The sequence below is a fragment of the Sphingomonas quercus genome, assembly GCF_018863195.1.
Classification (GTDB): Bacteria; Pseudomonadota; Alphaproteobacteria; order Sphingomonadales; family Sphingomonadaceae; genus Solisphingomonas; species Solisphingomonas quercus.
This window is the reverse complement of sequence record NZ_JAHKRT010000008.1, coordinates 112,450-207,729: the sequence shown is the minus strand read 5'-3', so window position 1 is coordinate 207,729 and position 95,280 is coordinate 112,450. Positions and strand designations below refer to the sequence as shown.

Annotated in this window: 93 protein-coding genes and 3 tRNA genes (1 of these 96 only partly in view); 43 read left to right on the top strand and 53 right to left on the bottom strand. The window is 68.1% G+C overall.

Going from position 1 to position 95,280, the window contains the following annotated elements:
* The first annotated feature begins 54 nt into the window (after positions 1 to 54).
* Entirely contained in the window at positions 55 to 738 is a 684-nt protein-coding gene (gene cuyB, locus KOF26_RS15200) for a cysteate racemase (RefSeq protein WP_216326857.1), read from the top strand.
* Here cuyB and gor read toward each other — a convergent pair.
* The gene (gene gor, locus KOF26_RS15195; protein WP_216326855.1) at positions 735 to 2,081 is read right to left on the bottom strand and encodes a glutathione-disulfide reductase; all 1,347 of its coding nucleotides are present in this window, start codon (positions 2,079 to 2,081) and stop codon (positions 735 to 737) included. The genes cuyB and gor overlap by 4 nt on opposite strands.
* Positions 2,082 to 2,220: 139 nt before the next feature.
* Between gor and KOF26_RS15190 the strand changes: the two genes are divergently transcribed.
* Entirely contained in the window at positions 2,221 to 3,195 is a 975-nt protein-coding gene (locus tag KOF26_RS15190) for an amidohydrolase family protein (RefSeq protein WP_253201497.1), read from the top strand.
* Between the two features lie 3 nt (positions 3,196 to 3,198).
* Here KOF26_RS15190 and pgi read toward each other — a convergent pair whose 3' ends face one another.
* Positions 3,199 to 4,674, bottom strand: a complete 1,476-nt coding sequence (gene pgi, locus KOF26_RS15185) for a glucose-6-phosphate isomerase (RefSeq protein WP_435876866.1) — start codon at positions 4,672 to 4,674, stop codon at positions 3,199 to 3,201.
* A 193-nt stretch (positions 4,675 to 4,867) separates the two neighbouring features.
* Here pgi and rnc point away from each other — a divergent pair, with 193 nt between their 5' ends.
* From rnc to KOF26_RS15165, 4 genes are all read left to right on the top strand, one after another.
* The gene (gene rnc, locus KOF26_RS15180; protein WP_216326848.1) at positions 4,868 to 5,542 is read left to right on the top strand and encodes a ribonuclease III; all 675 of its coding nucleotides are present in this window, start codon (positions 4,868 to 4,870) and stop codon (positions 5,540 to 5,542) included.
* On the top strand, positions 5,539 to 6,432 hold the full coding sequence (gene era, locus KOF26_RS15175) for a GTPase Era (RefSeq protein ID WP_216326846.1): 894 nt from the start codon (positions 5,539 to 5,541) through the stop codon (positions 6,430 to 6,432). Before rnc ends, era begins: the two co-directional genes overlap by 4 nt.
* Before the next feature lie 107 nt (positions 6,433 to 6,539).
* Positions 6,540 to 7,169, top strand: coding sequence for an RBBP9/YdeN family alpha/beta hydrolase (locus KOF26_RS15170; RefSeq protein ID WP_216326844.1), 630 nt, complete (start codon positions 6,540 to 6,542; stop codon positions 7,167 to 7,169).
* Positions 7,170 to 7,337: 168 nt separating this feature from the next.
* Positions 7,338 to 8,720: an MATE family efflux transporter gene (locus KOF26_RS15165; protein WP_216326842.1), complete on the top strand. Its 1,383-nt coding sequence runs from the start codon at positions 7,338 to 7,340 to the stop codon at positions 8,718 to 8,720.
* On the opposite strand, the gene KOF26_RS15160 is transcribed toward KOF26_RS15165, so the two are convergent.
* The 3 genes from KOF26_RS15160 to ybaK all read right to left on the bottom strand — a co-directional run bounded on the left by KOF26_RS15160 (position 8,717) and on the right by ybaK (position 11,483).
* Complete coding sequence (locus tag KOF26_RS15160) at positions 8,717 to 9,112, bottom strand: response regulator (RefSeq protein WP_216326839.1); 396 nt, start codon at positions 9,110 to 9,112, stop codon at positions 8,717 to 8,719. The genes KOF26_RS15165 and KOF26_RS15160 overlap by 4 nt on opposite strands.
* 114 nt (positions 9,113 to 9,226) lie before the next feature.
* Positions 9,227 to 10,939, bottom strand: a complete 1,713-nt coding sequence (locus KOF26_RS15155) for an MFS transporter (RefSeq protein WP_216326838.1) — start codon at positions 10,937 to 10,939, stop codon at positions 9,227 to 9,229.
* Positions 10,940 to 11,009: 70 nt separating this feature from the next.
* On the bottom strand, positions 11,010 to 11,483 hold the full coding sequence (gene ybaK / locus KOF26_RS15150) for a Cys-tRNA(Pro) deacylase (RefSeq protein ID WP_216326835.1): 474 nt from the start codon (positions 11,481 to 11,483) through the stop codon (positions 11,010 to 11,012).
* A gap of 222 nt (positions 11,484 to 11,705) precedes the next feature.
* Between ybaK and KOF26_RS15145 the strand changes: the two genes are divergently transcribed.
* Positions 11,706 to 13,613, top strand: coding sequence for a hybrid sensor histidine kinase/response regulator (locus KOF26_RS15145; protein ID WP_216326832.1), 1,908 nt, complete (start codon positions 11,706 to 11,708; stop codon positions 13,611 to 13,613).
* A gap of 30 nt (positions 13,614 to 13,643) precedes the next feature.
* Here KOF26_RS15145 and KOF26_RS15140 read toward each other — a convergent pair whose 3' ends face one another.
* On the bottom strand, positions 13,644 to 15,434 hold the full coding sequence (locus KOF26_RS15140; protein ID WP_216326829.1) for a peptide MFS transporter: 1,791 nt from the start codon (positions 15,432 to 15,434) through the stop codon (positions 13,644 to 13,646).
* 185 nt (positions 15,435 to 15,619) lie between these two features.
* Here KOF26_RS15140 and KOF26_RS15135 point away from each other — a divergent pair, with 185 nt between their 5' ends.
* On the top strand, positions 15,620 to 15,967 hold the full coding sequence (locus tag KOF26_RS15135) for a GntR family transcriptional regulator (RefSeq protein WP_216326826.1): 348 nt from the start codon (positions 15,620 to 15,622) through the stop codon (positions 15,965 to 15,967).
* Between the two features lie 182 nt (positions 15,968 to 16,149).
* Here KOF26_RS15135 and KOF26_RS15130 read toward each other — a convergent pair whose 3' ends face one another.
* The 12 genes from KOF26_RS15130 to sdhC all read right to left on the bottom strand — a co-directional run bounded on the left by KOF26_RS15130 (position 16,150) and on the right by sdhC (position 31,237).
* Positions 16,150 to 17,853, bottom strand: a complete 1,704-nt coding sequence (locus tag KOF26_RS15130) for an acyl-CoA dehydrogenase (protein ID WP_216326823.1) — start codon at positions 17,851 to 17,853, stop codon at positions 16,150 to 16,152.
* A gap of 122 nt (positions 17,854 to 17,975) precedes the next feature.
* Positions 17,976 to 18,629, bottom strand: a complete 654-nt coding sequence (locus KOF26_RS15125; protein WP_216326820.1) for a hypothetical protein — start codon at positions 18,627 to 18,629, stop codon at positions 17,976 to 17,978.
* A 167-nt stretch (positions 18,630 to 18,796) separates the two neighbouring features.
* Positions 18,797 to 20,194 (bottom strand): dihydrolipoyl dehydrogenase, encoded by a 1,398-nt coding sequence (lpdA, locus tag KOF26_RS15120; protein WP_216326817.1) that lies wholly within the window; start codon positions 20,192 to 20,194, stop codon positions 18,797 to 18,799.
* Between the two features lie 10 nt (positions 20,195 to 20,204).
* Positions 20,205 to 21,488: a 2-oxoglutarate dehydrogenase complex dihydrolipoyllysine-residue succinyltransferase gene (gene odhB / locus KOF26_RS15115; RefSeq protein ID WP_216326814.1), complete on the bottom strand. Its 1,284-nt coding sequence runs from the start codon at positions 21,486 to 21,488 to the stop codon at positions 20,205 to 20,207.
* 31 nt (positions 21,489 to 21,519) lie between these two features.
* Positions 21,520 to 24,429 carry a 2-oxoglutarate dehydrogenase E1 component gene (locus tag KOF26_RS15110; RefSeq protein ID WP_216326811.1) on the bottom strand — a complete coding sequence of 970 codons (2,910 nt, stop codon included), beginning with the start codon at positions 24,427 to 24,429 and terminating at the stop codon, positions 21,520 to 21,522.
* A 60-nt stretch (positions 24,430 to 24,489) separates the two neighbouring features.
* A complete protein-coding gene (gene sucD, locus KOF26_RS15105; RefSeq protein WP_216326797.1) occupies positions 24,490 to 25,374 on the bottom strand; it encodes a succinate--CoA ligase subunit alpha in 885 nt (294 codons plus the stop codon).
* Between the two features lie 93 nt (positions 25,375 to 25,467).
* Entirely contained in the window at positions 25,468 to 26,430 is a 963-nt protein-coding gene (mdh, locus tag KOF26_RS15100) for a malate dehydrogenase (protein ID WP_216326794.1), read from the bottom strand.
* A gap of 104 nt (positions 26,431 to 26,534) precedes the next feature.
* Positions 26,535 to 27,722: a cell division protein ZapE gene (gene zapE, locus KOF26_RS15095; protein WP_216326792.1), complete on the bottom strand. Its 1,188-nt coding sequence runs from the start codon at positions 27,720 to 27,722 to the stop codon at positions 26,535 to 26,537.
* Between the two features lie 118 nt (positions 27,723 to 27,840).
* Positions 27,841 to 28,626 carry a succinate dehydrogenase iron-sulfur subunit gene (locus tag KOF26_RS15090; RefSeq protein WP_216326789.1) on the bottom strand — a complete coding sequence of 262 codons (786 nt, stop codon included), beginning with the start codon at positions 28,624 to 28,626 and terminating at the stop codon, positions 27,841 to 27,843.
* Between the two features lie 9 nt (positions 28,627 to 28,635).
* Positions 28,636 to 30,423, bottom strand: a complete 1,788-nt coding sequence (sdhA, locus tag KOF26_RS15085) for a succinate dehydrogenase flavoprotein subunit (RefSeq protein WP_216326786.1) — start codon at positions 30,421 to 30,423, stop codon at positions 28,636 to 28,638.
* Entirely contained in the window at positions 30,423 to 30,812 is a 390-nt protein-coding gene (gene sdhD / locus KOF26_RS15080) for a succinate dehydrogenase, hydrophobic membrane anchor protein (protein WP_216326784.1), read from the bottom strand. The genes sdhA and sdhD overlap by 1 nt, the downstream gene beginning before the upstream one ends.
* Positions 30,812 to 31,237, bottom strand: coding sequence for a succinate dehydrogenase, cytochrome b556 subunit (gene sdhC, locus KOF26_RS15075; RefSeq protein WP_216326782.1), 426 nt, complete (start codon positions 31,235 to 31,237; stop codon positions 30,812 to 30,814). The genes sdhD and sdhC overlap by 1 nt, the downstream gene beginning before the upstream one ends.
* A gap of 145 nt (positions 31,238 to 31,382) precedes the next feature.
* On the opposite strand from sdhC, the gene KOF26_RS15070 reads away from it, so the two are divergent.
* The 3 genes from KOF26_RS15070 to KOF26_RS15060 all read left to right on the top strand — a co-directional run bounded on the left by KOF26_RS15070 (position 31,383) and on the right by KOF26_RS15060 (position 34,482).
* A complete protein-coding gene (locus tag KOF26_RS15070; protein ID WP_216326780.1) occupies positions 31,383 to 32,741 on the top strand; it encodes a methyl-accepting chemotaxis protein in 1,359 nt (452 codons plus the stop codon).
* Positions 32,742 to 32,864: 123 nt separating this feature from the next.
* Positions 32,865 to 33,572, top strand: coding sequence for an SDR family NAD(P)-dependent oxidoreductase (locus KOF26_RS15065; protein WP_216326777.1), 708 nt, complete (start codon positions 32,865 to 32,867; stop codon positions 33,570 to 33,572).
* A complete protein-coding gene (locus tag KOF26_RS15060; RefSeq protein ID WP_216326775.1) occupies positions 33,562 to 34,482 on the top strand; it encodes a 50S ribosomal protein L11 methyltransferase in 921 nt (306 codons plus the stop codon). The genes KOF26_RS15065 and KOF26_RS15060 overlap by 11 nt, the downstream gene beginning before the upstream one ends.
* Before the next feature lie 28 nt (positions 34,483 to 34,510).
* On the opposite strand, the gene phhA is transcribed toward KOF26_RS15060, so the two are convergent.
* The 10 genes from phhA to yajC form a co-directional block, all read right to left on the bottom strand.
* A complete protein-coding gene (gene phhA, locus KOF26_RS15055) occupies positions 34,511 to 35,359 on the bottom strand; it encodes a phenylalanine 4-monooxygenase (protein ID WP_216326773.1) in 849 nt (282 codons plus the stop codon).
* 49 nt (positions 35,360 to 35,408) lie between these two features.
* On the bottom strand, positions 35,409 to 37,316 hold the full coding sequence (locus KOF26_RS15050; protein WP_216326770.1) for a CHASE3 domain-containing protein: 1,908 nt from the start codon (positions 37,314 to 37,316) through the stop codon (positions 35,409 to 35,411).
* A 61-nt stretch (positions 37,317 to 37,377) separates the two neighbouring features.
* Complete coding sequence (gene ligA, locus KOF26_RS15045) at positions 37,378 to 39,504, bottom strand: NAD-dependent DNA ligase LigA (RefSeq protein ID WP_216326767.1); 2,127 nt, start codon at positions 39,502 to 39,504, stop codon at positions 37,378 to 37,380.
* Between the two features lie 31 nt (positions 39,505 to 39,535).
* Positions 39,536 to 41,074, bottom strand: coding sequence for a tetratricopeptide repeat protein (locus tag KOF26_RS15040; protein ID WP_216326763.1), 1,539 nt, complete (start codon positions 41,072 to 41,074; stop codon positions 39,536 to 39,538).
* 46 nt (positions 41,075 to 41,120) lie between these two features.
* Complete coding sequence (gene recN / locus KOF26_RS15035) at positions 41,121 to 42,782, bottom strand: DNA repair protein RecN (RefSeq protein WP_216326759.1); 1,662 nt, start codon at positions 42,780 to 42,782, stop codon at positions 41,121 to 41,123.
* An 86-nt stretch (positions 42,783 to 42,868) separates the two neighbouring features.
* Positions 42,869 to 43,648: an outer membrane protein assembly factor BamD gene (locus tag KOF26_RS15030; RefSeq protein WP_216326756.1), complete on the bottom strand. Its 780-nt coding sequence runs from the start codon at positions 43,646 to 43,648 to the stop codon at positions 42,869 to 42,871.
* A gap of 72 nt (positions 43,649 to 43,720) precedes the next feature.
* Entirely contained in the window at positions 43,721 to 44,101 is a 381-nt protein-coding gene (locus KOF26_RS15025; protein WP_216326753.1) for an Mth938-like domain-containing protein, read from the bottom strand.
* A gap of 7 nt (positions 44,102 to 44,108) precedes the next feature.
* Entirely contained in the window at positions 44,109 to 45,083 is a 975-nt protein-coding gene (gene secF, locus KOF26_RS15020; protein ID WP_216326751.1) for a protein translocase subunit SecF, read from the bottom strand.
* Positions 45,084 to 45,095: 12 nt separating this feature from the next.
* On the bottom strand, positions 45,096 to 46,697 hold the full coding sequence (secD, locus tag KOF26_RS15015; protein WP_216326747.1) for a protein translocase subunit SecD: 1,602 nt from the start codon (positions 46,695 to 46,697) through the stop codon (positions 45,096 to 45,098).
* A 13-nt stretch (positions 46,698 to 46,710) separates the two neighbouring features.
* Positions 46,711 to 47,052 (bottom strand): preprotein translocase subunit YajC, encoded by a 342-nt coding sequence (yajC, locus tag KOF26_RS15010; RefSeq protein WP_216326745.1) that lies wholly within the window; start codon positions 47,050 to 47,052, stop codon positions 46,711 to 46,713.
* A 142-nt stretch (positions 47,053 to 47,194) separates the two neighbouring features.
* On the opposite strand from yajC, the gene KOF26_RS15005 reads away from it, so the two are divergent.
* A tRNA-Pro gene (locus KOF26_RS15005) sits at positions 47,195 to 47,271 on the top strand.
* A gap of 159 nt (positions 47,272 to 47,430) precedes the next feature.
* Here KOF26_RS15005 and KOF26_RS15000 read toward each other — a convergent pair.
* The 4 genes from KOF26_RS15000 to KOF26_RS14985 form a co-directional block, all read right to left on the bottom strand.
* Positions 47,431 to 47,733, bottom strand: coding sequence for a hypothetical protein (locus KOF26_RS15000; RefSeq protein ID WP_216326742.1), 303 nt, complete (start codon positions 47,731 to 47,733; stop codon positions 47,431 to 47,433).
* Positions 47,734 to 47,905: 172 nt separating this feature from the next.
* On the bottom strand, positions 47,906 to 49,159 hold the full coding sequence (locus KOF26_RS14995) for a M24 family metallopeptidase (RefSeq protein ID WP_216326739.1): 1,254 nt from the start codon (positions 49,157 to 49,159) through the stop codon (positions 47,906 to 47,908).
* Positions 49,160 to 49,199: 40 nt separating this feature from the next.
* Positions 49,200 to 49,937 carry an Npun_F0296 family exosortase-dependent surface protein gene (locus tag KOF26_RS14990; protein ID WP_216326736.1) on the bottom strand — a complete coding sequence of 246 codons (738 nt, stop codon included), beginning with the start codon at positions 49,935 to 49,937 and terminating at the stop codon, positions 49,200 to 49,202.
* 158 nt (positions 49,938 to 50,095) lie between these two features.
* Complete coding sequence (locus KOF26_RS14985; protein WP_216326733.1) at positions 50,096 to 50,401, bottom strand: DUF3297 family protein; 306 nt, start codon at positions 50,399 to 50,401, stop codon at positions 50,096 to 50,098.
* Positions 50,402 to 50,449: 48 nt separating this feature from the next.
* Between KOF26_RS14985 and KOF26_RS14980 the strand changes: the two genes are divergently transcribed.
* From KOF26_RS14980 to KOF26_RS14960, 5 genes are all read left to right on the top strand, one after another.
* Complete coding sequence (locus KOF26_RS14980) at positions 50,450 to 50,788, top strand: DMT family protein (RefSeq protein ID WP_216326730.1); 339 nt, start codon at positions 50,450 to 50,452, stop codon at positions 50,786 to 50,788.
* Positions 50,789 to 50,851: 63 nt separating this feature from the next.
* Positions 50,852 to 51,409, top strand: a complete 558-nt coding sequence (hslV, locus tag KOF26_RS14975) for an ATP-dependent protease subunit HslV (protein WP_216326727.1) — start codon at positions 50,852 to 50,854, stop codon at positions 51,407 to 51,409.
* Positions 51,410 to 51,538: 129 nt separating this feature from the next.
* Positions 51,539 to 52,843 (top strand): ATP-dependent protease ATPase subunit HslU, encoded by a 1,305-nt coding sequence (hslU, locus tag KOF26_RS14970; protein ID WP_216326724.1) that lies wholly within the window; start codon positions 51,539 to 51,541, stop codon positions 52,841 to 52,843.
* Positions 52,844 to 52,943: 100 nt separating this feature from the next.
* Positions 52,944 to 53,996 carry an NAD(P)-dependent alcohol dehydrogenase gene (locus KOF26_RS14965; RefSeq protein WP_216326721.1) on the top strand — a complete coding sequence of 351 codons (1,053 nt, stop codon included), beginning with the start codon at positions 52,944 to 52,946 and terminating at the stop codon, positions 53,994 to 53,996.
* Positions 53,997 to 54,130: 134 nt separating this feature from the next.
* Positions 54,131 to 54,772: a DedA family protein gene (locus KOF26_RS14960; protein WP_216326912.1), complete on the top strand. Its 642-nt coding sequence runs from the start codon at positions 54,131 to 54,133 to the stop codon at positions 54,770 to 54,772.
* A gap of 106 nt (positions 54,773 to 54,878) precedes the next feature.
* Here KOF26_RS14960 and KOF26_RS14955 read toward each other — a convergent pair whose 3' ends face one another.
* Positions 54,879 to 56,207: a DEAD/DEAH box helicase gene (locus KOF26_RS14955; RefSeq protein WP_216326718.1), complete on the bottom strand. Its 1,329-nt coding sequence runs from the start codon at positions 56,205 to 56,207 to the stop codon at positions 54,879 to 54,881.
* A 297-nt stretch (positions 56,208 to 56,504) separates the two neighbouring features.
* On the opposite strand from KOF26_RS14955, the gene KOF26_RS14950 reads away from it, so the two are divergent.
* The 8 genes from KOF26_RS14950 (at position 56,505) to miaB (ending at position 61,924) form a co-directional block, all read left to right on the top strand.
* Positions 56,505 to 57,080 (top strand): NifU family protein, encoded by a 576-nt coding sequence (locus KOF26_RS14950; protein ID WP_216326714.1) that lies wholly within the window; start codon positions 56,505 to 56,507, stop codon positions 57,078 to 57,080.
* Positions 57,081 to 57,098: 18 nt separating this feature from the next.
* A complete protein-coding gene (locus tag KOF26_RS14945) occupies positions 57,099 to 57,689 on the top strand; it encodes a malonic semialdehyde reductase (protein ID WP_216326710.1) in 591 nt (196 codons plus the stop codon).
* A 6-nt stretch (positions 57,690 to 57,695) separates the two neighbouring features.
* On the top strand, positions 57,696 to 58,313 hold the full coding sequence (gene tsaB / locus KOF26_RS14940) for a tRNA (adenosine(37)-N6)-threonylcarbamoyltransferase complex dimerization subunit type 1 TsaB (RefSeq protein WP_216326707.1): 618 nt from the start codon (positions 57,696 to 57,698) through the stop codon (positions 58,311 to 58,313).
* A gap of 50 nt (positions 58,314 to 58,363) precedes the next feature.
* Entirely contained in the window at positions 58,364 to 58,783 is a 420-nt protein-coding gene (locus KOF26_RS14935) for a GNAT family N-acetyltransferase (RefSeq protein WP_216326704.1), read from the top strand.
* A 112-nt stretch (positions 58,784 to 58,895) separates the two neighbouring features.
* The gene (locus KOF26_RS14930) at positions 58,896 to 59,309 is read left to right on the top strand and encodes a Ros/MucR family transcriptional regulator (protein ID WP_216326701.1); all 414 of its coding nucleotides are present in this window, start codon (positions 58,896 to 58,898) and stop codon (positions 59,307 to 59,309) included.
* A gap of 146 nt (positions 59,310 to 59,455) precedes the next feature.
* Positions 59,456 to 59,875, top strand: coding sequence for a Fur family transcriptional regulator (locus tag KOF26_RS14925; RefSeq protein ID WP_216326698.1), 420 nt, complete (start codon positions 59,456 to 59,458; stop codon positions 59,873 to 59,875).
* Positions 59,769 to 60,602, top strand: coding sequence for a lysophospholipid acyltransferase family protein (locus tag KOF26_RS14920; RefSeq protein ID WP_216326695.1), 834 nt, complete (start codon positions 59,769 to 59,771; stop codon positions 60,600 to 60,602). Before KOF26_RS14925 ends, KOF26_RS14920 begins: the two co-directional genes overlap by 107 nt.
* Positions 60,603 to 60,613: 11 nt before the next feature.
* On the top strand, positions 60,614 to 61,924 hold the full coding sequence (gene miaB, locus KOF26_RS14915; protein WP_216326692.1) for a tRNA (N6-isopentenyl adenosine(37)-C2)-methylthiotransferase MiaB: 1,311 nt from the start codon (positions 60,614 to 60,616) through the stop codon (positions 61,922 to 61,924).
* Between the two features lie 25 nt (positions 61,925 to 61,949).
* On the opposite strand, the gene KOF26_RS14910 is transcribed toward miaB, so the two are convergent.
* On the bottom strand, positions 61,950 to 62,231 hold the full coding sequence (locus tag KOF26_RS14910; RefSeq protein ID WP_216326691.1) for a hypothetical protein: 282 nt from the start codon (positions 62,229 to 62,231) through the stop codon (positions 61,950 to 61,952).
* Here KOF26_RS14910 and KOF26_RS14905 point away from each other — a divergent pair.
* The 5 genes from KOF26_RS14905 to KOF26_RS14885 all read left to right on the top strand — a co-directional run bounded on the left by KOF26_RS14905 (position 62,160) and on the right by KOF26_RS14885 (position 66,642).
* Entirely contained in the window at positions 62,160 to 63,152 is a 993-nt protein-coding gene (locus KOF26_RS14905; protein ID WP_253201483.1) for a PhoH family protein, read from the top strand. The genes KOF26_RS14910 and KOF26_RS14905 overlap by 72 nt on opposite strands.
* Positions 63,145 to 63,654 (top strand): rRNA maturation RNase YbeY, encoded by a 510-nt coding sequence (gene ybeY / locus KOF26_RS14900; RefSeq protein WP_216326688.1) that lies wholly within the window; start codon positions 63,145 to 63,147, stop codon positions 63,652 to 63,654. The genes KOF26_RS14905 and ybeY overlap by 8 nt, the downstream gene beginning before the upstream one ends.
* 205 nt (positions 63,655 to 63,859) lie before the next feature.
* On the top strand, positions 63,860 to 64,765 hold the full coding sequence (locus tag KOF26_RS14895) for a hemolysin family protein (protein WP_216326685.1): 906 nt from the start codon (positions 63,860 to 63,862) through the stop codon (positions 64,763 to 64,765).
* Between the two features lie 42 nt (positions 64,766 to 64,807).
* Entirely contained in the window at positions 64,808 to 66,214 is a 1,407-nt protein-coding gene (locus KOF26_RS14890; protein ID WP_216326683.1) for a PQQ-dependent sugar dehydrogenase, read from the top strand.
* Between the two features lie 83 nt (positions 66,215 to 66,297).
* A complete protein-coding gene (locus tag KOF26_RS14885) occupies positions 66,298 to 66,642 on the top strand; it encodes a glycine zipper 2TM domain-containing protein (RefSeq protein WP_216326681.1) in 345 nt (114 codons plus the stop codon).
* Between the two features lie 92 nt (positions 66,643 to 66,734).
* Here KOF26_RS14885 and KOF26_RS14880 read toward each other — a convergent pair whose 3' ends face one another.
* From KOF26_RS14880 to KOF26_RS14870, 3 genes are all read right to left on the bottom strand, one after another.
* Positions 66,735 to 67,802, bottom strand: coding sequence for a sugar phosphate isomerase/epimerase family protein (locus KOF26_RS14880; protein WP_216326678.1), 1,068 nt, complete (start codon positions 67,800 to 67,802; stop codon positions 66,735 to 66,737).
* Between the two features lie 96 nt (positions 67,803 to 67,898).
* Positions 67,899 to 68,594 (bottom strand): HAD family hydrolase, encoded by a 696-nt coding sequence (locus KOF26_RS14875; RefSeq protein ID WP_216326676.1) that lies wholly within the window; start codon positions 68,592 to 68,594, stop codon positions 67,899 to 67,901.
* 38 nt (positions 68,595 to 68,632) lie between these two features.
* The gene (locus KOF26_RS14870; protein ID WP_216326673.1) at positions 68,633 to 69,046 is read right to left on the bottom strand and encodes a VOC family protein; all 414 of its coding nucleotides are present in this window, start codon (positions 69,044 to 69,046) and stop codon (positions 68,633 to 68,635) included.
* Positions 69,047 to 69,321: 275 nt separating this feature from the next.
* Between KOF26_RS14870 and lnt the strand changes: the two genes are divergently transcribed.
* Genes lnt through KOF26_RS14855 form a run of 3 tightly spaced genes read left to right on the top strand, consistent with a single transcriptional unit; the run spans position 69,322 to position 72,327 of the window.
* Positions 69,322 to 70,809: an apolipoprotein N-acyltransferase gene (gene lnt, locus KOF26_RS14865; protein ID WP_216326671.1), complete on the top strand. Its 1,488-nt coding sequence runs from the start codon at positions 69,322 to 69,324 to the stop codon at positions 70,807 to 70,809.
* Positions 70,810 to 70,856: 47 nt separating this feature from the next.
* On the top strand, positions 70,857 to 72,053 hold the full coding sequence (gene metK, locus KOF26_RS14860; protein WP_216326668.1) for a methionine adenosyltransferase: 1,197 nt from the start codon (positions 70,857 to 70,859) through the stop codon (positions 72,051 to 72,053).
* 4 nt (positions 72,054 to 72,057) lie between these two features.
* Entirely contained in the window at positions 72,058 to 72,327 is a 270-nt protein-coding gene (locus KOF26_RS14855; RefSeq protein WP_216326665.1) for an acylphosphatase, read from the top strand.
* Positions 72,328 to 72,432: 105 nt separating this feature from the next.
* Here the strand turns inward: KOF26_RS14855 and KOF26_RS14850 are convergent, their stop codons facing one another.
* The gene (locus tag KOF26_RS14850) at positions 72,433 to 72,729 is read right to left on the bottom strand and encodes a hypothetical protein (protein ID WP_216326663.1); all 297 of its coding nucleotides are present in this window, start codon (positions 72,727 to 72,729) and stop codon (positions 72,433 to 72,435) included.
* Positions 72,730 to 72,824: 95 nt separating this feature from the next.
* Between KOF26_RS14850 and KOF26_RS14845 the strand changes: the two genes are divergently transcribed.
* The 3 genes from KOF26_RS14845 (at position 72,825) to KOF26_RS14835 (ending at position 78,280) form a co-directional block, all read left to right on the top strand.
* Positions 72,825 to 73,019 (top strand): hypothetical protein, encoded by a 195-nt coding sequence (locus KOF26_RS14845; RefSeq protein ID WP_216326660.1) that lies wholly within the window; start codon positions 72,825 to 72,827, stop codon positions 73,017 to 73,019.
* Positions 73,020 to 73,078: 59 nt separating this feature from the next.
* Entirely contained in the window at positions 73,079 to 74,809 is a 1,731-nt protein-coding gene (ggt, locus tag KOF26_RS14840) for a gamma-glutamyltransferase (RefSeq protein ID WP_253201482.1), read from the top strand.
* Between the two features lie 117 nt (positions 74,810 to 74,926).
* Positions 74,927 to 78,280 carry a glycosyltransferase gene (locus tag KOF26_RS14835; protein WP_216326658.1) on the top strand — a complete coding sequence of 1,118 codons (3,354 nt, stop codon included), beginning with the start codon at positions 74,927 to 74,929 and terminating at the stop codon, positions 78,278 to 78,280.
* A gap of 78 nt (positions 78,281 to 78,358) precedes the next feature.
* Here the strand turns inward: KOF26_RS14835 and KOF26_RS14830 are convergent, their stop codons facing one another.
* From KOF26_RS14830 to thiE, 5 genes are all read right to left on the bottom strand, one after another.
* Positions 78,359 to 79,174: an inositol monophosphatase family protein gene (locus tag KOF26_RS14830; RefSeq protein WP_216326655.1), complete on the bottom strand. Its 816-nt coding sequence runs from the start codon at positions 79,172 to 79,174 to the stop codon at positions 78,359 to 78,361.
* 4 nt (positions 79,175 to 79,178) lie between these two features.
* The gene (gene efp / locus KOF26_RS14825; RefSeq protein ID WP_216326653.1) at positions 79,179 to 79,742 is read right to left on the bottom strand and encodes an elongation factor P; all 564 of its coding nucleotides are present in this window, start codon (positions 79,740 to 79,742) and stop codon (positions 79,179 to 79,181) included.
* Between the two features lie 113 nt (positions 79,743 to 79,855).
* Positions 79,856 to 80,407 (bottom strand): M23 family metallopeptidase, encoded by a 552-nt coding sequence (locus KOF26_RS14820; protein ID WP_435876865.1) that lies wholly within the window; start codon positions 80,405 to 80,407, stop codon positions 79,856 to 79,858.
* A gap of 25 nt (positions 80,408 to 80,432) precedes the next feature.
* Positions 80,433 to 81,449 carry a L,D-transpeptidase family protein gene (locus tag KOF26_RS14815; protein ID WP_253201481.1) on the bottom strand — a complete coding sequence of 339 codons (1,017 nt, stop codon included), beginning with the start codon at positions 81,447 to 81,449 and terminating at the stop codon, positions 80,433 to 80,435.
* A gap of 78 nt (positions 81,450 to 81,527) precedes the next feature.
* Complete coding sequence (gene thiE, locus KOF26_RS14810; RefSeq protein ID WP_253201480.1) at positions 81,528 to 82,232, bottom strand: thiamine phosphate synthase; 705 nt, start codon at positions 82,230 to 82,232, stop codon at positions 81,528 to 81,530.
* Here thiE and KOF26_RS14805 point away from each other — a divergent pair.
* Positions 82,231 to 82,980 carry a DUF72 domain-containing protein gene (locus KOF26_RS14805; protein WP_216326648.1) on the top strand — a complete coding sequence of 250 codons (750 nt, stop codon included), beginning with the start codon at positions 82,231 to 82,233 and terminating at the stop codon, positions 82,978 to 82,980. The two genes, thiE and KOF26_RS14805, sit on opposite strands and share 2 nt — an antisense overlap.
* 34 nt (positions 82,981 to 83,014) lie before the next feature.
* On the opposite strand, the gene KOF26_RS14800 is transcribed toward KOF26_RS14805, so the two are convergent.
* The 5 genes from KOF26_RS14800 to tkt all read right to left on the bottom strand — a co-directional run bounded on the left by KOF26_RS14800 (position 83,015) and on the right by tkt (position 89,376).
* A complete protein-coding gene (locus tag KOF26_RS14800; protein ID WP_216326643.1) occupies positions 83,015 to 83,923 on the bottom strand; it encodes a class I fructose-bisphosphate aldolase in 909 nt (302 codons plus the stop codon).
* Positions 83,924 to 84,133: 210 nt separating this feature from the next.
* Complete coding sequence (locus KOF26_RS17445; RefSeq protein WP_363182263.1) at positions 84,134 to 84,589, bottom strand: PEPxxWA-CTERM sorting domain-containing protein; 456 nt, start codon at positions 84,587 to 84,589, stop codon at positions 84,134 to 84,136.
* Between the two features lie 415 nt (positions 84,590 to 85,004).
* The gene (locus KOF26_RS14790; protein ID WP_216326637.1) at positions 85,005 to 86,204 is read right to left on the bottom strand and encodes a phosphoglycerate kinase; all 1,200 of its coding nucleotides are present in this window, start codon (positions 86,202 to 86,204) and stop codon (positions 85,005 to 85,007) included.
* A 165-nt stretch (positions 86,205 to 86,369) separates the two neighbouring features.
* A complete protein-coding gene (gene gap, locus KOF26_RS14785; protein WP_216326633.1) occupies positions 86,370 to 87,380 on the bottom strand; it encodes a type I glyceraldehyde-3-phosphate dehydrogenase in 1,011 nt (336 codons plus the stop codon).
* A gap of 13 nt (positions 87,381 to 87,393) precedes the next feature.
* Entirely contained in the window at positions 87,394 to 89,376 is a 1,983-nt protein-coding gene (gene tkt / locus KOF26_RS14780) for a transketolase (RefSeq protein ID WP_216326630.1), read from the bottom strand.
* A 126-nt stretch (positions 89,377 to 89,502) separates the two neighbouring features.
* On the opposite strand from tkt, the gene KOF26_RS14775 reads away from it, so the two are divergent.
* Both KOF26_RS14775 and KOF26_RS14770 read left to right on the top strand, forming a co-directional pair.
* Entirely contained in the window at positions 89,503 to 89,676 is a 174-nt protein-coding gene (locus KOF26_RS14775) for a hypothetical protein (protein WP_216326627.1), read from the top strand.
* Complete coding sequence (locus tag KOF26_RS14770; RefSeq protein WP_216326624.1) at positions 89,673 to 89,969, top strand: cell division protein ZapA; 297 nt, start codon at positions 89,673 to 89,675, stop codon at positions 89,967 to 89,969. Before KOF26_RS14775 ends, KOF26_RS14770 begins: the two co-directional genes overlap by 4 nt.
* 257 nt (positions 89,970 to 90,226) lie before the next feature.
* On the opposite strand, the gene KOF26_RS17500 is transcribed toward KOF26_RS14770, so the two are convergent.
* Complete coding sequence (locus tag KOF26_RS17500) at positions 90,227 to 90,361, bottom strand: hypothetical protein (RefSeq protein ID WP_435876867.1); 135 nt, start codon at positions 90,359 to 90,361, stop codon at positions 90,227 to 90,229.
* Between KOF26_RS17500 and KOF26_RS14765 the strand changes: the two genes are divergently transcribed.
* Positions 90,302 to 90,802: a 5-formyltetrahydrofolate cyclo-ligase gene (locus KOF26_RS14765; protein WP_435876862.1), complete on the top strand. Its 501-nt coding sequence runs from the start codon at positions 90,302 to 90,304 to the stop codon at positions 90,800 to 90,802. The genes KOF26_RS17500 and KOF26_RS14765 overlap by 60 nt on opposite strands.
* Positions 90,799 to 91,023 carry a DUF2842 domain-containing protein gene (locus tag KOF26_RS14760; protein ID WP_216326621.1) on the top strand — a complete coding sequence of 75 codons (225 nt, stop codon included), beginning with the start codon at positions 90,799 to 90,801 and terminating at the stop codon, positions 91,021 to 91,023. The genes KOF26_RS14765 and KOF26_RS14760 overlap by 4 nt, the downstream gene beginning before the upstream one ends.
* A gap of 67 nt (positions 91,024 to 91,090) precedes the next feature.
* Here the strand turns inward: KOF26_RS14760 and KOF26_RS17230 are convergent, their stop codons facing one another.
* The 3 genes from KOF26_RS17230 to KOF26_RS14745 all read right to left on the bottom strand — a co-directional run bounded on the left by KOF26_RS17230 (position 91,091) and on the right by KOF26_RS14745 (position 93,597).
* Positions 91,091 to 91,798, bottom strand: coding sequence for a PEPxxWA-CTERM sorting domain-containing protein (locus tag KOF26_RS17230; RefSeq protein WP_253201479.1), 708 nt, complete (start codon positions 91,796 to 91,798; stop codon positions 91,091 to 91,093).
* A 431-nt stretch (positions 91,799 to 92,229) separates the two neighbouring features.
* Positions 92,230 to 92,306, bottom strand: a tRNA-Asp gene (locus tag KOF26_RS14750).
* Positions 92,307 to 92,379: 73 nt separating this feature from the next.
* Positions 92,380 to 93,597, bottom strand: a complete 1,218-nt coding sequence (locus KOF26_RS14745) for an AI-2E family transporter (protein ID WP_216326896.1) — start codon at positions 93,595 to 93,597, stop codon at positions 92,380 to 92,382.
* A 116-nt stretch (positions 93,598 to 93,713) separates the two neighbouring features.
* Here KOF26_RS14745 and KOF26_RS14740 point away from each other — a divergent pair.
* A tRNA-Leu gene (locus KOF26_RS14740) sits at positions 93,714 to 93,797 on the top strand.
* 4 nt (positions 93,798 to 93,801) lie between these two features.
* Here KOF26_RS14740 and KOF26_RS14735 read toward each other — a convergent pair.
* Positions 93,802 to 94,983 (bottom strand): YncE family protein, encoded by a 1,182-nt coding sequence (locus KOF26_RS14735; RefSeq protein ID WP_216326617.1) that lies wholly within the window; start codon positions 94,981 to 94,983, stop codon positions 93,802 to 93,804.
* A 160-nt stretch (positions 94,984 to 95,143) separates the two neighbouring features.
* Here KOF26_RS14735 and KOF26_RS14730 point away from each other — a divergent pair, with 160 nt between their 5' ends.
* Positions 95,144 to 95,280, top strand: the beginning of a protein-coding gene (locus KOF26_RS14730; protein ID WP_216326614.1) for a macro domain-containing protein. Its footprint extends 370 nt past the window's final position; 137 of the gene's 507 nt are visible here — the first part of the coding sequence; the start codon lies at positions 95,144 to 95,146; its stop codon lies beyond the right edge, outside the window.

Below are 95,280 nucleotides of genomic sequence, written 5' to 3'. Positions count from 1 at the left end.
GCGCCATGCCGGCGAAGAGGCCGACCTGCTCGTCGCCGACGAGGCCACCCGCGCATGAAGGGCGTGATCGGCATATTGGGCGGCATGGGCCCGGCAGCGACGGTGGACTTCATGGCCCGCCTGCTCGCCGCCACCCCCGCCCAGCGCGACGAGGATCATTACCGCATCCTCGTCGACTGCAACCCGCATGTTCCCAATCGCAACCGCGCCGCGGCCGGCGAGGCGAGCCCGCCCGGCCCGGTGCTGGCCGGCATGGCCCGTGGGCTGGAGAGGCAGGGCGCGACGCTGCTCGCCATGCCGTGCAATGCCGCCCATGCCTATACCGCTGACATCCGTGCCGCCGTCTCGATCCCGTTCGTGTCGATGATCGAGGAGACCGGCGCCGCGCTCGCCGCCCGCCACCCGGAGGCGCGCCGCGTCGGCCTGCTCGCCGTCGACGGTACGCTCGCCGCCGGCCTTTACCAGCCCTATCTGCCGGAGCCGGTGCTGCTGCCGGCCGAGGCGCAAGCGCATTTCATGGCGCTGATCTACCGCATCAAGGCCGGCGACACGAGCGCCAAGGCCCGCGCCGAGATGGCCGCATTCGCAGCCACGCTCGTCGATGCCGGTGCCCAGGCGGTCGTCGCCGGCTGCACGGAGGTGCCGCTGGTGCTCGACGGCGGCGATGTCGCGGCGCCGCTGCTCAGCACCACCGACATCCTTGTCGCCGCCACGCTGGCGCTGGCGTCCGCCGGCTAACGCAGCAGCACCAGCTCCTCCGCCATTGTCGGGTGAAGCGCGATGGTCTGGTCGAACTGCGCCTTGGTGAGCCCCGCCTTCACCGCCACCGCCGCGGCCTGCAATATCTCCGGCGCATCGGGACCGATCATGTGCAGGCCGAGGATGCGGCCATTGTCCGGATGGACGACCATCTTGTAGAGCGCGCGCTCATTGCGGCCGGCAAGCACGTTCTTCATCGGCCGGAAATCCGAAGTGTAGACCTTCACCGCGCCATATTTGTTACGCGCCTCGGACTCGGTGAGGCCGACGCCGGCCAGCGGCGGATGGCTGAACACCGCCGACGGGATGCAGTGATAATCGACGCGATGCGGCCGGTTGCCGAACACGGTGTCGGCAAAGGCCTGCCCCTCGCGGATGGCGACCGGGGTCAGCTGCACGCGATCGGTGACGTCGCCGACGGCATAGATGCTGGGACAGGTCGAGCGATTATCCTCATCGACCTTCACCGCGCCGCGCCCGGTCAGCTCGACGCCGGCCGTCTCCAGCCCCAGCCCCTCGGTGTTGGGGCGCCGGCCCGTGGCAAACATCAGCGCATCGCAGACGATCGGCTCGTGATTGGTGACATGGACGTGCAGGCAATCGGCATCGTCCTTCTCGATCTTCTGCATCCCGGCATTGAAGCGGAACTCAATGCCCTTGGCGGTCGAGATCTGCATCAGCCGGTCGACGACCTGCTGGTCGTAGCCGCGCAGGATCGTCTCGCTGCGGTTGAGCAGGATCACATGCGCGCCGAGCTGGTGGAAGATGCCGGCGAACTCGTTGGCGATATAGCCGCCGCCGGCGATGACGATGCGGCGCGGCAGTCGCTCCAGATGAAAGGCCTCGTTGGAGGTGATGCCCAGCTCGTGCCCGGGCACATCCGGCACGTCCGGCCGCGCGCCGGTGGCGACCAGGATGGTCCGCGCGGTGACGGTGCTGCCCGAGGCGAGACGGATGTCGTGCGGGCCGGTGACGGTGGCGCGCTCCTTGATCAGCGCGACGCCGTTATTCGCCATCATCTCGGCGTAGATGCCCTCCAGCCGGGTGACTTCGGACAGCACATTGTCGCGCAGCACCGGCCACTCGAAATCGCATTTCGGCACGTCCCAGCCAAAGCGGCGGGCATCGGCAAGGTCCTCGGCGAAGTGCGCGCCATAGATGAGCAGCTTCTTCGGCACGCAGCCGCGGATCACGCAGGTGCCGCCGATGCGATATTCCTCGGCCACCGCCACCCTGGCGCCATGGGCCGCCGCCACCCGCGAGGCCCGCACGCCGCCCGATCCGCCGCCGATGACGAAAAGATCATAGTCGAACTCGGCCATTCAAGCGCTCCGCAAGGCAGTGGTGGAGCCACCTAGGGTCTCAGCCCGGTTACCGCAAATGGCGAAACCCGATCAGCGTGATCGCCCCCCGGACGTGCGCTGGAATTGAGCCTTGGCGCAGAAGGTGTATTATGTGACTATGACACATGCCCGCGCCATCTTCGCCGTCTTCGCCCTCTTTCCCCTGTTCGCCGCTACGCCGGTGACGGCGGCGCCGGCCTCGCCCCCGTCCGGTGCGCCGCGGGTCGACTATCACCAGCATCTGGTGAGCCCGGCCTTCTCGCGCATCGTGTCGCTGCCCGTGTTCGACGCCGCGGCGCTGATCCGCCGCATGGACGAAGCCGGGGTGGAGCGCGCCGTCGTCCTTTCGACCGGCTACAGCATGGCCGACGAGCGCAAGGGGCTGCCCGATCCGGACCGGCTGACCCGCGAGGAGAATGACTGGACGTCAGCCGAGGTCGCGGGCAGCGGCGGCAGGCTGGTCGGCTTCTGCGGCGTGAACCCGCTACGCGACGACGCCCTGCGCGAAATCCGGCGCTGCCTCGCGCTGCCCGGGATGATCGGCCTCAAGCTCCATTTCGGCAATAGCGGCGTGTCGCTGCGCAACCCCCGGCATCTGGCGCGCATGGAGGAGATATTCGCAGCCGCCGGCGCGGCGGGCGCGCCTGTCCTCGTCCACATGCGCGCTCGCGGGGGCGAGAATTTCGGTGGTCCCGACGCCGCGCTGTTCATCGAACATCTGCTGCCGCGCGCCGCCGGCAGCGACGTCATCGTCGCCCATTTCGGCGGGGCGGGTCCGGGTTATCCCGAGCAGGCGGACGAAGTGATGGCGGTCTTCGCCGCAGCGGTCGCGCGCCACGACCCACGGCTCCGGCGGACCTGGTTCGACATGGCGACGATCTTCACGCCGGAGAGCAGCGACGAGGATGCGCAACGCATCGCCCGGCGCATCCGGCAGATCGGCCCGAGCCGCACGCTCTACGGCTCTGATCTGCTGGTCGCGCCGGGCATGCCATCCATCGGCCAGACCTGGGGCCTGATCACCACCCGGCTGGGCCTCAGCCGATCCGAGCTGCGACAGATTGCCGGCAATCGCCTGTCCTTCATCCGCTGAGGGTCAGCCCGATATCCTTGCCAGCAGTGCCTTGGTCGAGCTGTCGAAGGCGTCGGTGCCGCCGGAATCGAGGCTGCGCGCGATTTCCTTGCCAAGCTCCACGCCGAACTGATCGAACGGATTGATGCCGAGCAGAGCGGCATTGGCGAACGTCCGGTGCTCGTAGAAGGCGATGAGCGCGCCGAGCGTCGCCGGGTCGACACGATCGAGCAGCAGCGTGGTCGACGGCCGGTTGCCCGGATAGGCGCGGGCCGGATCCTCGGCATTGGCGCGGCCGGCCATCAGCGCCGCCCCTTGCGCGAAGCAGTTGACGAGCAGCTGGCGGTGATGCGCCTCGTCCAGCGTATCGCCGGCCTCGATCGAGGCGATGAACTCCACCGGCACCAGATGCGTGCCCTGATGGAGCAGCTGGAACACGGCATGCTGGGCATCGGTGCCGACCCCGCCCCAGGTGATTGGCGCGGTGGCGCGACCGACGGGCTGGCCGTCGCGGGTCACGCTCTTGCCGTTCGATTCCATCTCCAGCTGCTGGAGGTAGGAGGGCAGCAGGCGCAGCCGCTCGTCATAGGCGAACAGGCCGCGCGTCTCGCAGCCCTTCACATTGGCATAGAGCCGATCGACGAAGGCGGCGAGCAGCGGGGCGTTGCGGGTCGGCGGGGCCAGCCGGAAATGGCGGTCCATCGCCGCCGCGCCCTCGAGCAGGGACTCGAAGCCGTCCCAGCCGAGCGCCAGCGCCGCAGGGAAGCCGATCGACGACCACAGCGAATAGCGCCCGCCGACGCTTTCGCCGAACGGCAGGATGCGCGTCTCGTCGACGCCCCACTCGATCGCCTTGTCCGGCGCTGCGGTGAGCGCGACGACGCGCCCGAACGGATCCTCGACGCCGCCCTCCTCCAGCCAGGCCAGCGCCGAGCGCGCGTTCAGCATCGTCTCGGTGGTCGTGAAGGTCTTCGAGGCGACGGCGACGAGCGTCGCCTGCGGATCGAAGCGGCGGAACGCCGCCTCGAGCGCGGCGCCGTCGACATTGGAGACGACCTCCACGTCATAGCGATCGGCGTCGCGGCCGAGCGCGTCGATGAGCAGATGCGGCCCCAGCGCCGATCCGCCAATGCCGATGTGCAGCACATGCGCGATCGGGCCCATCGCCTCCGCCTCGATGGCGTCGATCAGCGCGCGCATGCGCTGGTGCAGGCTGCGCGCCCGCGCCACGCTGTCCGGCGCGCCCGAGCCGCGCTCGGCCGGATGCTCGGCGGCGCGGCCCTCGCTGGTATTGACTACCTCGCCCGCGAACAGCGCATCGCGTGCCTTGGCGAAACCGGTCGCCTCGGCGAGCGCCACGAACTTGTCGAGCAGGCCACGCGACAGATGCGTCTTGGCGAAATCGAAGCGAATGCCCGCTTCCTCCACCACCAGCCGCGACAGCCGATCCGGCTCCGTCTCGAACAGCGCCGTGAGCGTGTCCGCGCCCTCGCCCTCGATCGCTTTCCAGGCGGCTTCGATCGTTCCGTCCGTCACCCCTGACCTCCTCGACTCGTTAACACTCCCGATCAGACCTAGGGTCTGAACGCGCCAAGGCCAATGCCGGGATTGCCCCTGCGACGAGTGGTCGGCTGTTGGCCTTATTGCGATCAGACCCTAGAGCCGGGCGCCATGATCCGCTAGGGCGTCGCGAATGTCCGAAGACGCACTTGTCTCGTGGCTGGAGCAGGCGCTTGGCCGCCGCCCGGTCGATCCGGCGCCGTTCATCCGCGCCCTCACCCATGGCTCGCACCCGTCGGGAGAGAGCTATGAACGGCTGGAATTCCTTGGCGATCGCGTGCTCGGGCTGGTCATGGCTGACTGGCTCTACGCGCTGTTTCCAAACGAGCCCGAGGGCAAATTGTCGCGCCGGCTGAACGCGCTGGTTTCCGGCGAGACGTGCGCCGAAATCGCCCGGTCGATGAGTGTCGGCGCGCATGTTCGCCTCGGCAAGCAGGCGCGTGACGATGGCGCCTCGGACAGCGACTATGTGCTGGGAGACGTCGTCGAGGCGCTGATCGGCGCGCTGTTCCTCGAAGGCGGGCTGGAGGCGGCGCGCGATTTCGTCCGCCGCCACTGGGCCGACCTTGTCGAGCATCAGGATCGCGCGCCGAAGCATCCCAAATCGGCGCTGCAGGAATGGGCCGCGGAAAAGGGCTTCCGCCCGCCGGTCTATGCGCTGGTCGGTCGCGCCGGCCCGCATCATGCGCCGCGCTTTACCGTGTCGGTGGAAATCCCCGGCCGCGCCACCGCCAGCGCCGAGGGCACCTCCAAGCAGGAGGCCGAGACGGCGGCGGCGCGGGCATTGCTTGGCGAGGTAGGACGATGACACAGCGTTGCGGCCTGATCGCGATCGTCGGCGCGCCGAACGCCGGCAAATCCACCCTCGTCAACGCGCTGGTCGGGCAGAAGGTGGCCATCGTCAGCCCCAAGGCGCAGACGACGCGGGTGCGGCTGATGGGCATCGCGCTGGCCGGCGAAAGCCAGATCCTGCTCGTCGACACCCCCGGCATCTTCGAGGCCGAGCGCCGTTTCGACCGGGCAATGGTCGCCGCCGCGTGGGGCGGGGCGCAGGACGCTGACGCCATCGCGCTGGTGGTCGACGCCAAGACCGGCCTCACCAAGCGCATCCGCAACCTCGTCGAAACGATCGCCGAGCGCGAGGAGCCGCGCATCGTCATCCTCAACAAGGTGGACGTGACCGCCAAGGAAACGCTGTTCGCGCTGGCGACCGAGCTGGACCGGGCGCTGCAGCCGCTGCACATCTTCATGGTCTCTGCCGCCACCGGCGACGGCATCGCCGACCTCAAGGCGATGCTTGCCGGTCTGGTGCCCGAAGGCCCGTGGCATTTCCCCGAGGATCAGGTGTCGGACGCCACCGACCGCATGCTCGCCGCCGAGGTGACGCGCGAGCAGATCTACCTCCAGCTCCACGACGAGCTTCCTTATGCCTGCGCCGTCGAGACCGAGAAATATGAGGAGCGGCGAGACGGTTCGGTGGCGATCCACCAGCAGATCAAGGTCGCCCGCCCCAGCCAGAAGGCGATCGTGCTCGGCAAGGCCGGCGCCCGTATCCGCACGATCGGGGAATCGGCACGCGAGGAGTTCGCGCAGCTGCTCGGCCGCAAGGTCCACCTGTTCCTGCACGTCAAGGTCGATCCGGACTGGCCGGATGACCGCGACCTCTATCGCGAGATCGGGCTGGACTGGGTGGACTGATACGCCCGCCGCGCGCCGACAAGTGGCGCGGCTGCGACGACTCCGGCTTTTCCCTAGTCCCGCACTGGGATATAGCAACAGGTCTGCCCCGGTCTGCGAGGTGAACCATGTTCGAGGACGAGCTACGCCGTGCGCCTTTGTGCCTGACGATCCCCGGCCTCGGAAATTCCGGGCCGAACCATTGGCAGAGCATCTGGGAACGCACCCGGCATGACTGCCGGCGCGTCCAGCTCGGCTGCTGGAACGAGCCCGACCGCAACATCTGGGTCAGCGCCATCGAGCAGGCGGTCGCCGGCGCACGCGGGCCGGTGATCCTTGCCGCCCACAGCCTCGGCTGCCTGGCGGTGGCGTGGTGGACCAAGTTTCTCGGTGCGGAGGTGCTCGGCCGGGTGCGCGGCGCGCTGCTGGTCGCGCCGCCCGACCTCAGCGCGAGGGGGCTCGACCCGCGCATCGCCCGCTTCGCGCCGATGCCCGGGGCCGCGCTGCCCTTCCCGGCGATCGTGGTGGCGAGCGAGGACGATCCCTATGCGCGTCTCGAACGCTCGCGGGAGATGGCCGGCGCCTGGCTGGCGGACTTCGTCAATGTCGGCCCGGCCGGCCATATCAACGCCGCTTCCGAACTGGGCGAGTGGCGTGCCGGCCAGCAGCTTCTCGAGCTGCTCATCGACGAAAGCAACGAGCTGTCGCACTATTCGCGGCCCGCCTCGCGCCTGGCGCATCATCTCCACGCGAGCTGAGCCTCGCGTTCCTCTTAGCTGCGCCCCGGCGGCGCGCCTCGCCTCCGCGGCGCGACCGGCCGGGGCCAGCCCGGGGCTCCGGTGGGAACGCGCGTGCCGACGGCGAGCCGCGTGACGATCCGCACGGAGCGACTTGAGAAACCGCCATCGTCCGCTAACCAAGCGCCGATGCAACGCACGGACTCCGGATCGGCTCTCCGGCCATGGCTGGGGGAGGCACGCGCGCTGGTCGCGCTGGCGTTGCCGCTGGTCGCCGGCAATCTCGCCTGGTCGACCATTGCGGCGACGGACCTGCTGCTGCTCGGCCGGCTTGGGTCGCGGGCGGTGGCGGCGGGCGCGCTGGCGCTCAATATCTATACCGCCTTCATGATCTTCGGCATCGGCCTCACCAATGCCGCCTCGCCGCTGATCGCCGCCGAGCGCGGACGGCGGCGGCACTCGGTACGCGATATCCGGCGCACCGTGCGCCAGACGCTGTGGGCGGGCGCGATGATCTGCGTGCCCAGCTGGCTTATCCTCTGGCACGGGGAAGCGCTGCTCATCCTGCTCGGTCAGGAGCCGGCGCTCGCCACCGAGGCGGGGAAGCTGCTGCGCGGCCTGCAATGGGCGCTGCTGCCCTATTTCGCGTTCCTGACGCTGCGCAACTTCGTCACCGCTCTGGAACGCCCTCTCTCGGCGGTGATCGTCATCGCGCTCACCATTCCGGTCAACCTGGCGGCCGGATGGATATTGATCTTCGGCAAACTCGGCATGCCGGCGCTCGGGCTGTTCGGCGCGGGCCTGGCGAGCACGCTGTCGTCGCTGTTCATGCTCGCGGCCATGATCCTGGCGGTGCTCACCGACCGCAATTTCCGGCGCTATCACTTGTTCGGCCGGCTGTGGGTGCCGGACTGGCCGCGCTTCCGCGCCGTGTGGCGGATCGGGCTGCCGATCGCCGTCATCCAGGGGCTGGAGGTGACGGTGTTCAACGCCGCCGTGTTCCTGATGGGGCTGATCGACGCCGCGTCCCTCGCCGCCCATGCCGTGGCCATCCAGATCGCCTCGCTGTCCTTCATGGTGCCGATGGGGATCGGGCAGGCGGGCACGGTGCGGGTCGGGCTCGCTTATGGCCGGGGCGATCACGCCGCCCTCGGCCGGGCCGGCTGGTCGGCGCTGGCGCTGGGGGCGCTTTATGCGCTGGTCGCAGCGGCGATCATCCTCGCCGTGCCGCAGCTGCTGGTGTCCGTCTTCCTCGATGTCGCGGCTCCGGCCAATGCCGAGGTGGTGCGCCTCGCCTGCATCTTCCTGGCGGTGGCGGCGGTGTTCCAGCTGTCGGATTGCATCCAGGCGATCGGCGCCGGCATCTTGCGCGGCATCCAGGACACCCGCGTGCCGATGATCTTCGCCGGCATCGGCTATTGGGTGATCGGCATCGGCGTCGGCACCGCGCTCGCCTTCCCGCTCGGCATGAAGGGCACGGGGGTGTGGATCGGGCTGGCCACCGGCCTCACCGTCGTCGCGGTGCTGCTGCTGGCCCGCTGGCACCGGCGCGAGGCGCTGATCGGCGCCTAACGCTGCTGCGCCAGCTCCGTCAGGGTGCGGGCGAGGGCGAGTGGCGGATAAGGCTTGTTGAGCAGGCCGCTGCCCGGATAGCGCTGGGTGAGATCGGCGGGCCCATAGCCGGTCGAGAAGGCGAAGGGCACGCCGCGCGCGCCGAGCGCATCGGCCACCGGAAACACCTTCTCCCCGCCGAGATTGACGTCGAGCACCGCAACATCGATCGCCGGCGCCTGTTCGACCGCGGCCAGCGCCTCGGCCACCGTCTCGGCCACGGCGACGAGCTTGCAGCCGAACTCGGCGAGCGCATCCTCCAGCGTCATCGCCACCATCGGCTCATCCTCGACCACGAGGACGCGCAGACCCTCAAGCCCGGAGACGTTGGCATAATCGTAGTGAGACCTCATCCGACACCCCCCGGACCGCCTGTCATGCGGCCTCACTGCAACCGGATCGTTTCTAACCGCCTAATCGCCGCCGTCCACGGCTCATTAGCCAAGATCCCCCCGCCCCCGCGCCGCTCATGACGAGCGGGTCGGGTCCGTCATCGGGTCGGCCAGCTCGCGCGGGCTCGGCGTACGGGTCACCGGCAACGAGCCGGTCTGGCGCTCGATGCGGCGATGCACGACGGGCGGCGCCTCGCCGCGGTGGAGGGCGCGGATGCGGTCGCTATTGTCCGCATCCGCCTGGGTGCGGCGCTGGTTGTGCCGCACATAATCGAGCCAGGTCGGCACGCTATAGCGCTCCACCCACATCTCGCGATCGCCGAGGTCACGAAGCAAGGTCCATTCGCGCGCGCCGTCGCGGCGGCGAATGCGGCGGCGCTCGTTCATCAGGCCAAGGAATTCGGCGATGTCGGCCTCGGCGATGCGATATTCGATGGTCACCACGATCGGGCCGCTGCGCGGCTCAACCGGGACTTCGGTGCGCGGCTCGGTCCAGCGGCTCAACGGATCGAGGTTGAGATTCTCGATCGGCGGCAGCGGCATGCGCAGCCCAAGCACCACGCCCGCCACCTGCAGCCCGGCGGCGGTGAACAAGGCCAGCTCGACGCCGCGCCCGTCGGCGAGCACGCCGAACAGCCAGCTCCCCACCGCCATGCCGCCAAAGGCCGACATCTGGTAAAGCGCGAGGCCGCGCGCCACCACCCAGCGCGGCGCCGTCATCTGCACGGTGACGTTGAAGGTGGAAAGCGCCAGCACCCAGCCAGCGCCGGCGCAGGCCAGCGCCGGCAGGGTCAGCGCCAGCGTGCCGCTCATCCCCACCACCGCCGCGCCGAAGGCGAGGCCGAGCGAGGCGACGCGCACGATCGTCTCGGACGCCAGCCGCCGCCTGAGCCGCACGCTGGCGAACGCGCCGCCGACCGCGCCCGCCCCGAAGGCGCCGAGCAAGGCTCCATAGACGAACGGCCCGCCGGTCATCATCTGCCGCGCCACCACCGGCATCAGCGAGGGGATTGCCGCTGCCGCCGCGCCGAACAGCAGGGCACGCAGCAGCACGACGCGCAGATTGGGCGACATCGCGACATAGCGCAGCCCCGCCCCCATCGCGTCGCCGAGCTGCTCGCGCGGCAAGAGGCGCGGCGCATAGGCCGGGCGCCAGCGCGCCAGCACCGCGATCAGCCCGACATAGCTGACCGCATTGATCAGGAACGCCGCCGCCGCGCCCGCCGCCGCGACGATCGCGCCGCCGATCGCCGGCCCGACGCTGCGCGCGATGTTGAAGCCCATGCTGTTCAGCGCCACGGCGCCCGGCAGCACCGATCGCGGCACCATGTCGCCGACCGAGGCCTGCCAGGCCGGCCCGTTCAGCGCGGTGCCACACCCGATCAGGAAGGTGAAGGCGAGCAGCAGCCACGGCGTCAGGACGCCGGCCCAGGCGCACACCGCCAGCGCCACCGAGACGAGCAGCATGAAGCCCTGCGCGCAGAGCATGACGATGCGCCGGTCGAGATTGTCCGCCACCGCGCCCGCCCATAGCGACAGCAGCATGATCGGGAGCGCGTTGGACGACTGGACCAGCGCGATCATCTCCTGCGAGCTGGTCAGCGAGGTCATCAGCCACGCCGCGCCGACCGACTGGATGAGGCCGCCGAAATTGGAGATCAGGCTCGACACCCACACCGCCCGGAAGATCGGCACGCGAAGCGGCGAGGCCGGCGGATCGGGCACCGGGCCGGGCGCGATCACGTCCGCCACCCCGGCCGCCACCTCGCGCTCGCCTGCCTCGCTCATGCCGCCTTGCATCCTCACCCCGCGCGCACCCGGCTAACGGTCGACCGGCGGGAGGGTTGCCGCCCTCATGTCAGGCGGCCAGCGGCGCCACGATCGCGCCCAGCGCCGCCGCGGCATCCGCCGGCGCCAGCCGCACCTGCAGGCCGCGCTGGCCGGCGTTGATGTACACATAGGGTTCGGCCATCGCCGCCGTCTCGATGACCACGGGGACACGACGCATCTGGCCGAACGGGCTGATCCCGCCGACCTTGTAGCCGGTCACCCGCTCGGCGTCGGCGGGCTTCATCATTCGCGCGGATTTTGCGCCGACCGCCGCCGCCAGCCTTTTCATGGCAACCTCGCGATCCGAGGGGAGGATCGCGCAGACCGGCCGGTCGTCGGCCAACGCCATCAGCGTCTTGAGCACCCGCTGCGGCGCCTCGCCCAGCGCGTCCGCCGCTTGCAGGCCGATGCTGTCGGCCTCCGGATCATAATCATAGCTTTGGACGGCGAAGGCGATGCCCGCCCGATCCAGCATCTGCGTTCCACGGGTCACCCGCGACATATCGGCCTCCAGTTGCGCTGGCCATGCCAGCGCGCACTCGGCGCGTCGAGGCGGTTGAGCACTTGCGCCGGGCGCAAAAACCAAGACATTGTAAACATCATCTCCTTTATCAGCGTGAAGCGCGCCGTCGGCCGATGGGGCGCGCGCACTGGAGGAAATCGAGCCTGATCGCGCATGGAGGGAACGAAAGCCGATGTGGATGGTCTGGCGTCTGAAATCGATATGACCAGATCCTCACTTCCCGACATCATCTCGGAGGAGCAGCGCTTCCAGCTGCTCGTCAATGCCGTCACCGATTATGCGATCTACATGCTCGACGTGGGCGGCCATGTCGCGACGTGGAACCCCGGCGCGCGCCGTTTCAAGGGATATGAGGCCGGCGAGATCATCGGCGCTCATTTCTCGCGTTTCTTCACCGACGAGGATCGCGCCGCCGGCAAGCCCGCGCATATCCTGCGCACCGCCGCAGAGCAGGGCCGCTACGAGGGCGAAGGCCGGCGCGTGCGCAAGGACGGCAGCGAGATCTGGGTTCATGTCGTCGTCGACCCGATCCGGACCGAGGACGGCAGGCTGCTCGGCTTCGCCAAGATCACCCGCGACATCACCGAGCGTCACGAGGCCGAGCGTGAGCTGTTCGCCAGCGAGCAGCGCTTCCGCCTGCTGATCCAAGGCGTCCGCGACTATGCCATCTACATGCTCGACCCCGACGGGCGCATCACCAACTGGAATGCCGGGGCCGAGGCGATCAAGGGATATAAGGCCGACGAGATCATCGGCTCCCATTTCTCGCGCTTCTACACCGAGGAGGACCGTGCCGCCGGCGAGCCGGCGCGGGCGCTGGAGACGGCGCTGCGCGAAGGACGCTACGAACGCGAGGCCGAGCGGGTGCGCAAGGACGGCTCGCGATTCTGGGCCAATGTCGTCATCGACCCGATCCGGGACGAGGAGGGCCAGGTGATCGGCTTCGCCAAGATCACCCGCGACATCACCGAGCGCCGCCGCGCGCAGGAGGAGCTCGAGGAGGCGCGGGCCGCCCTGTTCCAGTCGCAGAAGATGCAGGCCCTCGGTGAGCTGACCGGCGGCATCGCGCATGATTTCAACAATCTCATCACCGTGATCCGCGGCTCGGCCGAACTGTTGCAGAAGGAAGATCTGCCGCTCGAGAAGCGCCGACTCTATTCGCGCGCCATCGCCGAGACCGCCGATCGCGCGGCGACGCTGACCAGCCGGCTGCTCGCCTTTGGCCGGCGCCAGGCGCTGAAGCCCGAGTTGATCGTGCTCGGCGTGCGGCTGGATGCGTTCTGCGAGGTGCTTTCGCGGACGCTCGGCAGCCGCATCGAGGTCTCGCTGGAAACCGCGCCCGATCTATGGTCGATCGAGGCCGACGCCGCCGAACTGGAGACGGCGCTGCTCAACGCCGCCTTCAACGCCCGGGATGCCATGCCCGACGGCGGCCGGCTGACCATCACCGCCCGAAATCTGACCGAGGAAGGCAATGTCTGCATCACGATGACGGACACCGGCCAGGGCATCCCGCCGGTGTTGCTGTCGCGCGTGTTCGAGCCGTTCTTCACCACCAAGCCGGTTGGCAAGGGCACCGGGCTCGGCCTCAGCCAGATCCACGGCTTCGCCGCGCAGACCGGCGGTCGCGCCGAGATCAGCTCGGCCCCGGGCGCGGGCACCTCGCTGCGCCTGATCCTCCCGCGCGCGGAGGGCACCAGCCCCGGCAGCGAGGCGATGCTGCCCGCCCCGGAGGCGGAGTGGGAGCGGCTCGACGTGCTCGTCGTCGAGGACAATGACAATGTCCGCCAGTTCGCCCGCGCCCTGCTGGAGGATCTGCACGCCGACGTCAGCGAGGTGGCCACCGCCGAGGAAGCGCTGGCGGCGTTGCATGACCGGCGCTTCGACCTCGTCTTCTCCGACATCGTCATGCCCGGCATGGGCGGCCTTGAATTCGCGCGGCGCCTGAAGGCGGACATGCCCGATCAGCCGATCCTGCTCGCGACCGGCTACAGCAACGAGGTGGCCAATGGCGAGGCGGCCGGCTTCCAGATCATCCAGAAGCCCTATGGCGCGCGCTCACTGGTGCAGGCCGTCTCGCGGACGCTCGGCGCCGTCCGCAAGCGGTGAGGCCGGGGCGGCGCTCCCCGGCCCGGCCCTTCAGTTTACACCGTGCATCCAGCGGCGGATCAGCGGCGACAGCATGAGCAGCAACGCGCCGAGCCCGGCTGCGGCGAGCCCGATCGTCCAGAACACGCCAGCATAGGTTTCCAGACTGACCTTGAGGTTCGTGACCTGCCCGCCCACCGTCTCGACCGAGGCGACCTGGGCGATGGCACCCGCGACATATTGCGCGCAGGACACCGAAAGCCACCACATGCCCATCATCATGCCGACGATGCGCGCGATCGACAATTTGGTGATCATCGACAGGCCCACCGGCGAGATGCACAGCTCCGCGGCCGAGTGGATCAGGTAGAGCAGCGCCAGCCACCACACCGACACGCGGAAATCCGCGCCGGCGAAATGGGTCCCCCACACCAGCGCGAGAAAGCCGAGCCCAACGCCGATCAGCGCCACGCCGAACTTGGTCGGGGTGGCGGGCTCCAGCCCCCGCTTTGCCAGCCCGTTCCAGAGGATCGAGAAGAACGGCGCCAGCATGACGATGAAAACGGCGTTGAAGAACTGAGTCTGGCCCGCGGAGATGGTGAACAGGCCGAAGATGGATAGATCGGTGTTGCGATCGGCGAACAGGGTCAGCGAGGACCCGGCCTGCTCGAACAGCGTCCAGAACACGACGTTGAACACGATCATCACCATCGCCGCCGCCATCATCTGGAACTCGGCGCGGCTGCCCGCTTTCCACGACCAGATGAGAATGCCCGGTACGGTGACGAGGAAGGTGCCGAACAGCGCCTTGCCCATGATCGGCAGCGCCAGCAGATAGGCGATGATGCCTGCCCCATGGGCCGGCGCCGGCGAATCCAGCAGGTTGACGAATAGGAACCACGCCACCGGCACACACAGGACGGCGCCGATATAGATCGGCAGCGAACGATCCCTCACCTGTCCATCGGGCGGCTCGCCATAGCCGGCGAGCTTGCCGCCGTCGAACTGGATCAGGGCCCAGGAGCAGAGCATGCCGATCGCCGCGAGCCCGAAGCCGGCCCACCAGCCCACCGTCATGGCCAGCCACGGGCAAAGCAGCTGGGAGAAGAAGGAGCCGAGATTGATGCCCATGTAGAAGATGGTGAAGCCGGCGTCGCGACGCTGGTCGCCGGGGGGATAGAGGGTGCCGACGATGGTGCTGATATTCGGCTTGAAGAAGCCGTTGCCGATCGTCACCAGCGACAGGCCGATCAGCATCAGCATCACATAGAATTGCGATCGCTCGCCGCGCGGCTCGAACCCGCCGCGCGCAATGCTGCGCGCCACCTGCCCGTCCGGCGCGGTGAGCGTCACCGAGCCGTCCTCGTTGCCGCGAATGGCGAGGCGGCGCCCGCCGTCGAGCACATATTGCTGGTTGGCCGGCGTCGAGCGATCGATCTGCACTTCATAGCGGGTGCCGTCGATCATCGCATAGGGCCTGGCGGTCTCCCCGCCGAAGCAGAGGATGAAATAACCGAGCGACATCAGCACGGCACCGAACTTCACCGATTTCTTGGAGCCGAGGTAACGGTCCGCGATCAGGCCGCCGGCCAGCGGCGTCATATAGACCAGCGCGGTGAAGCCGCCATAAAGCCCGGTGGTGGTGGTGTCGTCGAACAGGAAATGCTGGGCGAGATAGAGCGTCAGCAGCGCGCGCATGCCGTAATAGCCGAACCGCTCCCACATTTCGGTGGTGAACAGGCGGGCGAGCTGGCGGGGATGGCCGAACCAGGTCTCGCCTGCGGCCGGATTGACATGGCTGATATCCGGCTCGGCCGGCGTATCGGCGGTGGGAGTTTCCATGCAAACGTCCTAAAATATCGGGAAATGGGCATAGCAGCCCGGCATGGGAGGCCAGACTAGCGACGAATTCGGCGCTGTGAAGGGATTGCGTGTGGCGCAACTGATCGCGTGAGGGCGACGAGCCAACCGAAACAGCGCGCAGACCGCTTGACGCGCCCTGCTGTATTAGGACAGTATGGCGCCTGATGAGCACCGAGGAACGCCCCGTCTATCTCCGTCTGCGCGATATCATCGCCGAGGCGATCCTCGACGGCACCTATGGCGATGGCGACAGCCTGCCCTCGGTGCGCAGTCTCGCCGCCGAATATGGCGCCAATCCACTCACCGTCGCCAAGGCCTATCAGACCTTCCAGGACGAGGGGCTGGTGGTGGTACGCCGCGGCGTCGGCATGTTCGTTGCGCCCGGTGCGGCGGACGCGTTGCGCCGGGCGGAACGCGACAGCTTCGTGCGCGAGGAATGGCCGCGCATCGTCACCCGCATGAAGCGGCTCGGGCTCGATCCGGCTGAAATGCTGGGCGAAATCCCCGCCTGAACGATCGTTTCGGCCGCACATTCGCGGATCTTCTCGTCCGATCGACGGCTCGTGAGCAGCGCGGAAATCGAACAGCGTCGCAAGGAACGGGAAAGCGAAGGTCGGCGAATTTCTGCCAGAAACGCCGGGCTTATCGCGGACATCAGGGTCATCCCGGCCACGCCGATCTTCCGGGCTGAGCGTCAGGCGCGGAACGCCTCGTCGTCGACGGCGTAGAGCGGCGCCGCCCCGGCCGAAACCTGCGCCGACAGGCCGGGCGCCTCGGGCACGATGCGATCGAGGAAGAAGCGGCAGGCGGCGCGCTTCATCGCCAGGAACGGCCCCTCCCCGTCAGCGGCGCTCAACTGACGCGCCATCAGCATGCCGGCGGTCGCCACCGCAAGCATCGTCAGGAACGGATAGCTGGCGGCCAGCCGATCGTCGATCGACGCGCCGTGCAGCCAGCGCGCATCCTTCGCCACCGCCTCGGCCAACATTGCCAGCGGCGGCGCAACGGCCGCGGCGGCGGCGATCTCGGCCAGCAGCCGATCGAGCGTTGCGCCCTCCTCCAGCCCGAGCTTGCGCGTCACCAGATCGGCCGCCTGGATGCCGTTGGTGCCCTCGTAGATGGGGGCGATGCGGGCATCGCGGAAATATTGGGCAGCGCCGGTCTCCTCGATATAGCCGGCGCCGCCATGTACCTGCAGACCGAGGCTGGCGACCTCGCAGCCGATATCGGTGCCCCATGCCTTGGCGAGCGGGGTCAGCAGGTCGGCGCGAGCCTTGGCGCCCGCCTCCCCGGCCGCCGCGCGATCCACCTGGGACGCCGCGAAATAAACGAGTGCCCGCGCGCCCTGGGTCAACGCCTTCATGCGCAGCAGCATGCGCCGTACATCGGGATGGCCGATGATCGCCACCGGCTCGCGGCTGGCGGCGCCGGCGCGGGCCGACTGGATGCGGCTTTGCGCATAATCCACCGCCGCCTGCGTCGCCCGCTCGGCGATCGACACGCCCTGCAGGCCGACGTTGAGACGCGCCACGTTCATCATCGTGAACATGGCGCGCATGCCCTCGCCCTCGCCGCCGATGATCTCGCCGATGCACGCGCCCTGCTCGCCGTAATGCATCACGCAGGTCGGCGAGGCGTGGATGCCGAGCTTGTGTTCCAGCGCGCTGCAATAAGCGTCGTTGGCGGCGCCGTCGGCATTGAAGCGCGGTACGATGAACAGCGAGATGCCCCTCGTCCCCGCGGCCGCGCCGGGCGTGCGGGCGAGGACGAGGTGGACGATATTGTCGACCAGGTCATGCTCGCCCCAGGTGATGAAAATCTTGGTGCCGCTGATCGCATAGCGGCCATCGGGCAGCCGGGTGGCGGTGCTGCGCAGCGCGCCGACATCGGATCCCGCCTGCGGCTCGGTGAGATTCATCGTGCCGGTCCATTCGCCGGTGACGAGCTTCGGCAGCCACGCCGCCTGCTGCTCGGCCGTGCCATGCCTCGCCAGCGCTTCCACCGCGCCTGTCGATAGCATCGGGCAGAGCGAGAAAGCCAGATTGGCCGAGCCCAGATCCTCCTGCACGGCCGCGGCCAGCACGAAGGGCAGGCCCATGCCGCCATGCTCGGCCGGCGCGGCGAGGCTGTTCCACCCGCCCTCGACATAGGCGCGCCATGCCTCGCGGAAGCCGGGGGGCGTCACCACCCCCTCGGCGGTAAGCGTGGCGCCGGCGCGATCGCCCGGCAGGTTCAGCGGGGCGAACACTCCCTCGGCGAATTCGCCCGCCCCCACCAGGATCGCCTCGACCGTATCCGGCGAGGCAGCGGCGAACCGCTCATGCGCAGCAATCTCGGCAAGGCCGGCGATATGATCGAGGACGAAGCGCTGCTCGGCGACAGGGGCGACATAGGGCATGGCTCGAGCCTATCGCCCTGACGGCAAAGAGGAAAGCACGCACAAGTCCCCGCCGGGCAGCGGGGATCGCCATGCTGGGCCGCCTTCAGCGAGACGACGGTGGATGGGGCGGCCAGCCCGCCTCAGCTTTCGGCCGGCGGATAGCGCTTCACACACGCCGCCAGCACCTCACTCGCAGCGCCGGCATGGGCGATGGCGTTCATCGCCTTGTCGCGCGACGCCTTCTGATCCTCGCCGTCCTTCTTGCCGGCGCGGGCGAGCTTGGCGCCGATACTGTTGTCGAGGCCGAGGCGCATCTTGTGAATCGGGTCGAGATCCTTGGTGTAAGTCGATTCCTGAGTGCGCAAAGCTGTCTCGACATAATCGGCGAGCAGCGAGCAGCCGAGCTGGGCGTCGAGGCTGGAGGCAGGCAGGCGCGCCGGCGCCGTCGTCTCCGGATAGGCGGCATCGCAAGCGGTGCCAAGCGGCTGCCACTTGCCGCCGGTGATCGCCGGCTCGGCGGCGGGCAGCGCCTTCAGCACCGCGCCGGCCTTGTCGGCGTCGAAGCCGGGGGCCGTGGTGCCGGTGAGCAACGCATAGTGGAGCACGCGGGCGCGCGTTTCGAAGGGCACGGGCGCGCGCACGTCGGTCTGCGCGAGCCGGGCGCCCGCCGTCGCCACCACGCCGCACTGCGCTGCCCGCGTCACCGGATCGTCGGAGAGCGCAAGGTCCGGCTTCTTTCCGCAGGCGGACAGGCCGAGGGCGAGGATCGAGACCGACAGGATCAGGGCACGCATCAAAGGATCACTCCGCTTCTGCAACGACTGCCTAATACGGGCGGCCGGGCGAAGCGGTTCCTCGGGGCGGTTCCTCGTTCCGGAACAAAGGCGAGCGGACGAAGGCGCCCGCGCCACGCAAATGGACCGGGTGAAAGAGAAGGGGGCGACCGCCCCCCCCTCAAGGCTCAGATGTGGATCGGCTTGTCCCTGACGGCCATCGCGGCTTCCTTCACCGCTTCCGAATGGGTCGGGTGGGCGTGGCAGGTATAGGCGATGTCCTCGGAGGTGGCGCCGAATTCCATCGCCTGCGCGGCCTGCGCGATCATCGTGCCCGCCGGCACGGCGATGATGTGGACGCCGAGCACGCGATCGGTCTTCGCGTCGGCGATAACCTTCACGAAGCCGTCCTTCTCCCCGATTGTCTTGGCGCGGCTGTTGGCCAGCATCGGGAACTTGCCGACCTTGATCTCGCCCACCTTTTCCTTGGCCTGCTCCTCGGTGAGGCCGACGGCGGCGATCTCCGGGTGGGTGTAGACCACCGACGGAATGACATCGTGGTTCACGATGCCGGTCAGGCCGGCGATGTTCTCGGCCACCGCGATGCCCTCGTCCTCCGCCTTGTGGGCGAGCATCGGGCCGGGCGTGACGTCGCCGATCGCCCAGATGCCCTTCACCGCGGTAGCGAGCTCATCGTCGACCTCGATCTGGCCGCGGGCGTTGGTGGCGAGGCCGGCTTTGTCGAGGGCGAGGCCATCGGTATTCGGGCGGCGGCCGATCGAGACGAGCACGACGTCGGCCTCCAGCGTTTCGGCGGCGCCGCCGGCCGACGGCTCGATCGTCAGGGTGGCCTTGTCGCCATTGACGGTGACACCGGTCACCTTGGTCGACAGGCGCAGCTCCATGCCCTGCTTCTTGAACAGCTTGGCGGCTTCCTTGCGCACATCGCCGTCCATGCCCGGCAGCAGCTGATCGAGATATTCGACCACCGTCACCCTGGCGCCGAGCCGGCCCCACACGGAACCCAGCTCCAGCCCGATCACGCCGCCACCGATGACGACGAGGTGGCCGGGGACCCTGGGCAGCTCCAGCGCGCCGGTGGAATCCACCACCACCTTCTGGTCGATGGCGACGCCGGGCAGCGGCGTCACCGACGAACCGGTGGCGATGATGATGTTCTTCGCGCGCACGGTGCGATCGGCGACCTTCACCGTGTCGGCGGATTCGAAGCTCGCGCGGCCCTTCAGCCACTCGACCTTGTTCTTCTTGAACAGGAACTCGATGCCGCCGGTGAGGCCCTTCACCGCCTCGATACGCTGGCCGTGCATGGCATCGAGATCGAGCGAGACATTCTCCGCCTTCACGCCATATTTGGCGAGCAGGCCGGAATGCACCTCCTCATATTTCTCCGACGCGTTGAGGAGCGCCTTGGACGGGATGCAGCCGACATTGAGGCAGGTGCCGCCCAGCGTCTCGCGGCTCTCCGCGCACGCCGTCTTCAGCCCGAGCTGCGCCGCCCGGATCGCGGCGACATAGCCGCCCGGGCCGGAGCCGATGACGAGGACGTCGAAATCATAATCAGCCATTGGTGAGTCCTCAGAGGTCGATCAGCAGGCGTGTCGGATCCTCGATCGCGTTCTTCAGCGCGACGAGGAAGGTCACCGCCTCGCGGCCGTCGATCAGCCGGTGATCGTAGGAAAGCGCGAGATACATCATCGGGCGGACGACGACCTGCCCGTCGCGCACCACCGGACGATCCTCGATGCGGTGCAGGCCGAGCACGGCCGACTGCGGCGGATTGATGATCGGGGTCGACATCAGCGAGCCAAACACGCCGCCATTGGAGATGGTGAAGGTGCCGCCCTTCATCTCGTCCATCTTGAGCGTCCCATCCTTGGCGCGCTTGCCGAAATCGCCGATGGTCTTCTCGATGCCGGCGACGGACAGCGACTGCGCGTCGCGGATCACCGGCACGACCAGCCCGTTCGGCGCGGAAACCGCGACCGAGATGTCGGCATAATCGTGATAGACGATATCGTCGCCGTCGATCGAGGCGTTGACGGCGGGAATGTCCTTCAAGGCCATGCAGGCGGCCTTCACGAAGAAGCCCATGAAGCCGAGGCGGACGCCATGCTTCTTCTCGAACAGGTCCTTGTACCTGGCGCGCGCCTCGATCACCGCCGTCATGTCGACGTCGTTGAAGGTGGTGAGCATCGCGGCGGTGTTCTGCGCTTCCTTGAGGCGGCGCGCGACCGTCTGGCGCAGGCGCGTCATGCGCACCCGCTCCTCGCGGCGCTCGCCCGTCGCCGCGGCGGCGGGGGCGGTCGCAGACGGAGCGGCGGCGGCGGCCGGGGCCGGGGCGGCCTTGGGCGCGGTCTTGGCCGCGGCGAGCACGTCGTCCTTGGTCAGGCGGCCATCCTTGCCGGTGCCCTTGATGCCCGAGGGATCGACCCCGAGTTCGAGCACGAGGCGACGCACCGCCGGCGACAGGGTCAGCGGCGAGCCGTCATCCTCCTCGGTCGCGGCGGCGGGTGCGGCATCGCTGCGCAGCGCCGGCTCCGGCACCGGATCGGCGGCCTTGAGCGAGGCCGGGGTCTGAGCGGCCGGCGCGGCGGCGGCCGGAGCCGGGGCGGCGGCGCCGCTACCCGCCTCGATCACCGCGATCACCGCGCCGACATTCACCGTGTCGCCCTCGGCCACGGCATGGGCACCCATGATGCCGGCGACGGGCGCAGGCACCTCGACGGCGACCTTGTCCGTCTCGAGGCTGGCGATGGGCTCATCGGCCTTCACCGGCTCGCCCGGCTTCTTGAGCCACTGGCCCAAGGTCGCCTCGGTGATCGACTCGCCCAGCGTGGGCACCTTCACATCGGTCGCCATGATCTTCGTCCTCAGTATATTCGTTAGTCGGTCAGGCGGAACGGCCGAGAGCCTGGGCGACGAGCGCCTCCTGCTCCTGCTGGTGGCGCTTGGCGAAGCCGGTGGCGGTGGCGGCACCGGCGGCGCGGCCCGCATAGAGCGCGCGCTTGGGCGCGACATCCGCCTTGGCCAGCACTTCCTCGATCAGCGGCTCGACGAAGAACCAGGAGCCGGCATTCTTCGGCTCCTCCTGCGCCCAGACGATCGTCTCCAGCTTCGGCAGCTTGGCCAGCACTTCGGCCAGCACATCGCCCGGGAAGGGATAGAGCTGCTCGAAGCGCAGGATCATCGTGGAAGTGTCGCCCGCCGCATCGCGCGCCTCGGCGAGATCGTAATAGACCTTGCCGGAGCACAGCACGAGCCGCGTCACCCCCTGGGGATCGGGCGCGGACGGATCGTCGAGCACGCGGTGGAAGCGGCTGTCCTCGGCGAAATCGGCCATCGACGACACCGCCGCCTTGTGCCGCAGCAGCGACTTGGGCGTCATGATGATCAGCGGCTTGCGGAACGGACGCAGCATCTGCCGGCGCAGGATGTGGAAGTAATTGGCCGGCGTCGTGCAGTTCGCGACCTGCATATTATCTTCGGCGCAGAGCTGGAGATAGCGCTCAAGGCGAGCCGAACTATGTTCCGGCCCCTGCCCTTCGTAACCATGCGGCAGCAGCATGACGAGGCCGTTGGCGCGCAGCCACTTCACCTCGCCGGCGGCAATGAACTGGTCGATGATGATCTGCGCGCCATTGGCGAAATCGCCGAACTGCGCTTCCCATAACACCAGCGTCTTCGGCGCCGTCGAGGCATAGCCATATTCGAAGCCGAGCACGCCATATTCGGACAGCGGGCTGTTCAGCACCTGGAATCCGCGATCGATCGACGACAGCGGGATATAGCTGGTGCCGAGCTTCTGGTCCGTCCACACCGCATGGCGTTGCGAGAAGGTGCCGCGGCCGACATCCTGGCCGGAAAGGCGCACGCCATAGCCGTCCTGCAACAGCGTGCCGAAGGCCAGCGCCTCGGCGGTCGCCCAGTCGATGCCCTCGCCGTCCTGCAACGTCTTGCGCTTGGCGTCGAGGATGCGGACCAGCGTCTTGTGCGGGGTGAAGCCCTCGGGGATGGTGGTCAGCACCTCGCCGAGCGCGGCGATGCGCGCCGGCACGATGCCGGTCTGCGCGGCGCGGCGCTCGTTGATCGTCTCGGCGGGGATGGAGAGCCCTTCCCACTCGCCGCCGAACCAGTCCGCTTCATTGGCCTTGTAGCCCTTGGCGGCGGCGAATTCCTCGTCGAGCCTGGCGACGAAGGCGTCGGCATGCTCGTCGACGAACCTGTCGTCGATCACGCCCTCGGCGATCAGCCGCTCGGCATAGATGGCGGACACCGGCGGATGCTGGCGAATCTCGTCATACATCAGCGGCTGGGTGAAGCTCGGCTCGTCCGCCTCGTTGTGGCCGAAGCGGCGATAGCACCACATGTCGACGACCACGTCGCGCTTGAACGTCTGGCGAAACTCGGTGGCCAGCTTGGTGGCGAAGGTGACGGCCTCGGGATCGTCGCCGTTCACGTGCAGGATCGGCGCCTGCACCATCTTCGCGATATCCGACGGATAGGGCGAGGAGCGCGCGAACTGCGGCGAGGTGGTGAAGCCGACCTGATTGTTGATCACGAAATGGATCGTGCCGCCGGTATTGTAGCCGACCAGGCCCGAGAAGCCGAAACACTCCGCGACGATACCCTGCCCCGCGAACGCGGCGTCGCCGTGCAGCAGCACCGGCAGCACCGTCTCGCGCTTGAGATCGTCGACCTTGGTCTGCTTGGCACGCGCCTTGCCGAGCACGACCGGATCGGACGCCTCGAGGTGCGACGGGTTGGGCACCAGCGACATGTGGACGTTGATGCCGTCGAAGCTGCGGTCCGTGGAGGTGCCGAGGTGGTACTTCACGTCGCCCGAGCCACCGACATCGTCGGGGTTGGCCGAGCCGCCGGCGAACTCGTGGAAGATCACCTTGTACGGCTTGGCCATCACATTCGCGAGCACGTTCAGGCGGCCGCGATGGGCCATGCCGAAGATGATCTCGCGCACGCCGGCGGCGCCGCCATATTTGATGACGCTTTCCAGCGCCGGGATCATCGATTCGCCGCCATCCAGACCGAAGCGCTTGGTGCCGACATACTTCTTGCCGAGGAACTTCTCGTACTGCTCGCCCTCGATGACCTTGGCGAGGATCGCCTTCTTGCCCTCGTTGGTGAAGTGGATCTCGGCGTCCTTGCCTTCCATCCGCTCCTGCAGGAAGCGCCGCTCCTCGACGTCGCCGATGTGCATATATTCAAGGCCGACCTTGCCGCAGTAATTGCGGCGCAGGATGTCGACGATCTCGCGCACGGTGGCGTGCTGGACGCCGAGCGCGCCGCCGAGATAGATCGGACGATCGAGATCGGCACCAGTGAAGCCGTGATATTCAGGCGTGAGGTCCGCCGGCAGATCGCGCTTGGCCATGCCCAGCGGATCGAGATCGGCGGCAAGGTGGCCGCGCACGCGATAGGTGCGGATCAGCATCATCGCGCTGATCGAATCCCGCGCCGCGGCGGCCAGAGCCTCGACCGACGGAGCCGCGGCAGCAGCCGGAGCGGCGGCGGCCGCAGCCGGCTTGCCGCCCTTGGCCGGCGCCGGTGCCGGCGTCATCTGGGTGGGATCGAGCCCGGCGATCAGCGCGTCGGTATCGGACGGCGGCCAGTTGCGGTTGGCCCAGCTCGGGCCGCCGAGCGCGGTCCGGTCCAGCCCCTCGAAGAAGCCGCGCCAGCCCGCGTCGACCGCGTTCGGGTTCGCCGCATACGCCCGGTACAAGGATTCCACGAAGCTGGGGCTCACCCCTTCGACGCCTGCGAAATCCAGAGTCTCGTATCCCATCACACCTGTCCTTCGGGCGGCTCGCCGTCCGGAATAGAACGGCGGACCTGTGCCTAGTTCCTATCCGTTAAGCAGAGCCTTCAACGTCGTCCCCAGCTCCGACGGGCTGGGGGAGACGCGGATGCCCGCTTCTTCCATGGCGGCGATCTTGTCCTCGGCGCCGCCCTTGCCACCGGAAACGATGGCGCCGGCATGGCCCATGCGGCGGCCCGGAGGCGCGGTGCGGCCGGCGATGAAGCCGACCATCGGCTTCTTGCGGCCGCGCTTCGCCTCGTCCTTGAGGAACTGCGCCGCGTCTTCCTCGGCGGAACCGCCGATCTCACCAATCATGATGATGGATTTGGTGTCGTCATCGGCCAGGAACAACTCCAGCACGTCGATGAAGTTGGTTCCGTTCACCGGATCGCCGCCGATGCCGACCGCGGTGGTCTGGCCAAGGCCCTGCTGGCTGGTCTGGAACACCGCCTCATAGGTGAGCGTGCCGGAGCGCGAGACGACGCCGACCGAGCCCTTTGAGAAGATGTTGCCGGGCATGATGCCGATCTTGCACTCGCCCGGCGTCAGCACGCCCGGGCAGTTCGGCCCGATCAGGCGCGACTTCGAACCGGACAGCGCGCGCTTCACCTTGACCATGTCGAGCACCGGAATGCCCTCGGTGATGCACACGATCAGCGGCACCTCGGCGTCGATCGCCTCGAGGATGGAGTCGGCCGCGAAGGGCGGCGGCACGTAGATGACCGAGGCGTCGGCGCCGGTGGCGGTGACCGCCTCCCGGACGGTGTCGAACACCGGCAGGCCGATATGGGTCTGCCCACCCTTGCCCGGCGTGACGCCGCCGACCATCTTGGTGCCATAGGCGATGGCCTGCTCCGAGTGGAACGTGCCCTGGGCGCCCGTGATGCCCTGGCAGATGACCTTGGTGTTCGCGTTGACGAGGATCGACATGTTCGTTTCCGGTCCCTTCCGCTCCCCGGCGGGACCGGGGATATGATGAAGCGCCGCGCCCGTTACCAGGCGCGGCGTGGTGTCAGCCCAGCGTCAGGCCAGCGAAGGCTCGATGCCCTTGCAGGCGACCAGCAGTTCCTTCACGGCATCGACCGAGACCTGGAAGTTGGCCTTGGCCTCGTCGTTGAGCTTGATCTCGACGATGCGCTCGACGCCGCCCGCGCCGATCACGATCGGCACGCCGACATAGAGGCCGTCGACGCCATATTCGCCGTCCAGATAGGCCGCACAGGGCAGCACCCGCTTCTTGTCCTTGAGATAGGCCTCGGCCATCTCGATGGCGCTGGTCGCCGGCGCATAATAGGCCGAGCCGGTCTTGAGCAGGGCGACGATCTCGCCGCCGCCGCCACGGGTGCGCTTGACGATCTCGTCGATGCGCTCCTTGGTCGACCAGCCCATCGCGATCAGATCCGGCACCGGGATGCCCGCGACCGTGGAATATTCGACGACCGGCACCATCGTGTCGCCATGGCCGCCGAGCACGAAGGCGGTCACGTCCGCCATCGCCACCTTGAATTCCTCCGCGAGGAAATGGCGGAAGCGCGCGGAATCCAGCACGCCGGCCATACCCACGACCTTGTTGTGCGGCAGGCCGGAGAATTCGCGCAGCGCCCACACCATCGCGTCGAGCGGGTTGGTGACGCAGATCACGAAGGCGTCCGGCGCGTTGGCGGCGATGCCCTCGCCGACCGACTTCATCACCTTCAGGTTGATGCCGAGCAGATCGTCGCGGCTCATCCCCGGCTTGCGGGCGACGCCGGCGGTGACGATGCACACATCGGCACCGGCGATGTCGGCATAATCATTGGTGCCCTTGAGCGCCACGTCATAGCCCTCGACCGGGCCGGACTGGGACAGATCGAGCGCCTTGCCCTGCGGCACGCCCTCCACCACGTCGAACAGGACGACATCGCCCAATTCCTTGATGGCGGCCAGATGCGCCAGCGTGCCGCCGATCATGCCTGCGCCGATCAGCGCGATCTTCTTGCGAGCCATGCCCACTCCCCGAAATTATCGTCCACATGCCACGCGAGGTGGCCGCAAAAAGGGACGACCAAAGGCGTGGAGCGGGGTCCGCTTAAACCCGCTTGCTTAACGGTTCAACCGCTTTGGGCAGTGTTTCGCGACTTTATATTGCGGGCGCTCAATGACGTCGGATCTGGGCGACTTTCCAACTCCCGGCCGACCCCGTGGCCCGACGCCAGATAGTCCTGCGACTGCATCTCCATGAGCCGGGAAACGGTGCGCTCGAACTCGAAGGCGCCGTCGCCGTCCGGATAGAGGCCGGCGGGCTCGGCATCGGCGGCGGCGAGCAGCTTCACATTATGCTCGTAGAACGCATCGACCAGCGTCTTGAAACGCGCCGCCTCGTTGCGCTTGTCCGGCCCCATCACCGGGATGCCGACGATGATCACGGTATGGAAATGCCGGGCGATGGCGATGTAGTCGGCCGCGCCGCGCGGCTCGCCGCACAATCGCCTGAACGAGAACACGGCGACGCCTTTCAGGGCCTTTGGCACATGAATGCTGCGCCCGCCGGGGATGGCCAGTTCTTCCGAGGGGACATGGGCGCGATCCTCGACCGGATAATCGGTGAGGCGGAAAAAGGCGCGCGACAGCGCCTCGGTCGCCACCGGGCCGTTCGGCACATACCAGGTCGGCGCGCCGCCCAGCCGCTCCAGCCGATAGTCGGTCGGCCCGTCGAGCGAGATGACGTCGAGCCGCTCCTCGAGCAGCGCGATGAACGGCAGGAACAGTTCGCGGTTGAGCCCGTCCTTGTAGAGATCGCGCGGCGGCCGGTTGGAGGTGGTGACGATCGTCGTGCCCGCGTCGAGCAGCGCCGTGAACAGCCGCGACAGGATGGCCGCATCGGCCATGTTGTTGACGACCATCTCGTCAAAACAGAGCAGTCGCGCCTCCGCCGCCAGCGCTGCTGCGACCGGGGCGATCGGATCGCCCGCCTCGTGCTGGCGGACATGGTTGAGGCGCTGGTGCACCTCCAGCATGAATTCGTGGAAATGGACGCGGCGGCGGGGCTCGACGGTCGCGGTCTCGTAGAACAGGTCCATCAGCATCGACTTGCCGCGCCCTACCCCGCCCCACAGGTAGAGCCCGCGCACGGTCGGCGGGCGGCGGCGAAGCAGCCGGTCCATCAGGCCGGCGGACGGCGGATCGGCAAGTTCAGCCGCCAGCCGATCCAGCCGCGCGGCGGTGGCCTGCTGGTCGGGGTCGGGACGGAGTTCGCCGGCGCCGACGAGGGCCTGGTAGCGTTCGAGGAGCGTGGTCATTCAGGAGCGGACCTAGGAGCCCTCTCCGTTTCAGGGAAGAGGGTTGTTCGGATCTGGCGCGACCAGTCCCCAACCTTCTTCCCTGCCCTGATGCGTGTCGCTCCCCCGTCGTTCCTCGTCAGATCGCGCGCTCGGCCACCATCTTCTTGACCTCGGCGATGGCGCGCGCCGGTGACAGGCCCTTGGGGCAGACGTTCGAGCAGTTCATGATCGTGTGGCAGCGATAGAGGCGGAAGGGATCCTCCAGCTCGTCCAGCCGCTCGCCGGTCATCTCGTCGCGGCTGTCGGCCAGCCACCGATAGGCCTGGAGCAGGATCGCCGGCCCAAGGAACTTGTCCGAATTCCACCAATAGCTCGGGCATGAGGTGGAGCAGCAGGCGCACAGGATGCACTCGTAAAGGCCGTCGAGCTTGGCGCGATCGTCCGGTGACTGGAGCCGCTCCTTGCCCGAAGGCGCCGGCGTCACCGTCTGCAGCCACGGGCGGATCGAGGCGTATTGGGCGTAGAAATGGGTGAAGTCCGGCACTAGGTCCTTGATCACGTCCATGTGCGGCAGCGGGGTGATGCGGACATCGCCCTTGATGTCCTCGATCGCCTGGGTGCAGGCGAGCGTGTTGGTGCCGTCGATGTTCATCGAGCAGGAGCCGCAGATGCCTTCGCGGCAGGAGCGGCGGAAAGTCAGCGACGCATCCTGCTCCGACTTGATCTTGATCAGCGCGTCGAGGACCATCGGCCCGCACTCCGCCAGATCGACCTCGAACGTGTCGTAGCGGGGGTTCTCGCCCGTATCCGGATCGTAGCGATAGATGCGGAAGGTGCGGACGTCCTTCGCCCCGGCCTCGGCCTTGTGGACCTTGCCGTCCTTGGTGATGACGGAGTTCTTGGGCAGCGAAAATTCAGCCATGTCGAGACCTCAGTAAACCCGCGCCTTGGGCTTGATGTAGCTCACCTCGTCGGTGAGCGTGTATTCGTGGACCGGACGATAATCGAGGCGGACGGCGCCCTTCTCGAACCACGAGATGGTATGCTTCATCCATGTCGCGTCATCGCGCTGCGGAAAATCCTCGTGCATGTGCGCGCCGCGGCTTTCCTGGCGATTGGCGGCGGAATGCATCGTCACCACCGCTTGCGGCAGCATGTTGTCGAGCTCCAGCGTCTCGACCAGATCGGTGTTCCAGATCAGCGAGCGGTCGGAGATGCCGACATCCTGCAGGCTGGCGGCGACATTGTCGATCTTCTCCATGCCCTCACGCAATGACGCGGTGGTACGGAACACCGCGCAATCGGCCTGCATGGTGCGCTGCATATTGGCGCGGATCTCTGCGGTCGGAGAGCCGCCGGCCGCGTTGCGGAAGCGATCGAGCCGGGCGAGCGCGCGATCATCCTCGGAGCTGACGATCTGCCCGTGCTTGGAATTCGGCTTGACCAGCTCGGCGATGCGATGGCCGGTGGCGCGGCCGAACACGACCAGGTCGATCAGCGAGTTGGAGCCGAGGCGGTTGGCGCCGTGGACCGAAACGCATGCCGCCTCGCCCACCGCGAACAGGCCGGGGACGACGGTGTCCGGATTGCCGTTCTTCAGGGTGACGACTTCGCCGTGATAATTGGTCGGGATGCCGCCCATATTGTAATGGACGGTCGGCACCACCGGCAGCGGCTGGCGCGTCAGGTCGACGCCGGCGAAGATCTTGCCGGTCTCGGTGATGCCGGGCAGCCGCTCGTGCAGCACCTTGGGATCGATATGATCGAGGTGCAGGTAGATGTGGTCCTTGTTCTTGCCGACGCCCCGGCCCTCGCGGATTTCCATCGCCATCGAGCGCGACACCACGTCGCGGCTGGCGAGGTCCTTGGCCGAAGGAGCGTAGCGCTCCATGAAGCGCTCGCCCTCGCTGTTGGTGAGATAGCCGCCCTCGCCGCGCGCGCCCTCCGTGATGAGCACGCCCGCGCCGTAGATGCCGGTCGGGTGGAACTGCACGAACTCCATGTCCTGGAGCGGCAGGCCGGCGCGCAATACCATGCCGCCGCCGTCGCCGGTGCAGGTGTGCGCGGAGGTCGCCGAGAAATAGCAGCGGCCATAGCCGCCCGTCGCCAGCACCACCGCCTGCGAGCGGAAGCGATGGATGGTGCCGTCCTCCATGCAGAGCGCGATCACGCCCTTGCAGACGCCGTCCTCCATGATCAGGTCGAGCGCGAAATATTCGATGAAGAAGTCAGCGTCGTATTTCAGGCTCTGCTGGTAGAGCGCATGCAGCATCGCGTGGCCGGTGCGGTCGGCAGCCGCACAGGTGCGCTGCGCGGGCGGACCCTCGCCCATATTCTGCATCATGCCACCGAACGGACGCTGGTAGATCTTGCCGGCGTCGGTACGGCTGAACGGCACGCCGGCGTGCTCGAGCTCATAGACCGCGGCCGGCGCCTCGCGAACCATATATTCGATCGCGTCCTGGTCGCCGAGCCAGTCGGAGCCCTTGACGGTGTCGTACATGTGCCAGGTCCAGTGGTCCGGGCCCATGTTGCCGAGGCTGGCGGCGATGCCGCCCTGCGCTGCGACGGTATGGCTGCGCGTCGGGAATACCTTGGTGATGCAGGCCGTCTTGAGGCCCGCCTCGGCGATGCCCATCGTGGCGCGCAGGCCCGAGCCGCCGGCCCCGACGACCACGGCATCATAGACATGGTCGATGATCTGATAGGCGGCAGGCATCAGGCGGCAGCTCCGGAAAGGGCGATGCGGACGATGGCGAAGATGGCCAGCGCCGCCCCGCCGATCGCGTAGAAAGTCAGCAGCACGAGGAGCGCGATCTTGCCGCCATCCTCATGCACATAATCCTCGATGAACACCTGCAGGCCGATGCGCAGGTGCCAGAATACCGAGATGGTGAGCAGGATCAGCGGCACCGCCACCAGCGGCGAGGCGATCCAAGCCGTCACCGTGGCGTAATCGAGCGCCGGCAGGCGCAGGAGCGACACCAGGAACCAGATGACAAGCAGCAGGTTGCCGCATGCCGTCAGCCGCTGGAGCAGCCAGTGCGAAACGCCGTGCCGGGCCGAGCCGAGACCCCGGACGCGGCCGATGCCGGTACCCGTACCCATCAGTGCTTGCTCCAGATGATCGCCCAGAAGAGGACGGTGAGGAGGACGCTCGCCACCAGCGTCATGCGCGCCCAGTTGCGATTGGTGGCAAGCTCGAAGCCGGCGCCGGTATCCATGAGGAAGTGCCTGAGGCCGCTCGACATATGCTGGAAGAAGGACCAGCTCAGCCCGAACAGGACGATGAACGGGACGAGATTGAGCCCGGCAAGGCTGAAATGGCCCTGGTCAGCGGTCATCAGGTCGACATAGCGGGCATAGGCATCCTTGCCCGACGCGGCCGCGACCAGCCACCACACGAACATCACGCCGCCGCCGATCGCCATCGCCGTGCCCGTGGCGCGGTGCAGGATGGAGACCAGCATGTGCGGCCCCCATTTCCAGATGGTCAGATGTGGCGACAGCGGCCTGTTTTTCGCACCAGCCATGAGCATTTCCCCGAAATATATATTCAGCCTTTACCGCATCGCGCCATGCTTGCAACCGCCCCCTCGCCCTCCTGGTGACTAAGACGGCATTTACCTTTGGCGCCTATCCAATGGCCGACCACCGCTTGCGAAGAGAGCATCTGTCATGATCGAGTCCGCCGTCGTTGCGACCGCCGGAGGCCCGCACGTCCTGATGAGCGATCAGGGGATCGCCGAGCGCGCCGCCCTGTATGCGCGCGACGGGGCGCTGTCGCGCGACCTTACCGAGCTGTGGGGCCGATCCGGTCCGGCGCTGGAAGAGGTGTCGCGCGCCTTCTGGCTGCGCGAGCTTCCCCTGCTCTTTCCCGGCATGGCCGATCAGGCCGCCTATATCGAGCGCTTCGTGCAAAGCGCGCGCAGCCGCATGACGCGGCCGATCGACGCCGCGTGGGTCATGGCAACGGCACGCCGCGGCCATGACATCTTCGCCAGCCGGGCCAGCGCGCCGCAGCTGGTCGACTGCCTCATCCGCCTGACCGAGGAACTGGTCGTCCGCGTCGAGCGCGACAATCCGGACGACAATGCCTGGGTGCTGCGCGCCTGCACCACGCTGCATCGCCTCAACATCATCGATATCGAGATCATCCTCGCCGAAAATGGCCGCCGCCAGCAGGAGGAGGAGATCGCCACCCGCGCCGCCGCCAGCAACAGCTTTCGCAATCGCATCGTGGCGATGCTGGGCGATGCCTCCAAAGGCTCGGCGCGGCTGCGCGACCAGACCGCCAGCACCTCGGGCGCGACGCGGGGCATGCTCGGCAAGGCTTCCGACGTCGCCGCCGCCGCCGAACAATCCGCCATCGCCATGCGCGAGGCCGCGCAAACCGCTGCCGGCCTGATCCGCGCCATCGAGGAAGCGCGCTCGGAGGTCGAGATCGCCACCGACATCGCCACTCGCGCCTCCGAGCAGTCGGTCGCTGCGGTCAGCGTGTCGGAGGCGCTTTCCGGCCACGCCCAGGCCATCGAATCGATCCTCGGCCTGATCCGCGACATCGCCGGCCAGACCAACCTGCTCGCGCTCAACGCAACCATCGAGGCGGCGCGCGCGGGCGATGCCGGCCGCGGCTTCGCCGTTGTCGCGCAGGAGGTGAAGAGCCTCGCCAACCAGACCGCCAGCGCCACCGACGAGATCGCCGCCAAGATCGCCGCCATTCAGGCCGCGACCCGCCAGACCGTCGCCGCCAACGGCTCGATCCGCGACATTGTCGGTGAGGTGCGCCAGTCCGCCCAGCGCATCCGCACGACGATGGAGGCGCAGGCCCATACCGTGACGATGATCACCGCCGCCGTCGACGAGACCGCCCTCGCCGCCGATTCCATGTCCGGGACCATCGCCGCCATCCGCCAGGACACCGAGCATGTCGCCTCGGAGATCGACCAGCTCGAGGCCGGCTTCCGGCACGTCGACAACCAGATCGCCGGGCTCGAGGAAGCGACCGGAGATTTCGTGGCGCGGATCGCGGCTTAGGGCGCGCGTGCGCTCCTCCGGAAAAGTCCCGTCGCCCTGACGATGACGATGCCGGACGGTGGCGAAGGGAAATGAGGCCGAGGCCCACTTCCCACGCCGCCCCCGCCGATTTATCGCCGGCGGATGGCAGACACACCGCACATCCTCGTCACCGGCTCCAGTCGCGGCATCGGCGCGGCGATCATCCAGCGCCTTGCGCCCCAGGCCCGCATCGTCGGCCACGCCTCGCGCGAATCGGACAGCGCGATCGGCGCCGACTTCTCGCAGCCCGGCGCCGCCACCGCGCTATGGCAGGCGGCGCTGGCCCGGCTCGACGGCCGCATCGACGTGTTGATCAACAATGCCGGGGTGTTCGAAGCCGCTCCGATCGACCTGCCCGACGATGAATGGCTCGGCCAGTGGGAGCGGACGATGCGCATCAACCTCACCGCCAGCGCCGAGCTGTGCCGCCTCGCCGTCTCCCATTTCGGGGAGCGGGGCGGGCGCATCGTCAACGTCGCCAGCCGGGCAGCCTACCGGGGCGATTCGCCGGCCCACTGGCATTATGCCGCGTCCAAGGCCGGCATGGTGGCAATGACCAAGTCGATCGCGCGCGGCTATGCGGCGCGCGGCATTCTCGCCTTCGCGGTCTGCCCGGGCTTCACGATGACGGGCATGGCGGAGGATTATCTGGCCAGTCGCGGCGGCGACAAATTGCTTGCCGACATCCCGCTCGGCCGGGTGGCTGATCCCGCCGAGGTCGCCGAGACGGTGGCCTTCCTGTCCCTCGCGGCGCCGCCGTCGATGACCGGCGCCGTGCTCGATGTGAACGGGGCGTCCTATGTCCGCTGAGCAATGCTGGAAGGTCACCTTGCCGTGTACCAAGGCGGAGGGCGAGGCGATCGCGGGCGATATCGGCGCGCTGGCCCAGCTCGACGAGCCGCCGGTGCTGATGACCAGCGAGCCCGACCCCACCCGCCCCGACGACTGGCGGCTGGACGCCTATTTCGAGACGAAGCCGGACAAGGCCAGCCTCGCCATGCTGCGCGCGCTGGTGCCCAGCGCCGCCGGCCGGACACTGGCGGTGGAGACGGTGCCGCAGCAGGACTGGCTGATCCTCTCCCAGGCGGGGCTGGAGCCGATCCGCGCCGGCCGTTTCTTCGTCCACACCGCCGCCCATGCCGATGAGGTGCCCGAGGACGCCGTCGCCTTTCAGATCGAGGCCGGCCGCGCTTTCGGCACCGGCCAGCACGAGACGACCACCGGCTGCCTGATGATGCTCGACCGGATGCGCCGCCAGGGCGCCCGCTTTGCGGACGTTCTGGATCTCGGTACCGGCACCGGGCTGCTCGCCTTCGCTGCGCTCAACCTGTGGCCGCGCGCGCGCGCCATCGCCTCCGACATCGATCCGGTATCGATCGAAGTGACGCTGGAAAATGCGCAGGCCAACGGCGTGGCGCTCGGCGGCGGCCGGGGCGAACTCGGCCTCGTCGTCGCCGACGGCATGAACGATGCGCTGCTGAAGGCGGCGGCGCCCTACGACCTGATCATCGCCAACATCCTCGCCGGACCGTTGATCGAGATGGCGCCCGCCATCGCCGACGCGCTGGCCCCCGGCGGCACGCTGATCCTCGCCGGCCTGCTCGACCACCAGGCCGAGCCGGTGGCACGCGCCTATCGCCGTCAGCGCCTGCGCCTGGCCGACCGCATCGACCGCGGGGATTGGCCGACGCTACGCCTGCGCAAGCGGCAGATGTGGTGATCCTCCCTGAGGCCGCCCGCAGGAGGCTCTAGCTCACATAGGCCTGGGTGCCGCGGGTGATGATCCGATCCTCCGGCAGCAGATCGGCCGGGGTCAGGTCGGGAAGCGATTCCAGCCGGGCGTAGAGCGGCGCGAAGTCGGTCTCCTGCGTCTGGCGGAGAAGATCGTCGAAACTGTCGATGACGAAATAGACCTGCTGGTAATCGTCGATGCGATAATTGGTGCGCATCACCCGGGCGAGGTCGAACGCCAGCCGGTTCGGGCTGGGATCGTCGAGCGCGAACACGCTTTCGCCGTGGCTGGAGACGATGCCGGAGCCGTAGATACGCAAGCCCCCCTCCTCGCGCACCAGCCCGAACTCGACGGTGTACCAGTAGAGCCGCGCCAGCTTGTGCAGCGCGCCGAAGCCGAGGCTGCGCTGCCCGCCCAGCCCATAGGCCTGCATGTAATCGGCGAATACCGGATCGGCGAGCATCGGCACATGGCCGAAGACGTCGTGGAACACGTCCGGCTCCTGCAGATAATCGAGCTGGTCGCGCCGGCGGATGAAGTTGCCGGCGACGAAGCGGCGATTGGCGAGGTGATCGAAGAACACCTCGTCCGGCACCAGCCCCGGCACCGCCACCACCTGCCAGCCGGTCAGCGCGTGCAGCCGTTCGGACAGTTCGTCGAAATCCGGGATGCCCGGCCGCGACAGGCGCAGCACGTCGAGCCCGCGCAGATAGGCGGCCGAGGCGCGCCCGACGAGCTGGCGGGACTGGCGCGCGAACAGCAGATCCCAGGTGGCATGATCGTCCTGGCTATAGGCGGACCAGTCCTGCGCGATGGTCCAGTCCGGATTGGCGCCGGGGGGCGGCGCATCGAGATGGTGAGTCATGGCCCGCAGCCTATCATGGCCCGCCATGCCGCCCAATCTGGCCGGACGGTCAGGCGACGGGCGGGCGGTTCGCGCCGCGCCCGTCCAGCACGTCGCGCACCTTGTTGGCGAGCTGGCTCATCGTGAACGGCTTGGCGAGGAAGGCGACGCCCGGATCGAGCATGCCATTATGGACAACGGCATTGCGGGTGTAGCCGGTGGTGTAGAGCACTTTCAGCTCGGGCCTGATCTCCCGCGCGCGATCGGCGAGCACGCGGCCGCTGATGCCCGGCATGACGATGTCGGTGAACAGCATCACCACGCCCGGCACTTCGGTCAGCAGGCGCAGCGCGTCCGTGCCCTCGGTTGCCGAAAGGGCGGTGTAGCCAAGCTCGCGCAGGGCATCGACGGAGAAATGCCGCACGCGCTGCTCGTCCTCGCAGACGAGGATGATTTCGTCGGCGCTGCCCAGCGGCATGCCGTCGCTGCTGCGCGGCGCCGGCGTCGCGGCGGGCATCTCCAGCACGGTGGCGGGGCCGTGATAGCGCGGCAGATAGAGCTTCACGGTGGTCCCGTGGCCGGGCTCCGAATAGATCGCCGCATGGCCGCCCGATTGCTTGGCGAAGCCGAACACCTGGGAAAGGCCGAGGCCGGTGCCCTTGCCCACCTCCTTGGTGGTGAAGAACGGATCGAAGGCGCGCTCGATCACCTCTGGCGCCATGCCGCAGCCGGTATCGGTGACGCCGATCATCACATATTGGCCGGGCTGCACCTCGATCCGCTCACGTGCGGTGCGATCGTCGAAATGGGCGTTGGCGGTCTCGATGGTGAGCTTGCAGAGCTTGGCTCCGGCCATTGCGTCACGAGCGTTGACGGCGAGGTTGAGCAGCGCATTCTCCACCTCGCCCGGATCGGCGAAGGTCGGCCACAGCCCGCCGGCCAGCACCGCCTCGATGGCGATATGCTCGCCAAGCGTGCGGCGCAGCAGCTCCGACATGCCGGAGACGAGCCGGTTGGCGTCGATCGGCACCGGCGCCAGCGGGCTCTGGCGGGAGAAGGCGAGCAGCCGCCCGGTCAGCGCCGCCGCCCGTTCCGCGCCCTCGCGGGCGTTGGAGATGGCGCGCTTCAACCGCTCGGGGTCCTCCAGGCGACGGCTGGCGAGATCGAGGCTGCCGATGACGATCGCCAGCATGTTGTTGAAATCATGCGCTATTCCGCCGGTCAGCTGGCCGACCGCCTCCATCTTCTGCATCTGACGGAGCTTGTCTTCCGCCTCTTCCTGGGCCTTGGCGGCGGCAATCGCCGCCTCCTGCGCGGCGATCGCCTCGTCGCGGGATTCGGCCATCGCCCGCCCGCGGACATTGGCGTCGCGCACCATCAACACGGCGACGATCATCACCAGCAGCACCGCCCCGGCGAGGCCGGAGCTGATCGCGGCGGACAGGCGCTGCGCCTCGCTCTGGCGGACGCGGAGCAGCCTTTCCTCCTCGGCCCTCAGTTCCGCCGTCTCGGTGCGGATCATCGCGGTGAGAATGCGTCCGCGCTCACTGCGGTCGCGACCCAGTTCCTCGGCGAGCCTGCCTTCGCGGCGCACCCTGATCCAGCGCACGCCGGTTGCGACCTTCTCGTCGAGGAGCGGGCCAAGCCGCTCAAGGCGCGCGCGCTGGGCGGGATTGTCACGCAGATCGGCCTTCATCTGCTCGAATGTCGCATAGGCCGAGCGTCGGCTGGCGACGATCTCGCGGAACAGCGGCGGCGACGGCCGGATCACATAGCCGCGATAGGCTGATTCATAACGGACCAGCTCGCCCTCGAATCGCGACACGGCGAGCTGGGCGCTGATCGTATGGGCGACCCAGCGACTCGCATTGCGCTCACTCTGCACCAGCCAGAAGGCGCCGGCCGCGGCGAGGAACACCACCGCCAGCCCCAAAAGCGGGAGCCACGGCGTCTTGCCCGGCGTTATTATGGTCGGCATGCGCTCTTTTCAGCGTAACGGCGGGTAAAAGTAAATCGCCCCGGGGCCGCGATGCGGATTTTCACGCCCCCGCGCCGGCGACGATTTGCGCCCATCCCGCTTCGTCGATGACCGCCACGCCAAGGTCCGCGGCCTTCCTGAGCTTCGAGCCGGCATCGGCGCCGGCCACCACCAGATCCGTCTTTTTCGAAACCGAGTCCGCGACCTTGGCGCCGAGCCGTCCGGCCTGGGCCTTGGCCTCGTCGCGGCTCATCGTCTCCAGCCGGCCGGTGAACACCACCGTCTTGCCGCTCACTTCGGAGGCGATCGTCTCGTGCACCACATCCTGCGGCGCGACCTGGCGGAGCAGGTCGAACACCGCCTCGCGATTGTGCGGCTCGGCGGCGAAGTCGACGATGGCCAGCGCCACCTCCGGCCCGACGCCCTCCGTCTCGAACAGCGCGGCGAGAGCCCTGGCGACGCGGACGAGATGCTTGTCCTCCGTCTCGCCGAGCGCCGGCGTGGTGGCGCGCTGGACGTGGAGGGCATGGCGGATCACGCCGCCCAGCGCCCGGGCCGAACGCCAGCGGCGGGCAAGATCGCGCGCCGTCACCTCGCCGACGTGGCGGATGCCGAGCGCGAACAGAAAACGATCGAGCGGCACGCTCCGCCGCTCGTCGATCGCCGCGATGAGGTTGCGCGCCGACACCTCCGCCCAGCGCTCTCGGGAGAGGAGCTGATCGCGCGTGATGCGGAAGATGTCGGCCGGCGCCGCGATCAGCCCGTCGCGGAAGAAGGCCTCGATATGGGTCAGGCCCAGCCCCTCGATGTCGAAGGCGTGGCGCGACGCGAAGTGGCGGAGCCGCTCGACGCGCTGGGCGGGACAGATCAGACCGCCGCTGCAGCGATAATCGACCTCACCCGGCTCGCGCTCGGCGGCCGATCCGCATTCGGGGCAGGTCTGCGGGAAAGGCCAGCCGGCACGCGCTTCGTCGCGGCTCAGATTCTCGACGATCTGGGGAATGACGTCGCCGGCCCGCTGCACCACCACCCGGTCGCCCGGATGGACGCCGAGCCGCGCGATCTCGTCGGCGTTGTGCAGCGTGGCATTGGTGACGACAACGCCGCCCACCGTCACCGGCTCCAGCCGCGCGACCGGCGTCAGCTTGCCGGTGCGGCCGACCTGGATGTCGATGGCCCGCAGCGTCGTCTGGGCCCGCTCGGCCGGGAATTTGCGGGCCACCGCCCAGCGCGGCGCGCGCGCCACCTGGCCGAGCCGACGCTGCCAGTCGAGCCGATCGACCTTGTAGACGACGCCGTCGATATCGAACGGCAGGTCGGCACGCGCCGCCTCGATGGCGCGATAATGGGCGACGATGCCGTCCAGCGTATCGACGCAGGCGCGATGCAGCGCCTTGGGGAAGCCCCATGCCTCGATCGCCGCCATCACCGCGGTCTGCGTGTCGCCGGGCAAAGCCGATGCTTCGCCCCAGCCATGCGCGACGAAGCGCAACGGGCGCGCGGCGGTGACGCCCGGATCCTTCTGGCGCAGCGACCCGGCGGCGGCGTTGCGTGGATTGGCGAACTGGCGGGCCTTGGCCGGGTCCCCCGCCTCGGCGAGCAGGCGGGCGTTGAGGGCGGCGAAATCGGCGCGGGCCATATAGACCTCGCCGCGCACCTCGAACACGTCCGGCGCGGCGCCGGCCAGTGTCTGGGGAATGTCGTTGATGGTGCGGACATTGGCCGTCACATCCTCGCCCACCTGTCCGTCGCCGCGCGTCGCCGCCTGCACCAGCCGCCCGCCTTCGTAGCGCAGCGAGCAGGACAGGCCGTCGATCTTCGGCTCGGCCTCCAGCATCACAGGCTCGCCGTCGCCCAGCAGCAGGAAGCGGCGCACCCGGGCCACGAACTCGGCGACCTCATCGTCCGAGAAAGCGTTGTCGAGGCTCATCATCGGCCGCGCATGCTCGACCTTCGCGAGATGCCCGGCCGGCGCCGCGCCGACCTTCAGCGACGGGCTGTCGGCACGCACCAGATGCGGAAAGGCCGCCTCAAGCGCGGCATTTTCGCGGATCAGCGCGTCATAGTCCGCGTCGCTGATCTCCGGCGCGTCGTCGGTATGATAGAGCGCATTATGCCGGGCAATCTCGGCGGCGAGATCGGCAAGCCGCGCGGCGGCGGCGGCGTCGGTGAGGGGAAGCTGGGTCACGCGCCCTCGCTAGGCGGAGGTGCGAACGAACTCAACGGGGCGCGTCGCTCTCGGCCGGCTTGCCGCCGACGGCACCGAGCAGCCGGCTGGCCTCGACCGCCTGCCCGGCGTCGATCATCGCGATCAGACGGGTCGCCGGGCCCGCCGCTGGCCCGTGCGGATCGAAAGCGAGCGGCAGCAGCAGCGCCCGCGCCGTCTTGGCATCGCCATCGTTCAGGGACTGGCGCGCCAGCAGGATGCGCAGTTCCATGGCCTGTGGCGCCACCTCGAAAGCGCGCTCCAGTCCGGTCACGGCGTTGCGTGTCGGGGCGAGCCCCTGGGCGACATAGCTCTGGTAATAATAGAGCAGCGGCGGGGCGGCGTCCGGCTCCAGCCGGTTGGCCTTGACGAACCAGCCGCGCGCCTCGCTCCACACCGCGGGGTCTTTCTTGCGGGCCATCGCCGCACTTCTGAGCGAAATCAGCCCCTTGTAGATGAGCGCGTGCTGGTCCTCCGGCGCGGCCGCGAGCGCGCGGTCGACGGCCTGTCCGGCGAGGGTGTCGTTGCCCGCGTCATATTCGGCCTCGGCGAGCACATTCTGCGCGCCGGCGTCGTCCGGATAGGGCGCGGCGCGCTTGCGCGCGTCGAGCACCACATCCTGCGCCTCCGCCGCCGTCACGCCGCGCGCCGAACGCATGCGCACCGGCATCACCGCCACTTCGCCGGCGGTCAGCGCGCGCACGGCGATCGCGCCGACCGGGACGACGTCGGGGGCAAGGTTCACATATTTCATCCGCGCGCCGCGCAGATAGGCGTCGAGGTCGCGGTCGAGCCTGTCCAGATCGCCGAACGCCGCGGTCGCCGCCTCGATATTGGGTTTGCCGCTGTTGATCGCCTTCAGATAGGCTTCGAGCTGGCCGGCCCGCTCGTCGGAGAAGGTCAGATAATGGGTGAGCAGCCAGCCGCGGCCATAGACGGATTCGCGCTTGCCCGGCGGCAGTGCCAGCACGTCGGCGGCCATGATCTCCTTCATCGACATTTGCAGCCCGCGCAGCAGGCCGACGGCGCGATGCATGGCCGGCTTGCCGAAGCCGATCGAGCCGTCCTTCTGGAAGCTGGCTGTCGAATTGAACTCCGCGAACCCCTCGATGTACCACGCAGGATAGGCGGCGTTGAAATTGCGCATCATGAAATGATGGGCATATTCGTGAAGCAGCACGAGCTGCGCGTTCATGTCGAACTGGCCGCCGCGTCCGGCCATTTCGGGCGTAAAGGCGACCGATCCGGTGGCGCGCGGCTGATAAAAGCCGCCGACATTCTGGCAGCCGGGCCGTTTCTCCGCCGCGCCAAGGCAGAGCCGGCGCACGACATCGGTATCGGAGACGACGAAGACGGTGAGGCGATTGGCCTTGTCGGAAGGCGCGTCGGGCAGCTTGTGCAGATAGCGCATGCCCTTGTCGAACCGCTCGAGCCGGGTGGCGAACTCGCGGATCGCGCGTTCGCTGCTGTCGGAATAGATCAGGAAGTGATCGCTCCGCGCCTCCATCCACGCGGCCGAAGCGGGAGCGGCGCCCGATAGCGCCGCGACCATCCCGATCAATCCCCCGCGCCAGGCTCCCCGCATCGTCTGCGCCCCCTTAGGCCACCTCGAGCAGCCGCCGCGCCTGCGCCCGCGCCTCGTCGGTGACCTCGGCGCCGGAAAGCATGCGGGCGATCTCCTCGTGCCGCTCGGCGGGCGCCAGGGCGTGGACCGAGGTGCGCGTGACATGCCCGTCATGCGCCTTGGCGATGAGGAATTGGCGGGCGGCGCGCGCCGCCACCTGCGGGCTGTGGGTGACGACGAGGATCTGGGCGCGCGTCGCCAGCCGCGCCAGCCGCTCGCCGATCGCCGACGCCACCGCGCCGCCGACGCCGCGATCAATCTCGTCGAAGATCATCGTCGCCGCGCCGCCCTCCTCGGCCAACGCCACCTTGAGCGCGAGGATGAAGCGGGACAGCTCGCCTCCCGAGGCGATCTTGGCGAGCGGCGCGAAGGGCGCGCCGGGGTTGGTGGAGATCAGAAATTCCACCCGGTCCTGCCCGGCCGCGCCCCAGCCGGTGTCGGGCAACGGCTCGATGCGGGTGCGGAAGCGGGCGGCGTCGAGCTTGAGCGGCGCCAGCTCCGCTGCCACCGCCGCGTCGAGCCGGGCGGCGGCAAGCTCGCGCCCTGCGCTAAGGGTGGCGGCGGCGTCGAGATAGGCGGCGCGCGCGCTCGCCTCGGCGGCGGCCAGCGCGGCCAGTCCCTCGCCGCCGGCCTCGATCGCGGCAAGCCGGCCGGCCAGATCGGCGGCGAGCGCCGCTAGCTCGTCCGGCTGGACGCGATGCTTGCGGGCGAGCGCGCGCAGCTCGAACAGGCGGGTCTCGTCGGCCTCCAGCCGGGCGGGGTCGAAGGCCAGCGCGTCGCCGGCGAGGCCCAGTTTCTCCTCGGCTTCCCCGGCCTCGATCACGGCTCGGTCGAGCGCGGCGAGCGCCTCGGCCAGCAACGGATGCTCCGCGCCGAGCCGATCGAGGCGGCGGGCGGCCTGACGGAGCTGGGCGAGCGCGCCGTCCGAACCGTCGAGATGCTCATTGACCAGCGCCAGATCCTCGGCGAGGCGCGCCCCCTTCTGCATGCCGGCCCGCCGCTCGGACAGGATCGCCTCCTCGCCGGGCTCCGGCCCGAAACGGGTCAGCTCGTCGACGGCGTGGGTCAGATAATCCTGATCGCGCTGGGCGGTATCGAGCGCGGCCTCGGCGTCGGCATGCGCCTCGGCCGCCGCCTTCCAGGCGCGAAAGGCGGTGGCGACGGCGGCGCGATCGAGCCGGCCGAAGGCATCGAGCAGATCACGATGGCCGCGCGCGTCGAGCAGGCCGCGATCGTCGTGCTGGCCGTGAATCTCCACCAGCCGCTGGCCCAGCTCGCGCAGCAGACCGGCCGAGGCGGGCTGATCATTCACCCAGGCGCGGCTGCCGCCGTCGGCCTTGACGATGCGGCGGATGGTCAGCGCCTCGCCTGGCTCGACGGCCAGGCCGGCCTCGTCGAGGGTGGCGAAGGCGGGATGACCGGAGGGCAGATCGAAGCCGGCGGTGACGGCGGCCTGCCCAGCCCCCTGCCGCACCAGCCCGCTATCGGCGCGCGCGCCGAGCGCAAGGCCGAGGGCATCGAGCAATATCGACTTGCCGGCGCCGGTCTCGCCGGTCAGCGCGGCAAGGCCGTCGCCGAAATCAAGCTCCAGCGCCTCGATCAGCACCACGTCGCGAATGGCCAGATTGGTCAGCATCGCGACCTATCTAGGGCCTGATCGCCACAGGTGGAAGCGAGGGTGAAGAAGGTGCGCAGGCGGCCCCTCCCGTTCGCTGGCAACCGTCAGGACGCGGACACGCCCTTCTGCTGCATCAGGCGATAGGCATGCTCATACCATTCGGTGCCCGGATAGTTGGAGCCGAGCACGGCGGCAGCGCGCTTCGCCTCTTCCGGCACGCCCAGCGCCAGATAGGATTCGGTAAGCCGCATGAGCGCTTCCGGCACGTGGCTGGAGGTCTGATATTTGTCGATCACGCTGCGGAAGCGGATCACCGAGGCCAGCCAGTCAGCACGGCGCTGATAGAATCGACCGATCTCCATCTCCTTGCCGGCGAGGTGATCATTGATCAGGTCGACCTTGAGGCGGGCGTCGGCGGCATAGTTGCTGTCCGGATAGCGGCGGATCAGCTCGCCCATCGCGTCCAGCGCCTGCTGGGTGATCTTCTGGTCGTGCTGCACGTCCTCGATCTGCTCGTAATAATCGACCGCGATCAGATAGAGGGCGTAGGGCGCATCCTTGTTGCCCGGATGGATCGACAGGAAGCGCTGCGCGCTCTCCGCCGATTTGGAATAATCGCGGGCGAGATAATAGCTGAACGCGCTCATCAGCTGCGAACGGCGGGCCCAGATCGAATAGGGATGCTGGCGCTCCACCTCGTCGAACAGCGCGGCGGCGGTCGGGTAACGGCCGCGGTCGAGCTGATATTTGGCGGCATTGTACAGCGTGTCGACGTCACGGGCGACGTAACGCGTGTCGGCCTTGTTGCGATTGGACGCGCATCCGGCGAGCGGCAGGGCCGCGGCGATCAGGATCAGGGCGAGCGGACGAAGGGGAAGACGCATGGCCGTGGTCCTAGCGGAAGGCGTAACGGGTTGGAAGATGGCCGCGGCGGCCTGAGTGGCGGCTGAACGGCGTCATTGGCTGAGCGGGTAAAGCGCGGCGCCGATCACCCGGCCTTCGGCGCGGAGCACGCCCCACAGGCGGGCGGCGGCGCGGCTGTCCATCGCCTCGATGCCGAGCCCCCTCGCCTCCAGCGCCTTGCGAAGCGCCGGCACGGGCTGCGCCTGGGCCGGGCCGGTGCCGAGCAGGAGGAATTCCGGCTGCGGATCGAGCAGCGCTGCGAGGTCCGCCTCGCCGAGCGCGTCGAGCGGCGGCGGCGACCAGTCGCGCGCAAATGCGCTGGTGATCAGCAGGCCGCGCGGGAACACGCCTTCGTCCACCCTGAAGCCACCTGCGGCGGTGAAGCCGCGAATCTGCGGGCCGCTGGCCTGGCGTTCCAGCTCGAGGCGGGGCATGCGCCCCTTATCCCTCGCGCTTGCCGATGCGCTCGGCGCCGCTGACCGCGCTCGCCGCGGGCTTCTTCTGCGCGCTCGTCTGCGGGTCCAGCCCCAGCGAGATGAGCAGCGAGGACGAGACATAGATCGACGAATAGGTGCCGACGACGATGCCCAGCATCATCGCCGCGGTGAAGCCGCGCAGCACGTGGCCGCCGAAGAGCAGCAGCGCGCCGAGCGCCAGCATCACCGTGATCGACGTCATCACGGTGCGTGGCAGCGTCTCGTTCACGGACAGGTCGATCAGCGTCTTCATGTCCATCTTGCGGTACTTGCGCATATTCTCGCGGATGCGATCGTCGATGACCATCTTGTCGTTGATCGAATAGCCGATGATCGTCAGCACCGCGGCGACGATGTTCAGATCGAACTCGAAGCGGGTCAGCGCGAAGAAACCGAGCGTCATCAGCACGTCATGGATGATGGCGACGGCGGTCGAGATGCCGAACTGCCATTCGTAGCGCAGCCACGAGAAGATCGCGATGCCGATGATCGCGAGCATCACCGCGAGCACGCCGTTGAAGATCAGCTCGCCGGAAACCTTGCCCGACACGGTCTCGGCGCGATTGAACATCACGCCAGGATATTCGCGGGTCAGCGCCCCCTGCACCGATTTGACGACGGCGTTGGTCGCGCCTTCGTCGGTGGAGGTGGGCAGCGGCAGGCGGATCGAGACGGTGTTGGGATCGCCGATCTGCTGGAGCTGGGCATCGCCGACGCCCAGCCGATCCACCGAGGCGCGGACCCTGTCGAGTTCGGCGGGCCTGGTGAACTTCGCCTCGACCATCAGGCCGCCGACGAAATCGACGCCGAGATTGAGGCCGCGCGCGAACACCAGTCCGATCGCGGCGATCGTCAACAGCGCCGTCACCGCGAAGGCGATGTGGCGGATGCGGACGAAGCCGATATTGGTATTGTCGGGGACGAGCTTCAGGAGACGCATGGCCCGCCCTCCTCAGATATGGATCTCGGACGGCCGCGCGCGGCGCAACCAGCCGGCAACGAGCATCCGGGTGAAGGTGACGGCGGTGAACACCGACGTCGCGATGCCGAGCAGCAGCACCACGGCGAAGCCCTTGATCGGCCCGGAGCCCAGCACCAGCATGATCAGGCCGGCAATGGCGTGGGTCACGTTCGCTTCGAAGATGGTGCGGCTGGCTTCCTTATAGCCATGCTCGACCGACTGCACGACCGATCGCCCGCGCCGCCGCTCCTCGCGGATGCGTTCGTTGATCAGCACGTTGGCATCGACGGCGGTGCCGATGGTCAGCACGAAGCCGGCGATGCCGGGCAGCGTGAGCGTCGCGCCCATGATCGCCATCGCGCCAAGGATCACGAAGATGTTGATGATCACGGCGAGGTTCGCATAGACGCCGAACCGGCCATAGGTGACAAGCATGAACACGATCACCGCCGTCGCCGCGATCGCCGAGGCGAGGATGCCGGCATGGATCGAATCGGCGCCGAGCTGCGGGCCGACGGTGCGCTCCTCGATCACCTTCAACGCCACCGGCAGCTTGCCCGAGCGCAGCGCGATGGCCAGCTGGTTGGCGGAATCGACCGTGAAGTTGCCGCTGATCGTCGCCGATCCGCCGAGGATCGGCTCGTTGATGTTCGGCGCCGAGATCACGCTGTTGTCGAGGATGATGGCGAACGGCTTGTGGACATTCTCCTGCGTCACCCGCGCGAAGCGGCGGCCACCCTCGGAGTTGAAGCTGATCGTGACGTTGGGGATGTTGTTCTGGTCGTAGCTCTGGCGGGCGTCGATCAGCTGATCGCCGCTGATGATCGCGCGGCGCTGCACCGCGATCACCTTCGCGCCGAGGGGATTGTCCGGATAAGGCAGCAGCTGTCCGCCGATCGGCGCACGGCCGGCGGCGAGATCCTCCGGCGTCACCGTCTGGTCGACCAGCTTGAACTCGAGCTTGGCGGTCTTGCCGAGCAGCGCCTTCAGCGCCTGCGGGTCCTGCAGGCCGGGCACCTGGACGAGGATGCGCGAGGCGCCCTGGCGGATGATCGTTGGTTCGCGCGTGCCGAGCTCGTCGATGCGGCGGCGGACGACTTCGGTCGCCTGCTCCATCGCGCTGTTCACCGCCGAATCAAGGCCCGACTGGGTCGGCGTCATGACGATACGGGTGGAATCGACGACCGCGACGTCCCAGTCGCGCTGCCCGGTGATGCCGACGCCCTGGGTCATGGCGCGGACCTTCTCGACCGCCGCGTCGACCTGGGCGGCGTCGCGCACCATGAAGCTCAGCCGGCCGTTTGCGGTCGAGATCTCGCCGATGTCGATGCGCGGCGTGTTGCGGCGTAATTCGGTGCGGACCGCCTCTTCCATCGTCGCCACGCGCTGGCGGGCGACATCGGCGGTGTCCGCCTCGAGCAGCAGGTGGCTGCCGCCCGACAGATCGAGGCCGAGGTTGAAGCGCGCATGCGGCAGGAAGCGCGGGATCTGGTCGGCGACGCGCTCGGGCACCAGGCTCGGCAGCGCAAAGACGATGCCCAGGAGCAGCACGCCCCAGATGGAGAGGACTTTCCAGCGCGGGAAATCAAGCATCGCGAGCCGCCGATCAGTCGTTGGCGGGCTTGCCGCCCGGCAGGCGGACTTCGGACAGCGTGCTCTTCAGCGCCCTTACCTTCATGCCCGGCGCCAGCTCGACCTCGACCTCGTCCTCGTCGACGCGGGTAACGCGGCCGATGAAGCCGCCGCCGGTGACGACGCTGTCGCCCTTCTTCACCGCCTCGATCATCGCGCGATGCTTCTTCATGCGCTGCGTCTGCGGGCGGATCAGCAGGAAATAGAAGATCACGAAAATGAACAGCAGCGGCGCGATCTGCAGCAGGAAGCTGGCGGCGCCGCCGGATGCGGCCCCTGCGGTTGCGGTCTGGGCGAATGCGGGCGAGGCGAACATGATCGTCTGACTGCCTGAAATTGGGCCGGGCAAAAGGCCCGGCTGCGGAAGGCCGGCCGCCTAACATGGGTGGCTTGTGGTAGCAATGGGGCGGGCCGGCTTGCACAAGTGCGACGAGCCCTCTAAAGGCGCCGGCTCTGGTCGGGGCGTAGCGCAGCCTGGTAGCGCATCAGACTGGGGGTCTGGGGGTCGCAGGTTCGAATCCTGTCGCCCCGACCATCACTTAGCCACCCTTTCGCCTGACCCCCAGGTGGCTGCATGATCCGCGCAAAAATGCACGGCAGCGGTTTCGTCGACGCCCATCCTGTGCGGTACGACGATTCGTCGGCAGCTTTTCCATCGTCTGCCGAGGTCCGGCGGCAGAGCGGCCGCGGCGGACTAGATGATCCGAACAGCCAGCTGCGCCCATATCAGCGCGCCGACGATCACCGCCGAGGATATCACGCCCACGCGCGCCGCCCCGCTCCGGCCGAAGCGCATCGCCAGTTCGGCCGCGACGCCGCCGCCGCCGAGAATCAGGGCGGCAGCCAGGAAATCGACCAAGCCCCAATTGACTTCCGGCGTGAACTGCATGGCGACCAGCGGGCTCACCAACGCCAGCGCGAGGCCGCCCCACATGAGATGGTGCCAGTTCGGCCAACGGCCGCGATGTCGTGTCGATGTGACCACGATGCCCTCCATTGGGAGGCAATTTCTCACAGCGGGCGGCCCGCTGCAATGACACTTTGCCGACACGTCGACGGCAAGCAGGGCGGCCCGAGGCGCTGGCGTCCTGCCGCGCTTTGGCCATCAGCCGGACACGCCCGCCCTCACCCGCCCCGCCACTCTATCGCGGTCCGGGTGCCGGCGCGCCTCAGCCGAGCGGCGCCTCGATCGAGCGCGGCGGTTCGCTGAACCATTTCGGACCGGCGTCGGTCATGTAGAAGCAGTCCTCCAGCCGCACGCCGAACTTGCCGGGCAGATAAAGGCCGGGCTCGTTGGAAAAGCACATGCCCGGCGCCAGCCGCGTGGCCTCGCCATGGACGAGGTTGACCGGCTCGTGCCCGTCAAGGCCGATGCCGTGGCCGGTACGGTGGGAGAGGCCGGGCAGCTTGTAGCGCGGCCCATAGCCCCAGCGCTCATATTGCGCGCGCACCGCATCGTCGACGCTGCCCGCTGCCACGCCCAGCTTCGCCGCGGCGAATGCGATCTGCTGGCCCTGACGCACCTGATCCCACACCTTACGGATTTCGGCGGAGGGGCTGCCCTTCACGAAGGTGCGCGACACGTCGGACTGGTAATCCTGCACCGTGCAGCCGCAATCCATCAGCAGCAATGCGTCCCGGCTCATCGTCGCCGGCGTCTTGGTGCCGTGCGGATAGGCGGCTGACTCGCCGACCAGGGCCATCGAGAAGCCCGGCACGCCCCCGAGCCGGCGGGTGGCGGCGGTCATCAGCGCGCCGATATCGGATTGGCTCATGCCGATCTCCACACGCTCCCAGGTGAAGCGGTAGGCGGCGATGGTGACGTCCGTCGCCTTCTGCATCAGCGCGATCTCGGCCGGCGTCTTGATCATCCGGCAACCACGCACCACCGGATCGGCGGAGACCAGCTTCGCCGCAGGCAATGCCCGCGCCAGGGCGTCGGGGATGAAGAAGCGCGTCGTCTCCTCGATGCCGACCGGGCGGCCGGCGAGCTTGCGGTCCCTGAGGAAGCCCCCGACGACGCCGAGCGGATCCTCGTCTTCCTGCCACACGCGCACCTCGGCCGGCACGGCGAGCGTCTCGCGCATGCGCGGCTCTTCGAAGAAAGGCGAGACGATGCAGGGCTGCCCCTCCACCGGCAGTACCGCCAGCATCGCCCGCTCGCTGCGGCCCCAGCGTATGCCGGTGAAGTAGACCAGCGACGAGCCGGGCTCGATCAGCACCGCGGCGAGACCTTGGACGCGCATCAGCTGTTGCGCGCGGGCGAGCCGGCGGGCCCGCTCGTCCGGGCCGATCGGCACGACGTCGCCGGTCATCGGCCGCAGCGTTGACAGGTCCGGCTCGGCGGCGCGCAGCAGCCCCGGGGTGGCCAGGATCGGGAGCGCGGCGGCGGCCCGGACGAATGCGCGGCGGGAAAACATCATGGCCGCGGACGATAGCGCGCCGCCGCGCCGCGGCAATCCCTCAAGCGATGGTGGGCACGCCCCGGCGGCGGCGCAGGCCAAGGCCGGCGGCGCCGAAGCCGACCAGCATCATCGCCCAGCTAGCCGGCTCCGGCATGGCCAGCGCCGCGCCCGCCTGCTGGCGCGCGATATAGCCGAGGGTGAGATTATCCACCTCAAAGCCGCCAATGCCGTTCTGGGTCAGCCAGATCCGGTCGAACACCTGATCCGACTGGAAGTTGAAGAAGGCGAACGCCTCGCCCGGCGCTTCCCCGGCGAACGGCGCGTTGGGATTGCCGAGATAGGCGCTCGCCTCGGCGACGTGATCGGCGAACAGATCGGCGAGGTTGTATTCCGCGACCTGATTGCCGCCCTTGAAGAAGGTGACGGTGTTGCCGGTGTCGATCGTCGACACCCACAGGCCGAAAAAGTTGACGGTGCTGTCGACGAAATCGAGCACCGTGCCGAACGACGAGGCGCTCAGATAATTGCCGGTGCCGCCCGCCCCGCCCGCGCCATTGGCCGGGTCGGCGTAGAAATCGCCGGCAGCAGCCGACACGAACGCGCCGAACTGAAGATCAGTGGCCGAGTGATAGCTGGCCGACAGACCGTCCAGACCGTTTTCGCCGCCATAGGTCAGCGCGCGGGTGCTGTGCTGCGCGCCAGCCGCCTCGACGGAGGTGACGATGGCGGCATCCGCGCTACCGGCCGCGACAAGGGTGGCGAGGGCAGCCGCGGCTGTCCTGGCAAGGATCTTCATGACGTAAGGTGCCCCCACAACACGCATCGGCCCGACCGGGCCGCCCGGACGTGAACGGGAAACGCCCGGCCGTCAAGCGCTCGCGCCCCGGCGAAACGAGGGAAGGCGCGCCTCGCCAGCAAACGCTGCCATGCCGGATCTGGCGGCGCGGCCGCCCTTCAGTCCGCGGCGGGCGTGTCGGTGGCGGCAGCGTCGGCGTCGGCGTCGCCCTTGGCGGTGTCTTCGAAATAGGGCTCGACCGTGCCGTTGAGGCGGATCGTCATCGGATTGCCCTTGCGATCCAGCGAGCGGCCGGCGGCAACGCGGATCCAGCCTTCGGACACGCAATATTCCTCGACGCCGCGCTTCTCCTGCCCGTTAAGCCTGATGCCGATGCCGCGGCGCAGCAGCTCGCCGCCGAAATGCGGGCTGCGCGGGTTGACGGAGAGGCGATCGGGGGGCGTGTCGTTGGTCGTGTCGGTCATGGCACGCGCTCATAGTCGTACGCGCGGCGAGGCGCTAGATGCGGCGTCATGACGACATTGATCCTGCTCATCTGCTCCAACCTGTTCATGACGCTGGCGTGGTACGGGCATCTCAAATTCCCCGACGCGCGGCTGCCGGTGGTGATCCTGGCGAGCTGGGGCATCGCCTTCATCGAATATTGCCTCGCGGTGCCGGCCAATCGCATCGGCTACGCCCACGGCTTTTCCGGCGGCCAGCTCAAGATCATGCAGGAATGCGTGACGCTGGCGGTGTTCGCGGTGTTCGCCGTCCTCGTGCTGAAGGAGCCGCTGAGCTGGCGCTATCTCGGTGCTGCGGCGTGCATCGCCGGAGCGGCGGCGTTCCTGTTCGTCGGGCGCGGCCACTGATTGCGGCGGCGGAATTGCCTTCCCATATCCGCCCCAAGTGAACGAAAACAGAGCGGGATCAGAATGAGCGAAGACAAGATCGGCTGGCACGGCACGACGATCCTGTCCGTCCGCCGGGGCGGCAAGGTGGTGGTCGTCGGCGACGGCCAGGTATCAATGGGCAATACGGTGATGAAGCCCAATGCGCGCAAGGTGCGCCGGCTGGGTGCGGACGGGCAGGTGATCGGCGGCTTCGCCGGCGCCACCGCCGACGCCTTCACCCTGTTCGAGCGGCTGGAGCGCAAGCTGGAGCAGCATCCGGGCCAGCTGCTGCGCGCGGCGGTGGAGCTCGCCAAGGACTGGCGGACGGACAAGTATCTGCGCAACCTGGAGGCGATGATGATCGTCGCCGACAAGGAGGTCACGCTGATCCTCACCGGCAATGGCGACGTGCTGGAGCCTGAGGCCGGCGTGGCGGCGATCGGATCGGGCGGCAACTACGCGCTCTCGGCCGCCCGCGCCCTGCTCGACTATGAGGCGGATGCCGAGACGATCTGCCGGAAGGCGATGGCCATCGCCGCCGAGGTCTGCGTCTACACCAACGACCGCCTGACTATCGAGACGCTGGACAGCGCGCGCTGACCCCCGCCCTCGCCCGAACCTGTTCGGGACCACTTCGCCGCCGGCGCCGGTGCTCGCGGCCGAGCGGATGGCGGAACAGGTTCAGGGAGGCGGGCCCGAAAATCAATCCATGACGGAAACCCAGATCAGATGAACGACGCTCTTACCCCCAAGGCCATCGTGGCCGCGCTGGACGCGCACATCATCGGGCAGGACGACGCCAAGCGCGCCGTCGCGGTGGCGCTGCGCAACCGCTGGCGGCGGCAACAGCTGCCGGAATCGCTGCGCGACGAGGTGACGCCCAAGAACATCCTGATGATCGGGCCGACCGGCTGCGGCAAGACGGAGATCAGCCGCCGCCTCGCCAAGCTCGCCGACGCGCCCTTCGTGAAGGTGGAGGCGACCAAGTTCACCGAGGTCGGCTATGTCGGCCGCGACGTGGAGCAGATCGCCCGCGACCTAGTCGAGGAGGCGATCCGGCTGGAGAAGGAACGCCGCCGCCTCGCCGTCAAGGACAAGGCCGAGGAGGCCGCGCGCAAGCGGCTGCTCGATGCGCTGGTCGGCAAGGATGCCTCGGAGGCGACCCGCCTGGCCTTCCGCCAGCGCTTCGAGGACGGCCAGCTCGACGACACCGAGATCGAGCTGGAGGTGGAAGAGGTGCCCAACACCCCCTTCGAGATTCCCGGCATGGGCGGCCAGGTCGGCATGATCAACCTCTCCGAGATGATGGGCAAGGCGTTCGGCGGGCAGAAGCCGACCAAGCGCCGCAAGCTCACCGTCAAGGCTGCCTGGGCCAAGCTGGTCGAGGAGGAGGCCGACAAGCGCCTCGATCAGGACGAGGTGTCCCGCGCGGCGTTGGCCGACGCCGAGGCGAACGGCATCGTCTTCCTCGACGAGATCGACAAGATCGCGGTCAGCGACGTGCGCGGCGGCTCGGTCTCCCGCGAGGGTGTGCAGCGCGATCTGCTGCCGCTGATCGAAGGCACCACCGTCGCCACCAAATATGGGCCGATGAAGACCGACCATATCCTGTTCATCGCGTCCGGCGCCTTCCATGTCGCCAAGCCGTCCGACCTGCTGCCGGAGTTGCAGGGCCGCCTGCCGATCCGCGTCGAGCTGAAGGCGCTGACCGAGGCGGATTTCGTGCGCATCCTGTCGGCGACCCGCGCCAGCCTGACCGAGCAATATCGCGCGCTGCTCGGCACCGAGGGCGTGTCGCTGGAATTCACCGACGAGGGCATCGCCGCCCTCGCCCGCATCGCCGCCGAGGTGAACGCCTCTGTCGAGAATATCGGCGCGCGGCGGCTGCAGACGGTGATGGAGAAGCTGCTCGAAGAGGTGAGCTTCGAGGCGGAGGAGCGCGGCGGCACGACGCTGGTGGTGGACGCGCCCTATGTCGACCAGCAGCTGAAGGCGATCGCCCGGAATACGGATTTGTCGAAGTTCGTGCTCTGAAAACCCGCCCCTCCCCCGTTGCGGGCGCGAGGGGCGGTCCTACATCCCGGCCGGTTCGCGACGTCCGCGGGCCGGCCCAATTCGTGACGGGAGTTCCCCCATGCCAGCAGCCCGAGGCTATGCCGCGCAGTCCAGCGAGACGCCGCTCGCCCCCTTCTCCTTCGAGCGCCGGGATCTCCGGCCCAACGACGTCCGCATCGCCATCCGCTATTGCGGGGTCTGCCATTCGGACCTGCATCAGGTGCGGGGCGAATGGGGCAACACTGTCTATCCGTGCATCCCCGGCCACGAGATCATCGGCGAAGTGACCGAGGTCGGCGCGCAGGTCACGCGGTTCAAGGCCGGCGACACGGTCGGCGTCGGCTGCCTGGTCGACAGCTGCCAGCATTGCGATGCGTGCGATCACGACCTTGAGCAATATTGCGAGAATGGCTTCGTCGGCACCTATAATGGCGAGGACAAGATCACTGGCGAGATCACCTTCGGCGGCTATTCCGACGCGATCGTGGTGCGCGAGGAGTTCGTGCTCAACATCCGCCACGGCGCCGACCAGCTCGCCGCCACCGCCCCGCTGCTGTGCGCCGGCATCACCACCTGGTCGCCGCTGCGCCACTGGGGCGCGGGCCCGGGCAAGAAGGTCGGCATCGTCGGCATTGGCGGGCTCGGCCATATGGGCATCAAGCTCGCCCACGCGCTCGGCGCCCATGTCGTCGCCTTCACCACGTCCGAATCCAAGCGGCAGGACGCGCTCGACCTTGGCGCCGACGAAGTCGTCATCTCCCGCGACGCCGAGCAGATGGCGGCCCATGCGCGCAGCTTCGACCTGATCGTCAACACCGTCGCCGCCAGCCACGATCTGGACGCGTTCACCGCCCTGCTCAAGCGCGACGGCACGCTGACGCTGGTCGGGGTGCCCGAGCATGCCCATCCCTCGCCCTCCGTGGTGAACCTGATCTTCGGCCGCCGCTCGATCGCGGGCTCGCTGATCGGCGGCATCGCCGAAACGCAGGAGATGCTCGATTTCTGCGCCGAGCACGGCATCACGGCGGACATCGAGATGATCGCCATGCCGGAGATCGAGCAGGCCTATGCCCGCATGCTCAAGAGCGACGTGAAATACCGGTTCGTCATCGACATGGCGACGCTGGACTGACGTAGCGCCCCATTCCGTGGCGCCCGTCGTCGCCCTGGACCTGCTTCAGGGTGACGACGGGTGCGGGGCCCGCCGGGCCTCAATCCCTATCGACAAGCGGCTCCCGCCCCGCCATGGGCCGGCCGGCTATGCACATCATCACTGACATCATCGCCTGGATGGCGGGCTGGATCGTCGCCGTAATCTCGTGGGGCGGCTATACCGGCATCGCGTTGCTCATGGCGATCGAGAGCGCGTGCGTGCCGTTGCCGTCCGAGATCATCATGCCGTTCGGCGGCTATCTCGTCTCGACCGGGCAGCTCGCCCTGTTCTGGGTGGCGACGGCGGGCGCGTTCGGCTGCAACATCGGCTCGATCCCGGCCTATGAGCTGGGCCGGCTGGGCGGGCGCCCGGCGGTCGAGCGGTTCGGCCGCTACGTGTTCATGAACACGGACGATCTCGACAAGGCGGAGCGCTTCTTCGCGCGTTGGGGCAGCCTTGCCGTGCTGGTGTGCCGGATGCTGCCGGTGGTGCGCTCCTTCATCGCCTTCCCCGCCGGCATGGCGCGGATGAACCTGACGAAGTTCCACCTCTACACCTTCCTCGGCTCCTGGCCGTTCTGCTGGGTGCTGGCGTGGATCGGCATGAAGCTCGGCGAGCGCTGGAACAGCGACCCGCGCATATCGGCATGGTTCCATCGCCTCGACGCGATCATCGTCGTCGCGATCCTGGTCGGGCTCGGCTGGATCATCCAGCACAAGGTCCGGCGCCACCGCAAGGAGCGGGTGGCGGATTAGCTTTCACGCCCCCGCTACGAGCGTCATGCCGAACCCCTTCGGGGTGACGGGATATAGGGGCAGTGTGGCGAGGGCCGCCCGATGGATCGAGCGGCCCCCTCCCTTATCAGGCGCCGGTTTTCCGCACCGCGCCCTTGTGCGTGCCCACTCCCGGGCCGCGACGGCGCTGCGGGAAACGCCGCTTCGGCTTGTCGCCAGGCGCACCCGCCGGGCCGCCGGCCTTGCGGGCATCGTCGTGGCGGCGCTGCGCGGTCGGCCTGGCCTGCTGGGCGGACGGACGCGGCAGACGCGCCGCCTCGGCGAGGAAATTCTCCGGGATCGCCACAGGCTGCAACTTGACCTTGGTCAGCCGCTCGATGTCGCGGATGTTGTTGCGCTCCGCCTGATCGACAAAGGCCAGCGCGATGCCCGCCTTGCCGGCGCGCGCGGTGCGGCCGATGCGGTGGACATATTGCTCCGGCACGTCCGGGATCTCGAAGTTGAACACGTGGCTGACGCCCGGCACGTCGATGCCGCGCGCGGCGATGTCCGTCGCCACCAGCACGTTGATCTCACCGGAGCGGAAGGCGGCCAGCGTGCGCTCGCGCTGCGGCTGGCTCTTGTTGCCGTGGATCGCCTCGGCACGCACGCCGGCGGCGGCAAGGTGCTTCACTACCCGGTCGGCGCCATGCTTGGTGCGGGTGAAGACCAGCGCACGGTCGATCTCCGCCTCACGGAGCTTGAGGGTGAGCAGCGCCTGCTTCTCGGCCTGGTTGATGAAGGTGACGAACTGCTCCACCCGCTCGGCGGTGGATGCGACCGGCGCCACCGACACCTTCACCGGATCGCTGAGGAAACGGTCCCCCAGCTCGGCGATGGCGCGCGGCATCGTCGCCGAGAAGAACAACGTCTGGCGCTGCTTCGGCAGCAGGGTGACGATGCGCTTCAAGGAATGGATGAAGCCGAGGTCGAGCATCTGGTCGGCCTCGTCGAGCACCAGCACCTCGACCTTGGACAGCGACAGCGCGCGCTGGTCGATGAGATCGAGCAGCCGGCCCGGCGTCGCGACGAGCACGTCGACGCCGCCCTGCAGCTGGCGCACCTGGCGGCCGATCGGCACGCCGCCGAACACCGTCGCCACCGACAGGCGGAGATGCTGGCCATATTTGCGGAAGCTGTCGGCGATCTGGCTGGCCAGCTCGCGCGTCGGCGACAGCACCAGCACGCGGCAGCCGGTCACCGGACGGGGGCGGTTATTCTCGCTCAGATAATGGAGGATGGGCAGCGCGAACGCCGCGGTCTTGCCGGTGCCGGTCTGCGCGATACCGCACAGGTCGCGGCCCTCCAGCACCGGCGGGATCGCCTGGAGCTGAATCGGCGTGGGCTTGGTGTAACCGGCGGCATCGAGGGCGCGCACGAGCGGCGCGGCGAGGCCGAGCTCGGAAAACTGGGTCAAATCAGATTACTCACATAAGGCACGGCCGCTGGGGGCCGACATGGCCCACGCGCCGGTGCGGGTTCCGACAACCCGCGTGACAAGGGAAGCCTTGGTGAAAGCGTCCCTTGAACGAAGCCGGCCCTGCAAGGGGCGATCACGCTGCCTCGTTCGGACGTCCCCTGGGGCGCCGACGCTCTGCGGTGCATATGGCAGCGCAGCATGGATTTGGCAAGGGAGGCAAAGTCTCGCCGTCTATTGGCGGCAGGCGCGCGCCCCTCTATTGATCGCGAGCCCCGCTTCGCCCATCTGACGGACATGTTGATCGAGACCGAGACCACGCCGAATCCGGCGACGCTGAAATTCCTCCCCGGCCGCGTCGTGATGAGCGCCGGCACGCGCGACTTCGCGAATGAGGAAGAGGCCGAAGCCTCGCCGCTCGCCACCGCCCTGTTCGATCTCGGCGATGTGGTGGGCGTGTTCTTCGGGCATGACTTCGTGTCGGTGACGGCCGGCCCTGGGGTCGACTGGCGCAGCCTCAAGCCCGATGTGCTGGCCGTGCTGCTCGATCATTTCGTCGCCGAGGCGCCGCTGTTCCATGCCGGCAGCGCTGCCGGTATCGCCGTGCCGGCCGACGACGCGGCGCTGGGTGACGATCCCGCTGATGCCGACATCATCGACCAGATCAAGGACCTGATCGACACGCGGGTTCGCCCCGCCGTGGCCCGCGACGGCGGCGACATCGTCTATCGCGGCTTCCGCGAGGGGAAGGTCTATCTCGCACTGCACGGCGCGTGCGCGGGCTGTCCCTCCTCGACGGCGACACTGAAGCAGGGCATCGAGCAATTGCTGCGGCATTATGTGCCGGAGGTGACGGAAGTTCGCGCAGTCTGACGGGAGGGCAAGGAGCATATGGCCGGAAAGCTTTCCGACGCGGCGCTCGACACGCTCTTCCGCACGGCCCGCACCTATAATCATTATCTGGACCAGCCCGTCACCGAGGACGAGCTGGAGGCGATCTGGGAGCTCGCCAAGTTCGGCCCCACCTCGGCCAACCAGATGCCCGCGCGGATCGTGTGGTGCCTGAGCGACGAGGCCAAGGCGAAGCTGGCCGGCTTCGCCTCCCCGGCCAATGCCGGCAAGATCCTCGCCGCGCCGGTCACCGCCATCATCGGCATGGACCTCGAATTCTACGAGCAGCTGCCGATGCTGTTCCCGCACGCCGATGCGCGCGCCTGGTTCGTCGGCAATGATGCGCTGATTCGCGAATCCGCCTTCCGCAATTCGACGTTGCAGGGGGCCTGGCTGATCATGGCCGCGCGGGCGCTGGGCTTCGACACCGGCCCGATGTCGGGCTTCGACAATGAAGCCGTCGACGCGGCCTTTTTCTCGGCAACGACGATCCGCTCCAATTTCATCGCCACCCTTGGCCGTGGCGATCCGTCGACGCTGATGCCGCGCCTACCCCGGCCGGATTTCGACGCCTTCAACCGGATCGCGTGACGGGCGGTGCGCATCCTTGCCATTGAAACCGCCACCGCCGCCTGCTCCGTCGCCCTCATCGAGGACGGGGTGGTGATCGCCGCGCGTCACGAGCTGGTCGGGCGCGGCCATGCCGAGCGGCTGGTGCCGATGATCGCCGAGCTGCTGCCTGACGGAGCGCGTGCCGATGCGATCCGCGTCGATTGCGGCCCGGGCAGCTTTACCGGCGTCCGTGTCGGGCTGGCGGCGGCGCGCGGCCTAGCCATCGGCTGGGGCGTGCCGGTGGCCGGCTTCTCCTCGCTGGCGCTGATCGCCGCCCGGGCCTTTGCGGCGCGCGCCGAGGCGGAGCGGGTCGCCGTCGCCATCCCCGGCGGCCATGGCGAGCTGTTCGTCCAGTCCTTCCGCCGCGGGCCGGAGCCGGAAGGCGGGATCGCGTCCCTGCCCCCGGAGGCGGCGGCCCGCGCCGTCGACGCGGCACTGGTCGTCGGCGGCAGCGCCGCCGCGCTCGTCGCCGCGCGGGGCAGCGGCGAGGCGCTGGACGCCGTGCCCGATGCCGGCGACGTGATCCTGCTGCCGGAGGGGCTCGCCGCGCTGGCGCCGGCGCCGATCTACGGCCGCGCGCCCGACGCGAAGCTGCCGGCGTGAGCGGCGCCCCCCTGCTCCGCCCGGGACTGGTCGGCGATCTCGACGAGGCGATGATCGTCATGAACGAGGCGTTCGACCCCGCTTTCGGCGAGGCGTGGACGCGCGCCCAATGCGCCGGAATCATGAGCCTGCCGGGCGTGTGGCTGACGCTGGCCAGCGAAGGCGAGACGCCGGCCGGCTTCTCGCTCGCACGGATCGTCGCCGACGAGGCGGAGCTGCTGCTGATCGGGGTGCGGCCGGGCTGGCGACGGCGCGGGATCGGCCGCGCATTGCTCCATGCCACGGAAATCGAAGCGATTGCGCGCGGCGCGGGCAAATTGCATTTGGAGGTGCGCGCCGAAAATCCTGCGGCAGCGCTGTACGTTAGCGCAGGCTTCACGCCCGCCGGCCGCCGCATCGGCTACTATGTCGGCAAGGACGGTCAGTTGTTCGACGCCGTCACGCTTAGCAAGTCGCTAGACGCAATTTGAGGCGCGGCGTGGTTATTGTACTTGCAAAATCATTCCCGCGGTATCATCCCGCGCTCGGGCCGAGCTGTTTCCGGTCCTCTTTCCCCAATGCGTCAATTAAGGTCCCCCCGATATGACCGACCATAACGATATGGCCGAGAGCCTGATAACGCTCACCGCCGACATCGTCTCTGCCCACGTTGCCAATAACAGCATCACCGTGGAAGATGTGCCGGGCCTGATCCAGAACGTGCATCAGGCGCTGCGCGGTCTCGGCACGGCTCCGGCCACGCCGGAGGTGAAGCAGGAGCCCGCCGTTTCGGTGCGCGCCTCGGTGAAACCGGACTTCATCGTGTGTCTGGAGGACGGCAAGAAGCTGAAGATGCTGAAGCGCCATCTGATGACCCATTATCAGATGACGCCCGAGCAGTACCGCCAGAAGTGGAACCTGCCGGCCGACTATCCGATGGTCGCGCCCAACTATGCGGAGCAGCGCCGCAGCCTGGCCAAGAAGATCGGCCTCGGCACCAAGCGCCGCAAGCGCTGAGCGCACAAGGGGGCCGGCATCCCGCGACCGTCGACCAGGCTGGATCGACGATTGGAGCGGCGCCGGCCCCAATATGGCGCTAACGACTCGCAAATATGCTGCGGAGGCTTCCCGAGGGCGTTCGGATTGCCTAGATCATCCGCACCATGCGCAAGATCGATGTAGAGGCGCTCTGCGCCGAAAAGGGCCTGAGGATCACCGAGCAGCGGCGCATCATCGCGCGGGTGCTCTCCGAGGCCGAGGATCACCCGGACGTGGAATCGGTCCACGCCCGGGCGTCCGCGATTGATCCCGGCATCTCGATCGCCACGGTGTACCGCACCGTCCGCCTGTTCGAGGAAGCCGGCATCCTGGAACGGCATGATTTCGGCGACGGCCGCGCCCGCTACGAGGCAGCGGCCGAAGCCCATCACGATCACCTGATCGACGTCGAGACCGGCAAGGTCATCGAATTCGTCGATGCCGATCTCGAGGCCCTGCAAAAGCGTATCGCCGAGAAGCTGGGCTTCCGGCTGGTCGATCATCGGATGGAGCTTTACGGCGTCTCGCTCGACCGCACCGACTGACAGCGCGAAGGTCCGCGCCGCGGCACGGATCGCGCTGATCGGGCTGGCGCTGGCCGCTTGCCTGCCCGCCCATTATCTTGCGCGCGCCGCGACCGGCCGGTCGCGCTGGCCGCGCCGCTTCCTCGGTCTCGCCGCGCGCGCCTCGGGCGTGCGGCTCACCGTCAGCGGCACGCCGCTCGACGGCCCGATCCTGCTCGTCGCCAATCACCGCAGCTGGCTCGACATCCTCACGCTGGCGGGCGCGTCGGGGTGCATCTTCGTGTCCAAGGCGGAGGTGCGGCGCTGGGCGGTGGTCGGCTGGCTGGCCGGCCTCAATGACACTTTGTTCGTCGAGCGAACCCGCCGTGGCGCGGTGCGCGGTCAGGCCGATGCGTTGCGCGGCGCGCTGGAGGCGGGGCGGACCGTCGCGCTGTTTCCGGAAGGCACCACCAACGAGGCGGACGGCCTCCTGCCGTTCCGCGCCAGCCTGTTCGCATCGGTGCTGCCGCCCCCGCCGCAGGTGCGCGTCCAGCCGGTACGCATCGATTATGGCGGCGCCGCCGCCGACCTCGTCTGGCCCGACGAGGAGGACATGCTCGGCAATGCGCTGCGCATCCTCGGCCGACGCGGCACCATCGCCGCGCGGCTGAGCTTCCTCGATCCGATCGACCCCGCCGCCTTCGACGACCGCAAGGCGCTCGCCGCCACAGCGCAGGCCGCGCTGGAGCGCAGCGGCGCGATAGGCTAAGGGCCCGGCCCATGTCCGCGCCCCATTCCTTCCACGTCAAGTCGTTCGGCTGCCAGATGAACGTCTATGACGGTCAGCGCATGGCCGAGCTGCTCGAGGCCGACGGCCTCACCGCCGCCGCCGACGCCGACGCCGCCGATCTCGTCGTGCTCAACACCTGTCATATCCGCGAGAAGGCGGCGGAGAAGGTCTATTCCGATATCGGTCGCCTCAAGCGCGAGGACGGATCGAGCCCGATGATCGCGGTCGCCGGCTGCGTCGCCCAGGCCGAGGGGGCGGAAATCCCCCGCCGGGCGCGCGCCGTCGACATCGTCGTCGGCCCCCAGGCCTATCATCGCCTGCCCGCGCTCGTCGCCGCCGCCGCGCGCGGCGAGAGCGCCATCGACACGGACATGCCCGCCGAGAGCAAGTTCGCCGCCCTCCCCGGCCGGCGCCGCGTCGGCCCCAGCGCCTTCCTGACGGTGCAGGAGGGCTGCGACAAATTCTGCACCTATTGCGTGGTGCCCTATACCCGCGGCGCCGAAATCTCCCGCCCGTTCGCCGCCGTGCTCGACGAGGCGAAGGCGCTTGCGGATACCGGCGCGCGCGAGATCAGCCTGCTCGGGCAGAATGTGAACGCATGGGGCGACGGGGACCGCGGCCTGCATGATCTGATCGAGGCGATCGCGCTGATCCCGTCGATCGCGCGCATCCGCTACACCACCAGCCATCCCAACGACATGGCCGAGGGGCTGATCGCGGCGCATCGCGACGTGGAAAAGCTGATGCCTTTCCTCCATCTCCCGGTGCAGTCGGGCAGCGACCGCGTGCTCAAGGCGATGAACCGCAGTCACGACGCCGCCGCCTATCTGCGCCTGATCGAGCGGGTGCGCGCGGCGCGGCCGGATATCGCCATCTCCGGCGACTTCATCGTCGGCTTTCCCGGCGAAACGGAGGCTGAGTTCGCCCAGACATTGGCGCTGGTCGAGGCGGTCGGCCATGCGCAGGCGTTCAGCTTCAAATATTCGCCGCGCCCCGGCACGCCCGCAGCGACGATGGCGGACCAGCTGCCGGCGGCGGTGATGGACGAGCGCCTGCAACGGTTGCAGGCGCTGCTCAACGCGCAGCAGCATGCGTTCAACCGGGCAAGCGTCGGCCGGCGGACGGAGGTGCTGATCGAGCGCACCGGCAAGCTGCCCGGACAGAAGCTGGGCAAGTCGCCGTGGCTTCAGTCCGTCCACCTGCAAACCGAGGCGGCGATCGGCGATATCGTCGCGGTGGACATCGTCACCGCCGGCCCCAACTCGGTCGGCGGCGCGGAAGTGGTGAAGGCGGCGGCCTAAGACCCGCCGCCCCGTCCCCGAAACGTCATGCCGGACTTGATCCGGCATCCATGCCGCCACAAGCGCCGGCGTCCGGGGATGCATGGACCCCGATCAGCTTCGCCCTGAACTTGATTTCAGGGTCCGGGGTGACGATCAATGCGCCATTGGTATCTGCCCCTTCGCAAACATTCTCTGGAAATCCGTCGCCCGACACCCCATCCTCCGGATTGGGGCTCCAGTCGAAAGGTGATGTTTGAGTCGCAAACCCGTGACCGCGCAGGCCGGCGAGCGTGCCCGCCTGGAAGTACAGTTCGATCGGCAGCAATTGATGGGCCGCCTGTTCGGCGAGTTCGATCAGAATCTGATCGCGGTGGAGAGCCGGCTTGGCGTCTATATTTCGGCGCGCGGCAACAAGATCCAGATCGAGGGGCTGGCCGAACAGGCCGCCCGCGCCCGCGACGTGCTGATCGGCCTCTATAACCGACTGGTGCAGGGCCAGGATCTCGATCCCGGCGCGGTCGACGCGGTGATCTCGATGACCGCCGAGCCGACGCTGGACGGCATCATCCGCGATGTCGCCGAGCCGCCCAAGGTGATGATCCGCACCCGCAAGAAGACGATCGTACCGAGGAGCCGCACCCAGGTCGCCTATATGGAGGCGCTGGGCCGCGACGACATCATCTTCGCGCTCGGGCCGGCCGGCACCGGCAAGACCTATCTGGCCGTAGCGCAGGCGGTGCAGCAGCTGATCACCGGATCGGTCAGCCGGCTGATCCTGTCGCGCCCGGCCGTGGAGGCGGGCGAACGGCTGGGCTTCCTGCCCGGCGATATGAAGGAGAAGGTCGATCCCTATCTCCGCCCGCTCTACGACGCGCTCTACGACATGCTGCCGACCGAGCAGGTCGAGCGGCGCATCGCGTCGGGCGAGATCGAGATCGCGCCGATCGCCTTCATGCGCGGCCGCACGCTGTCGGAGGCGTTCATCATCCTCGATGAGGCGCAGAATACCACACCGGCGCAGATGAAGATGTTCCTCACCCGCTTCGGCATGAACAGCCGGATGGTGGTGTGCGGCGATCCGCGGCAGATCGATCTGCCCGAGGGCGGCAAGTCCGGCCTCGCCGACGCAGTGCTGAAACTGGAAGGAACCGAAGGCATGTCGATGATCCGCTTCGGCGCGGGCGACGTGGTGCGCCACCCGATCGTCGGGCGCATCGTCCAGGCTTATGAGGGCCCCGATGCTTGAGGTCGCCGTCGACGCCGCCGAACCCTGGGGCACGGCCACTGACTGGGAGACGCTGTGCGATCGCGCCGCGCGCGCCGCGATCGCGCATTCGCCCTACACCCTGCTGCTCGACAAGACGGTGACCGCCGAAATCTCCGTCCGCCTGGGCGACGACGAGGAGGTGCGCGCTCTCAACGCCCAATATCGGCAGAAGGACAGGCCGACCAACGTCCTCTCCTTTCCGATGGTGCAGACCGATCTGATCGAGGGCCTGTCCAATTCCGACGATGGCGAGGTGCTGCTCGGCGACATCATCCTCGCCCACGGCGTGTGCGCGGCCGAGGCGGCGGAAAAGGGCGTCGACGTCGCCACCCACGCCACCCATCTCGTCGTCCACGGCACGCTGCACCTGCTCGGCTATGATCATATGGACGATGTCGAGGCGGAGCGGATGGAGCAGCTTGAGCGCGACGCGCTGGCCAGCCTCGACATTGCCGATCCCTACGCCGTGCGCGAGGATTGACGCCGCACGGCACCCCTGATCGTGCGTCCCTGGGTAGCGGCTGAGCGCCGTCGAAGCCTCGTAACGGGGGGTCAGCCCGGCCAGCCCCTTCGATACGGCATTTCGACAGGCTCAATGCCTACTCAGCGCGAACGGGGGTGGTTATACCCGCGCGGGAAATGCTTTAACGTTCGCCAACGCAACAGGGACGTACAACCGAAACACCATGCCTGACGATTCCAGTAGCCGCGCCGCCGATACCGGCGGCGGACGATTGTGGGCGGGCCTGCGCGGCCTGCTCTTCGGCGATGATGCGGAGCCGACGCTGCGCGACCGCATCGAGGAAGCCATCGAGGAGGAGGAGGAAGAGGGCGAGCGCCCCCGCGCCGGCGACCTGTCCGTCGTGGAGCGCCAGATGCTCCGCAACCTCCTCCATTTCGGCGAGCGCACGGTGGGCGACGTCGCCGTGCCGCGCGGCGACATCATCGCGGTTGCCGAGACGATCGATTTCGACACGCTCGTCGACACCTTCGCCGAGGCCGGCCACAGCCGCATGCCGGTCTATCGCGAAGATCTCGATCAGGTGATCGGCATGGTCCACATCAAGGACGTGTTCGCGATCCTCGCCGGCAAGGCGGCCCGGCCGCAGACCATCGCCCCGCTGATCCGCGAGCCGCGTTACGTTCCCGAATCGATGGGCGTGCTCGATCTCCTCGCCGAGATGCGCGCCAGCCGTACCCATCTCGCCATCGTGCTCGACGAATATTCCGGCACCGAAGGCCTCGTCACCATCGAGGACCTGATGGAGGAAATCGTCGGCGATATCGAGGACGAGCATGACGAGCAGGCCGACGCGCTGCTCGTGCCGCTGGGTGACGGCCTGTGGGAGGCCGACGCACGCGCCGAGCTGGAAGACGTCGCCGCCGAGATCGACCCGCGCCTCGCCGAGGTCGAGGAGGATGTCGACACGCTGGGCGGGCTCGCCTCCGTGCTGGCCGGCCACGTCCCGCAGCCGGGCGAGATCGTCGAGCATGGCAGCGGCTGGCGGCTGGAGGTTATGGGCGGCGATGCCCGCCGGGTGACGCGGCTTCGCCTCCACCCCCCGGTGGCGGAACCGGTCGAGCAGGAATAGGGTTTGGGCCGCGGCGCTGCCCGCGCCACCGGGAGATTATCGATGCGCCTGCCGCTTGCCGCTACCACGCTCGCTCTCGCGCTGATGCTGGCCGGGTGCGGCAACAATGCCAAGCTGCCGATCGAGCAGAATATGGGTCCCAGGCCCACCCTGCCCGAGCCGAGCTCATCGATGATCCCGACCGTCAACGTCGCCAAGGCGGTGGGCTGGCCAGAAGGCGCCAAGCCGAAACCGGCCCAGGGGCTGACGGTGACGCCGTTCGCCACCGGGCTCCGGCATCCGCGCTGGCTGCTGGCGCTGCCCAATGGCGACGTGCTGGTGGCCGAAACGGATGCGCCGCCCAAACCCGCTGACGGCAAGGGCATCCGCGCCTGGTTCCAGCGCCAGTTCATGAAGCGCGCCGGCTCCGGCCGCGAGGGCTCGGCCAACCGCATCACCCTGCTGCGCGACGCCGATGGCGACGGCGTCGCCGAACTCCGCTCGGTGTTCATCAGCGGCCTCAACTCGCCCTTCGGCATGACGCTGTCCGGCGACACGCTCTACGTCGCCGATACCGACGCGGTCCTCGCCTTCCCCTATGCGCCTGGCGAGACGAAGATCACGACGCCGCCCCGCAAGGTCGTCGATCTGCCGGCGGGGACGATCAATCATCACTGGACCAAGAACGTCATCGCCTCGGACGACGGCAAGCTTCTCTACGTGACGATCGGATCCAACTCGAATGTCGGCGAGAACGGCATCGCCGCCGAGGAGGGCCGCGCCGCCATCTGGGAGGTGAACGCAGCCACCGGCGCGCACCGCATCTACGCCGCCGGCATCCGCAACCCCAATGGCATGGCGTGGGAGCCGACCACCCGGATGCTGTGGACCGTCGCCAATGAGCGCGACGAGCTTGGCGGCGATCTCGTCCCCGATTATCTGACGAGCGTGCAATTCGGCGGCTTCTATGGCTGGCCGTGGAATTACTGGGGCGACAATGTCGACACCCGCGTCAAGGATCCCAAGCCCAGCGCGCTGGAGGTAGTGACCCCGCCCGACTACGCGCTCGGCTCGCACACCGCCTCGCTCGGCCTCAGCTTCGCGGCGGGCGCGGCGCTGGGTCCGCGTTTCGCCGATGGCGCGTTCATCGGCCAGCACGGCTCCTGGAACCGCAAGCCGCGCTCCGGCTACAAGGTGATCTTCGTCCCCTTCGCCAACGGCAAGCCGAACGGGATGCCGATCGACGTGCTCTCCGGCTTCCTCAATGCCGATGGCGAGGCGCAGGGCCGGCCGGTCGGCGTGACGATCGACACGCGCGGCGGCCTGCTCGTCGCGGACGATGTCGGCAACAGCGTGTGGCGCGTCTCGGCGCCCGGCGCCCGGCCGGCGCCGTCGGCGGCGCCGTCGCCGGCTCAGCCCGCCCCGGCGGCGGCTCCGCCCAAGGCCCAGATGCCGCCTTCCCGAGATTAACGGAAGATGATCGATCCGTTCAGAGGGAGGTCAAGGCGCGAATCATAATAAGGTGCGGTCAATCAAGAAAGGGAGTGACCGCCATGTTCCGCAAGACCATTCTCGGCATTGCCGCTGCTGCCGCGACGTTGGGCGGCATCGTTCCCGCCGCCGCCATTGCCGCGCCGCGCCATTACGATCGCCATTACGCGCGCGGCCATTATGACCACGGCCGCCACTATGCCGGCCGCGGCTATTATCGGGATTATCGGGGCGGTCGCTGCTACGACAAGGGCAATGGCGGTCTCGCCATCGGCGGCATCGCCGGCGGCCTGCTCGGCAACACCGTGGCCGGCCACGGCGACAAGACCCTTGGCACGGTGCTGGGTGCGGCCGGCGGCGCGCTGGTCGGCCGGGCCATCGACAAGTCCGATGGGCGGCGCTGCTAGGCTCCGCTCATAAGGAGGCCGGAGGGAGGTTGGCGGCGGGCGCCTCCATCCTCTCCCGCCATTTTACCAAGACCTCGACATTGCGCTGATGGCTAGACGTTGCGCAGGTGTGTCACGCCCCACTGGAACACCTGACGATTATTGTCCTCTTCCGCCTGGAATTGCGCCGCGCGCGACTGGGTGCTGAGGATTGGCAACCTGGTCTGCTTGGCGCGGACCATCGCCATCCACTTGTCGCGCACTGCCTTCTTCTCCGGAAATGAGCGGTAATAATCGTCGGTGAGCACTGCCACCTTCAGCGGATCGCGGGTGATCAGCTCGGTGGTCGGGTTCACCTTCGGATTATGCTTGCGCATCATCTGGAACAGCTTGACCTGGTCGTTGATGCCGGTGCCGAACGGCACTTCGGCGAGCAGGAAGCCCTGTTCATAGGGCGCCACGCCCATATCCTTCAGCGACGTCGCCTTCACATAGGGGGCGAGCTGCGCCACCGTGTAGGCGGCCTCTTCCATGAAGGCCATGTTGTTGCCCGGATCTATCAGCGAGCCGAGATATTCGCTGCTCGCCTTCTTCAGAAAGGCGACATGCTGCTCGACCTTGCGATCCTTGTGGTTCTCCAGCGCGATGGCGATCTTGTACTTCTCGGCGATCGGCAGGCACTTCATGATGATCGCGTTGGACCGTTCCAGCCATTCGTCGAACTGCTGCACCGAGGTGAAGCTGTCGTAACGGCGGCCGGAGCTGTTGGGCAGCGGCCGGCTGACGGTGCGCACCACGCTGGCGCCAAGGTCCTTGGCGATCTTGATCTGCGCCTCGAACTCCGCGAAATCCCCGTCGAGCGTGGCCGGCGGGCGGGCCTCGCCCTCATAATACATTTCCAGCTCGTCGAGCCGCTTGCGGAATTCGGGCAGCATCGTGCTCACCGCATGCTGCACGCCCCCCGCCCCCAGAGATCGGCAATAATCGAGATAGGCGACGGGATTGTCGCGCAGGCCCGCCTTCACCCCTTCCAGCCCGCGCAGATGCGCGCCCATCGCGGTGGTGGCGATGCCGCAGGGAGATTTGGGCGGCAGCGTGCCCTGCGCCACAGCCCGTTGATATGAGGTGGCAATTGCGGCGAAGGTGATCGCGCCGCCCAGGAACTCGCGCCTTGTAGACATATCACTCCCCTGAAAATCCCCGTTATCGGGGCCTATCCTCGTCACGCGGACGTTACGACAGGGGCACTCTCCTGTATAGAGTATACAGGCGCAGGATCAGTCCAGTTCGTCGATCCAGCCGGCGAGGTCGCGCAACGAGGGCAGCTCGCGGAACCGCGGATGGGCATGCGGCGGCGCCGCCGCCTCGTGCGCCCAGACCAGCGGATAAGGCACCAGCGCGGCGTGGCCACCGGCCTCCAGCGCCGGCAGCACGTCCGACTTCACGGAGTTGCCGGCCATCACCGCGCGCTCCGGGCGCACGCCGTGGCGGGCGAAGATGCGCGCATAGAGGTCTGCATGTTTTTCGCTGACGATCTCGACGCCGGAGAAATGCTCTCCAAGCCCGGAGGCGGCAAGCTTGGCCTCCTGGTGGAACAGGTCGCCCTTGGTGACGAGCACCAGCCGGCCGCGCCCGGCGAGCGCCGCCAGCGCTTCCGGCACGCCGTCCAGCGGCTCGACCGGATGGCGCATCATCTCGCGCCCGGCGGCCAGGATCTCGGCCGTGACCGCGGCCGGCAGGTCGTCCCCGGCCAGTTCCAGCGCCGTCTCCAGCATCGACAGGGTGAAGCCCTTCACCCCATAGCCGTAGATGGCGAGGTTGCGCCGCTCGGCCGCGGCCAGCCGATCGGGAATGATCGCCTCGTCGGCATAGGGCGCCACCAGTTCCGCGAAGCGCGCCTGGGTGAGGCGGAAGAAGGTCTCGTTATGCCAGAGCGTATCGTCGGCATCGAGGCAGATCAGGTCTATCGGCATGGAGCTTCCGTCAGACGGTGATGAAGGCGAGCCGGCGATCAGGTGGCGAACAGCCGTCCCATGTCGCGGAAGCTTTTGAATTCCAGCGCGTTGCCGGCCGGATCGCGGAAGAACATCGTCGCCTGCTCGCCCGGCTGGCCGGAAAAGCGGATATGCGGCGCGATGCCGAACGTCACGCCCGCCGCCTCGATCCGCGCGGCAAGCTCGTGCCAGGCATCCCATTCGAGCACCACGCCGAAGTGCGGCACCGGCACGTCATGGCCGTCGACGTCATTGGCGGCGGCGTCGGCCCGGCGCGGCCCGAGATGGGCGACGATCTGATGGCCGTACAGGTCGAAATCGATCCATGTCGCGGCGCTCCGCCCCTCCGGACAACCGAGCACGCCGCCGTAAAAGGCGCGCGCTGCATCGAGATCGTCCACCGGGAAGGCGATGTGGAAGGGGGTGAGCATGCCGCAGTCTAATCCGCCGCCGATGATTGCCCAACCTGTTTTCGGGCAGACCGCAACAGCGCCGTAACCGGCGGCTGGCAGCCGGAAGCGGCGCCGATCACGGCATGGATGGTGAATGGGGTTCAGCCCGTCAGCAAAGCCGCGCCCCCGTTACCTCCGGACCTGATCCGGGATCCATCTCCCAGCGGGCGCCGCGCCGGTAGCTCCGCCCGCTCGCCCGCCCGACGGATGTGAGTGTGCAACAGCCCTGCCACCTCTATATGAGGACGACACCGATGCGCCGCTTCCCCTGCCTCCTCGCCCTCCTCGCCGGGCTCGCCTCGGCGACGGGCTTCGCGCCGCTCGGCTGGCTGCCGGTGACCCTGCTCGCCTTCGCGCTGCTCGTCGGGCTGGTCGCGGCGGCGCCGACGCTGCGTCGCGCGCTGGCGCTCGGCTGGTGGTTCGGGCTCGGCCAGTTTGTGCTCGGCCTGAACTGGATCGCCACTGCATTCACCTATCAGGCGGCGATGCCGGCATGGCTCGGCTGGATCGCGGTGGTGCTGCTGTCGCTCTACCTCGCCGTCTATCCGGCGCTGGCGGCGGGGCTCGCGTGGCGCTGGCGGCGCCATGGTCCGGTGCCGCTCCTGCTGGCCGCAGCGTGGACGGTGACCGAATGGCTGCGCGGCACGATGTTCACCGGCTTCGCGTGGAACCCGGTCGGCGTGGTGTGGATCGACAGCTGGGTGGCGCAGGCTGCCCCGTGGATCGGCACCTTCGGCCTGTCCGCGCTGACGGTGCTGGCCGGCGGCGCGCTCCATGCCGCGTTCCGCCGCGACTGGCGCAATGCGGCGCTCGCCGCCGCCGCACCGCTGCTGGCAATGCTGGGAGGGCTGAATGTCCCGGCGGCGATCGACGCCGGCGGCGACCAGGTCCACGTCGTCCAGCCCAATATCGACCAGGACCGGCGCAACCTGCCCAGCTATGCCTATGAGGGCATTGTCGTGCTCGCGCAGCTGTCGCCACGCCCGCTGCCCGGGGCGCCGCCCCGCCTGCTGCTGTGGCCAGAGGCGGCGGTCGATTACTATCTCGAGGAAGATCCCGCCGCGCGCCACGCGCTGGCCAGCCTGCTGCGCCCCGGCGACCTGCTGCTCACCGGGGGCACCGCGCTGATCCGCGATGACGCCGGTCACGTCACCGCCGCGCGCAACAGTCTGTTCGCGATGGACGCCGCCGGTCGCATCGCCGCCCGTTACGACAAGGCGCATCTCGTCCCTTACGGCGAATATCTGCCGATGCGCCCGCTGCTCTCGGCGATCGGCCTGTCGCGGCTGGTGCCCGGCGATCTCGATTTCCTCCCCGGCCCCGGCCCGCTCTCCTACGCGCTGCCCGGCTTTGGCGATGTCGGCGTGCAGATTTGCTATGAGATCATCTTCCCCGGCGCGGTGATCGACCAGCGCCACCGCCCGGATTTCCTGTTCAACCCCTCCAATGATGCGTGGTTCGGCGCCTGGGGGCCGCCGCAGCATCTCGTCCAGGCGCGCCTGCGCGCCATCGAGGAGGGGATGACGATCGTGCGCTCCACGCCGAACGGGATCAGCGCCGTCATCGATCCCCACGGGCGGCTGGTGCGGGTTGTCCCCCGCCACGCGGCCGGCGCCATCGACATCCGCCTGCCCCGCGCCGCCGGCCCGACATTTTTCTCCCATGCGGCAAATTTTTTGTCGCTGCTGTTCGCCGTCCTGCTGGCGTTGACGGCGATTGCGGCCGGGCGCCGGGCGCGCTAAGGCACATAAGGATTTCTTTATATCACTCCCACGAGGAAGAGTGCTTCATGCGCAGCGACTATATCTTCACGTCCGAAAGCGTTTCGGAGGGGCATCCCGACAAGGTGGCCGACCAGATCTCCGATGCGGTGGTCGATCTGTTCCTGTCCAAGGACCCCGAGGCGCGCGTGGCGTGCGAGACGCTGACCACCACCAACATGGTGGTGCTGGCCGGCGAAATCCGCTGCAAGGGCGTCTACGAGAATGATCAGTGGGCCCCGGGCGCTCTGGACGAAATCGAGCAGGCGGTGCGCGATACGGTGAAGCGGATCGGTTATGAGCAGTCCGGCTTCCACTGGCAGACGTTCAATTTCTCGAACAACCTCCACGGCCAGTCCGCCCATATCGCGATGGGCGTGGACGAAAGCGGCAACAAGGATGAAGGCGCCGGCGACCAGGGCATCATGTTCGGCTATGCCACCGACGAGACGCCCGGCCTGATGCCCGCCACGCTCTATTACAGCCACAAGATCCTCGAGCGGATGGCCGACGATCGCCATTCCGGCGCCGCCCCGTTCCTGGAGCCGGACGCCAAGAGCCAGGTGACGCTGCAATATGAGAATGGCGTGCCGGTGCGTGCGACTGCGCTCGTCGTCTCCACCCAGCATTCCGCCGATCTCTCCAACGAGGCCGGCCAGGCGCGCTTGCGCGACTATGTGAAGGGCGTGTTTTCGGAAATCCTGCCGGAAGGCTGGCTGCCCGGCGACGACAAGATCTATGTGAACCCCACCGGCCTGTTCGAAATCGGCGGCCCGGACGGCGATGCCGGCCTCACCGGCCGCAAGATCATCGTCGACACCTATGGCGGCGCAGCCCCGCATGGCGGCGGCGCGTTCAGCGGCAAGGATCCGACCAAGGTCGATCGCTCGGCCGCCTATGTCGCGCGCTATCTCGCCAAGAATGTCGTTGCCGCCGGCCTCGCCAAGCGCTGCACGATCCAGCTGTCCTACGCGATCGGCATCGCCGAGCCGCTGTCGGTCTATGTCGACACCCATGGTACCGGCACGGTCGACGAGGCGAAGCTGGAGGCAGTGCTGCCGAAGCTCGTCCGGCTGACGCCGAAGGGCATTCGCGAGCATCTCAAGCTCAACAAGCCGATCTATCAGAAGTCCGCCTCCTACGGCCATTTCGGCCGCCAGCCCGATGGCGATCACTTCACCTGGGAGCGCACCGACCTCGTCGACGCGCTGAAGGCGGCGATCTGAGGCCATGGTGACGCGGCTCGTGATCCACGGCCGCGTCCAGGGCGTCTTCTATCGCGACTGGACGGTGGAGACCGCGCATGCGCTCGGTCTCGCCGGCTGGGTCCGCAACCTGCCCGACGGTACGGTCGAAGCGATGGTCGAGGGCGACGGCGCGGACGTCGAGCAGTTCATCCGCCGCTGCCACGAAGGGCCTGAACGAGCCCGCGTCGATCACATCCACCGGAGCGAGGCGGATGGCGCCGGCCTGCCACGGCCATTCGAGCGGCGATCATAATTCCGGGCGTCGTCGCCCTGGATGCTTTGCCAGGGCCCGGCAGGCTTGTTTCGCAACCTCGCCCGGATCCCGAAGCCCGTGAAGGGTGAATGGGCAGCCAGCGCCCTACCCGATCGCCACCCCGCCGAGCGCGATCCACAGCACAGATCCCGCCAGCGAGAACAGGCCGAGCAGGAACGCATAGTCCGCCAGCCGCTCCAGCCGCGCCGCCTGCGCGCGGCCCCGGCGTAGCGCCAGATAGGACAGCAGGCAGCTCGCCGTCAGGCACATCGTCGCCACCCAGGCGATTTCATCGGCATAGCTCACCCGGCTGCGGCCGGTCAGGTTGAGGCCGGTGATGATCACGAAGCTGATGCCGAGCAGGTTCGACGCGGCATTGAGGATGTGCGGTGTCTTTTCCACGATAATCTCCGGCCACGGCCCCCGCTTGACGCGCTTGAGCTTAACCCCGGTCTAACGCATTGTGCGCGTCCATCCTTGCCAGGAGGATTGATCCGATGCGTCGCCTGATCGCTCTGCCGCTCATGCTGGCTGTTGCCGGCCTCTCCGTCCCCGCCACCGCTGCCGCGCCCTGCAAGGACGCCAAGGGGCGGTTCACCAAATGCCCGGACAAGAAGCCGGCGACGACGCGCTGCAAGGACGCTAAGGGCAAGTTTGCCAAATGCGGCACTCCGGGCGCCAAGCCCGTCTGACCGGCAAGAACAGATCAACCCGAGGGCAAGGGCTCCGGGACGAGAGGGGGAGAGGATCAATGACGAAGGTGCGCATGGCGGCCGCCGGGCTGGCGGCCGTCACGGTGATGGCGGCCGTCCTGGCCGTGCCGTCCACGGCTCAACCGCAGCCCGGGCCGGCCGGGTTCGACGCTTTTCGCGGTGATCGCGGCTATGGCTGGGCCGGACAGACCCGATCCGAGATGCTCGCTCGCCACGGCATCGTCGCCACCAGCCAGCCGCTCGCCGCCGATGCCGGCCTCGACATCCTCAAGGCCGGCGGCAACGCCTTCGACGCCGCCGTCGCCACCGCGGCGGTGCTCAACGTCGTCGAACCCAATTCGGCCGGGCTCGGCGCCGACATGTTTGTCATCGCCTGGTCCGCCAAGGACAGGAAGCTCGTCGCGCTGGACGGCGCCGGCCGCGCGCCCGCGGGCTTCACCCCCGATCGCTTCCGCGGCAAGGGCCTGACCCGCATGCCGAATGCCGGCATCGATTCCGCGGTCGTGCCCGGCGCGGTGGATGGGTGGGACGTGCTGCTCAAGCGCTATGGCACGATGGGCTTCAAGCAGGTGCTCGAGCCTGCGGCGCGCATCGCTGAGGAAGGCTATGGGGTCACCGAGCGTATCCAGCATGAGTGGGCGGGCGCGCAGAAGCTGCTCTCGGCCGATCCGGATTCGGTGCGCACCTACCTGCCCGGCGGCAAGGCGCCGGCCATGTACCAGATCTTCCGCAACCCCGATCTCGCCCGGGCGCTGCGCCTGCTCGAGGCTGGCGGCCGCGATGTGTTCTACAAGGGCGAGATCGCGCGCGCGATCGTCGCCAAGTCGCAGGCGACCGGCGGCGCCATCACCATGGACGATCTCGCCGGCATCAGGGCGCGGTGGGTGACCCCGATCACCACCAAGTTCCACGGCTATGATCTCTACCAGATGCCGCCCAGCACCCAGGGCTTCGCGGTGCTGGAGATGATGAACGTGCTGGACGTGTGTGCGCCGAAGCTCGGCATCGCGCCGGACCCGAAGTCGGCGGCCTATTGGCACTTGATGGTCGAGGCGAAGAAGCTCGCTTATGCCGATCTCGAGCGGTGGGACGGCGACCCGGATTTCTCGAAGGTGCCCACCGACCGGCTGGTCTCCAAGGCCTATGCCGCCGAGCTTTGCGCCAGGATCGATCCGAACCACGCCAGCGCACTCAAGCCGGCGAGCGATCCGATCGGCGGCACGGTCTATATCAGCGTCGCCGACCGGTTCGGCAACGTCGTCTCGTTCATCTACAGCGTCTATGGCGAGTTCGGCTCCGGGGTGACGATCCCGGGCTACGGCTTCATCCTCAATAATCGCGCCGCGAACTTCGTGCTCGACCCGAATAGTCCGAACGTCGTCGCCCCGCGCAAGCGGCCCTTCTACACGCTGATCCCGGGTTTCGTGATGAAGGACGGCAAGCCCCTCCTCAGCTTCGGCGTGATGAGCGGCGACCAGCAGGCGCAGGGCCAGGCGCAAGTACTCGCCAACATGCTGTTGTTCGGCGCAAACCCCCAGGCGGCGAGCGACGCAGCACGCTTCTCCCATGCCCAGCGTACCAACAAGCTGGTGCTGGAATCACAACTCTACGCCGCGATCGGCGAAAAGCTGAAGGCGATGGGCCATGATGTCGCGCCCGGCAACGGCGTGCGCATGGGTGGATATCAGGCGATCATGATCGACCCGGAGACGGGGCTGCTGCGTGGCGGCAGCGATCACAGGAAGGACGGCGTGGCGATCGGCTACTGACGGGCAGATTAGTCAGGACGAACGGAGGAGGCGGAACGGCGCGATGTCCCCTCCCCGCTTGCGGCCGGAGGCAAAGCGCGTCATGTCGGACGCGGATCAACCCCCGACACGGCTCCAATGGCGGAAAACCCGGTTTTCTATGATGCTTCCGGCCGCAGGCGCCGGCGCTTCGGCGTCGCGGTGGTGGCGTTCGCGCTGTTGCTGCTGCTCGCCACGGCTGCGTTTGCGATCACGATCCTCGAAGTGGTGCCGCAGCGCCAGCTGCCCTTCACGACCGAGCGCACCCCGCTTCACCGCCCGACGGGCAATGACGATTTCCTGCATCGCTCGAATCGCTCGCTCCGCCATGCCGCACGCTATGCCGAGCGGCTGTTCACCGGCAGCCGCCCGGCGACCACCGGCACGAGGCCGCTGGCCATGGCCTTTCACACCCCGTGGGACGAAGGATCGGCAGCCTCGCTGCGCCGCCATATCGACGATCTCGACTGGCTGATGCCGGGCTGGCTGTCGATCACCGGCCCCGATCACCACGTCACCCTGTTTCCGGACGCGAAGGGCCGCGCGATCATCAACCAGGCCGCGCATCGCCCGTTGCTGCTGCCGATGGTCCAGAATGCACTGCAAGGCGACTGGGACACCAAGGGCGCGACCGCGATGCTGCACGATCCGGCGCAGCGCAGGCTCGCGCTGGATCGGGTCGAGGCGCTGCTGGTCGAGGTCAGGGCCGATGGCGCCTTCTTCGATTTCGAGGACCTGCCGCTCTCCGCCCAGTCTGATTACCGCCAGTTCCTCGCCGAGGCACGCGCGCGCTTTGCCAGGCGCAAATGGATCGTCGCCATCGCCGTGCCGGCCGAGAATCCCGACTGGAACCTCGCCCAATATGCCAAGGTCGCCGACAAGCTGTTCCTGATGGCTTATGACGAGCATTATCAGGGCGGCGATCCGGGGCCGATCGCGTCCCAGCGCTGGTTTCAGGGGGTCGTCGCCAACGCCGCGCGGGTGGTGCCGGCGAACCAGCTCGTCGTCTGCATCGCATCCTACGCCTATGACTGGAAGAAGGGCGGCGACACCGACGCGCTTTCCGTCGAGGAAGCGTGGCTGAACGCGCGCGAATCCGACGTCGTGCCGCGCTACGACAGGGCGAGCGGCAATAGCGGCTTCGCCTATGACGAAGGCGAGGTCCATCACGAGGTGTGGGTCGCAGACGCGGCGATGGCCTATAACCAGATGGCGGTGCTGAACCGCGCCGGCGTGCACGCGATGGCGCTGTGGCGCTTGGGCAGCGAGGATCCGTCGATCTGGACGATTTTCGGCCGCCATCGCCGCCCACTGCCGCCGCCCCAGGCGATCCAGACCATCCCGGCCGGCACCAATGTCGATATCGAGGGCGCCGGCGAGATCCTGCGCATCGGCGCGACCCCGGTCACCGGCCAGCGCACCGTCACCACGACCAGGGACGGGATGATCGACAATGTCCGCTTCGATCGCCTGCCCTCGCCCTGGCAGGTGCAGCGTACCGGCTATCGTCCGGGTTATGTCGCGCTCACCTTCGACGACGGGCCGGACCCGGTGTGGACGGCGCCGATCCTCGATGTGCTCAAGGCGAACGGCGTCCACGCCACCTTCTTCATGATCGGCGAGAACGGCCTTACCGAGCGCGGGCTGCTGCGCCGGCTGCTCGCCGAGGGGCATGAGGTGGGCAGCCATACCTATACCCACCCCAATCTTGCCCATGCCACGATGCGCGAGACCCGGCTGGAGCTGAACGCCACGCAGCGGCTGTTCCAGGCGTTTACCGGCCATTCGCTGCGCCTGTTCCGCGCGCCCTATTTCGGCGACGCCGAGCCGAGCACCGCGGACGAGGTCGGCCCCGTCTATGCCGGGCAGCAGCTCGGCTATCTTTCCGTCGGCCTTCACGTCGATCCGGACGACTGGAAGCGGCCGGGCGTACAGGCGATCATCGACCGCACCATCGAGGGCGTCGAGGATTCCAGCGAGGAGCATAGCGGCAATATCGTCCTGCTTCACGATTCCGGCGGCAATCGCGACCAGACGCTGGCTGCGCTCCCCACCCTCATCAAGGCGCTCAAGCAGCGCGGCTACAAGTTCGCTACCGTGTCCCAGCTCGCCGGCCTGCCGCCCGGCATGGCCAACCCGCCCATCTCCTCGTCCGATCGGCTGGCGGCGCAGGCGGACCTCGGGCTGTTCCTGGTCCTCGGCTGGCTGACCATCGCCATCAAATGGCTGTTCATCGTCGCGATCACGCTCGGCATCCTGCGCGCCATCGCGCTGTCCGGCCTCGCCCTGGTGCAGGCGCGCCGGGAATCGCGAACCCTGTTCCCCGCGATCGACCCCGCGCGCCACGTCACCGTGCTGATCCCCGCCTTCAACGAGGAGCGGGTGATCGAGCGCGCCGTTCGCCGGGTCCTGGACAGCCGCGACGTGGCGGTTGACGTGATCGTCATCGACGATGGCTCGAAGGATCGCACCAGCGCGGTCGTCGCCGAGGCCTTCGCCGATGAGCCGCGGGTCAAGCTGCTCACCCTCGAAAATGGCGGCAAGGCGCGCGCGCTCAACACCGCGCTCATGCAGGTCGAGAGCGAGATCGTCATCGCGCTCGACGCCGACACGCAGTTCGAGCCGAACACCATCGCCCGCCTCGCCCGCTGGTTCGACGATCCCGCGCTCGGCGCCGTCGCCGGCAACGCCAAGGTCGGCAACCGCGTCAACCTCGTCACCTGCTGGCAGGCGCTGGAATATATCACCGCCCAGAATCTGGAGCGGCGCGCGCTGGCCCGGCTTGATGCGATGACGGTCGTGCCCGGCGCCGTCGGCGCGTGGCGCACCGCCACGCTGCGCGAGGTCGGCGGCTATCCCACCGATACGCTGGCCGAGGATCAGGACCTGACCATCGCCATCCAGCGCGCCGGCTGGAAGGTGCATTATGATCAGTACGCGGTCGCCTGGACGGAGGCCCCCGAGAGCTTCAAGGCGCTCGCCAAACAGCGTTTCCGCTGGGCGTTCGGCACGCTGCAATGCCTGTGGAAGCATCGTGGCGCCATTTCCAGCGGCCGGCCGCCGGGCCTCGCCCGCATCGGCCTGCCGCAGGCGATCGTGTTCCAGCTCTTCCTCGCCGCGATCTCGCCGATCATCGACCTCGCCCTGATCATCTCGATGCTGGAGACGTGGGCGAAGGTCCACGAACATGGCTGGGCGCAGACCTCCACGGATCTCGGCCGCATGCTAACCTATTGGCTGGTGTTCACCGCCATCGACGTGCTCGCTGCGACCATCGCGTTCGCGCTGGAGCGGCGCGAGAGATGGCGGCTGCTCTGGCTGCTCATTCCGCAGCGCATCGGTTACCGTCAGGTGATGTATTATGTCGTGGTGAAGGCGATCGTGCAGGCGCTGCGCGGCCCCTGGGTCGGCTGGGGCAAGCTGGAGCGCTCGGGCCGGGTGGCGGCCGGCTGAGCTTCCGTTGACCCCTGACGACGAGTGGGTCAGCCTGCGCCAGCCCTCGCCCGCCCCCCTCCCCGACAGGGGGAGGAACTAGGCGCGCACCGCCGTGCCGACCAGCTTGTGCAGTCGGGAGTGAAGCTGGTCGTTGGCCGCCAGGAACTCCCGCCGGTCGATCGCCTTGTCGCCGCCGCGGAAGTCGGTGACGTAGCCGCCTGCCTCGCGGACCAGCAGCATGCCCGCCGCGACGTCCCAGATGTCGAGGTCCTGTTCCCAGAAGCCGTCGAACCGGCCCGCCGCGACCCAGGCGAAGTCGAGCGTCGCCGCGCCGAAGCGGCGGATCGCCGACACTTCGGGCGAGATGGCGCGGAAGATGCGCTGCCACTGCTCGGGATCGCCGCGGCCAAGATGGGGGATGCCGGTGGCGATCATCGATTCGGTAAGGTCGCGTCGCGCCGACACGCGCAGGCGCCGGTCCTGCAGCCACGCCCCCCGGCCCTTCTCGGCCCAGAAGGTCTCGTCGGTGAGCGGCTGGTAGATCAGCCCCTGCGTCACCTCGCCGCGCCCGCCCGCGCGCGGCTCTTCCACCGCGATCGAAATGGCGAAGTGCGGCACGCCGTGGAGGAAGTTGGAGGTGCCGTCGAGCGGATCGACGATCCAGCGCGGCTTGGTGGGGTCGCCCTCCACCACGCCGCCTTCCTCCATCACGAAGCCCCAGTCGGGCCGTGCGTGCTTCAGCTCCTCGAAGATCGTCTGCTCGGCGCGCTTGTCGGCCATGGACACGAAGTCCGCCGGCCCCTTGCGCGATACCTGCAGGGCATCGACCTCGTTGAAGTCGCGACGCAGCCGCGGCGCCGCCTTGCGGGCCGCTTTCTGCATGACGGTGATGAGGCCGGAGTGCGCAACCATCTGATCAATCCGCCCGGCGGACATATTCCTGGGCATAGACATCGACGACGATGCGCGTGCCCGCGGAAATATGCGGCGGCACCATCACGCGCACGCCATTGTCCAGCACCGCCGGCTTGTAGGACGAAGACGCCGTCTGGCCCTTCACCACGGCATCGGCCTCGACGATGGTCGCCTCGATCGTGTCGGGCAGCTGCACCGAGATCGGGCGCTCCTCATAGAGCTCCATCACCACGTCCATGCCATCCTGGAGGAAGGCGGCCGCGTCACCGAGCATGTCCGCCGGCAGCGACACCTGGTCGTAATTGTCCTTGTCCATGAAAGTGAGCTGGTCGCCCTCGCGGAACAGGAACTGGAAGTCCTTGGTGTCGAGCCGCACCCGCTCCACCGTCTCGGCCGAGCGGAAGCGCACGTTCGTCTTGCGCCCGTCGATCAGGTTCTTCATCTCGACCTGCATATAGGCGCCGCCCTTGCCGGGCTGCGTATGCTGGATCTTGACGGCCTTCCACAGGCCCTTCTCATATTCGATGATGTTGCCGGGACGGATGTCCACGCCGCTGATCTTCATGGGAGTCTCGCGAGGTTGAAAGAGCAGTGCGGCGCTCTAGCCGCTGGCGCGCCCGGCGGCAACTGCGGTCTGAATCCAATAAGGGCGACAGCCGTGACGGGGCGGGTTCCCGCCTAGTGGGTCAACAGCGGATAGGGATTGATCCCCGTCCCCTGCCACCAGCCCTCGCCCGGCGCCATGCGATGCACCTCGAAGTGGAGGTGCGGCGCCTCCGGGCTGGCGTCGCCGGTGGAGCCGACGAAGGCGATCGGGGTCCCTGCCGCCACCGTCACACCCTCGGCGATGCCCGGAGCATAACGATCGAGATGGGCATAATAAGTAATCGTCCCGCCGTCGCGGGTGCGCAGGTAAAGCGTGTGGCCGCCAAGCTTGCTGTCGAACAGCTTCTCGACCGTGCCCGCCGTCGCCGCCAGCACCGGCGTGCCGGCCGGCGCCATGATGTCGATCGCGCCGTGGCCGCGCGCGCCGTCGCCGCGTTCGTCGCCGAAGGTGTCGGCGAGCTGTTCGGCACGCACCCCGGCCACCGGCAAGACGAGGCCGGCATCTGCAACCCCCGCGGCCGGGGCGGCGGCAGCCCGCCGCGACCCGGCCGCCGGAGCGGAGGCCGGTCCGACGCGCAGGATCGCGAGGCTGCCGGCCGCCAGCAGCAGGAAGAACAGCAGCATCGTCATCCCGAGCCGGTTCACCGCCTCATTCCCGGAACAGCGCCGGTGTGCCGGGCTTCACCATCAACGACAGGCGCGCCGCGTCCCAGTTGGTCAAACGGATGCAGCCATGGCTTTCGGTGCGGCCGATCTTCTCGGGGTTTGGCGTGCCGTGGATGCCGTAATGCTCCTTGGAGATGTCCAGCCAGACCACCCCCACCGGGCCGTTCGGGCCGGGTGGCAGCCTGGCCTTGCCCTCATTGGAGTCCGCATCCCAGAACAGCGCCGGGTTATAGTGGAACGGCGGATTATATGCCGCGCCCTTGATCGTCCAGCCGCCCAGCGGCAGCGGATCATGCTCGCTGCCCATCGTCGCCGGGAACTGGGCGACGAGCCTGTCATCCTCGTCATAGACCTTGAGCGCGCCTTCGGACTTGTCGACGACGATGCGCGCCGCCACCGGCGATCTGGCATCGACATTGAGGTCGGACAGCGTCTGCCGCCAGTTCGCGTCGAGCTTCTCGGGATAGCTGCGCGACTGCGGCAGGACATTGGGGAAGCGCAGCTTCGCGCCCGCCGCCGGGCGGAAGCGGCCGCCATTGAGCGCCGCCAGCGTCGCCGGGGTGGTATGGAATTTCTCGGCCAGCTTCTCGGAAAGATCGGCATAGCCGAGCGTCGGCAGCTTGGCCTGCTCGGCCATGTCGTCGGGCAATGGACCGACGAACGGGCCGGCGGCGTCGGCCTGCGTCACCACCAAAGTCCGCAGCGGCCGGATCGACCGCCAATTGGCGAGCGCGGCCATCGTCGGCCGGTCCATGTCGCCGGTTTCGGACAGGCCCCGCGCCGACTGAAAGCCGCGCAGCGCCAGCTTCAGCGACTGGCCCGGCTTGCCGTCGATCACGCCCGGCGAGAAACCGAGATGATCGAGGATCACCTGGATGTGCATGATGTCCATCGAAAGCGCGGCCGGCGGCGCCCCCTTCTGCGCGGCCGCGATCGCCGGTGCCGACATCGCCAATCCGATCAGCGCCACGGCGCCGAGGCGCGGAATCCGCTTCGTCATCCGGTCTCCCTTCTTCTGCAGGCGGGAAACGCGGCAGGCTCGTTCAGTTTCCGAAACGTCCGAATTTGGGAGAGATTGTCAAAGCAGGTCGGCGAACCTCGCGACCGCCGCCGCCTCGCCCTCGGCATCGTTCCACACCGCACCAGACACCGCCAGGAAGTCGGCCCCCGCCGCGATCAGCGGCGCGGCATTGTCAGGCGTGATGCCGCCGATCGCCACGCAGGGGATTTCGAACAGCGTCGACCACCAGCCGAGGATCGACGGATCGGGCCGGTGCCGCGTCTCCTTGGTGTCGGTTGGATAGAAGGCGCCGAACGCGACATAGTCGGCGCCCGCCTCGCCGGCTTCCATGGCGAGGTGACGGCTGTCGTGACAGGTGACGCCGATCTGCGCACCGGGGCCGAGCACGGCCCGCGCGTCGCGCGGATCGCCGTCGCCCTGACCGAGATGCACGCCGTCCGCGCCCAGTCGCTTGGCGAGACCGATGGAATCATTGACGATGAACGCCACGTCATGCGCCGCGCAGATCGCCTGCAGCGGCGGCGCCAGCGCCGCGACGGCATGATCGTCCAGCCCTTTCAGGCGCAACTGGAAGGCCGCGACCGGCCCCGCCGCCAGCGCCCGGTCCAGTCGCTCGGCGAAGCCCGCGTCGATCGATGGGGGTGAGATCAGGTAAAGCTGGCAGGGGGGGCGCCGGTCATCGCCTTCGAAGCGATCCGCAAAGCCGTCCAGCGCGTTGAGGCCGGTGGGATCATCCTGCTCCCGGGGATCAGTTTCGGCCATGACACGCTCCATTCCCGCTGCGATCCGGATCGGCTGTTCCGGCTGGAACTACCGCCATTGGCGCGGTGCCTTCTATCCCGAGAGGCTGGCGGTCAAGCGCTGGTTCGCCTTCTATGCCGAGCATTTCGACACCGTCGAGATCAACAACAGCTTCTATCGCCTGCCGCCGCCGGAAACGTTCGACGGATGGCGCGAACAGGCGCCGCCGGATTTCCGCTACGCGGTCAAGGCCAATCGCTACCTCACCCAGGCCAGGAAGCTGAAGGATTGCGGCGAGCCGCTCGATCGCATGCTCGGCAATATGCGCCATCTCGGCGACAGGCTCGGCCCGGTGCTCTACCAGTTGCCGCCGCGCTTCAAGCTGAACCTCGAGCGGCTGGAAAGCTTCCTGCGCCTGCTCCCCGCCGACATCACCCATGTCTTCGAGTTCCGCGACGCGAGCTGGCATGTCGAGGCGGTGTTCGAGCTGCTGGAACATCACGGCGCCAGCTTCTGCACCCACGATTTTCCGGGCATCGCCACGCCGCGCGCCGCGAGCGGGCCGATCGCCTATGTCCGCTTCCACGGCGGCACCGGCAAATATTCGGGTCGCTATGCCGACGACACGCTGCTCGGCTGGGCGGACTGGATGGCGGCGCAGGCGCGCCGGGGTCGCCCTGTCTGGGCCTATTTCAACAATGATATCGGGGGCGCCGCGCTCCATGACGCGCAGACGTTGCGCGCGATGATCCGGCAGGCGACGGGGTGAGGCGCAACAGCCGCGCCCCGCCCCCGCCCCGCCCTTATTCCTCGCCCTTGTAGATCCGGACGATCTTGTCGAGCATCGCCAGCGCCTCGTCGCGCGGGCGCTGGAAGGTGTTGCGGCCGATGATCGAGCCATTGCCGCCGCCGTCGCGGATGTCGCGGGCGTCCTGATAGACGGCGTCCGTGCCCTTGGCGGCGCCGCCCGAGAAGACGACGATGCGGCGGCCGTTGAAGCAGGACTGCACGACATGGCCGACGCGCTTGGCCTGGGTCGACCAGTCGCCGCCTTCATAGGCCTTCTGCGCGTCCTTCTGCTCGATATGGTCGGTCGGCAGCTTGACCTTGATGATGTGCGCGCCGAGCAGCGCCGCCATGTGCGCGGCATAGGCACCGACATCGAGCGCCAGCTCGCCGGCCTTGGAGATGTCGCCACCGCGCGGATACGACCAGATCACCGTCGCGATGCCGACCGCCTTGGCCTCGGCGGACATTTCGCGGATCTCCTCCATCTGCTCGAAGATATTGTCCGAGCCCGGATAGATGGTGAAGCCGATCGCCGAGCAGCCGAGGCGCAGCGCATCGTCCACCGTGCCGGTCACCGCCTGATCGATCGAGGTCGCCCAGCTGTTCGAGGAGTTGACCTTGAGAATGGTCGGGATCTGGCCGGCGAAGGTGTCGGCGCCCGCTTCCAGCGGCCCGAGCGGCGCGGCGTAGGCGGAAAGCCCGGCGTCGATGGCCAGCTGGTAATGATAGTGCGGGTCATAGGCCGCGGGATTGACCGCGAAGCTGCGCGCCGGCCCGTGCTCGAACCCCTGGTCCACCGGCAGGATGACGAGCTTGCCGGTGCCACCCAGCCGCCCCTGCATCAGGATGCGGGCGAGATTGGCCTTGGTGCCCGGATTGTCGGACTCGTAATTGGCGAGAATGGCCTTCACCGTAGGCGTCATGCATCACCCCTGTTGTTGGTCATGATGAAAGGATGCGGGCCTGATAGCATCCTGTGCGGCTGCGACAACTGTCCGATAAGCGAGGCCGCGCGGCTTTTTGCCGCTTCGCCCGGCCCCTGATGCCGCAACGCGGCGAAAAACCGCCATCGCACATGAAAAAGGGGCCGCAGACCGTGTCTGCGGCCCCTTCAAGCCGAAGCTTCGGATCGCTCAGGCGGCGACGGTCGCCACCGTCTTGCGACGACGGAGCGAAGCGCCCGCCACGCCGAAGCCGAGGATCATCAGCGCCCAGGCGGCCGGCTCGGGAACGGCCGACGTCGCGTCGAGCGCCGTCCAGCTGCCGTTGATGCCGACGTCCTGCGGGAAGATGTTGGTCAGCGTCCACGAACCGGCGCGGACGGCGCTACCGAAATAATAGTTGTCACCACCGGACATGCCGAAGAACGCCACGTTGTTGGCGCCGTTACCGGTGATCGCACCTGCGATCGAGGTGATCGTGTCGATCGTCAGCGTCGGATAGATAGCCGAGCTGTAGACGAAGCTGACGAAGTTGCCGACGCTCAGCGTATCGCCGAGCGTGTAGTCAGACAGCGTCAGCACGCCCGTGGCGCTGGTGTCGGCGCCGCAATCGAGGCAGGTGCCCGAGAAAGCATAGCTGGTATTCACGGCTTGGGCCGGGGTCGCAATGGCAGCGAAGCCACAGATGGCCATCAGAACGGTCAGATATCGGTATAGCTTGGTCATAGCTTAACTCCCAGTCGCCGGAGGTTGCTGCAACGCACACGTAGCACGTTATCGATGTTTGTTAATAATAAAATAGTTCACGTTAACCATGTTTAACGAGAAAAATCACAGGATCTCAGTCCCATTTTTGGACAAATATTGTCGTTTAGACATGACAATACTCCCGCGGACGACACCAGTCCTCGGTTTGACTTTAGCCAACGAGTATTTGTCCCAGGCAGGACTGGGCCGCGGCCCGGCCTGTGCCGGTCCCAACCCGCAGCGCAAACGCGACCCGCCCGGGATCGGTTCCGAGCGGGTCGCGCCGTTCTTTCGAAATTCTAGAAAGTGTTGCGCGTCAGGCGCGCTCGAGCGCCTCGACGCCGGGAAGGGGCTTGCCTTCCATCCATTCCAGGAAGGCCCCGCCGGCCGTCGACACGAACGTGAAATCGTCCGCCACGCCGGCCTGATTGAGCGCCGCCACCGTATCGCCGCCGCCGGCGACGGAGATCAGCCCGCCCTCCTTGGTCAGCGCGGCAGCGGTGCGCGCCAGTGCCACCGTCGCCGCATCGAAGGGCGAGGTCTCGAAGGCGCCGAGCGGGCCGTTCCACACCAGCGTGCGACAGGTCTTCAGTGCGTCGCCCAGCGCTTCCACCGCCGCCGGGCCGACATCGAGGATCATCTCGTCGGCGGCGACTTCATGCACATTCACCGTGCGCGTCGGCGGATCGGCGCGGAATTCCTTCGCAACCACCACGTCATAGGGCAGATGCACGGTGCAATTTGCGCGATCGGCGGCGTCGAGAATCTCAAGCGCGGTCTGCGCGAGGTCATGCTCGCACAGCGACTTGCCGACATCCAGTCCACGCGCGGCGAGGAAGGTGTTAGCCATGCCGCCGCCGATGATCAGATGATCGACCCTGGCGACGAGGTGGCGCAGCACGTCGAGCTTGGTCGACACCTTGGCGCCGCCGACCACCGCTGCCACCGGATGCTCCGGCCTGCCAAGCGCCTTTTCAAGCGCCTCCAGCTCCGCCTGCATCGAGCGGCCGGCATAGGCCGGCAGCACATGCGCCAGCCCCTCGGTCGAGGCATGGGCACGATGCGCGGCGGAGAAGGCGTCGTTGACATAAAGGTCGCCGAGCTTCGCCATCTCGGCGACCAGCGCCGGATCGTTCTTCTCCTCGCCTTTATGGAAGCGGGTGTTTTCCAGGATCGCGATGCCGCCCTCGGACAGCAGCTCGACCGCACGCGCGGCATCTGCGCCGATACAATCGTCGATGAAGGTCACTTCACGGCCGAGCACGTCCGACAGCGGCTTGGTCACCAGCGCGAGGCTCATGTCCGGCCGCCGTTCGCCCTTGGGACGGCCGAAATGAGCGAGGACGAGCACTTTCGCGCCCTTGTCGGCGAGTTCCGCGATGGTCGGCGCCGCCGCGCGGAGCCGGGTGTCGTCGGTGACCCGCCCGTCTTCCATCGGCACGTTCAGGTCCTCGCGCACCAGCACGCGCTTGCCCCGGATGTCGCCAAGATCGTCAAGGGTGCGGAATTGGGTCACGGGTCGGATCCTTCGCCGGATTTCGTCTTGATACGTCGCCACGCTGAACCTGTTTCAGGGTTCCACCAAGCCGCGAACTCGAAAGCTTGCGAAGAGGGAGTGGAAGCTGACCAGGTCGGCATGGCGGACGGGGGAAGGAAGCCATCCGCTTCCCTCCCGCCCTGTTCAGATGAGCTTCGCCATCGCCGCGGCGGTGTCCACCATGCGGTTCGAGAAGCCCCATTCATTGTCGTACCAGGAGAGCACGCGGACCAGCTTGCCCTCGATCACCGCCGTTTCGAGGCTGTCTACCGACGACGAATGCGGATCGCCGTTGAAGTCGATCGAGACCAGCGGATCGGTGACATATTGGAGGATGCCCTTGAGCGGGCCGCTCTCGGACGCTGCCTTCAGCACGGCATTCACTTCCTCGACGCTGGTGTCGCGCTTCGGCGTGAAGGTGAGGTCGATCACCGAGACGTTCGGTGTCGGCACGCGGATCGAGGAGCCGTCCAGCTTGCCCTTCAGCTCCGGCAACACCTCGCCCACCGCGCGGGCGGCGCCGGTGGTGGTCGGGATCATCGACATGGCGGCGGCGCGCGCACGGCGCATGTCGCCATGGATCTGGTCGAGGATGCGCTGGTCGTTGGTGTAGCTGTGCACCGTCGTCATCAGGCCGCGCTCGATGCCGATCGCGTCGTTGAGCACCTTGGCCACCGGCGCCAGGCAGTTGGTGGTGCACGATGCGTTGGAGACGACGACATGGTCGGCGGTGAGCTTGTCGTGGTTGACGCCATAGACCACGGTCAGGTCGACGCCCTTGGCCGGCGCGGAGATCAGCACGCGCCTGGCGCCGGCGGTGAGGTGGGCGGAGGCCTTCGCCTTGTCGGCGAAGATGCCGGTGCATTCGAGCGCGATGTCGACGCCGTCGGCGCCGTGCGGCAGGTTGGCCGGATCGCGCTCGGCGGTCACCTTGATGCGCTTGCCGTCGATGATCAGGTCGTTGCCGTCGGCGCGGACTTCCCCGGCCCAGGCGCCGTGGACGCTGTCGCGCTTGAACAGCAGCGCGTTGGCCTTGGCGTCGCCGAGATCGTTGATCGCGACCAGCTCCAGCCCGCAATTCGGATTGGCCAGGATCGCGCGGGCCACCAGCCGGCCGATGCGGCCGAAGCCATTGATCGCAACTTTGGTCGCCATGTCTGTGATCTCCTTATGCGGTGCGGACGGCGCCGAGCAGCTGCGGCGCGATAGTCTCGGCGGTCAGGCCGAAATAACGGTAGAGGTCGGGCGCGGGCGCCGAGGCGCCGAAGCGATCGATGCCGAAGCGCATGCCGTCGACCATGGTGTAGCGTTCCCAGCCCATCGTCGTGCCGGCCTCGATCGAGACGCGCAGCACCTCCGACGGGTCGACCGGCGGCAGCACATCGTCGCGATAGCTTTTCGGCTGCGCGTCAAACCGGGACCAGCAGGGCATTGACACCACATCGGCGCCCACCCCCTCGGCTTCAAGCCGGGACGCGACGTCGAGGGCGATCTCCACCTCCGAGCCGCTGGCGATCAGGATCACCCGGCGCTTCGCCTCCGCCGCCTTCAGCCGATAGGCGCCCCGTGCCGAAAGATTCTCGCCCTTCTCGGTACGGAGCTGGCGGAGATTCTGACGGGTCAGCGCCAGCAGCGACGGCCCGTCGACGCGGCTCAGCGACAATTCCCACGCCTCGGCCGCCTCCACCGCGTCGGCGGGACGCCACACGTCGAGATTGGGGATGACGCGCAGCGACATCAGATGCTCGATCGGCTGATGGGTCGGCCCGTCCTCGCCGAGGCCGATCGAATCATGGGTCATCACGAAGATCGAGCGGATGCGCTGCAGCGCCGCCAGCCGGATCGCCGGCCGGACGAAGTCGGCGAAGCAGAGGAAGGTGCCACTATAGGGAATGACGCCGCCGTGCAGCGCCATGCCGTTCATCGCGCAACCCATGCCGAACTCGCGGATGCCGTAATAAAGGTAGCGGCCGGCGCGATCGTCGCGGGTGAAGGGGGCGAGGCCCTTGGTCCTGGTGTTGTTCGATCCGGTGAGGTCGGCCGAGCCGCCGACCGTTTCCGGCAACAGCGCATTGACCGCGTCCAGCGCCATTTGCGAGGAGACGCGGGTGGCGACCGTCTTCGGCTCGGCGATCAGCCCGTCGATATGCGCGGCGAGCGAGAAGCCCTGCGGCAGTTCGCCCTTCATGCGCCGGATGAACTCGGCGGCCTGCGGATCGGCGGCGAGCCGCTCGTTCCACGCCGTCCATGCCTCGCGGCCGCGCGTGCCGGCTGCGGCCCATGCCGCGGCAATGTCGTCGGGAATGACGAACGGCTCGGCCGTCCAGCCCAGCGCGACGCGCGCCGCCGCGACTTCGTCGGCGCCCAACGGCGAGCCATGGGTAGCCGAGGTGCCCTGCTTGCTCGGCGCGCCGAAGCCGATGATCGTCCGGCAGGCGACGATCGACGGCCGCGGATCGGCCACCGCCTCGTCGATGGCGCGGGCGATGTCGTCCGGATCATGGCCGTCGCAGGCGAGGGTGTGCCAGCCCGAGGCGGCATAACGGCCGAGCACGTCCTCCGAGGAGGACAGATCGACGGCGCCGTCGATGGTGATGCGATTATCGTCCCACAGCACGACCATGCGGCCGAGGCCGAGATGGCCGGCCAGGCCCACCGCCTCGTGGTTGATGCCTTCCATCAGGCAGCCATCGCCGGCGATCACCCAGGTCCGGTGATCCACCAGCCCGTCGCCGAACGTCGCGTTCAGGTGGCGCTCGGCGATCGCCATGCCGACAGCGGTGGCGAGGCCGGTGCCGAGCGGCCCGGTGGTCGCCTCGACGCCGGCCAGCTCGAAATTCTCCGGATGGCCGGCGCACGGGCTGCCGAGCTTGCGGAAGTTGCGGATGTCCTCGATCGTCGGCCGCGCATAACCGGTGAGGTGCAGGAGGCTGTAAATCAGCATCGAGCCATGGCCGGCGGACAACACGAACCGATCGCGATCCGCCCAGTCGGGCGCCGCCGGATCATGTTTCAGATAGCGCGTAAACAGCACCGTTGCGACATCCGCCATGCCCATCGGCATGCCCGGGTGGCCGGACTTGGCGGCCTCGACAGCGTCCATCGACAGCGCCCGGACGGCGTTGGCGAGCGTCTTCACGGCGATGGTCATTCTGAGGTGACGATCCTGAAAAAGAGCGATGGCCCGCACGAATCCCGCGCGGACGTGGGCTCATTGGCGCGCACCGGGTCCATCGTCAACCTTGCGGGGGGGCCGCGTCATGCTAAGTCTGCGCCCATGTCCGACCCCCGCCTCGCCACGCTTCTGGACCGCATCGGGCACGCGCTCGACCGCATCGAAGCGCGCCCCGCCCATGACCCGCGGCTCGCCGCCCGCCATCAGGCGCTGCGCGAGGCGATGGCGCAGGCGGTCGCCGATCTGGATCGGCTGATCGAGGCGGATCGCCCGTGAATCGCATCTCGCTCGACATTGCCGGCCACCGCTACGACATCGCCTGCCGCGCCGGCCAGGAGGGCCATTTCCTCGGCCTAGCCCGCGTCATCGAGAACAAGGTGGCGCAGGCGACCGACGCGATGGGCCGCATGGACGCGACCCGCCAGCTGCTGTTCGCCGCCCTCCTCCTCGCCGATGAACTGGGCGAGGCCCGTGCCTCGGCGGTCGAGACGGGCGCCGCGCTCGACGACGCCACGTTTGACCGGCTGGAGACGATCGCCGTCCGGCTGGAGCGGCTGGCCGCGGGCTGACCGCCCGGCGATCCCCACCGTCATGCTGAAACAAGTGCAACATGACGCTGCAGGAACCTTGAGCCCGACGCCCCCTGTCCCTATCTAGGCCATGGTGGGTTCTGCCCGGTACGAGCCGAGCGAACATCCCTGAGGCGATTCACAATCCATGGGAGCTGTCCCTGACCAGATCCAGGTCTGAGTTACATGGTTCCCACCTGACGTTGACGGCGTCAGAGGATATTCCGGCAAACGGTCATGGCGGTCCCACCACCCCTTCAACCGGCGCTGACCCCGCCAAGCTCGCCCTGCGCCGCGCGCTCCGCCGCCGCCGGCGGGCGTTCGTCGACGCGATGGACGCCTCCGCATTCGATGCCGCCGCCGCGGCCCTTGCCGAGCGCGTGATCGCGCAATTCGGTGCGGCGCGGATCGTCGCGGGCTATGTGCCCGTCGGCGCAGAAGTCGATCCGCGCCCGATCCTTGCCGCCGCCGCCGCGCAGGGCCGCGCCACGGCCCTCCCCTATGTCGAGAGTCGCGAGGCGCCGTTGCGCTTCCTGCTATGGGCGGACGGCGATCCGCTGATCGAAGGGCCGTTCGGCCTCTTCCAGCCCCTCGCCAGCGCCACCCCCGCGGAACCGGACCTGATCCTCGCCCCGCTGGTCGGCTTCGACCGCGCGCTCGGCCGGCTCGGGCAGGGCGCCGCCCATTACGACCGCGCCTTCGCCGCCCTGCCGGAGGCGCGCCGCATCGGCCTGGCGTGGAGCGCGCAGGAGGCCGACGCCCCCCTCCCCGCCGAGCCGTGGGACGTCCCTCTCCACGCCGTCGCCACCGAGCGCGAATGGATCACCGCATGAGCAACCCGTCCCAGCCGACCTGGCGCAAACCCGCCGGCGCTTTCGCGATCATGGCGCTGATCATGCTGTGGGCGGGGCTGGTGCTGCTCGCCTCGCCATGGATCGAGCGGTTGCCGGCGCTGGCGCAGGCACCGGTCTATATCGTGCTCGGACTGGCGTGGATCTGGCTGCTGCCGCTGCGGCGGCTGCTCGCCTGGATGGAAACCGGCCGATGGCGCTAGAATAAAGCGGTGCCGCGCCTGCCCGCGCGACACCGCTTCTCCCCCCGAAGCGCGTCCGGGGATCGGCTCAGGACGTGACGGCGAGGCGGCGATGGCGCCGCGTCGCGAATCCGACCAGGCCGATGCCGAGCGCCATCATCGCCCAGGTCGCGGGCTCCGGCACGGTCGGCACGAACGGCGGCGGTAGCGGCTGGGAGTCGAAATTGCCGACGCCGGACATGGTGGAATCGCCGATCGCGCTCGCCCCGAATGGCGAGCCGCCCGCGGCAAGGACCGCATTATTGAAGCTCAGAGCGAAGGACTCCGTCTCGACGTTCGCGAAATCGAAAACCGTGGAGAACATTGTCATCAGGCCCGGCGGCGCGCTGAGCGAGAGCGACGCGACGTTACCGCCGACCTGAGCGCCGAAGAACGCGTCCGCAAAGTCGATGGTCAGGACGTTGACCGCGCTCTGCGAGCTGATGCTCAATGAGCCCGAGAAATACTGGCCAATCTGCCCCGGAAAGCCGGTGAGCACCCCCGATGTCGAGGTGGCGTTCAACGAAAGATGATAGGTGTCCGTGGTGGACAGGCCATAGTCCGCAAGGTCGAGGCTCGACAGCGCGGGAAGCAGGACGCTCCCACTGGCGGCCAGCGCTGCCCCGCCGCTGCCATCGTTCGTATAGCTGAAGACGTTGGTCGCGTCGGCCTGACCAAATTGCAGGAAGACCGCCGCATGGGCAGGTGCCGTGCCGAGGCACGCGACCGCCGCAAGGGCGAGTGGGGAAAACCTCATGGGGAAACTCCTGAGAGGGGTTTAAGCCATGCCGAACCCAGCCAGATGCATGCATAGCATGGATATAGTTAATCACATTATATGCCAGATTGCATATATACTGCGAAATCAATATGTTGTGGAAACGCGACGGTTAACTCGCGGCCGAATGTGTAAGATTTTTCGACAGTTGTGCCGGCCCGATGTGCCCAAATGGCACAAGGCTGATGCGAATGACGGCGGCGGATTCATCGGGAATTTGCAGGTTTACGAGCGCTTGCTGGCGGGCGGCGGCGGCGCAAGCGAACTGTAAGAATTTCCGACATATTACAATCGGCGTCCACGACCGGCGCAACGCGACGCGGTCGATGCAACGAGAGTGCTGGCGTCTCCGGGATGGCGGATCTGGCAGGGCCACAGGCGGGCCGCCAATCCCCGATCGTTCAGGGGAGTGGCGCGAGTGACGGGGCTCGAACCCGCGACCTCCGGCGTGACAGGCCGGCGCTCTAACCAACTGAGCTACACCCGCTCAAAGCGGAGCCGGGCCACTAGGCGACACCTCCCGGCCTGTCAACACGCTTCACGACGCGGCTGGGGATAAGTCAGCCTTCGTCGCGCTCGGCCTCGTCATGGGGCGGGCGGGCGAGCGTGCCGTCCTCGAACAGGAAGCCGGCGATATCGGGCTTGCCGGCAGCATCCAGCACCGTCTTGAGGATGATCAGCAGCGGCACCGCGAGCAGCGCCCCCGTCGTTCCCCACACCCAGCCCCAGAAGCTCAACGCGACCAGGATCAGCAGCGGATTGATGGTGAGCTTCTTGCCGACGATGGTCGGGGTGATGGCATTGGCCTCGACGAGGTGGATCGCCACGAAGCACGCCGCCGGCAGCAGCGCCGACCACGGATCGGGAAAAGTCATCAGCCCGCCCAGCGCGAGCAGCAGCGCCGCCGCGATCGGCCCCAGATAAGGCACATAGTTGAGCAAGGCGACCATGCCGCCCCACATCAACGGCGTCGGCATGCCGATCGCCCACATCGCCATCGCCACCGCGACGCCCATCACCAGATTGATGAGCGTGATCGTCGTCAGATAGGATGATGTCGCGTCGACGACATCCTGGATGACGCGCGCCGTCGCCATCGCGCTTGAAAAGCTGCCGCGGCTGGTGATCGTCCGCCGCCGCATCGCCGTCCATCCGGCGAGGAAGAAATAGATGACGAGGGTGCCGAAGAACATCTGCACGATGGCGTGCGGCGCCGAGCTGGCGACGAGATCGAGGAGCGAGTTGGGCGTCTCCAGCGTCACCGTGCGCACGCCGCTGGCGCGGCTGATCGCCACCTGCCGGGTTGTCTCGTTGATGAAGCGATCGAGGCTCTGGTAGATCTCCATGATCGGCTTGATCGTCGATTTGACCTGCCCGATGCGGCTCGGCAGCAGCGCCACCCAGCCTGACGCCGGCACGATGATCGAGGCGATCGCCACGTTGACGAGGCCGAGGAAGAAGCCGACGCACAGGAACGCCGCCGCGCCGGACGGCACCCGCCGGCGCTCCAGCCATTCGAGCAGCGGCACCAGCGCCACCGCGACGACCAGCGCCGCCGTCACCGGCAGGAAGAATTCGGCGCCAGTGCGCAACGCGAAGGGCAGCGCCACGACCAGCCCGATACCGGCGATCAGCGTCAGCGCGGCAAGCAGGCGCTCGCGGCGATGGGCGACGGCCGCCGCCGTCTCCTGCGGCTCGGCGACGCGGGTGACGGCCACGGCCGGCAGCTCGGCGACCGGGCGGTCGTCGAGCCGTTCCTGCCCATGATCCATCTGCATCTTCATTCCAGCCCACCGAATCGCGCCCGCGGGAAGACAGTCTAGCATGCGGCGCAGTCGCCGCATCCCGGCTGGACCGGAGCGATAACACTGTGGCAAGGGGGCATCACAGCCGCGCGGGCGTGGCGAAATGGTAGACGCAGCGGACTCAAAATCCGCCGTAGCAATACATGTCGGTTCGAGTCCGACCGCCCGCACCAGCCGTTAGCGGCTCGACGCCGTCGCCATCGCACCGGGGCGCCCGGGGAAGCGCAGCGTCGCCGCCATGTCCTGCGCCAGCGTCTTGCCGTCGAAGCGGAACACCTCGATCGCCTTGTCGAGGCTGCACTGGAGCAGCAGCGTGCGCCCATCGTCGCTGAACACCGCGCCCTGGCACCAGCCGCCGCTATGCGCCTCGGCAACGCGGGTGAGGCTGACGCCGTCGACGCGATAGACCTGCAGCAAACCGTAGGGGTGGTAGCCCGGCGCCGTCTCGGCCAGCGCCGAGCCGTTGGCGACGACCACCGCCAGCCAGCGGCCATCCGGCGACAGCGCGACATGCTCGGGCGTCAGGCCGACCTCGACGCTGGTCACCGCGCCCGTGGCGAGGTCGGTGGCCGACACCGTGCCCGGCCGTGGCGTGCCCGGTGCCGGCGCCGGCTCGCCGGCGGCGGGAAGATTGCCGCCGAGGTTGCTGTTATAGGCATAGCGGCCGTCACGGCTAAACGTCACGCCCCATGGCTGGCGGCCGGGCATGATCCGCGCGTCGGCGACCGTGAGCGCGCTGCCGGCGACGGTCAGGCGAATCAGCCGGTTCGATCCCTGCCCGGTGACCAGCGCGCTCCTGCCATCGGGCGCGAAGGTGACATCGGTCGGCCGCGTGCGGTCCGGCAACTGGAGCCTGCCGGCGGGCGCGAGACGGCCGGCGGCGATCGCATAGACGAGAATGCTGTGATCGCCCGGACTGGCGACCAGCGCCAGCGTGCCGGCGCGATTGATCGCGATGCCGCCTGGGCCGGGGACCGTCTCGAGGGTGTGGACGATCCTCGGCGCGGCCGGATCGCGGAGGTCGATCACCGAGAGCACGCCATTCGGTTCGATCTCACCCGCGGCATTGAGCCGCTGCGCCGCCGAGACCAAGGCGAGCCGCCCGTCGTGCGCCACCGCCACTGTCGTCGGCGGGCCGACCAGGCTCGCGGGCACCTCGATCGTCGCCAGCGTCTTCGGCGGATAGCGGCGCATGTCGATGGTGGCGATCATGTCCGGCACCCGGGTCGACGGCGCTTCGCCGGGACGGAGTTGCTTGCCGTCATTGGCCGATACGGCGATCTGCGCCGGAGCGGGAATGGCGAACATGCTCCACATGATCAATCCGGCCGGGAGTGCCAGGCGCCTGAATGCCGTCATCTCGTCCTCCCCTTCCGGCTCTTTCGACCGGACGCCCCGATTTCATATAGTATATGAAGCTTCGCGCAAGCCGTTGTCACGCCTGTCCGGATTGCGCGGCGTCAAAGCCCGCCGGGCATTGCTTCGCCATGATGGTCCGTTCACCAGAAGGGGAGTGCCGATGGGCAAGATTCATGAAGTCGAGGGCGATATCCTGCTGAGCCGGGCGCAGGTCATTGCCCATGGCGTCGCGCCGGGCGATCATTTCGCCACCGGGCTGGCGCTGGCGCTCAGGGAGCGGTGGCCGTCGCTCGCCAA

Excerpts from the sequence above, each read along its gene's own strand:
- KOF26_RS14855 (WP_216326665.1), top strand. The coding sequence starts at position 72,058 with ATGGTGACGCGGCTCGTGATCCACGGCCGCGTCCAGGGCGTCTTCTAT.
- sucD (WP_216326797.1), bottom strand. The coding sequence starts at position 25,374 with ATGTCGATCCTCGTCAACGCGAACACCAAGGTCATCTGCCAGGGCATC.
- KOF26_RS15065 (WP_216326777.1), top strand. The coding sequence starts at position 32,865 with ATGGCAGACACACCGCACATCCTCGTCACCGGCTCCAGTCGCGGCATC.
- cuyB (WP_216326857.1), top strand. The coding sequence starts at position 55 with ATGAAGGGCGTGATCGGCATATTGGGCGGCATGGGCCCGGCAGCGACG.
- KOF26_RS15000 (WP_216326742.1), bottom strand. The coding sequence starts at position 47,733 with ATGGAGGGCATCGTGGTCACATCGACACGACATCGCGGCCGTTGGCCG.
- KOF26_RS14985 (WP_216326733.1), bottom strand. The coding sequence starts at position 50,401 with ATGACCGACACGACCAACGACACGCCCCCCGATCGCCTCTCCGTCAAC.
- gor (WP_216326855.1), bottom strand. The coding sequence starts at position 2,081 with ATGGCCGAGTTCGACTATGATCTTTTCGTCATCGGCGGCGGATCGGGC.
- KOF26_RS15190 (WP_253201497.1), top strand. The coding sequence starts at position 2,221 with ATGACACATGCCCGCGCCATCTTCGCCGTCTTCGCCCTCTTTCCCCTG.
- KOF26_RS14950 (WP_216326714.1), top strand. The coding sequence starts at position 56,505 with ATGTTGATCGAGACCGAGACCACGCCGAATCCGGCGACGCTGAAATTC.
- sdhD (WP_216326784.1), bottom strand. The coding sequence starts at position 30,812 with ATGGGTACGGGTACCGGCATCGGCCGCGTCCGGGGTCTCGGCTCGGCC.
- hslV (WP_216326727.1), top strand. The coding sequence starts at position 50,852 with ATGAGCGAAGACAAGATCGGCTGGCACGGCACGACGATCCTGTCCGTC.
- odhB (WP_216326814.1), bottom strand. The coding sequence starts at position 21,488 with ATGGCGACCGATGTGAAGGTGCCCACGCTGGGCGAGTCGATCACCGAG.
- KOF26_RS14745 (WP_216326896.1), bottom strand. The coding sequence starts at position 93,597 with ATGCAGATGGATCATGGGCAGGAACGGCTCGACGACCGCCCGGTCGCC.
- KOF26_RS14995 (WP_216326739.1), bottom strand. The coding sequence starts at position 49,159 with ATGATGTTTTCCCGCCGCGCATTCGTCCGGGCCGCCGCCGCGCTCCCG.
- KOF26_RS15165 (WP_216326842.1), top strand. The coding sequence starts at position 7,338 with ATGCAACGCACGGACTCCGGATCGGCTCTCCGGCCATGGCTGGGGGAG.
- KOF26_RS15125 (WP_216326820.1), bottom strand. The coding sequence starts at position 18,629 with ATGCGTGCCCTGATCCTGTCGGTCTCGATCCTCGCCCTCGGCCTGTCC.
- mdh (WP_216326794.1), bottom strand. The coding sequence starts at position 26,430 with ATGGCTCGCAAGAAGATCGCGCTGATCGGCGCAGGCATGATCGGCGGC.
- sdhA (WP_216326786.1), bottom strand. The coding sequence starts at position 30,423 with ATGCCTGCCGCCTATCAGATCATCGACCATGTCTATGATGCCGTGGTC.
- efp (WP_216326653.1), bottom strand. The coding sequence starts at position 79,742 with ATGAAGATCAGCGGCGTGGACATCCGTCCCGGCAACATCATCGAATAT.
- KOF26_RS15110 (WP_216326811.1), bottom strand. The coding sequence starts at position 24,429 with ATGGGATACGAGACTCTGGATTTCGCAGGCGTCGAAGGGGTGAGCCCC.
- yajC (WP_216326745.1), bottom strand. The coding sequence starts at position 47,052 with ATGTTCGCCTCGCCCGCATTCGCCCAGACCGCAACCGCAGGGGCCGCA.
- KOF26_RS14735 (WP_216326617.1), bottom strand. The coding sequence starts at position 94,983 with ATGACGGCATTCAGGCGCCTGGCACTCCCGGCCGGATTGATCATGTGG.
- miaB (WP_216326692.1), top strand. The coding sequence starts at position 60,614 with ATGTCCGCGCCCCATTCCTTCCACGTCAAGTCGTTCGGCTGCCAGATG.
- metK (WP_216326668.1), top strand. The coding sequence starts at position 70,857 with ATGCGCAGCGACTATATCTTCACGTCCGAAAGCGTTTCGGAGGGGCAT.
- KOF26_RS15025 (WP_216326753.1), bottom strand. The coding sequence starts at position 44,101 with ATGCCCCGCCTCGAGCTGGAACGCCAGGCCAGCGGCCCGCAGATTCGC.
- KOF26_RS15130 (WP_216326823.1), bottom strand. The coding sequence starts at position 17,853 with ATGCCCTATGTCGCCCCTGTCGCCGAGCAGCGCTTCGTCCTCGATCAT.
- ybaK (WP_216326835.1), bottom strand. The coding sequence starts at position 11,483 with ATGTCGCGGGTGACCCGTGGAACGCAGATGCTGGATCGGGCGGGCATC.
- KOF26_RS14845 (WP_216326660.1), top strand. The coding sequence starts at position 72,825 with ATGCGTCGCCTGATCGCTCTGCCGCTCATGCTGGCTGTTGCCGGCCTC.
- KOF26_RS15170 (WP_216326844.1), top strand. The coding sequence starts at position 6,540 with ATGTTCGAGGACGAGCTACGCCGTGCGCCTTTGTGCCTGACGATCCCC.
- KOF26_RS15050 (WP_216326770.1), bottom strand. The coding sequence starts at position 37,316 with ATGCCGACCATAATAACGCCGGGCAAGACGCCGTGGCTCCCGCTTTTG.
- gap (WP_216326633.1), bottom strand. The coding sequence starts at position 87,380 with ATGGCGACCAAAGTTGCGATCAATGGCTTCGGCCGCATCGGCCGGCTG.
- hslU (WP_216326724.1), top strand. The coding sequence starts at position 51,539 with ATGAACGACGCTCTTACCCCCAAGGCCATCGTGGCCGCGCTGGACGCG.
- zapE (WP_216326792.1), bottom strand. The coding sequence starts at position 27,722 with ATGACCACGCTCCTCGAACGCTACCAGGCCCTCGTCGGCGCCGGCGAA.
- KOF26_RS15040 (WP_216326763.1), bottom strand. The coding sequence starts at position 41,074 with ATGGTCGCGGCGCTATCGGGCGCCGCTCCCGCTTCGGCCGCGTGGATG.
- tkt (WP_216326630.1), bottom strand. The coding sequence starts at position 89,376 with ATGACCATCGCCGTGAAGACGCTCGCCAACGCCGTCCGGGCGCTGTCG.
- KOF26_RS14935 (WP_216326704.1), top strand. The coding sequence starts at position 58,364 with ATGATCGTCATGAACGAGGCGTTCGACCCCGCTTTCGGCGAGGCGTGG.
- KOF26_RS15155 (WP_216326838.1), bottom strand. The coding sequence starts at position 10,939 with ATGAGCGAGGCAGGCGAGCGCGAGGTGGCGGCCGGGGTGGCGGACGTG.
- KOF26_RS14890 (WP_216326683.1), top strand. The coding sequence starts at position 64,808 with ATGCGCCTGCCGCTTGCCGCTACCACGCTCGCTCTCGCGCTGATGCTG.
- KOF26_RS14880 (WP_216326678.1), bottom strand. The coding sequence starts at position 67,802 with ATGTCTACAAGGCGCGAGTTCCTGGGCGGCGCGATCACCTTCGCCGCA.
- KOF26_RS14835 (WP_216326658.1), top strand. The coding sequence starts at position 74,927 with ATGGCGGAAAACCCGGTTTTCTATGATGCTTCCGGCCGCAGGCGCCGG.
- KOF26_RS14760 (WP_216326621.1), top strand. The coding sequence starts at position 90,799 with ATGAGCAACCCGTCCCAGCCGACCTGGCGCAAACCCGCCGGCGCTTTC.
- phhA (WP_216326773.1), bottom strand. The coding sequence starts at position 35,359 with ATGACTCACCATCTCGATGCGCCGCCCCCCGGCGCCAATCCGGACTGG.
- KOF26_RS17230 (WP_253201479.1), bottom strand. The coding sequence starts at position 91,798 with ATGAGGTTTTCCCCACTCGCCCTTGCGGCGGTCGCGTGCCTCGGCACG.
- secD (WP_216326747.1), bottom strand. The coding sequence starts at position 46,697 with ATGCTTGATTTCCCGCGCTGGAAAGTCCTCTCCATCTGGGGCGTGCTG.
- KOF26_RS15160 (WP_216326839.1), bottom strand. The coding sequence starts at position 9,112 with ATGAGGTCTCACTACGATTATGCCAACGTCTCCGGGCTTGAGGGTCTG.
- KOF26_RS14775 (WP_216326627.1), top strand. The coding sequence starts at position 89,503 with ATGTCCGACCCCCGCCTCGCCACGCTTCTGGACCGCATCGGGCACGCG.
- KOF26_RS15145 (WP_216326832.1), top strand. The coding sequence starts at position 11,706 with ATGACCAGATCCTCACTTCCCGACATCATCTCGGAGGAGCAGCGCTTC.
- lpdA (WP_216326817.1), bottom strand. The coding sequence starts at position 20,194 with ATGGCTGATTATGATTTCGACGTCCTCGTCATCGGCTCCGGCCCGGGC.
- KOF26_RS14930 (WP_216326701.1), top strand. The coding sequence starts at position 58,896 with ATGACCGACCATAACGATATGGCCGAGAGCCTGATAACGCTCACCGCC.
- KOF26_RS14990 (WP_216326736.1), bottom strand. The coding sequence starts at position 49,937 with ATGAAGATCCTTGCCAGGACAGCCGCGGCTGCCCTCGCCACCCTTGTC.
- thiE (WP_253201480.1), bottom strand. The coding sequence starts at position 82,232 with ATGGCCGAAACTGATCCCCGGGAGCAGGATGATCCCACCGGCCTCAAC.
- KOF26_RS14980 (WP_216326730.1), top strand. The coding sequence starts at position 50,450 with ATGACGACATTGATCCTGCTCATCTGCTCCAACCTGTTCATGACGCTG.
- secF (WP_216326751.1), bottom strand. The coding sequence starts at position 45,083 with ATGCGTCTCCTGAAGCTCGTCCCCGACAATACCAATATCGGCTTCGTC.
- ybeY (WP_216326688.1), top strand. The coding sequence starts at position 63,145 with ATGCTTGAGGTCGCCGTCGACGCCGCCGAACCCTGGGGCACGGCCACT.
- recN (WP_216326759.1), bottom strand. The coding sequence starts at position 42,782 with ATGCTGACCAATCTGGCCATTCGCGACGTGGTGCTGATCGAGGCGCTG.
- rnc (WP_216326848.1), top strand. The coding sequence starts at position 4,868 with ATGTCCGAAGACGCACTTGTCTCGTGGCTGGAGCAGGCGCTTGGCCGC.
- ggt (WP_253201482.1), top strand. The coding sequence starts at position 73,079 with ATGACGAAGGTGCGCATGGCGGCCGCCGGGCTGGCGGCCGTCACGGTG.
- sdhC (WP_216326782.1), bottom strand. The coding sequence starts at position 31,237 with ATGGCTGGTGCGAAAAACAGGCCGCTGTCGCCACATCTGACCATCTGG.
- KOF26_RS14920 (WP_216326695.1), top strand. The coding sequence starts at position 59,769 with ATGCCGATCTCGAGGCCCTGCAAAAGCGTATCGCCGAGAAGCTGGGCT.
- KOF26_RS14885 (WP_216326681.1), top strand. The coding sequence starts at position 66,298 with ATGTTCCGCAAGACCATTCTCGGCATTGCCGCTGCTGCCGCGACGTTG.
- KOF26_RS14800 (WP_216326643.1), bottom strand. The coding sequence starts at position 83,923 with ATGACGCCTACGGTGAAGGCCATTCTCGCCAATTACGAGTCCGACAAT.
- era (WP_216326846.1), top strand. The coding sequence starts at position 5,539 with ATGACACAGCGTTGCGGCCTGATCGCGATCGTCGGCGCGCCGAACGCC.
- KOF26_RS15060 (WP_216326775.1), top strand. The coding sequence starts at position 33,562 with ATGTCCGCTGAGCAATGCTGGAAGGTCACCTTGCCGTGTACCAAGGCG.
- KOF26_RS15030 (WP_216326756.1), bottom strand. The coding sequence starts at position 43,648 with ATGCGTCTTCCCCTTCGTCCGCTCGCCCTGATCCTGATCGCCGCGGCC.
- KOF26_RS14945 (WP_216326710.1), top strand. The coding sequence starts at position 57,099 with ATGGCCGGAAAGCTTTCCGACGCGGCGCTCGACACGCTCTTCCGCACG.
- KOF26_RS14870 (WP_216326673.1), bottom strand. The coding sequence starts at position 69,046 with ATGCTCACCCCCTTCCACATCGCCTTCCCGGTGGACGATCTCGATGCA.
- KOF26_RS14925 (WP_216326698.1), top strand. The coding sequence starts at position 59,456 with ATGCGCAAGATCGATGTAGAGGCGCTCTGCGCCGAAAAGGGCCTGAGG.
- KOF26_RS15140 (WP_216326829.1), bottom strand. The coding sequence starts at position 15,434 with ATGGAAACTCCCACCGCCGATACGCCGGCCGAGCCGGATATCAGCCAT.
- KOF26_RS14820 (WP_435876865.1), bottom strand. The coding sequence starts at position 80,407 with ATGCTGCTGTTCTTCCTGCTGCTGGCGGCCGGCAGCCTCGCGATCCTG.
- KOF26_RS14895 (WP_216326685.1), top strand. The coding sequence starts at position 63,860 with ATGCCTGACGATTCCAGTAGCCGCGCCGCCGATACCGGCGGCGGACGA.
- KOF26_RS14830 (WP_216326655.1), bottom strand. The coding sequence starts at position 79,174 with ATGGTTGCGCACTCCGGCCTCATCACCGTCATGCAGAAAGCGGCCCGC.
- KOF26_RS15070 (WP_216326780.1), top strand. The coding sequence starts at position 31,383 with ATGATCGAGTCCGCCGTCGTTGCGACCGCCGGAGGCCCGCACGTCCTG.
- KOF26_RS15090 (WP_216326789.1), bottom strand. The coding sequence starts at position 28,626 with ATGGCTGAATTTTCGCTGCCCAAGAACTCCGTCATCACCAAGGACGGC.
- KOF26_RS14875 (WP_216326676.1), bottom strand. The coding sequence starts at position 68,594 with ATGCCGATAGACCTGATCTGCCTCGATGCCGACGATACGCTCTGGCAT.
- KOF26_RS14965 (WP_216326721.1), top strand. The coding sequence starts at position 52,944 with ATGCCAGCAGCCCGAGGCTATGCCGCGCAGTCCAGCGAGACGCCGCTC.
- KOF26_RS14765 (WP_435876862.1), top strand. The coding sequence starts at position 90,302 with ATGGACGCCTCCGCATTCGATGCCGCCGCCGCGGCCCTTGCCGAGCGC.
- KOF26_RS14805 (WP_216326648.1), top strand. The coding sequence starts at position 82,231 with ATGACACGCTCCATTCCCGCTGCGATCCGGATCGGCTGTTCCGGCTGG.
- lnt (WP_216326671.1), top strand. The coding sequence starts at position 69,322 with ATGCGCCGCTTCCCCTGCCTCCTCGCCCTCCTCGCCGGGCTCGCCTCG.
- KOF26_RS15135 (WP_216326826.1), top strand. The coding sequence starts at position 15,620 with ATGAGCACCGAGGAACGCCCCGTCTATCTCCGTCTGCGCGATATCATC.
- KOF26_RS14815 (WP_253201481.1), bottom strand. The coding sequence starts at position 81,449 with ATGACGAAGCGGATTCCGCGCCTCGGCGCCGTGGCGCTGATCGGATTG.